At 70.2% G+C, this 112,727-nt stretch carries 103 protein-coding genes and 7 pseudogenes (1 of these 110 cut by a window edge); 44 read left to right on the top strand and 66 right to left on the bottom strand.

All coding sequences use genetic code 11. The features are described 5' to 3' along the window. From ABZT06_RS03085 to solA (ABZT06_RS03060), 6 genes are all read right to left on the bottom strand, one after another. Positions 1-259: the 5' portion of an FAD-binding oxidoreductase gene (locus ABZT06_RS03085; protein WP_355733915.1), read on the bottom strand. It extends 1,022 nt beyond the left edge of the window; the window shows 259 of its 1,281 coding nt (coding positions 1-259); its start codon is at positions 257-259; its stop codon lies beyond the left edge, outside the window. 157 nt (positions 260-416) lie between these two features. Next, entirely contained in the window at positions 417-1,184 is a 768-nt protein-coding gene (locus tag ABZT06_RS03080) for an amino acid ABC transporter ATP-binding protein (protein ID WP_355733913.1), read from the bottom strand. Further along, positions 1,181-2,098 carry an amino acid ABC transporter permease gene (locus ABZT06_RS03075; RefSeq protein ID WP_355733910.1) on the bottom strand — a complete coding sequence of 306 codons (918 nt, stop codon included), beginning with the start codon at positions 2,096-2,098 and terminating at the stop codon, positions 1,181-1,183. The genes ABZT06_RS03080 and ABZT06_RS03075 overlap by 4 nt, the downstream gene beginning before the upstream one ends. Before the next feature lie 46 nt (positions 2,099-2,144). Continuing rightward, on the bottom strand, positions 2,145-3,164 hold the full coding sequence (locus ABZT06_RS03070) for an ABC transporter substrate-binding protein (protein WP_355733908.1): 1,020 nt from the start codon (positions 3,162-3,164) through the stop codon (positions 2,145-2,147). 98 nt (positions 3,165-3,262) lie between these two features. Further along, positions 3,263-3,943: a haloacid dehalogenase type II gene (locus ABZT06_RS03065; protein WP_355733905.1), complete on the bottom strand. Its 681-nt coding sequence runs from the start codon at positions 3,941-3,943 to the stop codon at positions 3,263-3,265. 121 nt (positions 3,944-4,064) lie between these two features. Beyond that, positions 4,065-5,201, bottom strand: coding sequence for an N-methyl-L-tryptophan oxidase (solA, locus tag ABZT06_RS03060; protein WP_355733903.1), 1,137 nt, complete (start codon positions 5,199-5,201; stop codon positions 4,065-4,067). A 276-nt stretch (positions 5,202-5,477) separates the two neighbouring features. Here solA (ABZT06_RS03060) and ABZT06_RS03055 point away from each other — a divergent pair, with 276 nt between their 5' ends. Beyond that, a complete protein-coding gene (locus ABZT06_RS03055) occupies positions 5,478-7,100 on the top strand; it encodes a PucR family transcriptional regulator ligand-binding domain-containing protein (protein ID WP_355733901.1) in 1,623 nt (540 codons plus the stop codon). A gap of 43 nt (positions 7,101-7,143) precedes the next feature. Here ABZT06_RS03055 and ABZT06_RS03050 read toward each other — a convergent pair whose 3' ends face one another. From ABZT06_RS03050 to ABZT06_RS03040, 3 genes and pseudogenes are all read right to left on the bottom strand, one after another. Continuing rightward, positions 7,144-8,202, bottom strand: coding sequence for a tartrate dehydrogenase (locus ABZT06_RS03050; RefSeq protein ID WP_355733898.1), 1,059 nt, complete (start codon positions 8,200-8,202; stop codon positions 7,144-7,146). Between the two features lie 73 nt (positions 8,203-8,275). Beyond that, positions 8,276-9,160, bottom strand: a complete 885-nt coding sequence (locus tag ABZT06_RS03045; RefSeq protein WP_355733896.1) for a LysR family transcriptional regulator — start codon at positions 9,158-9,160, stop codon at positions 8,276-8,278. Between the two features lie 964 nt (positions 9,161-10,124). Further along, a pseudogene (locus ABZT06_RS03040) lies at positions 10,125-11,391 on the bottom strand (aminotransferase class III-fold pyridoxal phosphate-dependent enzyme). A gap of 225 nt (positions 11,392-11,616) precedes the next feature. On the opposite strand from ABZT06_RS03040, the gene ABZT06_RS03035 reads away from it, so the two are divergent. Next, positions 11,617-13,302 (top strand): PucR family transcriptional regulator ligand-binding domain-containing protein, encoded by a 1,686-nt coding sequence (locus ABZT06_RS03035; protein WP_355733894.1) that lies wholly within the window; start codon positions 11,617-11,619, stop codon positions 13,300-13,302. 704 nt (positions 13,303-14,006) lie between these two features. After that, a pseudogene (locus ABZT06_RS03030) lies at positions 14,007-14,210 on the top strand (KUP/HAK/KT family potassium transporter); the annotation flags it as partial. 50 nt (positions 14,211-14,260) lie between these two features. Here ABZT06_RS03030 and ABZT06_RS03025 read toward each other — a convergent pair. Next, positions 14,261-14,386: pseudogene (locus ABZT06_RS03025) on the bottom strand (transposase); the annotation flags it as partial. A gap of 335 nt (positions 14,387-14,721) precedes the next feature. Here ABZT06_RS03025 and ABZT06_RS03020 point away from each other — a divergent pair. After that, entirely contained in the window at positions 14,722-14,922 is a 201-nt protein-coding gene (locus ABZT06_RS03020) for a hypothetical protein (protein ID WP_355733892.1), read from the top strand. Here ABZT06_RS03020 and ABZT06_RS03015 read toward each other — a convergent pair. Beyond that, complete coding sequence (locus ABZT06_RS03015) at positions 14,901-15,452, bottom strand: hypothetical protein (RefSeq protein WP_355733889.1); 552 nt, start codon at positions 15,450-15,452, stop codon at positions 14,901-14,903. The two genes, ABZT06_RS03020 and ABZT06_RS03015, sit on opposite strands and share 22 nt — an antisense overlap. Positions 15,453-15,606: 154 nt before the next feature. On the opposite strand from ABZT06_RS03015, the gene ABZT06_RS03010 reads away from it, so the two are divergent. Both ABZT06_RS03010 and ABZT06_RS03005 read left to right on the top strand, forming a co-directional pair. Continuing rightward, a complete protein-coding gene (locus tag ABZT06_RS03010) occupies positions 15,607-16,401 on the top strand; it encodes a hypothetical protein (protein ID WP_355733886.1) in 795 nt (264 codons plus the stop codon). 13 nt (positions 16,402-16,414) lie between these two features. Next, positions 16,415-16,837, top strand: coding sequence for a hypothetical protein (locus ABZT06_RS03005; protein ID WP_355733884.1), 423 nt, complete (start codon positions 16,415-16,417; stop codon positions 16,835-16,837). A 93-nt stretch (positions 16,838-16,930) separates the two neighbouring features. On the opposite strand, the gene ABZT06_RS03000 is transcribed toward ABZT06_RS03005, so the two are convergent. From ABZT06_RS03000 to ABZT06_RS02975, 6 genes are all read right to left on the bottom strand, one after another. Further along, the gene (locus tag ABZT06_RS03000; RefSeq protein ID WP_355734100.1) at positions 16,931-18,196 is read right to left on the bottom strand and encodes an MFS transporter; all 1,266 of its coding nucleotides are present in this window, start codon (positions 18,194-18,196) and stop codon (positions 16,931-16,933) included. A gap of 334 nt (positions 18,197-18,530) precedes the next feature. Next, positions 18,531-19,676 carry an N-methyl-L-tryptophan oxidase gene (solA, locus tag ABZT06_RS02995; RefSeq protein ID WP_355733881.1) on the bottom strand — a complete coding sequence of 382 codons (1,146 nt, stop codon included), beginning with the start codon at positions 19,674-19,676 and terminating at the stop codon, positions 18,531-18,533. Positions 19,677-19,697: 21 nt separating this feature from the next. After that, complete coding sequence (locus ABZT06_RS02990; protein WP_355733878.1) at positions 19,698-21,101, bottom strand: FAD-dependent oxidoreductase; 1,404 nt, start codon at positions 21,099-21,101, stop codon at positions 19,698-19,700. Between the two features lie 115 nt (positions 21,102-21,216). Then, positions 21,217-21,630, bottom strand: a complete 414-nt coding sequence (locus tag ABZT06_RS02985) for a hypothetical protein (RefSeq protein WP_355733875.1) — start codon at positions 21,628-21,630, stop codon at positions 21,217-21,219. A gap of 28 nt (positions 21,631-21,658) precedes the next feature. Further along, positions 21,659-22,144, bottom strand: a complete 486-nt coding sequence (locus tag ABZT06_RS02980) for a RidA family protein (protein WP_355733872.1) — start codon at positions 22,142-22,144, stop codon at positions 21,659-21,661. Between the two features lie 47 nt (positions 22,145-22,191). Further along, a complete protein-coding gene (locus ABZT06_RS02975) occupies positions 22,192-22,872 on the bottom strand; it encodes a haloacid dehalogenase type II (protein WP_355733870.1) in 681 nt (226 codons plus the stop codon). An 855-nt stretch (positions 22,873-23,727) separates the two neighbouring features. Between ABZT06_RS02975 and ABZT06_RS02970 the strand changes: the two genes are divergently transcribed. Beyond that, positions 23,728-24,414: a GntR family transcriptional regulator gene (locus tag ABZT06_RS02970; RefSeq protein WP_355733868.1), complete on the top strand. Its 687-nt coding sequence runs from the start codon at positions 23,728-23,730 to the stop codon at positions 24,412-24,414. A 263-nt stretch (positions 24,415-24,677) separates the two neighbouring features. On the opposite strand, the pseudogene ABZT06_RS02965 reads toward ABZT06_RS02970, so the two are convergent. The 9 genes and pseudogenes from ABZT06_RS02965 to ABZT06_RS02925 all read right to left on the bottom strand — a co-directional run. Beyond that, a pseudogene (locus ABZT06_RS02965) lies at positions 24,678-24,944 on the bottom strand (ABC transporter substrate-binding protein); the annotation flags it as partial. A gap of 734 nt (positions 24,945-25,678) precedes the next feature. Beyond that, positions 25,679-25,990: a site-specific integrase gene (locus ABZT06_RS02960; RefSeq protein WP_355734110.1), complete on the bottom strand. Its 312-nt coding sequence runs from the start codon at positions 25,988-25,990 to the stop codon at positions 25,679-25,681. A gap of 140 nt (positions 25,991-26,130) precedes the next feature. Continuing rightward, positions 26,131-26,544 (bottom strand): annotated as a pseudogene (locus ABZT06_RS02955) (lyase family protein); the annotation flags it as partial. 87 nt (positions 26,545-26,631) lie between these two features. Further along, positions 26,632-26,985 carry a cupin domain-containing protein gene (locus ABZT06_RS02950; protein WP_355733866.1) on the bottom strand — a complete coding sequence of 118 codons (354 nt, stop codon included), beginning with the start codon at positions 26,983-26,985 and terminating at the stop codon, positions 26,632-26,634. 143 nt (positions 26,986-27,128) lie between these two features. Further along, on the bottom strand, positions 27,129-28,568 hold the full coding sequence (locus ABZT06_RS02945; protein WP_355733863.1) for an NAD-dependent succinate-semialdehyde dehydrogenase: 1,440 nt from the start codon (positions 28,566-28,568) through the stop codon (positions 27,129-27,131). Next, positions 28,565-31,459: an FAD-binding and (Fe-S)-binding domain-containing protein gene (locus tag ABZT06_RS02940; RefSeq protein ID WP_355733860.1), complete on the bottom strand. Its 2,895-nt coding sequence runs from the start codon at positions 31,457-31,459 to the stop codon at positions 28,565-28,567. The genes ABZT06_RS02945 and ABZT06_RS02940 overlap by 4 nt, the downstream gene beginning before the upstream one ends. Beyond that, positions 31,456-31,605 (bottom strand): hypothetical protein, encoded by a 150-nt coding sequence (locus ABZT06_RS02935; RefSeq protein ID WP_355733858.1) that lies wholly within the window; start codon positions 31,603-31,605, stop codon positions 31,456-31,458. Before ABZT06_RS02935 ends, ABZT06_RS02940 begins: the two co-directional genes overlap by 4 nt. Positions 31,606-31,636: 31 nt before the next feature. Then, positions 31,637-32,986, bottom strand: coding sequence for an aspartate aminotransferase family protein (locus ABZT06_RS02930; RefSeq protein WP_355733855.1), 1,350 nt, complete (start codon positions 32,984-32,986; stop codon positions 31,637-31,639). A 680-nt stretch (positions 32,987-33,666) separates the two neighbouring features. Continuing rightward, entirely contained in the window at positions 33,667-34,944 is a 1,278-nt protein-coding gene (locus ABZT06_RS02925) for an FAD-binding oxidoreductase (RefSeq protein ID WP_355733852.1), read from the bottom strand. 175 nt (positions 34,945-35,119) lie between these two features. Between ABZT06_RS02925 and ABZT06_RS02920 the strand changes: the two genes are divergently transcribed. The 3 genes from ABZT06_RS02920 (at position 35,120) to ABZT06_RS02910 (ending at position 37,954) form a co-directional block, all read left to right on the top strand. Next, the gene (locus tag ABZT06_RS02920; RefSeq protein ID WP_355733849.1) at positions 35,120-36,202 is read left to right on the top strand and encodes a phosphotransferase; all 1,083 of its coding nucleotides are present in this window, start codon (positions 35,120-35,122) and stop codon (positions 36,200-36,202) included. Positions 36,203-36,417: 215 nt separating this feature from the next. Further along, on the top strand, positions 36,418-36,726 hold the full coding sequence (locus ABZT06_RS02915; protein WP_355733846.1) for a hypothetical protein: 309 nt from the start codon (positions 36,418-36,420) through the stop codon (positions 36,724-36,726). 121 nt (positions 36,727-36,847) lie between these two features. After that, positions 36,848-37,954, top strand: a complete 1,107-nt coding sequence (locus tag ABZT06_RS02910) for an alanine racemase (protein WP_355733844.1) — start codon at positions 36,848-36,850, stop codon at positions 37,952-37,954. Between the two features lie 580 nt (positions 37,955-38,534). On the opposite strand, the pseudogene ABZT06_RS02905 reads toward ABZT06_RS02910, so the two are convergent. From ABZT06_RS02905 to ABZT06_RS02875, 7 genes and pseudogenes are all read right to left on the bottom strand, one after another. Continuing rightward, positions 38,535-39,142 (bottom strand): annotated as a pseudogene (locus tag ABZT06_RS02905) (TetR/AcrR family transcriptional regulator). A gap of 61 nt (positions 39,143-39,203) precedes the next feature. Beyond that, the gene (locus ABZT06_RS02900) at positions 39,204-40,682 is read right to left on the bottom strand and encodes an NAD-dependent succinate-semialdehyde dehydrogenase (protein ID WP_355733841.1); all 1,479 of its coding nucleotides are present in this window, start codon (positions 40,680-40,682) and stop codon (positions 39,204-39,206) included. A 460-nt stretch (positions 40,683-41,142) separates the two neighbouring features. Beyond that, complete coding sequence (locus tag ABZT06_RS02895; protein ID WP_355733839.1) at positions 41,143-41,910, bottom strand: amino acid ABC transporter ATP-binding protein; 768 nt, start codon at positions 41,908-41,910, stop codon at positions 41,143-41,145. Continuing rightward, positions 41,907-42,824 carry an amino acid ABC transporter permease gene (locus ABZT06_RS02890; RefSeq protein WP_355733836.1) on the bottom strand — a complete coding sequence of 306 codons (918 nt, stop codon included), beginning with the start codon at positions 42,822-42,824 and terminating at the stop codon, positions 41,907-41,909. Before ABZT06_RS02890 ends, ABZT06_RS02895 begins: the two co-directional genes overlap by 4 nt. Positions 42,825-42,870: 46 nt before the next feature. Beyond that, a complete protein-coding gene (locus tag ABZT06_RS02885; protein ID WP_355733833.1) occupies positions 42,871-43,827 on the bottom strand; it encodes an ABC transporter substrate-binding protein in 957 nt (318 codons plus the stop codon). 198 nt (positions 43,828-44,025) lie between these two features. Beyond that, positions 44,026-44,760 (bottom strand): SDR family NAD(P)-dependent oxidoreductase, encoded by a 735-nt coding sequence (locus ABZT06_RS02880; protein ID WP_355733830.1) that lies wholly within the window; start codon positions 44,758-44,760, stop codon positions 44,026-44,028. A gap of 720 nt (positions 44,761-45,480) precedes the next feature. Then, a complete protein-coding gene (locus tag ABZT06_RS02875) occupies positions 45,481-45,780 on the bottom strand; it encodes a hypothetical protein (protein ID WP_355733827.1) in 300 nt (99 codons plus the stop codon). A gap of 135 nt (positions 45,781-45,915) precedes the next feature. On the opposite strand from ABZT06_RS02875, the gene ABZT06_RS02870 reads away from it, so the two are divergent. After that, complete coding sequence (locus ABZT06_RS02870) at positions 45,916-46,365, top strand: hypothetical protein (protein ID WP_355733825.1); 450 nt, start codon at positions 45,916-45,918, stop codon at positions 46,363-46,365. A 270-nt stretch (positions 46,366-46,635) separates the two neighbouring features. Then, positions 46,636-47,430, top strand: a complete 795-nt coding sequence (locus tag ABZT06_RS02865; RefSeq protein ID WP_355733822.1) for an IS5 family transposase — start codon at positions 46,636-46,638, stop codon at positions 47,428-47,430. On the opposite strand, the gene ABZT06_RS02860 is transcribed toward ABZT06_RS02865, so the two are convergent. After that, positions 47,378-47,926 carry a hypothetical protein gene (locus ABZT06_RS02860; RefSeq protein WP_355733819.1) on the bottom strand — a complete coding sequence of 183 codons (549 nt, stop codon included), beginning with the start codon at positions 47,924-47,926 and terminating at the stop codon, positions 47,378-47,380. The two genes, ABZT06_RS02865 and ABZT06_RS02860, sit on opposite strands and share 53 nt — an antisense overlap. Positions 47,927-48,156: 230 nt before the next feature. Here ABZT06_RS02860 and ABZT06_RS02855 point away from each other — a divergent pair, with 230 nt between their 5' ends. Then, on the top strand, positions 48,157-48,615 hold the full coding sequence (locus ABZT06_RS02855) for an SMI1/KNR4 family protein (protein WP_355733816.1): 459 nt from the start codon (positions 48,157-48,159) through the stop codon (positions 48,613-48,615). A gap of 146 nt (positions 48,616-48,761) precedes the next feature. On the opposite strand, the gene cas6e is transcribed toward ABZT06_RS02855, so the two are convergent. Beyond that, entirely contained in the window at positions 48,762-49,436 is a 675-nt protein-coding gene (gene cas6e, locus ABZT06_RS02850; protein ID WP_355733814.1) for a type I-E CRISPR-associated protein Cas6/Cse3/CasE, read from the bottom strand. A gap of 130 nt (positions 49,437-49,566) precedes the next feature. After that, on the bottom strand, positions 49,567-50,256 hold the full coding sequence (cas5e, locus tag ABZT06_RS02845) for a type I-E CRISPR-associated protein Cas5/CasD (RefSeq protein ID WP_355733811.1): 690 nt from the start codon (positions 50,254-50,256) through the stop codon (positions 49,567-49,569). 217 nt (positions 50,257-50,473) lie between these two features. Between cas5e and ABZT06_RS02840 the strand changes: the two genes are divergently transcribed. Next, positions 50,474-50,776 (top strand): transposase, encoded by a 303-nt coding sequence (locus tag ABZT06_RS02840; protein ID WP_355734097.1) that lies wholly within the window; start codon positions 50,474-50,476, stop codon positions 50,774-50,776. Between the two features lie 620 nt (positions 50,777-51,396). Here the strand turns inward: ABZT06_RS02840 and ABZT06_RS02835 are convergent. Continuing rightward, the gene (locus tag ABZT06_RS02835; RefSeq protein ID WP_355733809.1) at positions 51,397-52,362 is read right to left on the bottom strand and encodes a pirin family protein; all 966 of its coding nucleotides are present in this window, start codon (positions 52,360-52,362) and stop codon (positions 51,397-51,399) included. 136 nt (positions 52,363-52,498) lie between these two features. Between ABZT06_RS02835 and ABZT06_RS02830 the strand changes: the two genes are divergently transcribed. Genes ABZT06_RS02830 through ABZT06_RS02820 form a run of 3 tightly spaced genes read left to right on the top strand, consistent with a single transcriptional unit; the run spans position 52,499 to position 53,833 of the window. Then, positions 52,499-52,981, top strand: coding sequence for a MarR family transcriptional regulator (locus tag ABZT06_RS02830; protein ID WP_355733806.1), 483 nt, complete (start codon positions 52,499-52,501; stop codon positions 52,979-52,981). Then, positions 52,978-53,436 (top strand): MarR family winged helix-turn-helix transcriptional regulator, encoded by a 459-nt coding sequence (locus ABZT06_RS02825; RefSeq protein ID WP_355733804.1) that lies wholly within the window; start codon positions 52,978-52,980, stop codon positions 53,434-53,436. Before ABZT06_RS02830 ends, ABZT06_RS02825 begins: the two co-directional genes overlap by 4 nt. A gap of 55 nt (positions 53,437-53,491) precedes the next feature. Beyond that, positions 53,492-53,833 (top strand): tetratricopeptide repeat protein, encoded by a 342-nt coding sequence (locus ABZT06_RS02820; RefSeq protein WP_355733801.1) that lies wholly within the window; start codon positions 53,492-53,494, stop codon positions 53,831-53,833. Between the two features lie 52 nt (positions 53,834-53,885). Here the strand turns inward: ABZT06_RS02820 and ABZT06_RS02815 are convergent, their stop codons facing one another. Then, a complete protein-coding gene (locus ABZT06_RS02815) occupies positions 53,886-55,280 on the bottom strand; it encodes a PepSY-associated TM helix domain-containing protein (RefSeq protein WP_355733799.1) in 1,395 nt (464 codons plus the stop codon). Positions 55,281-55,398: 118 nt separating this feature from the next. On the opposite strand from ABZT06_RS02815, the gene ABZT06_RS02810 reads away from it, so the two are divergent. Further along, positions 55,399-56,043 carry a peptide deformylase gene (locus tag ABZT06_RS02810; RefSeq protein ID WP_355733796.1) on the top strand — a complete coding sequence of 215 codons (645 nt, stop codon included), beginning with the start codon at positions 55,399-55,401 and terminating at the stop codon, positions 56,041-56,043. Here the strand turns inward: ABZT06_RS02810 and ABZT06_RS02805 are convergent. Next, positions 56,040-57,479: an NAD(P)/FAD-dependent oxidoreductase gene (locus ABZT06_RS02805; RefSeq protein ID WP_355733793.1), complete on the bottom strand. Its 1,440-nt coding sequence runs from the start codon at positions 57,477-57,479 to the stop codon at positions 56,040-56,042. The two genes, ABZT06_RS02810 and ABZT06_RS02805, sit on opposite strands and share 4 nt — an antisense overlap. 144 nt (positions 57,480-57,623) lie before the next feature. On the opposite strand from ABZT06_RS02805, the gene trxA reads away from it, so the two are divergent. Further along, complete coding sequence (gene trxA / locus ABZT06_RS02800) at positions 57,624-58,010, top strand: thioredoxin (RefSeq protein ID WP_355733790.1); 387 nt, start codon at positions 57,624-57,626, stop codon at positions 58,008-58,010. A 9-nt stretch (positions 58,011-58,019) separates the two neighbouring features. Here trxA and ABZT06_RS02795 read toward each other — a convergent pair whose 3' ends face one another. The 4 genes from ABZT06_RS02795 to ABZT06_RS02780 are packed head-to-tail and all read right to left on the bottom strand — an operon-like array spanning position 58,020 to position 62,438. After that, entirely contained in the window at positions 58,020-59,456 is a 1,437-nt protein-coding gene (locus ABZT06_RS02795) for an aldehyde dehydrogenase family protein (protein WP_355733787.1), read from the bottom strand. A gap of 30 nt (positions 59,457-59,486) precedes the next feature. Beyond that, on the bottom strand, positions 59,487-60,665 hold the full coding sequence (locus ABZT06_RS02790) for a 4-hydroxybenzoate 3-monooxygenase (protein WP_355733784.1): 1,179 nt from the start codon (positions 60,663-60,665) through the stop codon (positions 59,487-59,489). Between the two features lie 16 nt (positions 60,666-60,681). Further along, a complete protein-coding gene (locus ABZT06_RS02785) occupies positions 60,682-61,716 on the bottom strand; it encodes a LacI family DNA-binding transcriptional regulator (RefSeq protein ID WP_355733781.1) in 1,035 nt (344 codons plus the stop codon). 59 nt (positions 61,717-61,775) lie between these two features. After that, a complete protein-coding gene (locus tag ABZT06_RS02780) occupies positions 61,776-62,438 on the bottom strand; it encodes a helix-turn-helix domain-containing protein (RefSeq protein WP_355733778.1) in 663 nt (220 codons plus the stop codon). Between the two features lie 119 nt (positions 62,439-62,557). Between ABZT06_RS02780 and ABZT06_RS02775 the strand changes: the two genes are divergently transcribed. Beyond that, entirely contained in the window at positions 62,558-63,121 is a 564-nt protein-coding gene (locus ABZT06_RS02775; RefSeq protein ID WP_355733775.1) for an NAD(P)H-dependent oxidoreductase, read from the top strand. 131 nt (positions 63,122-63,252) lie between these two features. Here ABZT06_RS02775 and ABZT06_RS02770 read toward each other — a convergent pair whose 3' ends face one another. Further along, positions 63,253-64,158, bottom strand: coding sequence for a LysR family transcriptional regulator (locus tag ABZT06_RS02770; RefSeq protein ID WP_355733772.1), 906 nt, complete (start codon positions 64,156-64,158; stop codon positions 63,253-63,255). Between the two features lie 117 nt (positions 64,159-64,275). Here ABZT06_RS02770 and ABZT06_RS02765 point away from each other — a divergent pair, with 117 nt between their 5' ends. Beyond that, on the top strand, positions 64,276-64,482 hold the full coding sequence (locus ABZT06_RS02765) for a hypothetical protein (protein WP_355733769.1): 207 nt from the start codon (positions 64,276-64,278) through the stop codon (positions 64,480-64,482). Here the strand turns inward: ABZT06_RS02765 and ABZT06_RS02760 are convergent. Both ABZT06_RS02760 and ABZT06_RS02755 read right to left on the bottom strand, forming a co-directional pair. Then, positions 64,479-65,360, bottom strand: coding sequence for an LLM class F420-dependent oxidoreductase (locus tag ABZT06_RS02760; protein WP_355733766.1), 882 nt, complete (start codon positions 65,358-65,360; stop codon positions 64,479-64,481). The genes ABZT06_RS02765 and ABZT06_RS02760 overlap by 4 nt on opposite strands. Positions 65,361-65,907: 547 nt before the next feature. Further along, positions 65,908-66,876 carry a TerC/Alx family metal homeostasis membrane protein gene (locus tag ABZT06_RS02755; protein WP_355733764.1) on the bottom strand — a complete coding sequence of 323 codons (969 nt, stop codon included), beginning with the start codon at positions 66,874-66,876 and terminating at the stop codon, positions 65,908-65,910. Positions 66,877-67,123: 247 nt separating this feature from the next. On the opposite strand from ABZT06_RS02755, the gene ABZT06_RS02750 reads away from it, so the two are divergent. Together ABZT06_RS02750 and ABZT06_RS02745 are read left to right on the top strand one after the other, a co-directional pair. Beyond that, the gene (locus ABZT06_RS02750; RefSeq protein WP_355733761.1) at positions 67,124-68,101 is read left to right on the top strand and encodes an alpha/beta hydrolase; all 978 of its coding nucleotides are present in this window, start codon (positions 67,124-67,126) and stop codon (positions 68,099-68,101) included. 150 nt (positions 68,102-68,251) lie between these two features. Further along, a complete protein-coding gene (locus ABZT06_RS02745; protein WP_355733758.1) occupies positions 68,252-69,241 on the top strand; it encodes a helix-turn-helix domain-containing protein in 990 nt (329 codons plus the stop codon). Between the two features lie 15 nt (positions 69,242-69,256). Here the strand turns inward: ABZT06_RS02745 and ABZT06_RS02740 are convergent, their stop codons facing one another. Beyond that, entirely contained in the window at positions 69,257-69,610 is a 354-nt protein-coding gene (locus tag ABZT06_RS02740; protein ID WP_355733756.1) for a hypothetical protein, read from the bottom strand. Between the two features lie 140 nt (positions 69,611-69,750). Between ABZT06_RS02740 and ABZT06_RS02735 the strand changes: the two genes are divergently transcribed. The 3 genes from ABZT06_RS02735 to ABZT06_RS02725 all read left to right on the top strand — a co-directional run bounded on the left by ABZT06_RS02735 (position 69,751) and on the right by ABZT06_RS02725 (position 72,006). Beyond that, positions 69,751-70,209 (top strand): MarR family transcriptional regulator, encoded by a 459-nt coding sequence (locus ABZT06_RS02735; protein ID WP_355733753.1) that lies wholly within the window; start codon positions 69,751-69,753, stop codon positions 70,207-70,209. Positions 70,210-70,415: 206 nt separating this feature from the next. Then, positions 70,416-70,682, top strand: coding sequence for a hypothetical protein (locus tag ABZT06_RS02730; protein ID WP_355733750.1), 267 nt, complete (start codon positions 70,416-70,418; stop codon positions 70,680-70,682). Positions 70,683-70,812: 130 nt separating this feature from the next. Beyond that, positions 70,813-72,006 carry a CaiB/BaiF CoA-transferase family protein gene (locus ABZT06_RS02725; RefSeq protein WP_355733747.1) on the top strand — a complete coding sequence of 398 codons (1,194 nt, stop codon included), beginning with the start codon at positions 70,813-70,815 and terminating at the stop codon, positions 72,004-72,006. A 58-nt stretch (positions 72,007-72,064) separates the two neighbouring features. On the opposite strand, the gene ABZT06_RS02720 is transcribed toward ABZT06_RS02725, so the two are convergent. Beyond that, positions 72,065-72,772: an SDR family oxidoreductase gene (locus ABZT06_RS02720; protein ID WP_355733744.1), complete on the bottom strand. Its 708-nt coding sequence runs from the start codon at positions 72,770-72,772 to the stop codon at positions 72,065-72,067. Positions 72,773-72,875: 103 nt separating this feature from the next. On the opposite strand from ABZT06_RS02720, the gene ABZT06_RS02715 reads away from it, so the two are divergent. Continuing rightward, positions 72,876-73,733, top strand: coding sequence for a helix-turn-helix transcriptional regulator (locus ABZT06_RS02715; RefSeq protein WP_355733741.1), 858 nt, complete (start codon positions 72,876-72,878; stop codon positions 73,731-73,733). A gap of 42 nt (positions 73,734-73,775) precedes the next feature. Here the strand turns inward: ABZT06_RS02715 and ABZT06_RS02710 are convergent, their stop codons facing one another. Then, a complete protein-coding gene (locus tag ABZT06_RS02710; protein ID WP_355733739.1) occupies positions 73,776-74,627 on the bottom strand; it encodes a hypothetical protein in 852 nt (283 codons plus the stop codon). A gap of 254 nt (positions 74,628-74,881) precedes the next feature. Between ABZT06_RS02710 and ABZT06_RS02705 the strand changes: the two genes are divergently transcribed. Then, entirely contained in the window at positions 74,882-75,559 is a 678-nt protein-coding gene (locus ABZT06_RS02705; protein WP_355733736.1) for a response regulator transcription factor, read from the top strand. Between the two features lie 543 nt (positions 75,560-76,102). Here the strand turns inward: ABZT06_RS02705 and ABZT06_RS02700 are convergent. From ABZT06_RS02700 to ABZT06_RS02675, 6 genes are all read right to left on the bottom strand, one after another. Then, positions 76,103-77,209 (bottom strand): FAD-dependent oxidoreductase, encoded by a 1,107-nt coding sequence (locus ABZT06_RS02700; protein ID WP_355733733.1) that lies wholly within the window; start codon positions 77,207-77,209, stop codon positions 76,103-76,105. A 193-nt stretch (positions 77,210-77,402) separates the two neighbouring features. Then, positions 77,403-77,810: a DUF3224 domain-containing protein gene (locus ABZT06_RS02695; protein ID WP_355733731.1), complete on the bottom strand. Its 408-nt coding sequence runs from the start codon at positions 77,808-77,810 to the stop codon at positions 77,403-77,405. Between the two features lie 50 nt (positions 77,811-77,860). After that, positions 77,861-78,775: a YceI family protein gene (locus ABZT06_RS02690; protein ID WP_355733728.1), complete on the bottom strand. Its 915-nt coding sequence runs from the start codon at positions 78,773-78,775 to the stop codon at positions 77,861-77,863. A 43-nt stretch (positions 78,776-78,818) separates the two neighbouring features. Next, on the bottom strand, positions 78,819-79,886 hold the full coding sequence (locus tag ABZT06_RS02685; protein ID WP_355733726.1) for a maleylacetate reductase: 1,068 nt from the start codon (positions 79,884-79,886) through the stop codon (positions 78,819-78,821). Then, a complete protein-coding gene (locus ABZT06_RS02680) occupies positions 79,883-80,752 on the bottom strand; it encodes an intradiol ring-cleavage dioxygenase (RefSeq protein ID WP_355733724.1) in 870 nt (289 codons plus the stop codon). Before ABZT06_RS02680 ends, ABZT06_RS02685 begins: the two co-directional genes overlap by 4 nt. Positions 80,753-80,803: 51 nt before the next feature. Beyond that, positions 80,804-82,543, bottom strand: coding sequence for an FAD-dependent monooxygenase (locus tag ABZT06_RS02675; protein WP_355733722.1), 1,740 nt, complete (start codon positions 82,541-82,543; stop codon positions 80,804-80,806). A 139-nt stretch (positions 82,544-82,682) separates the two neighbouring features. On the opposite strand from ABZT06_RS02675, the gene ABZT06_RS02670 reads away from it, so the two are divergent. From ABZT06_RS02670 to ABZT06_RS02605, 14 genes and pseudogenes are all read left to right on the top strand, one after another. After that, positions 82,683-84,395: a helix-turn-helix domain-containing protein gene (locus ABZT06_RS02670; protein ID WP_355733721.1), complete on the top strand. Its 1,713-nt coding sequence runs from the start codon at positions 82,683-82,685 to the stop codon at positions 84,393-84,395. Between the two features lie 185 nt (positions 84,396-84,580). Then, entirely contained in the window at positions 84,581-85,702 is a 1,122-nt protein-coding gene (locus tag ABZT06_RS02665) for a PP2C family protein-serine/threonine phosphatase (protein WP_355733720.1), read from the top strand. Between the two features lie 50 nt (positions 85,703-85,752). Then, positions 85,753-86,088, top strand: a pseudogene (locus ABZT06_RS02660) (sigma factor); the annotation flags it as partial. A 265-nt stretch (positions 86,089-86,353) separates the two neighbouring features. Beyond that, positions 86,354-88,408: a nitrate- and nitrite sensing domain-containing protein gene (locus ABZT06_RS02655; RefSeq protein ID WP_355733717.1), complete on the top strand. Its 2,055-nt coding sequence runs from the start codon at positions 86,354-86,356 to the stop codon at positions 88,406-88,408. 44 nt (positions 88,409-88,452) lie between these two features. After that, the gene (locus ABZT06_RS02650) at positions 88,453-88,923 is read left to right on the top strand and encodes a hypothetical protein (protein ID WP_355733714.1); all 471 of its coding nucleotides are present in this window, start codon (positions 88,453-88,455) and stop codon (positions 88,921-88,923) included. A 73-nt stretch (positions 88,924-88,996) separates the two neighbouring features. After that, positions 88,997-89,977 carry an aldo/keto reductase gene (locus ABZT06_RS02645; RefSeq protein ID WP_355733712.1) on the top strand — a complete coding sequence of 327 codons (981 nt, stop codon included), beginning with the start codon at positions 88,997-88,999 and terminating at the stop codon, positions 89,975-89,977. Positions 89,978-90,038: 61 nt separating this feature from the next. Next, a complete protein-coding gene (locus ABZT06_RS02640) occupies positions 90,039-90,482 on the top strand; it encodes an Rrf2 family transcriptional regulator (RefSeq protein ID WP_355733709.1) in 444 nt (147 codons plus the stop codon). A 74-nt stretch (positions 90,483-90,556) separates the two neighbouring features. Then, the gene (locus ABZT06_RS02635; protein WP_355733707.1) at positions 90,557-91,753 is read left to right on the top strand and encodes a globin domain-containing protein; all 1,197 of its coding nucleotides are present in this window, start codon (positions 90,557-90,559) and stop codon (positions 91,751-91,753) included. A gap of 79 nt (positions 91,754-91,832) precedes the next feature. Beyond that, positions 91,833-92,732 (top strand): dihydrodipicolinate synthase family protein, encoded by a 900-nt coding sequence (locus ABZT06_RS02630; RefSeq protein ID WP_355733705.1) that lies wholly within the window; start codon positions 91,833-91,835, stop codon positions 92,730-92,732. 149 nt (positions 92,733-92,881) lie between these two features. Further along, positions 92,882-93,376 (top strand): MarR family transcriptional regulator, encoded by a 495-nt coding sequence (locus tag ABZT06_RS02625; RefSeq protein ID WP_355734095.1) that lies wholly within the window; start codon positions 92,882-92,884, stop codon positions 93,374-93,376. A 123-nt stretch (positions 93,377-93,499) separates the two neighbouring features. After that, entirely contained in the window at positions 93,500-94,111 is a 612-nt protein-coding gene (locus tag ABZT06_RS02620) for a DsbA family protein (protein WP_355733702.1), read from the top strand. 37 nt (positions 94,112-94,148) lie between these two features. Then, complete coding sequence (locus tag ABZT06_RS02615) at positions 94,149-94,955, top strand: MBL fold metallo-hydrolase (RefSeq protein ID WP_355733699.1); 807 nt, start codon at positions 94,149-94,151, stop codon at positions 94,953-94,955. Then, the gene (locus ABZT06_RS02610) at positions 94,946-95,377 is read left to right on the top strand and encodes a nuclear transport factor 2 family protein (protein ID WP_355733696.1); all 432 of its coding nucleotides are present in this window, start codon (positions 94,946-94,948) and stop codon (positions 95,375-95,377) included. The genes ABZT06_RS02615 and ABZT06_RS02610 overlap by 10 nt, the downstream gene beginning before the upstream one ends. Positions 95,378-95,460: 83 nt before the next feature. After that, complete coding sequence (locus tag ABZT06_RS02605) at positions 95,461-95,814, top strand: VOC family protein (protein ID WP_355733694.1); 354 nt, start codon at positions 95,461-95,463, stop codon at positions 95,812-95,814. 19 nt (positions 95,815-95,833) lie between these two features. Here the strand turns inward: ABZT06_RS02605 and ABZT06_RS02600 are convergent, their stop codons facing one another. The 7 genes from ABZT06_RS02600 to ABZT06_RS02570 form a co-directional block, all read right to left on the bottom strand. Further along, positions 95,834-96,925 (bottom strand): ABC transporter substrate-binding protein, encoded by a 1,092-nt coding sequence (locus ABZT06_RS02600; RefSeq protein ID WP_355733691.1) that lies wholly within the window; start codon positions 96,923-96,925, stop codon positions 95,834-95,836. 63 nt (positions 96,926-96,988) lie between these two features. Then, positions 96,989-98,422: a GH1 family beta-glucosidase gene (locus ABZT06_RS02595; RefSeq protein ID WP_355733688.1), complete on the bottom strand. Its 1,434-nt coding sequence runs from the start codon at positions 98,420-98,422 to the stop codon at positions 96,989-96,991. A gap of 158 nt (positions 98,423-98,580) precedes the next feature. Continuing rightward, positions 98,581-99,552: an aldo/keto reductase gene (locus ABZT06_RS02590; RefSeq protein ID WP_355733685.1), complete on the bottom strand. Its 972-nt coding sequence runs from the start codon at positions 99,550-99,552 to the stop codon at positions 98,581-98,583. A 67-nt stretch (positions 99,553-99,619) separates the two neighbouring features. Continuing rightward, complete coding sequence (locus tag ABZT06_RS02585) at positions 99,620-100,636, bottom strand: LacI family DNA-binding transcriptional regulator (RefSeq protein WP_355733683.1); 1,017 nt, start codon at positions 100,634-100,636, stop codon at positions 99,620-99,622. Positions 100,637-100,995: 359 nt separating this feature from the next. Beyond that, complete coding sequence (locus ABZT06_RS02580) at positions 100,996-102,654, bottom strand: NAD-dependent malic enzyme (protein ID WP_355733680.1); 1,659 nt, start codon at positions 102,652-102,654, stop codon at positions 100,996-100,998. A 124-nt stretch (positions 102,655-102,778) separates the two neighbouring features. Beyond that, positions 102,779-104,431 (bottom strand): amidohydrolase family protein, encoded by a 1,653-nt coding sequence (locus ABZT06_RS02575; RefSeq protein ID WP_355733677.1) that lies wholly within the window; start codon positions 104,429-104,431, stop codon positions 102,779-102,781. Between the two features lie 22 nt (positions 104,432-104,453). Next, complete coding sequence (locus ABZT06_RS02570; protein ID WP_355733674.1) at positions 104,454-105,959, bottom strand: APC family permease; 1,506 nt, start codon at positions 105,957-105,959, stop codon at positions 104,454-104,456. A 166-nt stretch (positions 105,960-106,125) separates the two neighbouring features. Between ABZT06_RS02570 and ABZT06_RS02565 the strand changes: the two genes are divergently transcribed. Continuing rightward, the gene (locus ABZT06_RS02565) at positions 106,126-106,848 is read left to right on the top strand and encodes a helix-turn-helix domain-containing protein (protein WP_355733672.1); all 723 of its coding nucleotides are present in this window, start codon (positions 106,126-106,128) and stop codon (positions 106,846-106,848) included. Between the two features lie 201 nt (positions 106,849-107,049). Next, positions 107,050-107,958, top strand: a complete 909-nt coding sequence (locus tag ABZT06_RS02560; protein ID WP_355733669.1) for a hypothetical protein — start codon at positions 107,050-107,052, stop codon at positions 107,956-107,958. A gap of 18 nt (positions 107,959-107,976) precedes the next feature. On the opposite strand, the gene ABZT06_RS02555 is transcribed toward ABZT06_RS02560, so the two are convergent. From ABZT06_RS02555 to pgm, 4 genes are all read right to left on the bottom strand, one after another. Further along, positions 107,977-109,098 carry an SGNH/GDSL hydrolase family protein gene (locus ABZT06_RS02555; RefSeq protein ID WP_355733666.1) on the bottom strand — a complete coding sequence of 374 codons (1,122 nt, stop codon included), beginning with the start codon at positions 109,096-109,098 and terminating at the stop codon, positions 107,977-107,979. Between the two features lie 324 nt (positions 109,099-109,422). Further along, positions 109,423-109,863: a VOC family protein gene (locus ABZT06_RS02550; RefSeq protein WP_355733664.1), complete on the bottom strand. Its 441-nt coding sequence runs from the start codon at positions 109,861-109,863 to the stop codon at positions 109,423-109,425. A gap of 28 nt (positions 109,864-109,891) precedes the next feature. Next, a complete protein-coding gene (locus tag ABZT06_RS02545; protein ID WP_355733661.1) occupies positions 109,892-110,791 on the bottom strand; it encodes an amidohydrolase family protein in 900 nt (299 codons plus the stop codon). 196 nt (positions 110,792-110,987) lie between these two features. After that, positions 110,988-112,628, bottom strand: coding sequence for a phosphoglucomutase (alpha-D-glucose-1,6-bisphosphate-dependent) (gene pgm / locus ABZT06_RS02540; protein ID WP_355733658.1), 1,641 nt, complete (start codon positions 112,626-112,628; stop codon positions 110,988-110,990). Between the last annotated feature and the right edge of the window lie 99 nt (positions 112,629-112,727).

Genomic DNA, 112,727 nt, shown 5'->3' with positions numbered 1-112,727 from the left:
CGTACCGGCGGATGGCCTGGCCCACGCCGATAGTGAAGCCCAGGTTCGCCATACCGCCGTTGCGGGCGGAGGCCCCGGAGCCGATCTGGCCCTTTTCGACGAGGGTGACGCGGGCGCCCTTGCGGGCGGAGTGCAGGGCGGTGGACAGACCCGTCAGGCCGGCGCCGACGACCACCAGGTCGGTGTCCTCGGTCAGCGGCTTGCCGGATCGGTCGGGAAACGCCCCAGCGGTTTCTATCCAGTAGGGAATGGTCTTCATGTCGGGTCCTTAGCGGGGAGTTTCGAAGGGGCGCGGCCGGGCAGCATCAGGGGCCCGGCCGACGGCGATGTCAGTGACGGTCGTATCGACGTCTGACTGGAGGGCGTTGAGGACCGGGACCGACAGGGTGCGGACGTCACGTCGGTCCCAGCCGCTTCTACAGGACCCGTTCGAGGAAGGCCTGGGTTCGTTTTTCGCGGGGGTTGCCGAGGACTTCGCGGGCGTCGCCGCGTTCGACGGCGATGCCTTCGTCCATGAAGAGGACTTCGTCGGCGACTTCGCGGGCGAAGGCCATCTCGTGGGTGACGAGGAGCATGGTCATTCCGTTGCCGGCGAGGTCGCGCATGACGGCGAGTACTTCACCCACGCGCTCGGGGTCCAGGGCGCTGGTGGGTTCGTCGAACAGCATGATGGTGGGTTCCATCGCCAGCGCGCGGGCGATGGCCACCCGCTGCTGCTGGCCGCCGGAGAGTTGAGCGGGGTACTTGTGGCCGCAGCCCTTGAGGCCGACCTTGGCCAGCAGCTCCTGTGCCTGCTCCCGGCAGGTGGCGCGGTTTTTCTTCTGCACCAGCACCGGTCCGGCCATGACGTTGCTTTCGGCGGTCATGTTCGGGAACAGGTTGAACTGCTGGAAGACCATGCCGATGCGGGCGCGCTGCTCGGCCAGCCGCTGCGGGCGGACGGCGTGGTAGGCGTCGTCCTTCTCGACGTAGCCGAAGTCCTCGCCGTTGACCCTGAGGACTCCGCGGTCGACGGTCTCCAGGCCGTTGATGCACCGCAGCAGTGTCGATTTGCCGGATCCGCTGGGCCCGATGATGCAGGAGATCTCTCCGGCCGCGACGGTCAGGTCGATGTCACGCAGGACCTGGTGACGTCCGAAGCTCTTGCACAGTTTGCGTGCGACGATCGTTCCGTCCGGGTTCACAGCAGGGACTCCCTCGTGGTGGGAATTGGCTGGCCCGCCCCCGGCTCGGCCGGCGTGGCGGCCGGGGTCAGCCGCACCCGGGTGGAGCGGGAGAAGCGGCGCTCGATCATGGACTGCGGCACGCTCAGCACCAGCGTCATGATCAGGTACCAGAGGCTGGCCACGATCAGCAGCGGGATCGTCTGGTAGTTGCGGGCGTAGATCGACTGTGCGCTGTTCAGCAGGTCGGCGACGCCGAGCACGCTCACCAGCGAGGTCTCCTTGAGCATGCCGATCACCTGGTTGCCGGTGGCCGGGATGACCGCCGGCATGGTCTGCGGGATGACCACGTGCCGGAGCTTGGTGAACCCCGACATGCCCAGGGACTCCGCCGCCTCGTGCTGTCCGCGACTGACCGAGGCGAACCCGCCGCGGATGATCTCGGACATGTAGGCGGCCTGATTCAGCGTCAGCCCCACGACGGCCGCGGTCATCGGCGTCATGATCGCGTTCACGTTCACCGGTGTGGAGATGTCGGTGAACGGGATGCCGACCGACAGGTGCGGATACAGGGCCGCGATGTTGAACCAGAAGACCAGCTGCACGAGCACCGGGGTGCCGCGGAAGAAGGCGATGTAGAGCTGTGCGATCCCGGATACGGGCCGCTGGTGCGACATGCGCATCACCGCCAGCACCAGCCCCAGCAGCGTGCCCAGAGCCATGCTCGCCGCGGTCAGCAGCAGCGTGATCAGCAGGCCGTTGAGGATGGTCTGGGTGGTGAAGTAGCTGAACACCACCGGCCAGCGATAGTTCTCGTTCGTCACCGCGGTCCACACCAGAGCGGCGACGATCGCGATCGCCACGGCCCAGGCGACATAGTCGCGCGGACGTTTCGGCGTGATCCGCTTCTTTTCTTCGGCCAGCAGTTGTGACACCGGTCGGCTCCTGGTCGTCGTGTTCTCGATCACCTCCATCGGCGTCTCAGTCCTGCGGGACGGCCATGGCCGCGGTCTTGATCCCGAGGTCCTTCAGACCCCAGCGGCCCAGCGCCTGGGTGTACTTGGGGTCGTCGATGATCGACTGGAGGGCGGCCTTGACCGCGGGGGTCAGCGGCGAGTCCTTCTTCAGCCCGACGCTCGCGGGCTTGGTGGCCACCAGGGGCCTGAGGACGTCGAACGTCTTGGGCTGCTGCTCAGCCGCCCACCCGAGCGAGATGAAGTCGTACATCACCGCGTCGATCCGCTGGGAGACCAGCTGGGTCAGAGCGTCGTTCACGCTGGGCAGGGTCACCGACTTGATGGCCGGCCTGCCCTTGCTCGTACAGTCCTGCTTGGACAGCTGGGGCAGCCACTGCAGCTCCGCGGTGCTGCCGGAGGTGACGGCCACGCGGTGCCCGCACAGCGTATGGGTGGTCAGCTTCTGCGGGTTGCCGTAGGGGACGGACACCCCGGTCCCGGAGTTGACGTAGTTGACCATGTCGAGCACCTTCAGCCGGTCGCTGGTGGCGCCCATGGTGGTGGCGGTGAAGTCGTACCGGCCGGCTTGCAGGCCGGTGATGATGGTGTCGAACTTGATGTTGTTGATCTGCAGCTTCAGACCCAGCTTGGCCGCGATCAGCCGGGCCATGTCCGGGTTGAACCCGATCGGGGTCTTGTTGTCCGACGCCATGAACGAGGTGGGCGGATAGGCCAGTTCCATGGCCACCGAGAGCGTGCCCCTGGCCTTCACCGCCGCGGGCAGCAGCTCCACCGCCTTCGCATCGGGCTTCACGCCCACCGAGATGTCGTCGGTGTGCTCGGCCGACGCGCCGGCTCCCCCGCCCTGCGTCGTGCCCTTCGCCGCCGCGTTCTCTGCCGTGCCGGTCGCCCCGCACGCGGCGAGCGCGAGGGCCAGGGCGGTCGTGACGATCGGCACGCTCAGGTTTCTGCTGACCTGCATCGCGGCGGCCACGGCGCCTGCGGTGCGGAATACGTTTCTGCGGCCTGTCCGGTTGGTTTCCATGGCGGTGCCTCCTGGGGATGCGGGGATACGGGGAATCCGTGATGCGGGGACGACGTGCGGGTCGGACGGGGGGCGGGTGAGCGGGTGCGCGTCGGGCGTCAGATGCCCAGCATCTGGTTGAGCTCGTCCAGGGACTTGACGGTCACGTAGTCGTAGCCGTGGGTGACCGGGTCGCAGCCGCGGTCCAGCAGGACGAGGTTGCGGAAGCCCATGTCGTGCATCGGCATCAGGTCGTAGCGGGTGTGCGAGGAGACGTGCACGAAGTCCTCGGGGGACGCGTCGAGCTGGTCGAGCATGTACTCGAACGCGCCGTAGCGGGGCTTGTAGTAGCCGGCCTGCTCGGCGGTGAAGACGGCGTGGAAGTCGGCGCCCAGCCGCGGCACGCTCTCGGCGAGGACGGAGTCGTCGGCGTTGGAGAGGATCACCAACTTGTAGTTCTCGCCCATCTTCTTCAGCGGCTCCGGCACGTCGGCGTGCGGGCCCCAGCTGCGCACGCCGTCGGCGAGCCGCTTGCCCGCGTCCGGGGCCGCCTTGACACCCCACTTGCGGCAGACGCCCTCGAAGGCGGCCTGCAGCGTCTGCTCGTAGGGGTAGTACTTGTCGAGGACCGAGTCGTAGCGGTAGCCGCGGAACTCCTTGACGAACTGGTCCCACTGCTCGGCGGGGATCTGGTCACCGACGAGTTCACGCGTGATGGGGGTCATCGGCCACTCGATCAACGTCCCGTAGCAGTCGAACGAGACGTACTTCGGGCGGAACTGGAACGAGGGAATGGGCATGGAAGTACTCCACTTTCTTGCGTCGGGGGACCGGTCAGGGTCAGCGCGGACTTAGGCATGCTCATGACAGAGACGTCGGGAGTTGGGAGTGCGGGGCGATGACGTCGGCCATCGCCGGGGATCAGGCGGCGCCGACTCCTGCCGGAGCGAGAAAGTCGACAGGGTGCTCCGTGGTGCCGTCGAGCGCCAGGTCGGCGGCGATCTCTCCCATCGCGGGCGAGAACTTGAAACCGCTGCCGGAGAACCCGGCCATGACGATGATGTCGTCCTCGCCCGGAAGATGACCGACGAGCGGGTTTCCGGACTCCGTGTAGCCCTCCATGTAGGCCGACGTTCTGATGGGGTCGGGGTTCAGGTCGGGCATGAGTTCACCGATGAGCTCGCGGAAGACACCGAGTTCTTCGGGGCGGACGGTACGGTCGAGCCGATCGGGCTCGGGCACCGGCGCATGGTATTTGAAGGAGAGACCGAGCTTGACGGAGATGCCGTCGGGCGACGGGATCCCGAAGCAGTCGTGGGGTGCGGCGCGCACGAAGGAAGGGGCACCGCCCGCGAACCAGTCGTGGCGGGTGGGCAGGTGCCAGGAGCAGACCACCCGGCGGACGTCGACGGTCCGGGGGAGGTCCGGGAGCAGGGTGTTGATCCAGGGGCCCACGGTCACCACGGCGGCGTCCACGTGGTCCGTGCCCTGGTCGGTGACGATCCGCACCCCGCCGCCGGCCGCGGGGGCGACCTCGCGCACCGTGGTGTAGCGGTGCAGCCGGGCGCCCAGGTGCTCGGCATGGGCGGCGGCGGCCTGGATCGACGCCTCAGGCCTGATGACGGCACCCAACCGGTCGAGGACAGCGGTGTGTCCGTCCGGGAGCCGGTGCTGCGGGTAGCGGCGGGCGAGTTCCTCCCGGTCCAGTACCTCGTGATCCAGCCCGTGTGCGGCGCTGGTGGACAGGAGGAGGCGCATGGACGGTGAGGCGGTCTCTCCCATCACCAGGCTGCCGCTGCGGCGTAGCAACGACCGGCCCGTCTCCGCCTGGAGCTGCTCCCACAACCGGTCCGCCAGCCGCAGCAGCGGGATGTACCCCGGCTCGCCGAGGTGGGCGGCTCGGTAGATACGGCTCTCGCCCCCGGCCGCGCCGCGGTCGTGACCCGGTGCGTAGCGGTCGTAGCCGATGACCTCGGCTCCGCGGGCGGCCAGTCGCCACATGGTTTGGCTGCCCATGCTGCCGGCACCGATCACGGCGACGCGCTTGGGAATGCGCATGAGATCGCTCCGCTCGATGGTGTGGTCTGGGTGAAAGTGGCCCCAGCACGCTGCGGATACCGCGCGGACCTTTGCAGTTCGGATCCTGCTGGGGATGGCGTTCACTTTCCGCCCCGCGGAACCCGCAGGTCAACCCACACTGTGTTCCGCTTCCAGGCCTTCTCGAGACGGTCTGTCACGGCGGACGGCCGGACTGCCCAAATGACGGCCCGCCTCTTGTCACGATGAGTGGCCGGTGCGAAGGTGAGCCCCATTCCCTCGGATGAAAGACCCCCTATGCCGCCCAGACACCACGCAAACGGGCACTTCCCTACCCTTAGGGAGGTACTGGGCCTGCCCGTGCTCGCCGAGGGCATGCCTCGCGTGCTGGCCGGCGAGGCACGGCTGGACAGCCAGGTGCGCTGGGTGCACGTCACCGAACTGCTCAACCCCGCGGACTTCCTGGAGGGCGGCGAGCTGATCCTGACGACCGGCGTGCCGCATCCAGAGGACGCCTCCGAGCTGCGCGGTTACGTCGACCAGCTCGCGGACGTCGGCGCGGCCGGCCTGATCGTGGAGCTCGGGTACCGGTACCAGAAGGTCCCCCAGGAGCTGGTGGCGGCGTGCCGTGCCCGTGATGTACCGCTGGTCGAACTCGCCCGTGGCGTCCGGTTCATCGATGTCACGCAGACGGTGCACGCGCTCATCCTGGACGCCCAGGGGGCCCTGCTGCGCCGCGGGCGGGACATCCAGGACATCTTCACGGCCCTGACGCTGCGGGGCGCGGACCCCGAGGAACTGGTGCACACCACCGCGGAGCTCACCGGAGCCCCCGTGGTGCTGGAGGATCTCACCCACCGGGTCCTGATGTGCGAGCTGCTCGGGCGGCCGTACGAGCCGGTGGTGTCGGCCTGGTCGCGGCGTTCGCGGGCCGCCCCGACGCCGGAGAGGCTCACGCCTAGCGGCCCGGAGGGGTGGCTGATCGCGCCGGTGCAGGACCACCACGGCCCGTGGGGACGGCTGGTCCTGCTGGAGGACCGGCTCAGCGCCGAGCCCGACCCGGAACATGTCCTGGTGCTGGAGCGTGCGGCGGTCGCGCTGACCATGGCGCGTCTGGCGGGGCAGGCATGGTGGGAGCGCCGAGCCCACCGCTCCGTACTGCGGGACCTGTACGAACGGCGTTTCCGCTCCCCCGCGGACGCCCGCGCCCGCGCCGAGGCACTGGGACTGCCCACCCTCGGGCACCGCCTCTTCGCCGTGGTCATCCGCCACCCGTACACCGGCACCGAGGGGGAGCACCTCGACGAACGCATCGCGAAGGCGCTGACGCACACCGGTGTCCGCGCCCTGGTCGGCGAGACTGCCCCTGGCCGCATCGGGGTACTCATGGCTCTGGCACAGGCGAGCGCCTGGCAGCCGGTCGCCGAGCAGATCGGCCGTCTGACCCGGGAGGAGCTCGGACCGCGGGCCGTCGTCGCCGTCGGCCCCGGGGTGACCGACCTCGGCGGGATCGCCCGGTCGTGGCAGGAGGCGGAGCAGACGGCCGAGGCCGTCACACCGGCCTCCCCGGAGCGGTGGTTCTACGTCCCCGCCGACGTACGGCTGCCGGAGTTGCTGGGCGTGCTGCGGGAGGATACCCGTCTTCAGCGGTACGCGGAGCGGCAGCTGACCCGCCTCATCGAGCACGACGACCGCAACAACGGCGATCTGCTCCAGGCACTGCGCGCCTATCTGGCGGCGGCCGGGAACAAGTCGGTCGCGGCGAAACGCGCCGGCATGTCCCGGCAGGCTTACTACCAGCGTCTGCACACCATCGAGCGGCTCCTCGGCTGCGACCTGGAATCAGGTCTGGAGCGCACGTCCCTGCACGTCGCGGTGCTGGTTCTGGACGCGGGTGAGGCTCCTGCTCCCGGCGCATGACCCCCTCACCCGGCAGGGACGCGCAACGGCCCCAGGAGAGGGCTCAGAGGAGCTCGATCAGCCTGTCGGTGAACTCGGCGGTGGTCGCGGTTCCGCCCAGGTCGCGGGTGCGGGTATCGGTCTTGGCCAGGACCGACGCGATCGCGTCCGTGATGTCCTTGGCCGCGGCTGGGTGGCCGAGGTGGTCGAGCATCATGGCCGCGGACCAGATCGCGCCCAGCGGGTTGGCGATGCCCTGGCCCGCGATGTCGGGCGCTGAGCCGTGTACCGGCTCGAACATCGAGGGGAACTCGCCCTCGGGGTTGAGGTTGGCCGCCGGGGCGACGCCGATCGATCCGGCGACCGCGGCCGCGAGGTCGCTGAGGATGTCGCCGAAGAGGTTGGAGGCGACGACGACGTCGAAGCGGGCGGGGTCCAGGACGAACTTGGCTGCCAGCGCGTCGATGTGCTCCTGGTCCCAGGCGACGCCGGGATGTTCGGCGGCCCGCTCGGCGATCAGCTCGTCCCAGAACGGCATGGTGTGAATGATGCCGTTGGACTTGGTTGCGGAGGTGAGCTTCCCTCGGCGGCGGGCGGCGAGCGAGAACGCGTAGTCGGCGACACGGGTGACCCCGGCCCGGGTGAACACCGCCTCCTGGACGGCCAGTTCCTCGGCCGTTCCCTGGTTCAGCCGGCCGCCGATCTCGCTGTACTCGCCCTCGACGTTCTCCCGCACCACGACGAGATCGACCTCGCCCGGCCGCGCGCCGCGCACCGGACTGTCGATGCCCGCGAAGACACGGACGGGCCGGAGGTTGACGTACTGGCGGAAGCTGCGCCGTATCGGGATCAGCAGCCCCCACAGCGAGACATGGTCCGGGACCCCCGGGTAGCCGACGGCGCCCAGCAGGATCGCGTCCTTGTCGCGCAGCTGGTCGATACCGTCGGCGGGCATCATGGCGCCCTCCCGCAGGTACCGCTCGCACGACCAGTCGTACGACGTGTAGGAGAGGCTGAAGCCGTGGCGGCGGCCGAGAAGGTCGAGCACCTGCTGTGCTGGGGGCAGTACCTCGGCGCCGATGCCGTCGCCGGGGATCAGGGCAATGCGGTGGTTCGTCGTCATGCCGTCGATTGCAGCAAGGCGGTCCGCGGGGCGTCCAAGACGCAAAGCGGATATCCCTGATAAGCGGCGCCTATCAGCTGCCGGCAGCCGGGACGGCGGCCGCGAGGAACGCGGCAGCCGCCGGCGACAGGCTGCCGCGGCGGCTGACGAGAGCGATGTCCAGGCTGGTCTCCGGCCCGATGTCCAGCACGCGGGCGCCCAGCTGCTGGGCGAGGTCCCGCCAGGAGTCCATGACCACCGCGAGCCCCACACCGGCCAGGACCAGGGGCATGAGCGACACCCGGTGCTCGGTCTCGGCGGCGACGGTGAACTCGATGCCCTGGTCCCGCAGCGCGTCGACGTAGGCACGCATCCCGGTGCCCGGCTGCCCGACGATCAGCCGCTGTCCCGCGAGTTCCTGGCACTCCACCGCCGTCCGGCCGGCGAACGGGCCGTCGGCCGGCACCATCAGCACGAAGCGCTGCCGCCCCAGCGCATGGGAGACGACCTCCTTGTCGGAGAGCGGACCGGCGGACGCCAAGAGGCCCAGTTCCACAGCACCTGTGCGCACCATGTCGATCACGTCACGCGCGGTGAACGCCGCTTTGATGGCCACGGAGACGCCGGGATACCGGTGGCTGAAGGCACTCACCAGACTCGTCAACGGCTCCACCGCCTGCGACGGCACGGATGCCACGTCCAGGCGCCCCTCGCGCAGCTCGTGCACCGCCGCGACACTCGCCCGCGCCGTCTCCAAACTGCGCACGGCCTCCCGGGCAGGCTCGATCAGAGCCCTACCGGCCTCCGTCAGCACCGCCCTGCGCCCGATGCGATGGAACAACTCGGAACCGAGATCACGCTCCAGTGCCCGCACGGCCTGCGACAGCGACGGCTGCGACACGTACAGAGCCGAGGCCGCACGGTTGAACCCCCCACGATCAACGATCGCAAGGAAGTACTCCAGCTGCCGAACATCCATTACGCACCCTCTGTCCCTCAGCACAGCAGCCGACGACTCGATGGTCCCGCCCATGGTTGCGTGGAGGACAGACTCTACGAAACACGACCCCCGATGCAGGCAAGAAGATCACGTCTGTGACCCTGCCGAAGAGCACCAACGAACTGCGGCGCTCGGCCGCGAGCGCGTCGGCGTGTTGGGCGCCCCCTCTCATTGGTTCAGGCGACCGCGTGGCGCCGCGAAGCCGAGTTGCGGTGCCCGATGACGGGGCCGATCACGGGTACGCCGCCGACGCTCGCCGCATGGGCGGGAAACCGACTCGCGGGTCGGCCGGACCAGGGGTGAGCCAGGTCCCGCCACAGCAGAGGCATCCAGTCGCGGATGGCGTTACCTCGTGCCCAGCGAGCCGGCCTGTTCACCAGGCCCCGAGCGCAAGGTGAACCCGCGCGAAGGCTCACAGAACACCCGCTAAAAGCCACACCCGGCCCCCCTGGGCAGCCCAACCATACGAAGGACTCGACCATTCCCTCCCTGGAACGTAAGGCCGACAGAGGTACTGAGTCACAGCCGTCTCTCGGCGCAGGTCCGAAAGCCGGAAGCAGATCAGCGTTCCGTGAGCGCCATGCTGCAGGCGGTGCGCCCCTGTCACCGCGGTCACGGGCATGTACGAGGCGATCGTCGCAACCGCCATGCGGGTCCGCCGCGGCCCGGACTCCGTCACCGGCCTCCCCGAGGGACGTGCCTGGTGCATGCCGAGTTCGACTGCGACGACGCAGACGAGGTGAAGGTCCGCGCCACCTCGCTGCTGGACGTACAGCAGCGCCAGAGAACCTGGCCGCCTTCCTGCACGACTTCCGCAAGCTCCTGACTCAAGACGCGAGGGAGCGAGCGGCGTGGAAGCCTGTGCGGTCGCCACCAGGCGGACCGTCGCCGCGGTGACGACCGCAGAGGAGCCCTCGGTACGCGGCACCCCGGCCCGACCGCGTCATCGCCGCGCCGCTCCCGATGTGCCGGCCTCCACCGCGGCCGCCCATGCCTGGAGTCCCTGGTCCACCGCCGTCTCATCGATCACCAGGGCCGGGATCATCCGCACGACCTGGTTCCAGGCGCCACACAGAAGCAGGAGCAGACCCTGGTCGACAGCGGCCCGCTGCACGCGGGCGGCAGTCTCGGGGTCCGGACTGCCGTCCTCGGTGACGAACTCGGTCGCGAGCATGAGCCCGAGGCCGCGTACGTCGCCGATGCCTGCGGTCCGGTCGGCCACCGCTTCCAGGCCCTGGCGAAGGCGCTTGCCCATCGCCTCGGCGTTCTCGACGAGCCTCTCGTCGCGGACGACGTCGAGGGTGGCGCAGGCCGCGGCGCAGGCGACGGCGTTGGCGCCGTACGTACCGCCCTGCGAGCCGGGCCACGCCTTGGTCATCAGCTCCTCGGAGGCGGCGATTCCTGACAGCGGGAAGCCGCTGGCCAGGCCCTTGGCGGTGACGAGGATGTCGGGCGTGACGCCGAAGTGGTCGTGCCCCCAGAAGCGACCGGTGCGGCCGACGCCCGTCTGTACCTCATCGAGGATCAGCAGGAAGCCGTGGCGGTCCGCCCGCTCCCGCAGGCCCTCCATGAAGGCGCGGTTGGCGGGGACATATCCACCCTCGCCGAGCACCGGCTCGACGATGATCGCGGCCGTGTCGGCGGGCGAGGAGATCGTCTGGAGCGTGTAGTCCAGCTCCGTCAGCGCGAAGCGGGTCGCGGTCTCCTCGTCCCAGCCGTACCGGTACGCAGACGGGAACGGAGTGACGACGACACCGCTCATCAGTGGGGAGAAGCCGGACCGGAAGCGGGTGCCGGAGGTCGTCATAGAGGCCGGCGACCGTACGGCCGTGGAAGCCGCCGTGACAGACGATGACATTGGGGCGGCCGGTGGCCTGCCGGGCCAGCCGCAGCGCGGCCTCCACCGCCTCGCTGCCGGAGTTGGTGAAGAACAGGCTGTCGAGCCCCTCGGGCAAGACCTCGCCCAGCTTGTCGACAAGCCGCCGCAGCGGCTGGTGCATGACTGTCGTGTACTGGCCGTGGACGAGGGCGCCCACTTGTTCCCGGGCGGCCGCTACGACCCTGGGGTGGCAGTGCCCGGTGCTGGTCACGCCGATGCCGGCGGTGAAGTCGAGGTAGCGGCGGCCATCCTCACCGTAGAGGTGGACGCCCTCTCCCCGGACCGCCACCACGGGCGTGGCCTGGCGTAGGTGCGGCGACAGTGCAGTCATGTTCGTCTCCCGGCGGATCGTCGGTCTGGCTCCGGTCCGGTCGAGCATCTCCGCGTACCTCGATGACGCCAATGCGCGATCTGTCCGTCCCCGCCGCGGCATCTGGACGTTGTGTCAGCCGCACCCGGCATCACTCCCCACTCGTCCTGCTCACAGCAGCCCTATCAGAGCTCTTGCGCAGGTCAGCAAGGATTGTCAGGGTGACGGAGCACCCAGGGAGGCCCCATGCACGAGATCCACCACACGGCTGCGCGGCCCGTCACCGACGGTCCTGACGCCTCCTTGGCAGGCCCGGACATGGCCACCGCCAACCATCCGCTCACCGTGGCCGACGTTCTGACCCTTCCCGTCCTCGCCGCCGGGCAGCCACAGGTCGTCACCGGAGCAGACCTCCTCGACCGCCCCGTCCGCTGGGTTCACATGACCGAGCTGACCGACCCTGCCTCCTTCCTCAAGGGCGGCGAGCTCGTACTGACCACCGGTATGCCCCTGCCCGAGGAGCCGGCCGGCGTACGCCGCTACGCGAACGAACTCGCCGACGTCGGCGCGGCGGCCTTGGTCATCGAACTGGTCCGCCGTTACCACCGCCCGCCGGATGCCCTGGTCCATGCCTGCGAGACCCGCGGGCTCCCCCTCGTGACCCTGGCCAAGGACGTCAACTTCCTTGAGGTCACCCAGGTCGTCCACGCTCTCATCCTCGGCAACCAGGCCGAGGAGATGCGTCGGACCCAGCGCATTCACGAGGCGTTCACCGCCCTCACCCTGCGCGGCGCTGTGCCCGAGGAGGTCATCCGTGCCGCCGCTGAGATGAGCGGCCACACCGTCGTACTGGAGAACCTGAGCCACCAGGCACTGATCTGCGCGCCCTGCGCAGGCACGGTCGAGGCAGCGCTCAGCGACTGGGAACGGCGCTCACGAGCGACACCTTCCGCCGGCCGCACATCCGTGTCCGAACCCGGCGGCTGGCTCGTGACATCCGTGGAGTACCAGGGCGAGAGCTGGGGCCGGGTGGTCATGCTGCCCGCTCCGTCGGGCCGGCCCACCCCCTCGGCATTCGGCCCGACGGCTGTGACCGTTCTGGAGAGAGCTGCGATGGCCCTCACCATCGCCCGCGTCATCCAGCCCGTGCCCTGGGAACGCACCGCACAGCGCAATCTCCTGCGCGACCTCGTCGGACAACGTCACCACTCTCCTGCGGACGCCGCGGCCCGGGTCGCCGCACTGGGTCTGCCCGCCAAGGACTGCGGCTTCATGGCCGTGCTCGCGGACTTCCCACAAGAGACGGACGCTACGAAAAGCGAGGCCCTCCTCTGCGAAGAGCTGAGGAAGCAGGGGACACAAGCCCTCGTCGGCGTTCTCGGCCCCACGCGCCTCGGCATCCTGCTGTCCCTGCGCCCCGGCCAGCCCTGCCCACCCGTGGTCGAACATCTGAGCCGCACCGTACTCGAGTTGGCGCCGGGGGCCACCGTCAGCGCAGGCGGTGAGGCGACGGACCTCTTCGATGTCGCCCGGTCCTTCCGCGAGGCGACCCGCGTCGCCGAAGCCACCGAGCCCGGCCGGCCGCTCCCGCCGGGACGCTCCTACCACAAGCCGTCCGACATCGGCTTGCGCCGCCTTCTCTTCGCGCTCAGGGAGGACATCCGGATCCAGGACTTCACCGAGCGCCGGCTCAGCCGGCTCCTCGACCATGATGCCCGCCACGGGACGGACTTGCTGACGACCTTGCGCCACTACCTTGACGCGGCAGGCAACAAGACCCTGGCAGCCCGCTCCGGCTCTCTGTCCCGCGAGACCGTCTACCAACGTCTGCGCAGCATCGAGCGGATACTCGACTGCGATCTTGAGTCCGGCGAACACCGCACCGAACTACACGTGGCACTCACAGCGTTCGACGTCCTACGAGCCAGGTGAGCCGGTAGGAATCAACAGGCCGACTGCGCTCCCGATGCGTGACCCAGGCATACAAAGGGGCACACTGCTGACCTCATGCGGAACGCGTTCGCGGGCATACGGCTGTGGAGAAGCGGGCGCGCCACGTCAGGGGCGTGACCGTTCGGAGTGGACGCCTGCCCAGCAGCAAGACAGACGTGAACATACGAGGAAGCCGGTCAGCTCGTCTCCGCACCTGTTCCAGGGCTCTCCCACGACCTGACGGCCTTTCAGCCCGTCGTCATTCGTGCGTCACGCCGCAAGAACCAACGGGCTCCGCCACTCCCCCGCACCCCTCCTCCTCAGACGAATACCCAGGTCACGCCACCTTCACCCGTTCCCGCCTCCCAAACCAGTCGAGCCGACGAAAGAAGACAGAAAACCGCAGGTCAAGATCCCTTTCCAGCGGGTTCCAGGATCGCGACGCACTCCACGTGGGAGGTCATCGGAAACACATCGCAGACCGGACCTTCGAGAGAAGCAGCAGGTCAGAGGCACTTTTATGGCCCTTCTGGCGAGCATTTCCACCCTCGGAGCGTCAGACGAGCGTCACGGACGACGGTCCGGCCCCGGTGGTGTTCAGCACGCAACGGCGTGCGCCGCGAACACTTGTGCAGTGGATCGGTATCGTCCCCCCGTGATGCGCCTGCTCCGGAGCACGGCTGCACGAGCGGAGGAGGACTGCCATGGCCGATCGCCTGCACGAGACCGTGTCGGACGGCGGATCGACGTCGGCGCCGCCGGGGGCTCATGGTCCGAGCGGGCGCGACGCGGTGCGCCTGGCGATCGTGATCGGGGCGCTCGGCGTGGTCTTCGGCGACATCGGCACGAGCCCGATCTACACCCTGCAGACCGTGTTCAACCCCGATGACCCGCACCCCGTGCCGGTCTCGACGCAGAACGTGTACGGCGTGGTCTCGCTGGTGTTCTGGTCGGTCATGATCATTGTCGGTTCGAGTTTGTCGTTGGCGACGCGTCGGGACAGCAGCCGACGGCCGCTCTCGTCGATCGCGACGCAATGATGGTGGGTCTTTCCTGCATCGATGCCGGCCCAGATCACGGTCATGTGGTGCCTCCGTGCGGTGTGCTGTTGGCGCTTCCCGACGGACGACCTCGCTGTGGATTCCTACTCAGCGATCACTCGCAATTACTAATGGGCAGCCGAGTCGTCGTGGGGCGCTGGGCGGCCAATCACTGAAAGCCACGAGCGGCAGAGCCTTTTGAACCACACCCGGCACCCCTGGGCGGGTCAACCATACGAGGGCTCACCACGTCCCGCAGAACAACGTAGGGAGCCCTTTCCAACCTGGCCGTTGGATTCGGCAGTTGGGCTGACAACGTGGTGAAGCCCCTGGTATCTACGCCGACAAGGGGAATTGCAGGGTCCCCGGCGGCCCCAACATGGCCACGCCTCGAGGCAGCGGCTACAACGAGGCTTCGCTGAGCGCCACGGGGACGGTCACCCTGTCGGCGGCGGGAAAAGTCCAGCTGCTGTGCAACAGTGAGAAGGTCCTTGCTGCGCCACAGGACCCCGCGGCCAACGTCATCCTCGTGGCCACCGGGGCCGGGCTTTTCGTCGATCAGGGAACCGGCGCGCAGTAGTCCCCAGGCGCCGCAGCCACACTCCCGTCACGCGGGCGCGGCGCTGCACCCGGAGGCCGACGCAGCAGGTGCAGACAGATGGCGGCGGCGACGACGGTGCGCCGATCGCCCGCCTCCAGGCGGGGGTCCATGTCGACGACGTACTGCTGCAACCCGATCCACGAGTCGATGGTGCTCACCGTGACCCGACCGAGAATCCCCTGGGTGGGCACTCCTTCCGGGGCGGTCTCGGTGACATGCCATTGGGTGAACGGCAGCCCGGGCCGGGAGAGGAAGAGGTGGCGCCCCTGGTCCGTCCGGAGACCGAGCTGGAGGGACTTGAAGAGTCCAGGGGCGCCCGCGTTGCCGACCTCCCGGTGCGCAGCGTCAGTGAAACGGAACTCTGCCGGCCCGGAGTGCTCGATGCGGACGATGACCTCGCCGGACGTGTGGGTGAGGACGTAGTGCGTATCGTCGGTGCAGGTGAGCGAGGCCAGCGTGGTCCCTCCCGGGTGAACACGGCCAGGGCGGGACCCAGGTATCTGCGCCACCGCGAGCGCTTCAGCTGCCCGACCACTACAAGAACGCCACCGACGAGTACGGCAACCACTACTCCGCCGGGCGCGAGCGCGACGTCCCCTGGGTGGCCATCATCCCGGTCGTCAACGCCATCCGCGTGCTGGAGCGCATGGTCGAACCCGGCGGTTGCTGTTCAGCCATGCCGTGCACGGCGCCATGGCCGGGCCCAGCATCGGCTCCCTGCGCTCACCCGCCCTGCGGACCCGGATCGAGGACTTCGTGACCTGGGCCTACGCCGAAGCCGCCCGCCACCACCTGCCCAGCGAAGTCATCCAGCCCAACCCGAACGGAGCGGTCGGCACGAGGCGCTTCCGCCGCACCCTGGCCTGGCACATCGCCCGCCGCCCAGGCGGGCTCGTCGCCCTCGCCATCCAGTACGGCCACATGCGCACCGCGCTGGTCTCCGAGGGCTACGCCGCGCGCAGCCGAGAAGGCATCCACGAACTGATCGACATCGAAACCGTCCGCGCCGTGGCCGACACCGTCGCCAACCTCAACGACGATCTGGAGGTTGGTGGCGGCATCTCCGGCCCGGCCGCCCGGCGCGCCATCAAGACCGCCGCCCGCGCCCCGCGCTTCGAGGGCACCTTCATCAACGCCACCACCGGGCGCCGCCTCCTCACCAACGACGACGCCCTCATCTACGACAACCTCCAGACGCTCCTGCTGTGCCACTACAAGCGCGAGCAGGCCCTGTGCCACCGCACCGGAGTTCGCGACTCCCCGCGGCTCGATCACTGCGTGTCCGGCTGCGGCCACATCGTCCGCACCGACACCACGCCGCCCAGCTTCGCGACCGCGCCGATGCGCTCGACAAACAGGCTGGTCACGTGCCCCAGCCGATCAGCGTGCGGCTGCGCGACCACACCGAGCGGCTGCGCGGCGCAGCCGACACCCGCGACCGCACCCGGATCACCCTGAAGGACACCACGACATGAACGGAGCCATCGACGAACGGGACCGCATCCGGGCCGCGATGGAGCGCACTCTGTTCGGCCGACCGGAGCACTCCAACGGGGCGCTGACCGTGGTGGCCCTCGCCACCGAGGCCGGCGTCCCCCGCAACGCCCTCACCCAGCGCCAGCTCAACCTGAAGAACGAGTTCTACGCCAAGGTCAAAGAGCGCGGACAACCCACGGACGCCGAGACCCAGCTCCGCAAACAGGTCGTACGGCTCAAGGAACTCCGCACGAAGGACAAAGCCGAGCTCGAACAACTCCGGGCCGATACCGAAGGGCTGGTGCGGGCTGTCAACCAACTGACATTGGAAAACCGGCAGCTGCGTGGACTGCTGTCGACTCCCGACCCGGCTGTCCGTGTCCTTCCCGTCCAGTACATCCCGCCCCAGGCCAACTGACATTGAGACCAGGCGGGGTGGCGCGGCTGAAAGGCGACGGGTCAGGCCACCTGTTTGAGGGCAGGAACCAAAGACGGCCCCGCCCGCATTCGCCTACCGTTCCGAGCAGCTGGGCAGGATCGCCACCGCTAGGGCCGGCACTACGGCGAGGATCAGCCAGGGCACGGCAGGTGGCAGGTCCAGGTCGAGCAGGGAGCCGGTGACTGAGCTCCCGATGAGGACGATCAGGCCGGAGACGGAGGACAGCGCGCCGGTGTAGAGGCCGATGCGGCCGTCCTCGGCGAGGTCGGGCACCCAGGCGCGGGCGGCGGGGACGACCAGCATCTGGCCGAGGGTGAGCAGGACGACGTATCCGGCAGGGGGCAACAACCCGGCGACACCCGTCCAGCCGGCGGGCCGGGCGGCGGCCACGACCCCGAAGCCGGCCGCGATTAGCAGCAGCCCGGCGATCATTGAGCGGCGCAGGCCGAGCCGGTCACCTGCCCAGCGTGTGACGGGCAGTTGGGCGCAGACGACCAGCAGGGAGGACAAGGCGAACAGCCAGGACAGGGCTGCCTGGGAACCGGTCGCGCGCTGCACCTCGTCCGGCAGGGCGAGGTAGAGCTGGTTGTAGGCGAGCAGGTAGGTGCCGTAGGCGCAGCACAGGGCGAGGAAGCCGCGTTTGCGCAGCAGCAGGCGCGTGCCGCCCCGCTGCCGGGTGCGCACTCGGCCGGGGATGTGCTGCGGCATCAGCCATACATGTCCGGCGAGGACGAGGACGAAGACTGCGGCTCCGGCGAGGCAGGTGGTGCGGAAGTCGACGGCGAGCAGCAGGGCGCCGAGCAGCGGGCCGATGAAGGCACCGGCCTGTCCGGCCGCGCTCAGCAGAGCCAGCACCCGAGTGCGTGAACCGTGGCCCTCTTCCTCCCTGATCACCGCCTGCCGGGCCACTTCGGACTCCACTGCCGGTGAGAACAGTGCGGCGGCGAAGCCGATGAGGAGCACCGCGCCGATTACCGTCCAGGTCGTCTGCGCGTACCCCAGCCAGGCGAACCCGGCGATCCGCACCACGCAGCCGGTCAGCACGATCGGGCGTACGCCGTAGCGGTCGACGAGTGCGCCGCCGACCACGAAGAGGCCCTGCTGGCTGAAGGTCCTGAGACCCAGGACGAAGCCGACCAGCCACCCCGCCATGCCGAGCGCGGTGCCGAGGTGCTCGGCCAGGAACGGCAGGACGGCGAAGAAGCCGATGTTGAAGGTGAGTTGCGTCAGGATCAGCAGTCGCAAGAGCGGCGACAGATGCTGCCAGGTCCGCTCGCGTGAAGGCTTGGTCGTCCGGACGGTTCGGCGGGTCAGGGCGCGGGAGATGAGATCGGGCATGGTGGTGTCCGTCTGTTCCTGGGTGGTGTGAGTACGGGCGTACGCGATCTCTCCGGCACCGTCTGCGGTGTCCCGCTGGGATGGTCCGTGGGCGCTCCGGGGTGGGCCGACGCCCGCTCCCTCAGCCGCGGCCATCCGTGCTCCACCGGCCGCCGTGAACGCGAGCGCGCCGAGCAGGGCCCAGGACGACGGCCGGGGCGAGGACGGCCCAGGGGGTGCTACGCATACGGCTGGTTCTCGGCATCGTGGCGGGAGATCAAGAGATGGGTCCCGCAATGACCGTCAGCCATATGGCGATACCGAGGCCACTGCGCCGAGGCGGCCGGAGTGGCGGCTACCTGGTCTTGAACCGGTCCGGACGCACGAAGTCCAGCCCGTCGAACATCTGCTTGCCGAGCGCCTCGTGTGCGGCGATGTGGCCGTAGCCGGTCGCCATTTTGAAGCCCTTGCCGGAGAATCCGGTGGCGCAGTAGATGCCGCTGTTCTCGTCCAGCCAGCCGATGAGGGGATGCCTGTCCTCGGTGAAGAGCTCGGGGAAGGCGTCGGCGCGCGCGATGGTGGGGATCAGACCGGGGAAGAATTCGGTGACGATCTCGGTGACCTTCTCGATTTCTTCCTGGGTGAGTTCCCTGGGCACTGCGTCCGGGTCGGGGGTTGCCCGTGCGCGCCCGGTCGGCGGTCCGTCGACTGATGCCTTGACCGTCACACTGTCGACGGCGGGCGCGCCGTACATGGAGCGATCGTCGTACCACCGGCTGAAGACGGGGAAGTTCTCCGGCGAGAACTGCGTGCCGTCCTGGGCGATGAACCAGGTCAGGACGATCCGATGGGTTTCCGTGACGGCCTTGAGGTGGTCGGGCATGAGCCTTCGGGACCAGCCGCCCGAGGCGACGATGACCTTCTCGAACGTCCAGGTTCTGTCGCCCGAGGTGACGACCACACCGTGTTCGGTTTCGGTGATGCTGTCCACGGGTGTGTTCTGAAGGACTGTGGCGCCGTTCGCCTGGGCCGCCGCGACGGCGGCGCTGACGGCGCGGTCGGTGCGCAGAACGCCGGCGCGGGGGTCGTAGACGGCGCAGTCGTCGGGGCGGAGGTTGTGCTGAGGGTAGCGCTCCGCCAACTCCTCGCGGCTGAGGAGGCTGTGTTCGGCGCCGGTGACGCGGGTGGCCTCGAGGAGGCTGTTGATGTAGCTGCCGTTCGCCGTGCCGATGGACAGGCCCCCGGTAGGGGTGAGGATTTCCTGCCCTGTTTCTGCTTCGAGCTCGGCCCACAGGCCGCGGGAGCGTTCAATGACGGGGTAGTACTCGGGCTTCCCGAGGTAGACCATGCGGAACAGGCGGGTGTCCCCGCCCACGGCGCTGCGGCCGTGGGCCGGGGTGGCGGCCTCGAAGCCCACTACCGAGTCGGACAGCCGGGAGGACTGCCACAGGGCCATGCTTCCGATGCTGCCCAAGCCGATGACTGCGAGTTTTGCGTCCATGACAGCAGTTCCCTTTTCGTTCTATTCGTGAAGTCCGGCGAGGCGGCTGCCGAATCTGGCCAGGAGTGAGGTCTTGCTGGAAGCCCTGCGCTCTTCCCACTGGTCGGCGATACCGAAGAGCCGGTACATGGCGTGAACACCCAGCCAGCGAACGGGTTCCGGTTCCCACTTCCGCGCCCGGTAGCCCACCCAGGGAAGGGTGGTCCGTTCGGTTTCCTTCTCGAAGGCGAGCTCCACGAGCGTCCTGCCGCCGACGTAGGCTGCCGTGACACCGTGGCCCGCGTAGCCGGAGGACGATCCGATCCCCGCCGCCGAGTCCCAGAGCACGCCGCCGTTCCAGTCACGCGTGACGCCCAGGACTCCCGACCAGGCGTGGTCCACCTCGAAGGGGATGTCCGGGAAGAAGGTACTGAGCTTGTGCGAGATCAGGTCGATGGTGGACTGGGCGGTCGCACCGGCTCCCCCGGTGCCGGACCCGAACCGGTAGGGGATACCGCGGCCCCCCATGGCGATACGGCCGTCCGCCGTCCGCTGGGCGTAGATGAACGTGTGCGCGGAGTCGTTGAGGCACTGGGGACCGCTCCAGCCGATCTGCTGCCATGCTTCCTCAGGCAGGGGCTTGGTCACGATCATCGATGAATTGACCGGGATCAGGGTCCGGCTGCCCAACAGCTTTCCCGAATAGCCTTCGGTGCAGATGAACGTCTTCGCTGCGGTGACACGCCCGTTGGCCAGGGTGAGAGTCTTGCCCTCGACACTGTTCACCCGGCTGCCCTCGTAGATCCTGACCCCCATGGAGGTCAGGGTGCCGGCGAGGCCGTGGACGAGCTTCGCGGGGTGGATCCGCGCGCAGTGCTTGTAGAAGAGCCCGCCGTGGACGGTGGATATGTTGATCTGTGACTGGAACTCGTCCCGGTCGAGCAGCTGGATCTCGTCCTCGGTCAGCCCGTACTTCAGTTCGACATCACGTCTGGCCACCAGCCGGCCCAGCCCCGCCCGAGTGTGGGCGGCGACGAGCGCGCCACCCTTGTGCTGATCCGCATCGATGCCCTCGGCCTGGAGGATGTCCAGGACCGCGTCGACGCCGGCGACGAATTCCTGCTGCAGTGCCCGGCTCGCTGCGAGTCCTCCGCCGGCGCGGGCGAAGGCGGCACGGTTGCCCGGAGGCATCGCCGAGAGCCAGCCGCCGTTGCGCCCTGACGCGCCGTAGCCCACCTGTTCGGCCTCAAAAACGGCGACGGAGAGGGACGGTTCGAGCTTCTTGGCGAAGTACGCCGCCCAGAGGCCGGTGTAGCCGCCGCCGACAATGGCCACGTCGACGGAGTCCTGGCCGGTGAAGCGGGGGAACGAGGGCTTCTTGTCGGCCAGTTGGGCCACCCAGAAGCCGAGCTCTCCGTTTCGAGGGGATGCTGCAAAAGCGTTCATAATGAGTCTTTCTTTTCTGCGTCCGGGAACCGTGTGGGCCGGTGCTGGAAGGCGGTGTGACCGCCGCCGACGGGAAGGGCCGGAACGACGGGCTCAGCGACCTCGATCAGGACCTTCAGCCACCCGGCGTCGCCCCCCGTTGCATTGGCGAGGGCGCTGATGGCCGCGACGTTGTCGACGCCGACCCGCAGACGGGTCGTCTCGACCAGGCACCGGATCCGCGGCCCTTATCGTTCCCCGCGGGCCGGATCGGGTGGGCGATGAAGATGCCGTCGAATCCGGCCTCGGCGAAGACCTCGGCCTCACCCACGTTGCCCACGGTGATTCCGTTGGTCTCCGCCTTGACCTGGCGCCGACCGATCTCAACGCATTTGTGCGTCTTGACGTGCGGCCTGACGTCGAGGCTGTGCTCGGCGGCGAAGCCCTGAATACGGTCGATGCCGTCCCGCATCACGTGGGCCGGCACGATCGGCGCCGCAGTGTCGATGCGCTCGACGAGGGCGCCGAGTGCCTGTCGGAGCCGGTTCACAGTTGTACTGCCCGTGATCGGTTCGCCGCTACACCGCAGTGCAGACCATCTGTATCTCCACCGGGGTGTTGAGGGGCAGTCCCGCGACACCGATCGCGGTCCGGGCATGCCGTCCGTTCTCGCCCAGCACCTCGATGAGCAGTTCACTGGCTGCGTTGGCGACCTGCGACTGCAGAGCGAAGTCCGGCGTGCTGGCCACGAAGACGAGCATCTGCGCTATCCGGACCCGGTCCAGATCACCCACCGCCTGCACAGCGGCGGCCAGGCAGTTGAGCGCGGCATGGCGCGCGAGCTCCTTCGCTCCCTCCAGCTCCACGTCCCGGCCGACAACGCCCTGCCCCAGCAGCTCACCGTCCTTGAAAGGCAGTTGGCCGGAGATGTGGATGCTGGAGCCCACCGCCCGGTGGTGCACGAAGTACGCGTTACCTGCGAGGTCGGGCAGCTCCAGTCCGAGGTTCTGGAGCCTTTCCGAAGCCGAGTCACCCTTGACGGTTTGAGGCAGGGGCTGACTCATGCCGCCACCGCCTTGCTGAGGATCATTTTCCAGTTCTCGCTCGGGTGTCAGGGGCGGGGCAGGCCGAAGAGGACGGGAAGGTCGGCGATGTCGGTGATCCGCTCGTAGCCGAGCCAGTGCTCGTCGTGCTCGAAGCCGCGGTCGACGTACACCTTGTTCTCGATGCCCATGATGGCCGCGGGGCGGTGGTCGTACATCGGGCTCGCGGAGACGTGCACGATCTCGTCGGGTGTCACGCCGAGCTTGTCGAACATGTACTCGAACGCACTGAGTCGCGGCTTGTAGACGCCCATCTCCTCGGCGCTGATGACGACCTCGAAGGGGGCCTTGAGGTTCTCCGAGAGGCGCTGGGCGTGCGCGGTGTCGCTGTTGGTGATGATGACCAGCGGGACCGCCTCGGCCAGGCGGTTCAGCGCCTCGGTGACACCGGGGTACGGGCCCCAGGTGGGGACGATCTCGTACACCGCCCGCGCGTCGTCCTCGCGGTACTCGAGACCGACCTTGCGCGAGGCGCGTTCCATGGAGCGCGCGACGATCTGGTGGAACGGCTGGTACGCGCCCGTGCACTCGTCGATCCGGTACGCCTTGCAGATCCGCAGGTACTCGTCGGCGACCTCGGCCGGCAGCCGGTCGCCCAGGACCTCACGCATCGTGTCGTTGATGCGGAACTTGATCAGCGTTCCGTTCATGTCGAACGTCACGAACTTGGGCTTGACATCGAATCCCATGATTCCTCCTAGTGCTTCAGCGGAGCAGCTTGAGCCGCGATGGACGATTGTCGACCAGCGCTGTCGATTGTCGACCATGTTGGTCTCGACTGTCAACGAGTTTGGGCAGCCGACGTCCCCTATGGCCATCGGAAGCTCCGCCTCGGCGGGGGCGGCTTCGGGTCGCCGGCGCCACATCGGCGCGGCGGAGGGTGTGAACACGGGTCTGCAAGGCTGAGGCGAACGCCGATCAATGGCCCTTCGCGACGCTTGAGGAGGCTGCGGAGACCCGGGCGTGCGTACGGCGCAGACGCGTTCGGAGGGCATTCTGGCGCGCATCGCCCATGGCGCGCTCACCAGGAACGCGCCACCACCCACCCTGCCGCCACCCGCATCCTTGGCGCACCGACCGGTGCCTCTACTCCCGGTGCTGCCGCGACAGGGCTGGGGTCGCAGCGTGGACTGGTACCCCGGCCAGGCCGGTTCGGGTTCAGTGTGGGACGCGGAGGTAGTCTCCGGCTCCCGCCCTTCCATGGCGCAACGGAGTCTGTGAATCGTCCACGACGCCGTAGCGCGAGTTCTGCCGGACCCGCTTCCAACTGCGACCCGGTCGACCACTCCGGCTCCCGGCAGGGCCGCCCCGTCCGGTACCGCCCCAAGCGCGCCGCGCCTGCAGGGTCGGCTTCACTCTGCTGCACATCAAAAGCACCCGTGGCAGGACCAGCATGGTCCGACCATCAAAAGGCCCCCAAGGCGCCGACCTGTCCTGTGTGTCAGGGGAGCGTGCTCAGAAACCAAGTTGATTGTCGATGCAAGATCAGTGGAGGTATAGTCGACAAAAGAATGGTCGACAACGACCAAGGGAGGCACTTCGGAGTGGATCACAAGTTCGAGTGGCAGGAGCAGCGGATGACGACGCCGGACGGCGTCTACCGCACACTGCGTGCCGCCATCCTCGACGGGACCGTACCTCCTGGTGGCCAGCTGCGCGAGGCGCACATCGCCGCTGATCTCGGGATCAGCCGGTCCCCGCTGCGCGAGGCGCTGACCAAGCTGGAGGAGGAGGGGCTCGTCGTCAAGATCCCCTACCGTGGGGCGTTCGTCGTAGAGGTGAGCGCTCGCGAGGTCGCCGAGATCGACTCGGTCCGGCTGCGTGTCGAGCCGTTCGCCGCCGAGCTCTCGGCCGAAGCACTGCGCGGTCCCGAGCGGCCTCAGTTGCTGCAAACCGTCGAGGATCTCCGCCGGGCGATGGAGAAGGACGACATCCCAGCCAGCATCGACGCGCACCTTCGCTTCCACAGGCTCTTCTACGAGCTCTCGGGGCACGGCGTCCTGCAGAGTCTCTGGAACGGCTGGGAGACCAAGCTGCGCCTCCACCTCAGCGTCGATCACCGCACCTACAGCGACAACCCGCAGCAACTGGTCATCGAGCACGAGAGATTGGCCAAGGTTGCCCTGGAAGGCGACACCGACGCGTTCCACCAGGAACTGGCTGCCCATTTCCCCAAGGGGCTGGGAGCCCATACGGAAGACCCAGGGGAGCGTACGTCCCAGCACATGTGAGGCCACGCTGCCTGCGTGGTCCATGCCCTCTTGCCACCGTGACCTCGTAGACCAATGCCAGGAAGCCAAGGATCGAGCCCGCAGTATCTACGTGTTCGTGACCTTGAAGGGGCCGGTTCCGGTGCCGATCGGACTGACGGTGCCGTCCTTCGCGTACGCCTTCTTGGAGAGGATGGCCAGCGCGGGCTCGCCAGCCGCAGCAGGAGCACCGGGTCGGTGGCCTCGGTGCGGATGGTGTCGGCGTCGTCGGCCTTCGCGGTGAGGGTTACGCCGCTGAGGACGCGGGGCTTGGGTGTAGCGGCGTCTGTGTGGTCGAGCGCGTTGACCACGGAGTCGTCGGTGACCGGCGTGCCGTCCTGGAAGGTGGCCTTGGGCAGCTCGAAGGTCCAGGTGGTGGGGTTGTTCTGCTTCCAGGACTTCGCCGGCGCGGGGGCTGCGGCCCCGTTCTTCTCCAGGGCGGTGAGCCCTTCGACGACGGCGAGCTTGCCCAGCAGGGTCGCGTCATCGCTGTACGGCGACAGGGCCTGCACCGGCGGCCTCGCGAGCGTGACCCTCAGCTGACCGGCCGACCCGCCTTCCGGCTCCGAACCGGATCCTTCTCCACCGGAGACGAAACAGCCGGCCAGCAGCGGAGTGAGGGCCAACGTCAGCAGGAGACCGCGGGAGGTCGTTGCATGGGAGCCCTGTCATGCGAGATGGGTTGGCATGAGCCCGTGCGCGCGCAGAGAGGGCAGGGCTGCTCGCTCGGCATATAGGCCCTGTAGTCCTAGCTCAGACATCAGGGAGCAAGTAACCCGCCGGTAGGTTCCGGCGCTATCGCTGAGCTGGGACGACTCCGCCAACAGATCGGCGTTGCGTGACGTCAGCGCGTCGCACCCGCCGGTACGGCCCGCTTTCCCGATGCCTTCGCGTGACGGTACTGCTGGTGCCGACGCCGGTAAGCACGGTCTCGACAACGGGCAGGCGTCCCGGCGCCGGGACCCCGCCGCGTAGGTCATGCGTCCGCACACGGGGCACGTCAGCCGCCGCAGCAGGCGTTTGTTGTCGGTGGCCACCGCCTTCAGGAACAGTCGGCCGAGCGCTCCGATCCGCTCTGTGACCTGTCGGTCCCTGTACGCCTGGGCCCGGCAAGCAGGGCCGCAGTACAGGCGCCGCCGTGTCGAACCCTTGGGTAGCACAGCGCCGCAGACGCAGCAGTACCGACGGCGGGCCATGCCTCCAGGATCGCTCGTGTGGACGGCTTGGAGGAACCGCCGACGGATACTTACCGCTTCCGCCGGGCGGCGGGGTCGCGCTCGGCGACATGCTGGGCGACGGCATCGACACCGGGACGCGCGTACCGCTCCAGGGAGCGGACGGAGGCATGGCGGGAGCGGGCCAGCAGCATCGGCGTGGAGGTGCCGCCCTCGGCGTCGTGCGCCAAGGCACTGTGGCGTAGCCGGTGGAGTGTCCAGCCATCCAGGTCCTCGATGTTCTCCGGCGAGGCCAGCGGGTTGGCCAACAGCCGGGTGTCCTCCTCGAAGATCTCTTCGGCCCGGCGGTAGGAGAGCCGGGCCCTGCCGGTCTCCGGGCGCACGTCGAGCGTCGGTGTTCCGGCGGGTGATCGGCTCGAGGGCGTTGAGCTGGAGCTGTCCGGCCTCGGTGGCCATCGTCGTTGCCGATCACTTCGAAGGCGATTTGGACGACCACCTCGGGGATCACCGGGTTGACCTTGCCGGGGCATGATAGACGGACCGGCCTGCACCGGAGGCAGGTTGATCTCGCCCAGGCCCGGCGCGGCCCGGAGGACAGCAGGCGCAGGTCGTTGCAGCTCTTGGACAACTTGACGGCGATCCGCTTGAGCACAACGGACATCTCCACGAACGCCCAGCGGTCCTGGGTCGCCTCGACCAAGTAGGCGGCGGTGACCAACTGGAGCCCGGTGATCTAGGCGAGGTGACAGCGGGCCAACTCCGCGTATCCGGCGGGAGCGTTGAGGCCGGTACCGATGGTCGTGGCACCCAAGTCGATCTCCTGGATCAACTCCACCGCTTCCGCGAGGCTACGGTCCTCCTCGATCATGACGGCGAACGCGGAGAACTCCTGGCCGAGGGTCTTGGGCACCGCGCCCTGGAGACGGGTGCGGCCCATTTTGAACACGGCGCGGAACTCGACGGCCCTTGCGGCGAAGGCATCCTGCAGGATGGCCATCGGCGCCGCGGGCGTCGCGCGTCGGCATCACCTCACGGTCACGTAGATCTTGCGCACGGTTTCGATGGTCTTCCACACGCCGACGAAGCCCGGTTTCATGACAAAGCTGTCGCCCGCCTTGTAGACCACCGGCTCGCCACCTTCCGGCGTGAGTTCGACGATGCCGGCGAGGATGTGGCAGAACTCGAAGGTCTCGCCCTTGATCGAGCGCATCTCGCCGGGCGTCGTCTCCCAGACTCCCGTATGGATCGTCTCCCCGCGTGCGACGTCTTGGGCCCAGGTCCTGAACATGGGGTCGCCGGAAATCAGGCGCTCCGGGAGCGGTCCGGACTCGTGCGGCGTGAAGGAGGGACGGGTGTCGATGGTCTTCAGGAACGACATGTTCTCTTTTCCAATGGCTCGGGAAACCCGTGTTCGGGCTCGGGAAATCGATGGCCGCCCACCCGTGCCCGGCGACGTGGAAACCGGGCACGGGTGGGGCCCTTCGCGGTGCGTGCTGCGGCGCGGTCAGGGCATGACCGCCGTCAACTCACGGGCACCGCGAGGTACTGGTAGTCCAGGAACTCGTCGATCCCCACCCGGCCGCCCTCGCGGCCGAGGCCGGACTGCTTGACGCCGCCGAAGGGTGCGGCCGGGTTGGAGACGAGGCCGGTGTTGAGGCCGACCATGCCGACCTCCAGGCGTTCGCTGACGCGCAGGGCGCGGTCCAGACCCTCGGTGAAGACGTACCCGACCAGGCCCCAGGGGGTGTCGTTGGCGCGCCGGATCACCTCGTCCTCGTCGTCGAAGGTAAGGATCGCGGCGACGGGGCCGAAGATCTCCGTGTCCATGAGGCGGCTGTCGGGAGACACGTCGGTGAGCACGGTCGGCGGGTAGAAGCAGCCCGGGCCCTCCGGCGTACGGCCCCCGACGAGGACGCGGGCACCGCGCTCGACCGCGTCGGCGACCAGTTCCTCGACCTTGGCGCGGCCGGTCCTGTCGATCAGCGGTCCGACGTCGACGCCGTCCCGGGTGCCGGGGCCCACCACGAGCGCGCCCATGCGCTCGGCCAGCCGCCGCCCGAACTCCTCCGCCACCGACCGGTGGACGAAGAAGCGGTTGGCGGCCGTGCACGCCTCGCCCATGTTGCGCATCTTGGCGATCATCGCGGCGTCCACGGCCGTGTCCAGGTCGGCGTCGTCGAAGACGATGAACGGCGCGTTGCCGCCCAGCTCCATCGAGGTCCGTACGACCGCCTGGGCGCTCTGGGCGAGCAGCAGCTGCCCGACGGCCGTGGAGCCGGTGAAGGAGAGCTTGCGAATCCGCCCGCCGCGCAGGAGCGGTTCGCACACCTCCCCCGCACGGGAGGTGGTGACGACGTTCAGCACGCCGTCGGGCAGCCCGGCCTCCTTGAGGATCGCGGCGAGGGCAAGGCTGGAGAGCGGGGTCTGCGGGGCCGGCTTGAGCACCATGGTGCAGCCGGCCGCGACCGCCGGGCCGATCTTGCGGGTGCCCATGGCCAGCGGGAAGTTCCACGGGGTGATCAGCAGACAGGGACCGACCGGGCGGCGGGAGAGCAGCATGCGGTTGCGGCCGTCCGGCAGGGTGGCGTGGCCGCCGTCGATGCGGACGGCTTCCTCGGAGAACCAGCGGAAGAACTCGGCCGCGTAGGCCACCTCTCCCCTGGCCTCCGCGAGCGGCTTGCCCATCTCGGACGTCATCAGGTGGGCGAGCTCGTCCGTGCGCTCGACGATGATCTCGTAGGCGCGGCGCAGGATCTCACTGCGCACGCGGGGTGCCGTGCGGGCCCACTTCTCCTGCGCCTGCACGGCCGCTTCCTCGGCGAGCTTCGCCTCCTTGGCGCCGGCGTCGGCGACGTGGCAGAGGACCTCACCGGTGGCGGGGTCGTCCACGGGCATGGTGGCGCCGTCCGCGGCGTCTACAAAGGAGCCGCCGATGAACAGTTGCGTGGGTGTGTCGGTCATGAGGTCTCTCCGGATCGGTGGGCGGCGGGGTCGAGCAGTTCGGCCAGGTGCAGGGCGCGGATGCCCTGGTCACCGGCGAGGTGGTCGATCTGGGTGGCGCAGCTGAAGCCGTCGGCCACGACCACGGCGGGCTCGTCCTGGTCGATGGCGTCGAGGCGTGGCTTCAGTGCCAGGTCGGCGACGGCCATCGAGGTGTCGTAGTGCTCTGCCTCGAAGCCGAAGTTGCCGGCGAGTCCGCAGCAGCCTTCGGCCTCGTCGACCTTGGTCACGCCGAGGCGGCTGAGGAGGTCGCGGGGATGGCGGCCCTTGAACGTGGCGTACTCGTGGCAGTGGGTCTGGAGTACGACGTTGTCCGGCAGCTCGGGAGGCGTCCAGCCGGGCGCGGCGAGGTCAGTGAGGGCTCCGGTGAGGGTGTGGACGCGGGCCGCGACGCGCCGGGCGGCGTCGGTGCCGAGGAGTTCGGGCACGTCCCGCTTGAGCGCAGCGGCGCAGCTGGGTTCGGCCACGACGACGGGCCGGTCGTCGCCGTTGTCCAGGCGGGCGACGGTACGGGCCATGACGCGGCGCGCGGTGGACAGTTGCCCGGTGCTGACCCAGGTCAGACCGCAGCACAGGTCGTCCCGCGGCGTGCAGGGGAGGCCGGCGTCGGCGAGGACGCGGCTCACCGATTCCGCCACCTCGGGGCGGAAGGCTCGGGTGAAGCTGTCGACGAAGAGCACGGCCTTCGCCGGTTCACCGGTCCTCGCCGTACGCAGGGCCCGGCGCAACGCCTGCCGGGAGGCGAAGGCCGGGATCCGGCGCTCGGTGGTCACGCCGCCGAGGCGGGCGAGCAGCTTGCCGACCGGACCGCGCAGCAGTGCGTTGACCGGGCGGGCGACGTATCCGACGAGTGCGGAGGTCAGGGGCAGCCATCCGAGCGAGTAGTGGGAGCGGGGCCGGAGCCTGCCCTTGTAGTGGTGGTGCAGGAACTCCGCCTTGTACGTGGCCATGTCCACGCCGACCGGGCAGTCGCTGGAACAGGCCTTGCAGGACAGGCACAGGTCGAGGGCGTCACGGACCTCCGTGGAGCGCCAGCCGTCCTGGACGGTTCCGCCGCGCACCATCTCCTGGAGCAGACGAGCCCGGCCCCGCGTCGAGTCGTTCTCCTCTCCCGTGGCCCGGTAGCTGGGACACATCACGCCGCCCGCGTCGCTGCGGCAGCGGCCGACACCGACGCAGCGGCGTACCGCGCCCGCGAAGCCGTCCTCGTCATGGGGGAAGGAGAAGAGGGTCTCGACGGGCAGCACGTCGGCGGGCGTGTGCAGCGCCAGATCGGCGTCGAGCCGGGCCGGTGCCACGATGATGCCCGGGTTGAGCAGCCCCTCGGGGTCGAAGATCTCCTTGAACGCGGCGAACGCGCGGATCAGCTGGTGGCTGTACATGACCTCCAGCAGCTCGCCCCGGGCCCGGCCGTCGCCGTGCTCGCCCGACAGGCTGCCGCCGTGCTCCACAACCAGGGCCGCAGCTTCCGACAGGAACCGGCGAGTGGCGGCCCGGCCGATGTCCGTGGCGAGGTCGAAGTCGATGCGCACGTGCACGCAGCCGGCGCCGAAGTGCCCGTACAGCACGCCGGTCAGGCCGTGCGCGGCCAGCAGCTTGCGGAAGTCCCGCAGGTAGGGGGCCAGGTTCTCCGGCGCGACGGCCGCGTCCTCCCAACCGGGCCAGGACGCCGAGCCGTCGACGAGTCGGGCGGCCAGTCCTGCCCCGTCCTCGCGGACCCGCCACAGCGAGCGCCGTTCGGCCGGGCTGTGCACGACCCGCCCGCCGGTCAGCCGGCCCTGCGCCTCAAGCACGTCCAGCAGTTCGTCGGCGCGGGCATCGACAGTCGCCTGGTCGTCGCCGTCGAGTTCGACGTACAGCCAGGCACGGCCCTCGGGCAACCCGGTGACGGAGTCCGGACCACGCCGGGCGCGCATGGTGGCGACGATCGCCTCGTCCATGCCCTCCACGGCGGTGGGGTTCCAGCGCAGGATCTCGGGCACGTCCTCCGCGGCGTCGACCACGTCGTCGTAGCCGAGCGTCAACAAGGTGGAAGCCTGCGCGGTCGCCACCAGGCGGACCGTCGCTGCGGTGACGACCGCACAGGAGCCCTCGGTGCCCACCATGGCACGTGCCATGTCGAAGCCGTGCTCGGGCAGCAGGTGGTGCAGCTGGTAGCCGGAGACCTGGCGCGGTACCCGGCCCAGTTCGGTACGGATCGACGCCAGGTTGGCGTCGATCAGGCGGCGTACGTCCGTTTCGAGGCGGGCGACCCGCCGGACGGCGTCCGTGTCGTCCGGATCGGCCGCGCGCAGGCCGGTACGGTCGGCGACGGCCCGCACTCCGTCGGCCGTCACGATCTCCAGCGCCTCGATGTGCCCGCTGGTACGCCCGTGCCGCACCGACCGGTTCCCGCACGCGTCGTTGCCGATCATGCCGCCGAGGGTGCACCGGCTGTGTGAGGACGGGTCGGGCCCGAAGGTGAGCCCGTGCAGGGCGGTCGCGCTGCCCAGCGCGTCCAGGATCACTCCGGCCTCGACGCGCGCCGTGTGCGCCACCGGGTCGATGTCCAGGATCCGGTTCATGTACCGGGAGAAGTCCAGGACGACACCGGGCCCGACGGCGTTGCCCGCCATGCTGGTGCCGCCGCCTCGCGCGGTGACGGGGACGTGCGTCTCGCGGCAGGCCCGCAGCACCGCGACGACGTCGTCGGCACTGCGGGGGAAGACCACGGCCCTCGGCGGGACCCGGTAGTTGGAGGCGTCGTAGGCGTAGAGGCCGGTGGATCCGGGGCCGGTCTCCACTCGCAGGCCGGGCGCGGTCTCGGCGAGCCGCGCGGCCAGCGGCTCCAGGGCCGTGGTGGTGTTCGTCATCGCCGTGCCGCTCCCGATGTGCCGGCCTCGACCGCGGTCGCCCATGCCTGGAGGCCCTCGTCCACCGCCGTCTTGTCGATGGCCCGTTGGATCGGCGTCCCGTTCATGTCGAACGTGACGAACTTCGGCTTGCTCTCGAACTCCATGGGTCTCTCCAGTTGCCGATCGGTCAGGCTGTCACAGGCGGTTTTTCGCGACCTCGGCGAAGGTCTCCAGGAATCGGGTCACATCGGCGGAGTCGAAGGCCAGCGGCGGGCGGATCTTCAGGGTGTTCGCCGACTTGCCCGTGCCGTTGATGAGGATCCGGCGATCGCGCATGTCGTTGATGAGGTCTTCGGTCAGCAGGCGGTCCGGCTCAAGAGTTTCGCGGTCCTTCACGATCTCCACGCCGACGTACAGACCGGCGCCGCGGACTTCGGCGACGTAAGGGGAGGCCTTGGTGATCTCCCGCAGTCCCGCGCGCAGGGCGTTGCCGCTTTCCAGGACGCGCTGCTGCACGTTCTCCCTCTCGAGCACGTCCAGCACCGCAGCGCCGGCCGCCACGGGGATCGAGCTGCCGCCGAAGGTGTTGAAGTAGCGGACGTTTCGTCCGAACTCCTCGCTGACCTCGGGGCGGAAGACCACACCCGAGATCGGCATTCCGTTACCCATCGGCTTGCCCATGGTGACGATGTCCGGCAGGACGCCGTGACGGGTGAAGCCCCACATCGACTCCCCGAGCCTGGCGAATCCGGACTGGACCTCGTCCGCGATGTAGACGCCGCCGGCCGCGTGCACCTCCTCCACCACGCCCGGCATGTAGTCGACGGGGTCGGTGAAGATACCGTCGCTGGTGTAGGCGCAGTCGGTGATCAGGGCGGCGAGCCGGTAGCCGTGGCGCTCCAGGTCGGCGATGGCGCCGCGTACCTGCTGCCGCATGTGCTCGGCGAGCGTGGTGCCCGGCGCGGCGAGGCGCGGGTCCGGCGGATCGATGAGCCGGACGTTCGGGCCCAGCGGTGATCCGGCGCCCAGGTGCGGCGAGAAGCTCGCCACCTCCCGAGTGATGCCGTGGTAGGCCCAGCGGGTGACGATGATGCCCTCGCCGCCCGTGTGGAACCTCGCCACCCGCACCGCCAGGTCGTTCGCCTCCGACCCGCTGCACGCGATGCTCAGCTTCGACAGCTCCTCGGGGAAGGTCGCGAGCAGCCGCTCCGCGTAGTCGACCAGGGCTTCCTGGACGTAGCGCGTGTTGGTGTTGACCGCCGTCATCTGGCGGGCGACGGCCTCGGCCACGTGGGGGTGGGCGTGTCCGACGCAGGGGACGTTGTTGTAGGCGTCGAGGTAGTCGTTGCCGTCACGGTCGATCAGGTGGGCCCCGTGACCGGAGACGAACTCGACCGGCTCCTTGTAGATAAGTGTGTAGCCAGGGCCCAGGACCTTGTTCCGGCGTTGGATGGTCTCTCGGAGGTGCTCGGGGAGCTCGCCCAGTACCCCGGGGTCGAACCGGTTGGGGTAGTGGGCTATCGCCCGACTCAGCGTCGAAGTCATCGGCAGGCACACCTTCAGTCTCGTTCCGGGGTTGCTCGCTGCATTGGCTCGAATCATTGTCGATTGTCGACGATAAGACCATTGTCGACAACTGTCAACAGGCCCGAACTTCCCTCAGGCCACTCTGCGGAACCCTCGAAAAGGGCCTGACCCACGCGCCGCGCGTGCACAGCGGACGGCACTGGCAGGAGAGAGCAGCGACATGAAGTTCACCCCCTACGGGCGCGACACCGCTCCCCAGGGTCCGGACTGACCCACGTCAGGTCGGCTCCCTCACGCCGGTGACCGACCGCCGGAGTTCGTCCCGCAGCGCGGCGCAGCGCCGTCGCTGACGCACTGCTCGATCACGGTCAGGCACGCAGACAGTCAGCGGCGGGCGATGGTGTTGGCGACTCGGCTGCCGTGATCCTGGCGCACGACGTGAAGGCAGACGTCGACGCCAGAGGCGGCTCCGGCCGAGGTAGCCCCGCAGCACCCTCGACCAGTGGTCGAGGGTGCTGCGGGAAGGCCACGGCCCACGCGCAGTAGAGGGCAGTCGAAGGCGTCGTAGCTGCAAGGAGCCCGTCGATCCCGGGCCGCTCTCCGCCCGTAGCGGGAGCGAGTAGGCGGGACGCACAACCAGTGATGCGAGGGGGCATCATACGTCCACCGCCCATCTGCACAGCATCTCTGTCGCACGCCTACTTGATGAGGTCCTTGAACTTGTAGTAACCGCCCGCGAAGGGTAGGAACCAGGGCGGGCCGAAGTGGCCCGGGATCCGCCGGAAGGGCAGATCGCGCCATGGGTTGGCGTCGAGGTTGCCGTTCATGTACTCGGCCATCTGCTGGCCCATGTGGGTGGCCATCTGCACGCCGTGGCCGGAGTAGCCGAGCGAGTAGAACAGCCCGTTCTGCTCGCCGGCGTGCACCATGCGGTCCATGCTCATGTCGACCAGGCCGCCCCAGCAGTAGTCGACGCGCGTGTTCGTGAGCTGCGGGAAGATCTCGGTCATCGCCTTGTGCAGGATGCGCCCGCTCTTCGCGTCCGACTGCTGGTCGGACATGGCGAACCGGGCGCGGCCGCCGAACAGCAGCCGGTGGTCCGGGGTGATCCGGAAGTAGTTCAGCAGGTTCAGGGTGTTCGACACCATCCGCCGGTTGGGCAGCAGTGTGTCGCAGACGTCCTTGCCCAGCGGTTCGGTGACGATGATGAAGCTGCCGACGGGCGCGATCCTGACCTGATGCCAGCGCAACGGCCTGCTGGTGTGACCGCTGGTCGCGACGAGCACCTGGTCGGCCCGGACGGTTCCGCGCGCAGTGACCAGCTTGTGGCGTGTGCCGTCGAGTCGGCTGATCTTCTCGACCGGTGCGTTCTCGTGAAGGGTGACGCCGATCCGCGCGGCGGCCTCGGCAAGCCCCTTGGTGAACTTGCCGACGTGCAGCCCGGCGCTCTTGGCGTCGACCATTCCGCCGTGGAAGCGGTCGGAGCCGATCTCGGAGTGGATCTCGCTCTGGGGGATCAGCCGGGTATCGATCCCGAGTCGGCCGGACATGATCTCGTGGGTCTTGCGCAGGCCTTCGACGTGGGCCGGTTTGGACGCCAGGACCAGCTTGCCCGTGCGGGCGAAGTCGCAGTCGATCCCCTCTTCGGCGACGAGCTTCTCGATCGTGTCGACCGCGTCGTGGTACGTCATCAGGTACGCCTTGGCGGTCTCGAATCCGTAGCGGGCAACCGCATGCCGGAACCCGATCGACAGGCCCGTGGTGGCCATGCCGCCGTTGCGGCCGGATGCGCCGAATCCGACCGTGTCCTTCTCGAAGACGTGCACGTTGGCGCCCTTGCGGGCCAGGTGCAGTGCCGTCGAGAGGCCGGTCAGGCCGGCACCGATGATCGCCACGTCGACATTCCCCCCGATCTCGGTCCGGGACCGGTCCGGACCCTGGGGAGCGGTGTCGAGCCAGTAGGGGGTGAACTTCATGTCGCTGCATCTCTCCTGCCAGTGCCGTCCGCTGTGCACGCGCGGCGCGTGGGTCAGGCCCTTCGAGGCTTCCGCAGAGTGAGGGAAGTTCGGGCCTGTTGACAGTTGTCGACAATACTCTTATCGTCGACAATCGACAAGCTGCAGGGCCTGGCTCCTTCGATAGGGACTGACCGTGAACACCTCACCAGCTAAGAACCATGCTCAGCGGCTCCTCGAGGAGAGCGGCCTGACGTCGTCCCACGAGCCCATCGACGTGCTGCTGGTGAGCATGCTCCTTGAGGAGCACTACCGCGTCACCGGGCGCTTGGGGCGACTGGCGACCGAGAAGGACGACACATTCAGACTCAGGACCGACTCGAGCAGCTACCTCGTGAAGGTCTCACCACCTGACGAGGTGGAGGCGGTTGTCGCCTTCCAGACCGCAGCGATGCGCTACCTCGAAACCGCCGCCGCGCACTTGCCCGTCCAGCGGGTGAAGCTGACCGCCGACGGAGACGACCATGTCACGATCAGGCTGAGCGACGGCAGGACGCGCATCCTGCGGGTGTTCGACTTCATCGAAGGCCAGGTCCTGGCCGATGCGAACCCGGATGCGGAGCGGCTCGCCAGGGCGGGCGAGATGCTGGGGCTGATCGACGTGGCGCTCAGGCCGTTCACGCACCCGGCGGACCGCCGAGGTCTGGCATGGGACATTCGGCATTTCCACCAGATGACCGAACTGGTCGAGCACACGCCGAGCCCCGAGCACCGTCAGTTGGCCCAAGCGGTCTTCCGGCTCTTCGACGAAAACGTCGTCCCGAGGCTGAGTGATCTCGAAACGCAGGTGATCCACGGTGACTTCAGCCCTTACAACATCGTGGTGGACCCAGAGAGGAGCGATCACTTCGTCACCGGTGTCATCGACTTCGGCGACACGGTGCGCAGTGCGGTGATCTTCGACCCCGCCGTTCCCATGGCGAACCTGCTCGGCAGGACGCCGGATCATCCCTGGCGGGACGCCTGCGCCTTCGCCGCGGGCTACCAACGAAAGCGCCCGATCCGGGCCTCGGAACTCCCGCTGCTCCCGGTTGCCGCGTTGGCGCGGCTCACACTGCGTGCGCTGATCACGAACTGGCGCGCGGAGCGCGCACCCGAACGGCGCGAGTACCTCCTCGATCACGCCAAGGACGACTGGATCAACATCGAGCGTTCCTTGACCGTGAATCTGGACGACGTCGTCGCGCATCTCAGTGAAGCCCGTCATGGGCGTTCCTGAAAAGCCAGTCCCGACCACGGCAGTTACTCGCAGGATGAAGACAGGAGCATCCTCATGGCCATTCCCTCCGGTTCCGGCCGGAATACGTTTCGTTCGAGTGCTACGGCACGATGAGTGCCATGCCGGGCTGTTCGATCACGCCGGAGTCCTCAGTCCAGAAGCTGCTGAGGCATCACCCTGGTGACCACGAGCCAGTGGCCGGCCGACATGGGGCTTTGATCGCAATCGCTGCCGGCTTCCGCCGGGCGGCAGCGATGACGTGGGAGGTCTCCGTTGCCGACAGCCTGCCACCTCTGTCCCTAGCCGTCGGCTGCCCGCGCCGAGACCCGCTCGCGCGCCGTACGGCGCTCAACGCGCTCGCCGCCGCTGTGCACTTCGGTGAGCAGGCGAACGTCGTCAATGCGGCCGGTGAACTGCTCATCGAGGCGTCGGCGAGAACGGACGGCAAGCTCGCACCGCGATCGGTGTCGGCGGACTACCGCTCAGGTCCGGTTGAGGTCCAGATGGTCCCCACCGCGGTGTAGGGCGAACACGACGCTGGTGTGGCGCGAGCGCGCGATGTCGCGGGCTGCGCACGTTCGGCATCCGAGGGATTCAGCACCCGCGCCCCTCGGTCATTTCAGGCAGAACCAACAAGGAGGCAGCGTGAACCGGCTTCAACGAGCACTCGACACCCTGGTCGAGCGAATCGACACTCCCGCGCCGATCGTGCTGGTCGACGTCATGCAGGACAACATCGACCGCATGCAGGGCTTCGCCGACCAGCACAACCTCGACGTCAGGCCGCACGTCAAGACACACAAGTGTGTGGAGATCGGGCGGCGCCAGGTCGCGGCCGGTGCGGTCGGGATCACCGCGGGCAATGTCGGTGAGGCCGAGGTCTTCGCCGCGGCCGGATTTGATGACATCTTCCTCGCCTATCCCGTCTGGCCCGCGGGAACGAAGGGCCCCCGGATCCGCCGGCTCGCCGAGTCCGCCCGGCTGCGGGTCGGCGTCGACAACGTCGCGGCGATCGAGGCCCTCGCCGACGCGATGGGAGACGAACCGGACCGGCTGCAGGTGGTGATCGAGGTCGACTGCGGCGCTCGTCGTTCCGGAGCGCCGCCCGAGCTCGCGGGCGACCTCGCGCTCGCCGCCCGCAAGCGCGGCCTCGTGCCGGTGGGTGTCTTCACCTATCCGGGTCACGGCAGTTCCGGCCGGGACGCTCGCGAGCGCGCCGCGCAGGACCAGGAGGCCGCGCTCACCACCGCGGTACGCAGCCTCGCCGGCGTCGGCATCACCGCAGCGGTGGTCAGCGCCGGTTCCACGCCCACCGTCGAGTTCTCCACCAGCAGCGTGATCACCGAGATCCGTCCCGGCGAGTACGTCTTCTGCGATTTGAACAACACCCGGCTCGGCGCCTGCACGGACGACCAGATCGCACTGTTCGTCGCTGCCACAGTGGTCAGCGACTGGGTCCCCGGCCAGCTGATCCTCGATTCGGGCACCAAGGCCCTCAGCCGCGAAGGCAGCCCCGAGCTCGGCTACGGAGGCGTCGCCGGCACGAGGGCCGTCCTATCCAAGCTCAACGAGTACCACGGATTCCTCCCGCTGCCGGACGGCGACTTCCGCCCCAGCGTGGGCACCGTCATCCCCGTGGTGCCGAACCACGTATGCCCGGTCGTCATCAATTTCGAGGAACTGATCGTCACCGACAGCACGGGCACGTCGCTGCAGCGGTGGCCGGTCGACGCCCGCGGATTCCTCAACTGACCGGCCGGGACGGCACCCCTGGCCGAGCCCGCAACCCGAGAGGCCTCCCCCTGCGTGTAAGGAATGTCCGGGAGCGCCCGGCAAGCCGAGTCCCACGCCGAGCACGGTCTCGCCTGCGGAGCGGGCACCGGGGCCGGGATGGGAGCCAGCGGCTCCGGCCGCGCACAGCAGGACCGTCCCGGACAGGCCCAGAGCGGCGCCGGTCATCCAGCGGCGCGTGAGGCGGCGCTCACCGAGGCAAGAGGGGCTGAGCCGATCGACACGACCGTGTCAGCGGCTACCCCCGGTCAGGCGCATGGAATAGAACTCCCGGGGATAGGCCCCCGCCGAAAGAGCCCCACCAGCACCGCGCCCTTGTGCGCACGCAGCCGAGGGCCCTCTCGGCGGATACGGGGGGCGGCGATGAGCGCCTGGAGCAGTCCGCCCAGGCCCATGCCACGGCCCCGGTCGCGAGCGGCCCCACCGCGGGGGCGAAGGTCGCGGCGGTGCCGGCGGTGCCGGCGGTGCCGCACAGTACGGACGCCGTCAGCACACATATTGCCCCCACGCCCGTCACCGGCCCTATGTCCGACGGCCCGCGTCACAGCCGGTCCAGCAGGCCGGCCGCCAGTGCCCCAGCGTGCTCCAGACGCGTCCCCGGCCCTCCAGGCCGGCCCGCGTCATCGCTCCTTCCAGCAGGAACGGCAGGTATTCCGCCATGGCCCCGGCTTCCTTGGGGGCCGCCCGGGCAGCAACTCCTCACGATGCCCGGCGAGCAGATCCTCGATCGCTTCCTTGCGCCGGCGCATCACGGCCCGCCCTTTCGCCACCGGACATGCAGCTCGGCGGCGGTGTTCAGCAGGCCGCAGCCCCGCAAACCGTGCTCGTAGGCGAAGGCCGCGTGATCGGCGTACGCGTCGAAGACCGCCATCACGCCGCCGCGACCCTCCTGCGTCCCTTCCAGTCGCCGCCGGTACAGGCTCAGCCACTCCTCGTGCCGCGCAGCGAGATGGGCCATCACCAGCCTGACCTTGGAGGAGAGGTCGTTGTACAGGCTCATCTTCGCCACGCCTGCCTCGTCGGTGATCTGTCGATCCCCGTCACCGCCACGCCGTCCGCGTAGAAGCGCCGGGCTGCGGCGGCGAGCAGCTTCTCGCGTGTTGTCCCCAACTGCCTGGGACGCTCCGCCGCCGTTCCGGTTTCGCTCATGCCCCTGCCTCTTATGGCCAGCCCCTGAGCAACGACAGCAGAGGGGCGGCCCCGACGTGTGTCAAGTGGTGGGTCGAAGTGCGAGGTTGTAGTAGCGGATCTCCTCGTATTCCTCGAGTCCTTCGCTGCTGCCCTCGCGTCCGAGGCCGGACTGCTTGATGCCGCCGAAGGGTGCGGCCGCGTTCGAGGGGACGCCCTGGTTGATGCCGACCAGGCCGGTGGCCAGTTGGTCGGCCACGTTGAAGGCGCGGTCGAGGTTCTCGGTGAAGACGTAGCCCGCCAGGCCGTGTTCGGTGTCGTTGGCGCGGGTTATGGCCTCGTCCTGGTGCGAGAAGCGCTGGATGGCGGCGACGGGCCCGAAGATCTCGCTGCGGGCGAGGTCGGCGTCAGCCGGTACGTGGTCCAGCAGCGTCGGTTCGAAGAAGGAGCCGGGGTGGCTCGGAGCCGAGCCGCCGGTGAGCAGATGAGCGCCACGGCGGGTGGCGTCTTCGACGAGGCCGGCGAGTTTCGTCACGGCGGTGCGGTCGATCACCGGGCCAAGCCCCACACCGGGAGCGAGTCCGTGGCCGACCTTCAAAGCGGCCAGCCGGTCGGTCAGAGCGTCGATGAACGCGTCGGCGATGCCGTCCTGGACGAAGATGCGGTTGGCGGCGATGCAGGACTGGCCGCCGTTGCGCATCTTGGCGGCGAACGCCCCGTCGACCGCACGGTCCAGGTCGGCGTCGTCGAAGACCAGCAGCGGGGCGTTGCCGCCCAGCTCCATGGAGCTCTTCAGCACGTTGTCGGCCGCGAGGCGCAAGAGGACCTTGCCGACTCCGGTGGAACCGGTGAAGGACACCTTGCGCACGCGGGGATCGGCCAGCACGGCGCTGCTGAAGGCGGGCGCTTCGGTGGTGGTCACGACCCGCACCAGGTCTTCGGGGACGCCGGCCGCGATGGCGAGCTGGACCGCGAAGATCGTGGTCAGGGGGGTGTTGGGCGCGGGTTTGATGACGACGGGGCAGCCGGCGGCCAGCGCCGGGGCTATCTTGCGGGTGGCCATGGCGAGCGGGAAGTTCCACGGGGTGATCAGGACCGACAACCCCACCGGTGCGCGCCGGGTGAACAATCGGGCCCCACCGGTGGGAGCGTCGCGGAGGTTCCCAGCGGGGCGTACGGCCTCCTCGGCGTACCAGCGGATGAAGTCCGCGCCGTAGGACACCTCGCCGCGAGCCTCGGCGAGCGGCTTGCCCATCTCGCGGGTGATGAGCAGGGCGATCATCTCCGCGTTGCCGAGGATCAGGTCGTACCACGCGAGCAGGATGTCGGCCCGGTGCCGGGCGGTGGTGGCGGCCCAGGAGCGGCCTGCTTCGTTGGCGCGGGCGACGGCGTCGAGGGCTTGGCGCGCGTCGAAGTCGGGGACCTGAGCGATCTGCTGGCCGGTGGCCGGATCGTGGACGTCGAAGGTGCGGGTCACGCCCGGCACGGCGAGATCGAGGTTGGCCAGAACCTTTTCTGAATCGGCGAGGGCGTTCGGTTCGGCGTCAGAGAGGGTGGGCATGATGGTCACTCGGCTTCCTGGGCGGAGAGGGTGGTGTCGATTGCGGCCACGAGCTGCCGCACCTCGTCGTCCGTGGCGATGAACGGCGGGCTGATCTGCACGGTGTTGCCGCGCCGGTCAGAGACGTGCGGCGGCGAAGCAGGTTACGGTGGAGCACGGAGTGGATCGGATCCTTCGCGCGAGTGCACCAACGCATGAGATGAGTGCGCCACATACGGAGCGATCCAGGCCCTTGGCTGAAGCCATTACCGGACTCGGCTACCAGGCCGACCCGGCCCCTGGGGCGGCCATTCGCATCCACATCGGCACGGTCGCCGCCCGCGGCCTGGACATGGACCACTGGTCACAGCATCGGCGTCACCCGGCCAAGGTCCACAAGCTCGCCGAAGGCAACGGCTTTGACCGGAGCAAAGGCCGGGTCGGTCGCGCTACCGAGCCGCTGCCGCAGGTCCGTGCCCTGCTACAGCACTCTTTCGAGGAAGGCCTGGGTGCGTTTCTCACGGGGGTTGCCCAGGACTTCGCGGGCGTCGCCGCGCTCGACTGCGATGCCTTCGTCCATGAAGAGGACTTCGTCGGCGACTTCGCGGGCGAAGCCCATCTCGTGGGTGACGAGCAGCATGGTCATTCCGTTGCCGGCGAGGTCGCGCATGACGGCGAGCACTTCACCCACGCGCTCGGGGTCCAGCGCGCTGGTGGGTTCGTCGAACAGCATGATGGTGGGTTCCATCGCCAGCGCGCGGGCGATGGCCACGCGCTGCTGCTGGCCGCCGGAGAGTTGAGCGGGGTACTTGTGGCCACAGCCCTTGAGGCCGACCTTGGCCAGCAGCTCTTGTGCCTGCTCCCGGCAGGTGGCGCGGTCCTTCTTCTGCACCAGCACCGGTCCGGACATGACGTTGCTTTCGGCGGTCATGTTGGGGAACAGGTTGAACTGCTGGAACACCATGCCGATGCGGGCACGTTGCTCGGCCAGCCGTTTCGGGCGGACGGCGTGGTAGGCGTCGTCCTTCTCGATGTAGCCGAAGTCCTCTCCGTTGACCCTGAGGACTCCGCGGTCGACGGCCTCCAGGCCGTTGATACAGCGCAGCAGGGTGGATTTGCCTGATCCGCTGGGCCCGATGATGCAGGAGATCTCTCCGGCCGCGACGGTCAGGTCGATGTCACGCAGGACCTGGTGACGTCCGAAGCTCTTGCACAGCTTGCGTGCGACGATCGTTCCGTCGGCGTTCACAGAAGGGACTCCCTCGTGGTGGGAACGGGCAGGCCGGCCCCGGGCTCGGCCGAGGTGGCGGCCGGGGTCAGCCGTGTCCTGGTCGAGCGGGAGAAGCGGCGTTCGATCATGGACTGCGGCACGCTCAGCACCAGCGTCATGATCAGGTACCAGAGGCTGGCCACGATCAGCAGCGGAATGGTCTGGTAGTTGCGGGCGTAGATCGACTGTGCGCTGTTCAGCAGGTCGGCGACGCCGAGCACGCTCACCAGCGAGGTCTCCTTGAGCATGCCGATCACTTGGTTGCCGGTGGCCGGGATGACCGCCGGCATGGTCTGCGGGATGATCACGTGCCGGAGCTTGGTGAACCCCGACATGCCCAGGGACTCCGCCGCCTCGTGCTGTCCGCGGCTGACCGAGGCGAACCCGCCGCGGATGATCTCGGACATGTAGGCGGCCTGGTTCAGCGTCAGCCCTACGACGGCCGCGGTCATCGGGGTCATGATCGCGTTCACGTTCACCGGTGTGGAGATGTCGGTGAACGGGATGCCGATCGAGAGGTGCGGGTACAGGGCTGCGATGTTGAACCAGAAGACCAGCTGCACGAGCACCGGGGTGCCGCGGAAGAAGGTGATGTAGAGCTGTGCGATCCCGGAGACGGGCCGCTGGTGCGACATGCGCATCACCGCCAGCACGAGCCCCAGCAGCGTGCCCAGGGCCATGCTCGCCACGGTCAGCAGCAGCGTGATCAGCAGGCCGTTGAGGATGGTCTCGGTGGTGAAGTAGCTGAACACCACCGGCCAGCGGTAGTTCTCGTTCGTCACCGCGGTCCACACCAGAGCGGCGACGACAGCGATCGCGACGGCCCAGGCGACGTAGTCGCGCGGACGTTTCGGCGTGATCCGCTTCTTTTCTTCGGCCAGTACGTGTGACACCGATGGGCTCCTGGTCGTCGTGGTCTCGATCACGTCCATCGGCCTGTCAGTCCTGGGGGACGGCCATGGCCGCGGTCTTGATCCCGAGGTCCTGGAAACCCCAGCGGCCAAGCGCCTCGGCGTACTTGGGGTCGTCGATGATGGACTGGAGGGCAGCCTGCACCGCGGGGGTCAGCGGCGAGTCCTTCTTCAGCGCGACGGCCACGGTCTTCGTGGCCACCAGGGGCTTGAGGACCTCGAATGTCTTCGGCTGCTGCGTGGCCGCCCACTGCAGCCCGGTGAAGTCGTACATCACCGCGTCGATCCGCTTGGAGACCAGCTGGGTCAGAGCGTCGTTCACGCTGGGCAGCGTCACCGCCTTGATGGCCGGCTTGCCCTTGCCCGTACAGTCCCGCTTCGACAGCTGGGGCAGCCACTGCAGTTCCGCGGTGCTGCCGGACTGGACAGCGACACTGTGCCCGCACAGCGTGTGCGTGGTCAGCTTCTGCGGATTGCCGTAGGGGACGGACACCCCGGTCCCGGCCTTGAAGTAGTCGACCATGTCGAGCACCTTCAGCCGGTCCTTGGTGGCGCCCATGGTGGAGGCGGTGAAGTCGTACCGGTCGGCCTGCAGTCCGGTGATGATGGTGTCGAACTTGATGTTGTTGATCTGCAGCTTCAGGCCGAGCTTGGCGGCGATCAGCCGGGCCATGTCCGGGTTGAACCCGATCGGGGTCTTGTTGTCCGATGCCATGAACGTGGTGGGCGGGCTGGTCAGGTCCATGGCCGCCGAGAGCGTGCCCTTGGCCTTCACCGCCGCGGGCAGCAGCTTCACCGCCTTCGCGTCCGGCTTCACGCCGACCGAGATGTCGTCGGTGTGCTCGGCCGACGAGCCGGACCCCCCACCCTGCGTCGTGCTCTTCGCCCCCACGTTCTGCCCGGTGCCGCTCGCCCCGCACGCGGCGAGCGCGAGGGCCAGGGCGGTCGTGACGATCGGGACGCTCAGGTTTCTGCTGACTCGCATGGGTCTGCTCCTTACTCAAAGGGAAAGGGCGCTGGGAGCGCTCAGATCCCGGATGGGTGGTGTTTCGAACTGGCTGGGAATGGTCAGGAAACCGTCGGACTGGGCGTTGGGTTCCGTGGGGTGTCGGATGGCATTCGCTCATCGCTTCGACTGGTCCCGCGGTTCACGGCCTTCACGTACGACAGAAGCGGGGGGTGCTCAGAAGGCGGTGTATCCGCCGTCAACGGGGAGAACTGCTCCGGTGATGTACGACGACTCTGATGTTGCGAAGAAGAGGACCGCGTCGGCTACCTCTTCAGGGGTGGCGAGGCGTTGCAGCGGGATTTGGTCCTCGCGCTCGCGGCGGTAGGCCTCGGGGTCGGGGCTGCGCTGGATCGCTGCTTCGATGATCGGGGTGGCGGTCAGGCCAGGAGCGACGACGTTGACGCGTATGTTGCGGGGGGCCCATTCGATCGCGGCGCCCTTGGCGAGCATGATGAGGCCTCCCTTGGCGGCGGAGTACAGGACTTCTCCGGGCTTGCCGACCATGCCGAGCCGTGAACTGACACAGACGAACGAGCCACCTTCGGATGGCATCAGCGGCGCGAAGTGCTTCATCACCAGGAACGCGCTGAGCAGGTTGCTGTCGAGCACATTCTTCGCGTCGTCTGCGGCCATCTCGGTGAGCGGACTACTGGCCTGCAGGCCGTGGTTGAGGACGACGACGTCGACGGTGCCGAAGGACTCGGCGGCCTGCTTGGCCAGGTCCTCGACGAACGCCTCGTCATTGAGGTCTCCAGGGACGTACAGGTCGTCGGGCTCATTGCTGCCGAGCCGATCCCTGCGACCGGTGAGCAGCAGCCGCGCGCCCTCACGGCGGAAGTGGGAACTCACCGCCTGCCCGATGCCACTGCTGGCGCCGGTCACCAGGGCCGCGACGTTCTTGAGTCTCATGTCAGGTACTCCTTCACGGGGGGCGGTCGAGTCGCGCTCGGCCAGGGGGAGTCGTCCCGGGGCCGGTCAGCCGAGGAATCCGCAGGCGTCGACCGGCCACCGCTGCCGCGACGTGCCCGCGCTGTCGGTGACGAGCACTCCTCGAATTCGGAGACGCCCGGGCATACGGTGTTTTTGCGCCAGCGGCACCACCCGCACCACGGTGGCGACGCTGAGGCGGAAGTCGCCGACCTGCCGCGGGAGGAGTCTTGTCCAGGAACGCCTGTTCCCGGGTCGAGGATGACCTGATCGGGCACCCAATCGCTGACCACGGTGGCAGTGACCTACAGCGCGACTCGTATGTATTTCGATCATCTCTGCCCGGCTCTCCTTCTAAGCAACAGGATGGGCGGAATGCCGCGTAGTGGCTCAAACTAACCGCCACATTGTCGTATGTCGACCATCGGACAACCGCCTTCGCTGCCGCGTGGTGGCTCAAGATAGTCGCCAGATAGTCGTTTGTCGACCATCTTGGCGGTCATCCCTACTGACCTGCGCTTGTTCTGCGAGCCGGGCGGCGGCACGGGGCCTGGATGGTATGACTTGGTGCGGTTGCCGGGGGGCCCGTTGAGTCGGCACGGAGCGCGGTGCCGACTGTTGCCGCCGGCCCGTCTCTCCGTGCCGCTTGCCGAACCCGGCGTACCCGTCTCCGAGTACCGGGCTCTCCACGGACTCTGCCGTTCAGACGTGGTTGAAACGGGTCCAGGGGTTGGGGATCGTGTTGCCGCTGTAGCGGTAACGGGTGACCGTCACCGCCTGGAGGTCAAACAGTTCGATCTCGCCTGCCGAGCGCTTTCGCCACCGCCCGTTGCGGTCGGTGAAGCGTCGGCGGACTTCCTTCCACTTCCAACGGTGCAGCGCCATCCACCAGCTACCCGGTGCCAGGTGAAGCTGGCCAGGGAGCTCAGAGCGGGCTTTGCGGACCGTGGGCTTGGAGTAGTTGGCCCAGCCGCGCATGATCTGGCTGAGAAGCCGTTTCAACCGATCTTGGAACGTGTGGATCGAACGGAGTTCCTGGTCGGATCTTTCGGCGGTACGCGCATGCAGCCAGGGGGCTTTGAGTTCAAGTCGGGGCTAGCCTGACGGGCCCTGCTCGCTCGATGGTGAGGAGAGCAAGTGCCCACTCTGATCAACGCAGTTGATGTCCGCCCGCGCGTGTACTACAGGACCATCCAGATCGGCCCAATCCTGTTCGAACAAGCACCGGCGGAGGACGACATTGTTCAGATCCCCGGAGAAGGCTGGAGCCTCACCTCTAGCGACAATGATTTTTACCCTTTGGTGCGTTTAGAGGTGTGGGACGGGCCCGCTCCTCAACCGTCAGGCTCTTGGGAGTACGAACGGGATTTCGATTCCCCGATGGCCGATCGACTCGCGGTGGTCGACTTGGGTGGCGTCTGCTACGGCGAAATCCCGCTGCAGCCGGGGCGCTATCACCTGCGTTTACTCTGCCGAGGGCGAGATCATGTTGAGGCTGCGCTGGCACTCGACCCCTTCCCTCCTGAAGGGCCGCATGAGGACCCCCTTGAGGTGTGGGTTGTTCAGATTTGGCCTACTGGTGAATGAGAAGCTGCGTTGCAGCCGATCTTGGAACGTGCGGATCGAACAGCGTTCCTGGTCGGGTGACCTTCCGGCGGTACGCGCATGAAGGCAGGGCCTCCTGGTAGCTCGGGGGTGCGACCCCATTCCGAGCGGTTCCCGGAGGCCCTGTTGTCGTTGTTGTACGCGCCCGAGCCCGCTGACTTCAACTCGCCCGCCGTGTCGTGCGATTGCCTCGCGCACGCGTACGGCAACGCGGCCGATCATCCTGATCGGGTTCGCCGGTATCCGTCGGACATGACGGACGCGGAGTGGGCGGCCACCCGGCCGTTGTTGCCGGTGCCGGCCTGGCTTCAAGGGCGGGGCGGGCGGCCCGAGGGCTACTGCCATCGGCAGCTGCTGGACGCGGTCCGTTACCTGGTCGCGGGCGGAATCTCCTGGCGGGCGCTGCCCGCGGATTTCCCCGGCTGGGGCCGGGTCTACGCATTCTTCCGCCGGTGGCGCGAGTACGGGTTGATCACCGAGTTCCACGACCGGCTGCGCGGGAAGGTCCGTGAACGCGAGGGCCGCGAGGCTGAGCCCACGGCGGGGATCATCGACGCGCAGTCGGTGCGGGCCGCCGCGACGGTGCCGGCCGCCTCACGCGGCTACGACGGCGGGAAGAAGGTGCCGGGCCGCAAACGGCACATCGTGACCGACTGCCTCGGTCTGCTCCTGGTCGTCGCAGTCACCGCTGCGAACATCGGCGACCGGGACGCCGCGGTGGGCCTGCTGACCCGGTTGCGCCGTCTGCACCGTGACATCACCCTCGTCTGGGCCGACGGCGGCTACACCGGCTCCCTCGTCGGCTGGTGCCGGGACAAACTCGCTCTGACGTTGGAGATCGTCAAGCGCACCAACGACATGACGGGGTTCGTGGTGCTGCCGAGGCGGTGGGTGGCAGAGCGCACGTTCGCGTGGTTGATGAACTCCCGCCGTCTGGCCCGGGACTACGAGACCCTGCCCGCCACCAGTGAGGCGATGATCCGATGGTCGATGGTCATGCGGATGAGCCGACGTCTGGCGCGGCCATGGGCCGCCGGCCGGCGCTGAATGCCCCCGACACCTCCTGGAGGAGCCACCCGCGCTCCGCCAGGCGCCGGGCTTTCGACCGCAGTCCCTCGACCTTCGCCGGCGTCGCCCCAAGGCCCAGCTCCACCGCGATCGCCTTGGCCCGAAGCGGCCCGTGACCCGTGGATCCCTGCTGTTCCAGTACGCCGAGAATCCGCTGATAGTCCGGCGTCAGAACCGTCACCGGCAGCCCTTCCCGCCAAGGCGGCACCGTCGAACCCGGCACCGGCGCGAGCGACGGCGCCGACTCCTCCGCCGCGGTCGTGGTCACGGCAGTGGACTCCGCCGCAGAGACTGCCAGGGCCTCGACCAGTTCTTCCCGCGCGATCACCCGCCGGTCCAGCTCGATCTCCGCGGCCTCCAACACCTCAGCCAGCCGCGCGACTTCCTCCCGCAAACCCTCCACCCGCACACGGGCAGCCGCCTCCCGCTCCTCCAGCATTCCCAGCACCGACGCCACCGCGCACCCCTCGACCATGAAGCGGACACAAGACGTCGCTATGCCTCCCTCACCCGCGCGAAACCATGCCTGACCAGCAGGAATCAAGGGTTCACGTTCGGTTGAGATACGGCTTCTGACACTGGAACCGCTGGGCACCCCACGGACGTCCGTGGCGCATGCCATGATCCGGCCTCATGAGTGACCGATCGCTTTCGCCTGCCTGGCTGGTCTCGTGGACAGACAGAGTTTCCGGGACTCTCACGGCCATGACAGGCGAGTTCGAGCATCGGCACGGCTTCCCCCCTGGGATCAACCAGGTCCGGTCGGCCGACCACGACGATCAAGCCGCGGCTCGCACGCTCGCCCAAATCACCCCTACACCAGCTGACCTGGTCACCTTCTACGAGAGTATCGGTGATGTCACCTGGGCGGACGTCGGCAACGGCTACTTCCTCGATCCGGCCGGTGACGTCCTGCTGCAGCTCCAGGAGTACGGCGTTGTCTACGTCGGCACGGGCCCAAAGACCCACGGCCTGGTCATCGGCTCAAACGGTGGCGGCCTGATCTATGTCGCGGGGCCCGATGCGGCCGTTTACCGAACGCGGACGGCGTCGCTGGACGAACCGGAGTTTGACAAGGTGGCCGATGACCTGCGGCAGTTTCTGGAGCTGCTGGAGCGCTCCCTGACGAGGTTCAACGCCGATGGCGACCCGGGATACCTGTAAGCGCAGGCCCCAGTGCCCATTCTGTTAGCCGCTGTAATGCAGAGAGGGCTGGGACCCCCGTGTAGGCCGTGTCTGTGGCCGCGTTTCATAGCTTCGCCAGACGAGAATTGGCGAGCGTACACAATGATTGTGGCAATCCCTCTGTATCACGGCGCATTCCTTGCTGGGGCGATGCTGAGGAGGCCGCAGCCGTATGCCTTGCCGCGGCCGATGCCTTCCGTGATTTTTTGGCGGAGGAGGTCGGGGTTGGTGATGGTGGCGGTGCCGTCGAAGCGAATGCGCTTGTGGCGGATGTGCTGTTTGTCGTTTGTGCCGTTGGGAGTTCGTACGGCTCGTGCTGCTTCAAGGGTGTGAGAGTGGTTCGAGAGCGGTTTGAGTCCGGCGTTGTCGGCCTGCCGTGTCCACCATTCGTCAGCGTCATCGCCGACGAGCGGTACGGCGGCCGGGAGGTTGTAGCGGGCGCGAGTGGTGGCGTCGGGTTTGCGGACGGGGCTGGCGGTGCACCGGTAGCGGACGGTCAGGCCAGTCCTGAGAGCTTCAAGGAGGGGATCGAGAGGGCGGGTGAGAGCTGTGCCGTATCCGTCGGGGAGGCGGGCGAGGTCAGGTTCGTGGCTGCTCTGCAGGAGAATGTGTTGGCCATCCGAGGTGTCCTCAAGTCGAAAGAGCACGCCGAATTGAGCACGTGGGTCGGGTCCTGCGTTATTGGGATAGAGGGTCATGAGACGGCGGTGCAGGCCCATCGCGGCGTTAACTCCCTGGAGGTCGCGCCGGGCCTCACGACTGTGCAGGTCGGGGACGATGCGGGTGAGCCAGAGTGTCATGCTGCCAGTCTTTCGATTGTGGTCCGCGCGTCGTGGGGATACTGATCCGGGCTGGTTGCCGGCTTGCTGAGGAATCTCGCCCGGTTGCGGTGGATCTGGCCGACTACCTCAAGGACCGAAAATGCGGACGTCATGGAGCCAAGCTGTCGTGATGATCCAGCATTGCGCTGGTGAGAGGGACGTGGCTGATCTGTACCGCGCGGGGCGCGTACCGTCGGTCCTGCTCGCTAAAGGTAATTGGATGGTCGTAGCGCAGTTCGACGTCCAGCATGCTGGGGTCGGCATCCACCACGGTGCGCAGCCACGTCGCGGCCTCGTTCTCGGCTTCTGCCTGCGCGCGGCGTCTGGCCTTCATCGGTGATAGCTGGAGGCTCCCGGTGTCCGCTGCTGACGATCGGCCGAGCGGGTACGAATGCTTTGCGTCCGAAGTACAACGGCCAGCGCGGATGCAGAAGGGCGTGGTGCAAGCGGCGAAGGACTTCGTCGTCGGGTGATTCGAGGGCCCAAGGAAGAGGGCGTGGGCTAGGTCGTACCGCTCGGTGACTACCGTCCGGTGGTTCTTCCCCTCGGTGTTGGGCACGTTCTGCACGGTGTGGAAGTCTTGTTCGACGATTCCTTCCCGGTCGACGCGAACTCCCATACGCAACTGGGCAAGCTCGGAGATGGATCGTTCGTCATCACGAGACACTCCGAGGGCCGCCGCTAGGAGGCCCACCACGCCCGACTTTGTGGGTTCGGTTCCCGTGTCGCGTCTGGCAAATTTTGACCGTGTTCCCCAGGACTGCATGGGTGCGTCAAAGCGCATGAGCAGGGTGGGCACGCTTGTGTCAGCCCTTCGTCGCGGTGAGCAGCCGTGATACGAAGTCGTCGAGGTTCGAGGCGATCTCGTCGTCGGGGAAGTCGCCGGGGTTTCCGTCGATCGAGGCGAAGGCGGTGTGGTGGATCTGGCTGGCGCTGTAGAAGCTGCGGATCTGCTGGTAGTGGTTAGCTAGCCGTCGAGTGGATTTCTGACCGCAGCCAAGATCCTTGGCAGGTTGGTGGACGTGCGCCGGTTCGCCACCGCAGCCGCATTCGCTGCCTATTGCGGCACTGCACCAAGAGAGGTGTCCTCCGGAGACAGGTCCCGGCATCGCTTGTCGCGTGCCGGAGACCGCCAGCTCAACTACGCGAGCCAGGTCATGGCCGTCACTCAGCGACGAATTCAACCACCTGCCCAGGCCTACTACGAACGCAAGCGCCTAGAAGGCAAGAGCCGGAAGGAAGCAATGCGATGCCTCAAACGCCGCCTGACTGATGTAATGCACGACTGCCGAAGCACGGAGGTTGCCCGAGCCGCTTGACACAGAGAGGTGCCGGTTGATGCATCGTTCGACGGTGTTGCCATGTCGTACCGCAAGCCTCGCACGCCAACATCACAGATCACAGACCAAGATCCGGACCAGGTGCGGACCAAGTCGGCTGAGCAGCAGATGATTCCACCCTTTGTCGCAGGTCGGAGGCGACGATGAGCGCGTACCGCCAACAGACCAAGAACCTGCTGGCGCACAACATCCAAAGCAGGCACCAAGGACTACCAAGCCAAGGCATCTTCGGTCTCGCGTCTTGTCAGGACCCGCCAATCGCGAGACGCCCGGGCTCCACCGCCGATCGGACCAACCGTCAGCACCCCCAAGAGACCCTCGATGCGCCAGCCCTGAGATGGCAACTCACGACACCATGCGCCACCGAAGTCCGCCCACCAGCTACAGCCAGCGGTTGACGCACCGTCAGGAAAGTCAGCAAAAGTCAGCAAGCGGACTGCCACAGCCGCCCACACAGGGCCACACCTTGGAATCGACGCCGTGCCTGCATCGAGCTCCTCAAGCTCCGACGCTCACACCACTTCCATAGCGGCCCAGGCACGCAGACGGAAGTCCGCCCACCACTGCCCCAGGCAGGCCCGTTGGCGCATCTCAGCAGGTCAGCGTACTCTTCCCCGCGGCTTCAACGCCACCGGCGGCAGATCGGGAGCTGGCAGCGGCGCCCCCTCGTACCCCTTCACCTCGCCGAATCGCGCCCCTGTCATCCAGTCCTTACGAGCCTGTACGATCTCCTCCTGGGACCGCCCGATCCAGTTCCAGAACATGACCAGTTCCTCCTCGAACGGCTCGCCGCCCAGGAGCATCAGGCCCGCGTCCGACTCGGCGCGCAGCGGGAGTTCGGTTCGGCCGCAGCCGAGGTACAGCATCGAGCCCGGCAGCACCGGCACCCCGTCCACGTGGGCCTCGCCGGACATGGACAGGACGGCGTACTCGAAGTCGGGTTCCAGCGGCAGGCGTACGTCCGTGCCGCGGGCGAGGGTCAGGTCGGCGCCGACGATGGGGGTGTACGCGGTTCCGGGTGAGCGCGTGCCGTCGAGGTCGCCCAGGATGAGCGTGGCCGTCAGGCCCGGCGCCGTGATCTGCGGCAGCCCGGTGTGGTGCTCGAAGTGCGGGGCGGCGTGGCGGTGCCCGTCCGGGAGGGCGACCCAGAGCTGGGCGCCGTGCAGGTAGCGGGCGTGGGACTTCGGGCTCTCCTCGGAGTGGCTGATCGCACGGCCGGAGGTCATCAGGCCCAGCTCACGGGGCCGGATGGTCTGGAGGCTGCCGGTGGAGTCGCGGTGCAGCACCTCGCCCTGGTGCAGCCAGCTCACCGTCTGCAGTCCCATGTGCGGGTGCGGGGGCACCTGCATGCCCGGCTCGTCGGCGATGTCGTCGGGACCGTAGTGATCGACGAAACACCAGGCGCCGACCATGCGGCGGCCCAGGTTGGGCAGCAGCCTGCGCACCTCGCTGGACTCGCCGAGCTTGACGCGGCGGGGGCTGAGGAGTTCGCGCACGGGTTCCGCCACCACGAAGCCGCGGCCGCCGCACAGGGCGGGGACCGCCTGGCGATCAAGATTGCTCATGGCGCCCAACCTAGCCCCGTGAAGCGTTTCCCGTCAGGCCCTCCCCCCGGGGCTCGGTGACAGGTGCGCGCGAGGCGGGCTGCCACAGCTCCGAAAATAGTAGCCATGGATATAGTAGCCATGTACTGTATCGAGCATGAGTACGGCATCCGAGGGCGCGACGCCCGGTTTCCTGGTCTGGCGACTGTCGATGAAATGGCGGGTCGCGGTCGACCGCGCGGTGGCACCGCTCGGCCTGACGCACGCCCAGTACTCGCTGGTGGCCTCGCTGTACGGCATGCAGCGCGGCGGCGAACGCCCCAGCCAGCGACGCCTCGCCGACCGGACCGGGCTCGAACCGCTCTACGTCTCCAAGCTGGCGCGCTCCCTGGAAAGCGCCGGGCTCCTGGAGCGCACCCGCGACCCGCGCGACCCGCGCGCGGTGCAACTGGCGCTCACCGAGGAGGGCCGCGAGCGGACCCGGCAGGCCATCGAGGTCGTCCAGGGCCTGCTGGAGCAACTGCTGGCACCGCTCGGAGGCCTGGACAGCGCACGCACGCGGCAGTTCGAGCGTGAACTGACGACCCTGCTCGACGCACCTCTCGACCCGACGAACGAGAACCTCAAGGAGCAGCCATGACCACCACCACTCCCGCCACCCTTCCCGTCCTCAACCCCCGCGTCATAGCCCTGGCCCACTACGCCGCCCGCGCGCTTCTCGAGAACGTCCTGGCCCGCCACGGCGCGACCTTCCAGCAGTCCGTCACCCTGCGGCTGGCCGCCGTCGCGGAGGGACCGGTCGAGCGGGACCGCATCGTCGGGGATCTCGTCGGCGCCCTGAAGATCGACGAGAAGGAGGCGCACTCCGTGGTCGACGAGCTGATCTCCGCGGGGCTGCTGACTCGCCATGAGTCGTCCCAGGTGCGGATCACGGCCGCCGGACGGGCGCTGTTCGAGACGACGTCCGCCGAGACCGCTCCCCTCACCGCCCGGGTCTACGCCGGCATCCCCGCCGAGGATCTGGCGGTCGCCGGACGCGTGCTGAGCCTCATCACCGAGCGGGCCGACGACGAGCTCGCCGCCCTGACCAAGTAGTGGAATATTGAACCACCTGCTTCCGTTGTCGACCTCGAAGTCGAAGGAGGCACCAGTGGAGACCACGTACTACGACCACGGGACACCGGCGGAGCGCTGGGAGCGCGCGCGGATGTTCTTCGACGCCAAGGAGTACGACACCGCGGCGCGGGTCCTGGACGGACTGGTCGAGGAGGTTCCGGAGCAGACCGGGCCGCGGCTGCTGCTGGCGCGCGCCTACTACCACTCGGCCCAACTGCGGCGCGCGGAGACCGAGTTGCGGGTGATCGTCGACCGGGATCCGGTCGAGCAGTACGCCCGGCTGATGCTCGGCCGCACCCTCCAGCGACAGGGGCGGCACGCCGAGGCCGAGCCGCACCTGCGCCTCGCCTCGGCGCTGTCGGGCGACTTCGAATAGCTCTCGACATCAGGTGGGTCCGGTTCCGCAGGGAACCGGGCCCACCTGCGTCTCAGACCGTCGCGCTCTTCTTCTCCCGCCGGTGCGCAATCTCGCCGAGGATCACGTCCGCGACGATGAAGCCGGCCAGCGGTATGCCCAGCAGCGGCACGAAGTAGCCGAGGACGGCGACGACCACCACGCTGGGCACCAGGATCTGCGGCGGCACCTGCTGCCAGGCGCCGCGCGGAATGGGCCGGCCGAAGGCGGAGCCCCGGCCGCGCTGCCACCACATGCGGTAGCCCCACACGATCAGCAGCACCAGCGACAGCGCGAGGAGCATCAGGGCGATCTGGTTGACCAGCCCGAACAGGACGTCGGTGTGCAGGTCGATGCCCCAGCGGGTCAGCTTGGCGAGCAGCGGGTAGTCCGCGAAGCGCAGCGTGTCGGTGACCTCGCCGCTGGTCGGGTCGACGGCGACCGAGTCCTGCTTCTCGGGCCAGCTGCGCTGCACCTGCCGTACGACGTAGGCCGACGACTCGTCGGCGGGCGGCACGATCTCGACGGGGTCGCCGAGTCCTTCGGCACGGGCGGCGGCCAGCACCTTGTCGAGGCCGACCCCGTGCTCGGCGTTCCCGGCCGAGGCGGACGCACCGTGGCCCGCGTGGTCGCCGCCCGCGGCCGCGGAGACCGAGGGCGTGGACTGGCCCAGCGAGGTGCGCAGTTCGTCGATGTTGGCGCCTGCGTACGTCGACCAGGTCAGTCCGGTCGCCGACAGGAAGAAGAAGCCCGCGGCGGCCCAGACGCCGACGCTGCCGTGCAGTCCCAGGGTGCGGCGCCGTCCGCTGGTGCCGCGGACCTTGCGCAGGGCACGGCGGCGGGAGAACCACAGCACGATGCCGCCGCCCGCGATCACCCACAGCCAGCTCGCGGCGAACTCGCTGTAGAGACGGCCGTTCTCGCCGAGGTGGAGGTCGCGGTGGAACTCGTCGATCCAGGTGCGCAGCGGCAGCGCGCCCGTCGAGCCGTACTGCTCCAGCGCGCCGCGGACCTTGCCGGTGTACGGGTCGACGAACACGGCGAGCGTGTGGTCCGGGTCGACTCCCTTCACGCCGGACAGCAGCACCCTGGTCGTCGCGTCGGCCGCGGGCGAGGGGCGTATCGCCGAGACGGTGCCCTCGGGGTGCGCCTTGCGGGCGGCGTCCACCTGGTCGGAGAGGGGCAACCTGCTGTCCCCGACGGCGGCGACGGTCATCTCGTCCCGGTAGACGATCTTCTCGGCCTGGAACGCCCCGGCGTACAGGAAACCGGTGACGGCCGCGATGAGGAGAAACGGCGCGACGAACACGCCGGCGTAGAAGTGCAGACGCAGCACGAGCGGGCGCAGCGGCGCCCATCTGCTGGGGGCGGGCGCCGGAGCGGCCGGCCCGGGGGCCTCGTCCGTGGTCGTCGAGGGGGCGATGGACATCGGCGGCTTCTCCGAGGGCTGGGGACGGTAGCGGTCCAGTAGTCGGAGGAAGGGGGCCTCGAGTTCCCGGGCTTTCAAGTGACCTGCAGCACAAGGCACTCCGTGACATCCTGGCGCGATGGCAACTCCGAGTCACCGCGCGCCCCTTGCCGAGCTGGTCGAGGAACTCCTGGCCACGGACGGCCCGCTGCCGATCGTGGCGGCAGGCGAACCGGTCCTCAGGCGCGGCACCGAGCGCTACGACGGCCAGCTCGACCCCGCACTCCTGTCCCGTTTCGTCGCGGCCCTGCGCGTCACCATGCACGCGGCGCCCGGCGTGGGGCTGGCCGCCCCGCAGGTGGGGGTGCCGCTGCGGATCGCGGTCATCGAGGACCCGGCGCCCGTACCGGAGGAGATCCGGCTGACGCGCGGGCGGGTGCCGCTGCCGTTCCGGGTCCTGGTCAATCCGTCGTACGCCGCGGTCGGCACCGAACGGGTCGCGTTCTTCGAGGGCTGTCTGAGTGTGCCGGGGTGGCAGGCCGTGGTGGCACGGCCCGCCGAGGTGCGGCTGACGTGTGAGGACGAGGACGGGCGCCCGGTCGACGAGGTGTTCGGCGGCTGGCCCGCGCGGATCGTCCAGCACGAGACGGACCACCTCGACGGCATGCTCTACCTCGACCGCGCCGAGCTGCGCTCGCTCTCCTCCAACCAGGCGGTGGCAGAACGCTGGACGCAGCCGACGCCGGAGCAGGCGGCCGCGTCCCTCGGCTTCGAGCTGCCCTAGTTGTCCCGGTACGCCTCAAGGAGCCGCAGCCACACCTCGCTGATCGTCGGGTACGCGGGGACCGCGTGCCACAGCCTGCTGATCGGGACCTGCCCGGCGACCGCGATCGTGGCGGAGTGGATCAGTTCGCCGACGCCGAGGCCGACGAAGGTGACGCCGAGGAGGATCTCGCGCTCCAGGTCGACGACCATGCGGGCGCGGCCGCGGTAACCGTCGCCGTAGAGGCCGGCGCCCGACACCGAGGCGAGGTCGTAGTCGACCGCGCGGACGCGGTGGCCCGCCTGTTCGGCCTCCGCGAGGGAGAGGCCGACGGCGGCGGCCTCCGGGTCGGTGAAGACGACCTGGGGCACGGCGTCGTGGTCGGCCGTCGCGGCGTGGGCACCCCACGGGTCCTCCTGGACCGGGGCCCCGGAGGCGCGGGCGGCGATGGCGGCGCCCGCGATGCGGGCCTGGTACTTGCCCTGGTGGGTGAGGAGCGCGCGGTGGTTGACGTCGCCGACGGCGTAGAGCCAGTCGCTGCCGGTGACACGGAGGCTGTCGTCGACCTCCAGCCAGCTGCCGGGCTCACGGCCGATCGTGTCGAGGCCGAGGTCGTCGGTGTGCGGGGCGCGTCCGGTGGCGAAGAGGATCTCGTCGGCCTCGATGCGGTCGCCGGTGCCGGTGCCGACCACGACCGTGCCGTTCTCGCGGGTGACCGACTCGACCGAGGTGCCGGTGCGGACGTCGACGCCCGCCTCGGTGAGCGCCTCGGCGACCAGCTCGCCCGCGAAGGGCTCCATGCGGTTGAGCAGGCCCTTGCCGCGCACGAGGAGCGTGACCTGTGAGCCGAGGGCCTGCCAGGCCGTGGCCATCTCGGTGGCGACGACTCCCCCGCCGACCACGACGAGCCGTCCGGGTGCCGACTTCGCGCTGGTCGCCTCGCGGCTGGTCCAGGGCCTGACCTCGTCGAGGCCCGGCAGGTCGGGCAGCACGGCCCGGGTGCCGGTGCAGACGGCCACGGCGTGCCGGGCGGTCAGCACCTTCTGTACGCCGTCGGGGCCGGTGACCGTCACCGTGCGCTCCCCGCTGAGGCGGCCGTGGCCGCGGTGGAGGTCGGCGCCGATGCTCTCCAGCCAGCCGACCTGGCCGTCGTCCTTCCAGTTCGAGGTGAACCAGTCCCGGCGTGCGAGGACCGCGGCCGCGTCGAGGGGGCCCTGCACCGAGGCGCTCAGACCGGGCAGGCGGCGTGCGTCCGCCTGGGCGATCACCGGCCGCAGCAGGGCCTTGCTGGGCATACAGGCCCAGTAGGAGCACTCCCCGCCGACCAGTTCGCTCTCCACGACCGCGGTGGAGAGGCCGGCCGCGCGGGTGCGGTCGGCCACGTTCTCCCCCACGGGCCCGGCACCGAGCACCACGACGTCGTAGGTGCTGTTCGCGATGTTTTCCGTTTCCGTCATGGGCCCAGTCTGGTGGGTGGTGTGCGCTCGGGCCACCAGGGGTACGCGCGCCGGATACCGAGTGGTGACCGCTGTGGAATACCCGGCCGGGCGGCCGTGTTGTGCCGACGGCTTCGCTCCGAGACCAGGAAGAGGGATCACGTCATGAGCAGCACCGTGGAGCTCACCAAGGAGAACTTCGACCAGATGGTCACGGACAACGAATTCGTCCTGATCGATTTCTGGGCGTCCTGGTGCGGTCCTTGCCGCCAGTTCGCGCCGGTCTACGAGAAGGCCGCCGAGGACAACCCCGACCTGGTGTTCGGCAAGGTGGACACCGAGGCGCAGCCGGAGCTGGCCGCGGCCTTCGGTATCCAGTCGATCCCCACGCTGATGATCGTCCGCGACCAGGTCGCGGTGTTCGCCCAGCCCGGGGCGCTGCCCGAGCCCGCCCTGACGGACGTCATCGGGCAGGCCCGCAAGCTGGACATGGACGAGGTCCGCAAGTCCGTGGCCGCGCAGCAGGCCCAGGCCGAGCAGAACGGCGAGTAACGCCCCTGATCAGAAGGGGTACGTCGCCACGTCCGCGCGTACCGTCGTCCAGCGCACGTCGGTGAAGGCCTCCACGTTGGCCTCGCCACCGAAGCGGGCGCCGGTGCCGGACGCGGCGATACCGCCGAAGGGCGCGACCGCCTCGTCGTTCACGGTCTGGTCGTTGATGTGCACGATACCGGTCGGAATCCGCTCCGCCAGGTCGAGACCGCGGGCCGCGTCCCCGGTGACGATGCCGAGCGAGAGGCCGTACGGCCCCGCGGCCGCCAGCGCGGCGGCCTCGTCGACCGTGCTGAAGGACCGTACGGGCGCGACGGGGCCGAACACCTCCTCCGCGTAGGCGGGCGTGCTGTCGTCGAGGCCCGCGAGGACCGTCGGGCGGTAGAAGAGCTTCTCGTGGGTGCCGCCGGCGGCCAGCTTGGCGCCCTGGGCGGTGCTGGCCTCGACCAGGCCGTGCACCTTGGCGAGCTGGTTGTCGTCGATGATCGGGCCGAGGTGGACCTGCTCCTTGTGGGGGTCGCCGACGGCGAGCGAATCGGCCTTGGCGGCCAGGCGTTCGACGTACTCCGCGTACAGCGAGTCGTGGACGAGGTGCCGGCCCGTGGTCATGCAGATCTGGCCCTGGTGGAAGAAGGACCCCCAGGCCGCCGTGGAGATCACGGCCTCGATGTCGGCGTCCTCCAGGACGATCAGCGCGGAGTTGCCGCCGAGCTCCAGGTGGGCTCGCTTGAGGTGGCGTCCGGCCGCCTCCCCCACCGCGCGGCCCGCCGCGGTCGACCCGGTGAAGGAGATGACGGGGATACGGGGGTCGGCGACCAGGGCCTGGCCGACGTCGGGGCCGCCGGGCAGGACATGGAACAGCCCCTCCGGCAGCCCGGCCTCGGCGAAGACCGCGGCGAGCGAGAGGCCGCCGCAGACCGCGGTGCGCGGGTCCGGCTTCAGGATCACGGCGTTGCCGAGGGCGAGGGCCGGGGCGACGGAGCGGATCGAGAGGATCAGCGGGGCGTTGAAGGGGGAGATCACGCCCACCACGCCGACCGGCACCCGGCGCGTGTAGGACAGGCGGGGCGCCTCGCTGGGCAGGACCTGGCCCGCTGGGCGGGAGGCGAGGGCGGCGGCCTCGTAGCACTCCTGGGCGGCCACGTGCAGTTCGAAGTCGGCCTTGCCGGGGATGGACCCGGACTCGCGGACGAGCCATCCGCGCAGTTCGTCGGCGTGCACGGAGAACAGGTCGCCGGCCTTGCGCAGCACCGCGGCCCGGACGAAGTGCGGGAGCCGGGCCCACTCGGCCTGGGCGGCGCGGGCGGCCTCGGCGGAGCGTGCCACGTCCTCGCCGCCGGCGAGGGTGACGGTGGCGAGCGTGTCGCCGGTGGCGGGTTCGGTGACGGCGTACTCAGGTCCCGAAAGGGGGTGGGACTGCCAGCTCTTGGGGTCGAGCAACGACATGGCGGCTCTCCGTTCGATCACCGGTGGGACTCACACGGGGAGCGGTAGTCCCGTGTAGTTCGCGGCCAGTTCGGCGGCCGCATGGCGGGATGCGGTGATGCGGCGCAGCCGTGCGAGCTGCAGTCCGTTCTCGAACGCATCCCCATTTGGTTGAGCATGCAACATCCTAGTCATGTCGTACGAGAACCGGGTGGCCTGCCACACACGAGAAAGACACAACTCCGAATACCTGTCGATCAATTGTGTCGATCCCGTGCGGTGCAGATCGGTCAGGGCACGGGCGAGGACGGTCACGTCCGACACGGCGAGGTTGAGACCCTTGGCCCCGGTCGGCGGCACGATGTGCGCGGCGTCGCCGGCGAGCAGGAGGCGGCCGTGCCGCATCGGTTCGTGCACGTGACTGCGCATGGGCGTCACGGACTTGGCGGTGATCGGACCCCTCGCGAGGGTCCAGTCGGCATCGATCGCGAAGCGCTCGGCGAGTTCGTCCCAGATCCGCTCGTCGGACCAGTCGTCGGCGTCGGTGCCGTTGGGGACCTGGAGGTAGAGCCGGGACACGGCGGGTGAGCGCATGCTGTGCAGGGCGAAGCCGCGCTCCCCGCGGGCGTAGATCAACTCCTCGCAGGACGGGGCGACATCGGCGAGGATCCCGAGCCAGGAGTACGGATGGTCGTGCTCGTACGTCCGGCTCGTCGCCGCCGGGAACGCCCCGCGCGAGATGCCGTGGAAGCCGTCGCAGCCCGCGATCCAGTCACAGGTCAGCGTCTGTTCGCGGCCCTTGTGCCGGAACCGCACGACGGGGGCGTCGCTCTCCGGCTTCTCGACCGCCAGGGCCTCCGCCTCGAACAACAGCGGTGGCCCCTCGGCCAGTTGGAGGGCGACGAGGTCCTTCACGATCTCGGTCTGGGCGTAGATGGTGACCGTACGGCCGCCGGTGAGGACGGGGAAGTCGAGGTGGTGCCGCTCCCCCGCGAACCGCAGCTCGATGCCCTGGTGGACCAGCCCCTCGACGTCCAGACGCCCGGCGGCGCCGCACGCGCGCAGGGCGTCGACCGTGCCCTGCTCCAGCATGCCCGCGCGCTGGCGGTGCTCGACGTACTCCCGCGTCCTGCTCTCCAGGACGACACAGTCGATGCCGGCCAGGTGCAGCAGGCGGGCGAGGAGCAGTCCGGCGGGGCCGCCGCCGATGATCCCGACCGTGGTGCGCATGGCAGGCCTCCCTGCGTCAGCTGGAGTCGCGCTCTACCACTGTGGCACCCAGCACCGTGTGCGTCTCGGTCGCGGTGCCCGGTTCGCGCACCGCGCGGTCGACCAGTTCGGCGAGGTCGCGGCCGGACGGGAGCTCGAGGTGGACCGTGCTCAGCCGGGGCCGCAGCAGCCGCCCGAGGAGCAGGTCGTCGGCGCCGATCACCGCGGTGTCCTGCGGGATGCGGATGCCCTCGTCCTGGAGGGCGCGCATTAACAGCATCGCGTACTCGTCGTTGTACGCGAAGACGGCGTCGAGGCCGAGGTCCCGCCAGCGCACGGCGAGCTTGGCCGCGGCCTGCTCCTCGTAGGCGAGGGGCAGCTCGGTCAAGGTGGCGTCGGTGCCGTGCAGGGCCCTGCGCACACCCGCCAGGCGGGGCAGCGAGAAGGCCTCCAGGCCGGGCTCCTCGGGCACGACGACGCCGATGCGGCGCCGGCCGCGGGCGTACAGGTGGGTGGCGGCGCTGTGGCCGACGCCCGCGTGGTCCATGAGCAGGGCGTGGGCCCCCTCGACCACCTCGGGTCCCAGGGTGACCACCGCTCGGGCACCGGAGCGCCGGAGCAGGGCCACGCCCTGTGCGCCGAGTCCCGCGCCGGGCACCAGGACGGCGACCGGGCGCAGCTCGGCCCAGGCGCGGGCGGCCTCGTCGCCCTGGAGGCCGACGCTGCCGTACTGCACGACGGTGTAGTCCAACCGGCCCAGGGCCCACTGGAGTTCGCTGATGAACTGGCTGTAGAGCGGGCCGGCCGGGATGGACGGGGCGGGCATCAGGACCATCCGGCTGTGGCCGGCGCGCAGACTGCGGGCGGCCGCGTGCGGGACGTACCCGAGTTCCTTGGCGGCCTCGTGGACGCGGCGGCGCGTGGGCTCGCTGATCCGGACGGCGCTGGTGTTGTTGAGGACGTAGGAGACGGTCGCTCGTGAGACGCCGGCCAGGCGGGCCACGTCGGCGCTCGTGGGAACCGGGCGCGTCGCGGGGGAAACGGGCGCGGGCGTTTTCGGTATCTGCACCATGACGGTCGTCATCTTTGCAGAAGCTGTGAAGGTGTCTCGGACCGGGGCGCGGCCCGAACTCACCGTGGCGGATCGGTGCAGGTGAGCCGGGCGACGAGGTCGTCCCAGCCCTTCTCCAGGCGCTCCAGCGGCATGTGGCACCTGCGGGTGAGGTGATGGACGGTGGCGGGGTCGAGGTAGCCCATGAGGGCCTGGGCGAGCAGTTCGCAGTCCGCGTCCGGCAGGGCCTGGCGCAGCAGCAGGGCCACATGGCTGTGATGGACCCGGCGGGGGGCGGGGGTGAACCGGCGCTCCGGGCTGGGCTCGGCCGCCAGCTGCAGGTCCATCTCGTCGACGGACCGGCGCAGGGTGGCGCGACCGAACGCGCGGAGCCGCTCGACGGGCGGCGCGCCGGGCCCGAGCGGGGCGGGGCCGCTGAGGAAGGCCGCCTGGAAGTTTCGCTCGGAGTGGTCGAGCAGAGCCGTCAGCAGGCCGGTGCGGTCGCCGAAGCGCCGGAAGACGGTGCCCTTGCCGACCGACGCGGCCGCGGCCACCGCCTCCATCGTCACCCCGGCCGCCCCGTGCTCGGCGACCAGGCGGGCGGCGGCCTCCAGCAGCCGGGCCCGGTTGCGCGCGGCGTCGGCGCGCAGGCAGGGCTCGTCCTCGGGGACACCGAGCTGGAGCAGTTCGGGCTCCCCGTCGGAATCCGGCGGGGTCGGCAGGGGTGGCAGGACGGCGGACATGAAATAAGCGTAAAGCAGCGGGAAGAAAACTGGACCGAGGTCCGGTTATGGGGGTACAACATTAAGCGGACCCCGGTCCGCATCATTACGGCAATGTTTCACCTCCCTTGGAGATTCGCATGTCTGTTCGCATTCTCGCGCTCGTCGGAAGCCTCCGCGCCGGTTCGCACAACCGCCAGCTCGCCGAGGCGGCCGTCAAGCACGCCCCCGAGGGCGCGGAGGTCGTGCTGTACGAGGGCCTGGCCGAGATCCCCTTCTACAACGAGGACATCGACGTGGAGGGCGACGTCCCCGCGGCCGCCGCCAAGCTCCGCGAGGCCGCGCAGGCCTCCGACGCGTTCCTGTTCTTCTCCCCCGAGTACAACGGCACGATCCCCGCCGTGCTGAAGAACGCCATCGACTGGCTGTCGCGCCCCTACGGCGCCGGCGCCTTCGGCGGCAAGCCGGTCGCCGTGGTCGGTACCGCGTTCGGTCAGTTCGGCGGCGTGTGGGCGCAGGACGAGACCCGCAAGGCCGTGGGCATCGCCGGCGGCAAGGTGCTCGAGGACGTCAAGCTGTCGATCCCCGGTTCGGTGGTGCGCTTCGCCGAGACGCACCCGGCCGACGACGCCGAGGTCGCCGCGCAGCTGGCCGAGGTCGTCGCGCAGCTGCACAGCAACGCGGGCGAGGTCGCCGCGGCCTGAGCCGCGGTACCTTGAACAGGGGTCGGAGCTTTTGCGCTCCGGCCCCCTTTCGTCTGCCTGCCCGTCAATGGGGGGCTGGTCGCGCCCGTGCGACGGAGCCGCAGATCGACACAGCCCCGCGCCCCTGCACTTCACGCCACCGCGGTCCCTGCCAGAGCCCTCAGTTCCCTCAGCGCCGCCGCGATCGCCGGGCGTTCGTGCGCTCCGGCGCGCGTGCAGGTCAGCAGCTTCCTGTGGGGGTCGCCTGCGCAGCGCACCCTCGCGATCGGCAGGTCCGGGGTCAGCTGGGCGAGGCGGGGGATCAGGGCCACGCCCAGGCGGTGAGCGACCAGGTGAGCGGTGACGTTCCAGTCCCGGGCGTGGTGGACCACACCCGGGGAGAAGCCGGCCGCGCCGCAGGCCGACATGACGTGTGTGCGGCAGGGGCTGTCGGCGAAGGGGGCGATCCAGTCCTCGTGGGCCGCTTCCGCGAGATCCGCATGCTCGCGGGCGGCCAGCGGATGATCCGCGGGTACGACCAGGTCGAACGGGTCGTCCAGCAGGGGCTGTTGGTCGTAGCGGGGGTCGCTCATGGGCGGGTTGTGCGGGGTCGCCTCCACGACCGCCAGGTCGGTCTCCCCCTCGAAGAGCAGGTCGAAGCTCTCCGGCACGCCCGCCTCCTGGATGCTGACGGTCAGTCGGCGGTGCCGCTCGCGCAGCCGGACCGCCATCGGGGCGAGCAGCATCGAGACGGCCACGGAGAGACCGCTCACCCGCAGCGGCCCCGCGGGCTCGGTGTGGTCGGCGCGCAGGTCCAGCTCGGCCTGTTCCCAGCGGGCCTGGATGGCGTCGGCGTGCGCGAGCAGGCTCTCGGCGGCCGGCGTGAGACGCACCCCGCGACCCTGGGGTTCGAGGAGGTCGACGCCCAGGTCGCGGGCGAGCTGACGGATCTGCTGGGAGGCGGCGGACGGGGTGAAGTGCAGGGCGCGGGCGGCGGCGGTGACTGTGCGGTAGTGGGCGACCGCCCTCAGGACGTGGAGCCGGCGCAGGTCAATCATGAAGCCCACGCTTCAAGGTCGGCTCCAGGAAGTCAACCTGGACGTGAACGAAGACTCCGCTGCACGCTGGACTGGTCGCGACGGCAGTACACGTCCCCCTACGCACGAGGAGTCACGATGACCAGCACGATCCGCGCCGTCTGCCCGCACTGCGCCTGGCCGGACGACGCCGAGCCGTTCCAGGTGGTGTCCCAGCACTGCACGGCGACGGGCGGGACGGTGTGGACCCGCTGCGCGTGCGGCTCGTTGCAGGTCCGGGTGACCGACGGCCGCGGGACCCGCGTCGTCTCCCGCAGTCGGCCCTCCGCCGCGCGGGCGGGTTAGTCCAGGTCCGCGAGCCGCTGTACGGCGGGTGCCGTGAAGCGTTCGATCCACTCGGCGGGGGCGCCGGTGCGCGGGGCGAGGATGACCGTGTCGATGCCGAGCTTGGTGTAGCCGGCGATGTCCCGGGTGAAGGCGTCCAGGTCGCTGTCGTCGGCCGCGTCGGCCGTGTACGTCATGGTCTTGCGGATCTCGGCGTAGTCCCGCCCCTCGGTGTCGCAGTGACGGCGCAGCACGTCGAGCTTGTGCGTGACCTCCTGCGGCGAGGTGGCGAAGAGGTTGCAGGCGTCGCCGTAGCGGGCGACCAGGCGCAGGGTCTTCTTCTCGCCGCTGCCGCCGATCATGATCTCGGGGTGCGGGCTGCTGACCGGGGCCGGTACGCACAGCGTCTCGGCGAGCCGGTAGTGGGTGCCCTCGAAGGGGCCGTTCGCCGCCGGGTCCCACATCTGCAGACAGATCCGCAGGGCCTCCTCCAGCCGCTCGAAGCGCTCCGCGAGGGGCGGGAACGGCACGCCGAGCCCTTCGTGCTCCCGGTCGTACCAGGCGGCTCCGATGCCGAGGGCCGCCCGGCCCCCGGAAAGCACGTCGAGCGTGGTCGCGATCTTGGCGAGCAGGCCGGGGTGACGGTACGTCACTCCGGTGACGAGCGCGCCGAGCTGGACCGTCTCGGTGTGGGCCGCGAGGAAGGCCAGGGTCGAGTAGGCCTCCAGCATGGGGTCTTCGGCGCCGCCGTTGAACTCCATCTGAAAGTAGTGGTCCATCACCGACAGCCAGCTCACCCCGGCCGCCTCCGCCGCGGCCCCCGCGGCGGCGAGCTCGGCGCCGAGAGCGGGCGCGCCCGAGGGGTGGTTGAACCGGTTGATGTGGACGCCTACGCGCATGTCCGTCTCCGTTCACGGGGCCTTCGCCGACCTTGCCGACGCTAGATCCTGGAGTGCTCTCGAAGTCAAGGGGAGTTGATGGGGCAGGCGTGGGGGCCTGGTGTGGCTCTGGCTCGCGAAATCTCTCGGGCGCCCTCGGGGCCACGAGGGCGGACGTACCGGGCCTCTGCGCCGCGACCCCCTGTGGGACAGAGCGGCTCCGAAGCCGCGGCCTGCGACCCCGCCCCGGCGAACGGCAGACGAACGCGGCGAACACCGCCGAAGCCGCGCCGAGTTCGCCCCAGCCTCGCGCCAGGGCACGGCCCGCGAAACGATCCGCAGGCGGGGTACGGGGACACCATGCGCACGTGGCCCGGGCCGACACGCGCCCCGGCCAGGCTCGGGCCGGCGCTCCACCCCACCGCGGCGGCTGCAACCCCACTCCGGGCACAACGCACCAGGCCTGTCCTTACCTGTCTCGGCGGCGCCGGTTCTCCGCCCCGCGTCCCGGAGCCCCGGGCCGGCCGGAACCTTCCCGTCCCGGCGATGCCCGGCAGCCGTCATCGCGTCACGCGACCCGTTCCACCGCCGCCCGCTCCTGCCTCTTCGCGGCGCGCAGGCTCGTCAGGGTGGTGATCGTCAGGACCAGGACGATGAAGCCGAGGGAGAAGGGGATGCCGATCTCGGGGACGTGGACGCCGGACTCGTGGAGGGCGTGCAGGACGAGTTTGACGCCGATGAAGCCGAGGATGATCGAGAGGCCGTAGCTGAGGTGGACCAGCTTCTTCAGCAGGCCGCCGATGAGGAAGTACAGCTGGCGCAGGCCCATCAGGGCGAAGGCGTTGGCGGTGAAGACGATGTACGGGTCCTGGGTGAGGCCGTAGATCGCGGGGATGGAGTCCAGGGCGAACAGCACGTCGGTGGAACCGATCGCGAGCATCACGACGAGCATCGGGGTCATGACCCGCTTGCCGTTCTGCTCGATCCACAGCTTGGTGCCGTGGTAGCGGTCGGCGACACCGAACCGCTTCTCCACCATCTTGAGCAGCTTGTTCTCCTCGTACTCCTCGTCGTGTCCGTCCTTGCGGGCGTCCTGGACAAGCTTCCAGGCGGTCCAGATCAGGAAGGCGCCGAAGAGGTAGAACACCCAGGAGAACGCGGTGATGATCGCGGCTCCGGCCGCGATGAACCCGGCACGCAGCACGAGCGCCATCACGACGCCGACCATCAGCACCCGCTGCTGGTACTGCGAGGGCACCGCGAACTTCCCCATGATCAGGACGAACACGAAGAGGTTGTCGACGCTCAGGGACTTCTCGGTGATGTATCCGGCGAAGAACTCGCCCGTGGGCTTCCCACCGGCGAAGAGGAGCAGCCCGAGTCCGAAGAGACAGGCCAGCACGACCCAGACGACGGTCCAGATGCCGGCCTCCTTCACCGACACGTCGTGGGGCTTGCGGCCGATGAGGAAGTCTGCGCCGACCAGGACGCACAGGGCGACGACGGTCAGCAGCCAGACGGTGAGAGAGACGTTCACTGGTTCTCCTGGTGCATGGGGGGCATCGACAGCGTTGTCACCCCCTGGGGCCCCTTCCACCCGCACAAGGTGAACAACAGGTCACGCCATGGCAAGGAACCGCAGGCCACACGGGAACATGGCGGAATCTCGTCTCGCGTCACCCGCCGTACGGCGGGCAGGTTCCGCAGTACGGCGGCGCCCCGGACGGACGTCGTTGCCCGGATCATGACGCCACGAGCCGCCGCGCCCCGCGTGAGGAGAAGCCATGACCTACGTCCCGCCTCCGTTCGATCCCGAACTCGCCGCCGCCCTGGACATGATCAAGGAGATGATCTCGCCCGGCATGACCCTGGACGACATCGAGCTCGTCCGCCAGGGGCCGGGCATCCAGATGCTGGCCGACATGGACCTGAGCCTCGGCGGGTTCTTCGAGGTGGAGGACCGGTCGGTACCCGGGCCCGAGGGCGCCCCGGAGATCTCGCTGCTGATCTGCCGGCCCGCCGCCCCGGCACCGGCGGACACCGGACGTCCGGTGATCTATCACGTCCACGGCGGCGGCATGGTCCTGGGCAACAACCGGGTCGGAGTGGACGGTCCGCTGGCCTGGGCGAAGGAGCTGGACGCGGTGGTGGTGTCGGTGGAGTACCGGCTGGCGCCCGAACATCCGCATCCGGCGCCGGTCGAGGACGTCTACGCCGGGCTCGTGTGGACCTCCGAGCACGCGGAGGAGATCGGCGGCGACCCCGAGCGGATCGTGATCGCCGGTGCGAGCGCGGGGGGCGGGCTGTCGGCGGCGCTGGCGCTGCTCACCCGGGACCGCAAGGGACCGCGGCCGATGGGGCAGCTGCTGATGTGCCCGATGCTGGACGACCGCAACGACAGCCCGTCGACGCATCAGATGGCGGGCCTGGGCGTCTGGGACCGTACGGCCAACGAGACGGGCTGGACGGCTCTGCTGGGCGAACTGCGGGGTGGCCCCGACGTCCCGGCGTACGCGGCGCCGGCCCGGGCCGAGGACCTGTCGGGGCTGCCGCCCGCCTTCCTCGACGTGGGGTCGGCGGAGACGTTCCGGGACGAGGTCGTCGCGTACGCGTCCCGGATCTGGCAGGCGGGCGGGGTGGCGGAGCTGCATGTGTGGCCCGGGGGTTTCCACGGGTTCGACGGGTTCGCTCCGCAGGCCGCGTTGTCGCAGGCGGCGCGTGCGGCTCACTTGGCGTGGCTGCGGAGGTTGCTGGGCTCCTAGGGGTAGCTGCGGGCAAGCGCACCGGGAAGTGGGGTGTCGGGCGGTCGCGGGACTGCTGCGGCCGGTCGCGCCCACGTGGTGGAGCCGCGCATGTCGGAGCCCCGCATACCGACAGGGGTGCTTCCGGGCCCCATGCCGCACCATTGACCCATGAAAGAGCTGGCCGGGCGCCTGACCGCCCTGGATCCGGACGCCGGAGCCGCGGTGCGGGTGATCGCCTACTTCGATCGGCTGTCCGAGTCCCGTGCCGGGCTGGAGGCTCTGGTGCGTGGGGCCGCCGTACTGGCCGGGGTGCCGGCTCGGCTGGTCGACGCCGAACGGAGGGTGCACGTCCGGGTCGAGGCCGACGGGACGCGCCGGGACTCCGGGGCGCCGCCGGAACCCGGCTGGCCGTCCGCCGCGCTGACGCCCGGCGGGGCCGCCGCGCTCTGGCTGGAGCGGGCCGAGGCGGCTCCCAGTGTGGTCGACGCGGTGATTCTGGAGCGCGCCGCCGGGGCCGTACGGCTCGTTCTGGACCGTACCCGGGGACGCGCGCCCGCCGATGATCCCGCGCTGGTCGAGACCGTGCTGGACGCCACCGCCCCGGAGGCCGCACGGCTGCACGCGGCGCGTGGGCTGGGGCTGGATCCCGCCGCGTCCGCGCGTGCGCTGGCCCCGCTCGACGGGCGCCCCCGGATCATGGCCGGGCGGGCGGACGCCGAACTGCCCGCCGGGCGGGTCGGGGTGGGCCCCGCCGTGCCCGTGCTCGAACTGCCGCGGTCCTGGGCGGACGCCCGCACCGCGCTGCGCTTCACCGCGGAGGGCACGGCTCAGGACCCTGGGCCGAAGGTCGTGTACGCCGACGAACTGGGCGGCGTCGCACTGCTCGGCGACCTCGTCGCGCCCGGCGCGGAGCCGCCACCCGACGTCCGGGCGCTGGAGTCGGCGGGGGCGAGCACGCCGTGGCTGCTCGCCACGCTGCACGCCGTGGTCTCGACGGCGAGCCTGCGGGCGGCCGCCGCCGAGATCAGCGTCCACCACTCCACGCTCCAGGACCGGCTGTCCCACGCGGAGCATCTGCTGGGCTGGCCGCTGCGCACGCCCCAGGGACGCCTGCGGTTGCAACTGGCCCTGGCGATGCGCCACTTGGCGCGACCGTAGCGGAAGCTCGGCGGCTCAGCGGAACTCGTGCACGACCTCGATCCGGCCGACGATGTGGGCGTTGAACTCGTCGAGCTCCTCGGCCGGGACCCACAGTTCGAGGATCGTGCGGCCGCCCGCCTGCTGGACGGGGTAGCGGCCCAGGAAGTCCGACCCGGCCTCGAAGCGGGTCACGAAGCCGGCGCCGTCGTGCTTGACGTTCCAGTCCCTGGCGATCTTGATCGCGTAGCCCTCGTCGAGGACCGGGTAGAAGATCGGCTGCTCGGGCAGCCTCGGCGGCCAGGCACGCCAGTCGAGCTCGCGGACCAGGTCCAGTTCCACGGGGCCGGTCGGGCGCCAGAGGGTCGTGGTGGAGGGCCGGGTCGTCATCGGCGTCACTCTCTGCGGGTGCGGGTGCGGGTGCGGACAGCCGCGCGATAGTTGCGCGCGCACTATAGAAGCAGACGCTGAAAGTTTCAGCGATGCAATATCCTGGGCGTATCCGTATCCGGACGGAGGAAGCAGGCCCCATGACCGCCACAGATCCCGCACTCACCGCGCTCGCCCAGGGCTGGTGCGCGCTCTCCCTGCTGCACGGCCGGATCGAGGCGCACATCGAGAAGGCCCTGCAGAGCGCACACGACCTCAGCGTGCGCGAGTACTCCCTGCTCGACGTCCTGGGCCGCCAGCACGACGGCGAGGGCGGACACCTGCAGATGAAGCAGGTCGCCGACGCCGTCGTCCTGAGCCAGAGCGCCACCACCCGCCTGGTCACCCGCCTCGAGGACCGCGGCCTGCTCTCCCGCTACCTCTGCCCCACCGACCGCCGCGGCATCTACACCGACGTCACCGACGCCGGCCGCACCCTCCTCGAACAAGCCCGCCCCACCAACGAGAAGGCCCTGCGAGAAGCCCTCGACCAAGCCGCCACCCACCCCGAACTCACCCCCCTCGTCAGGGCATTGGAAGGTCTCGGAGTGCCGGTCTGAGCCGACCGGGGCGATGGCCGGGCGCCCAGGGCAGCCAAGGGCACGTACAACCGCCCTTCCTGGCGCCGGACTTCATCGCGCCGTCTGCGAGCGCACCACTGCGCCGAGTTCCGGGAGGAATTGCCGCCGACCGCCATGGGCAAGGTGTTGAGGGACCAGCCGTGAAGGAACGCGACGCATTCCGCGCAGAGGAACGGAGATCCAGCGTGCCGACGAACCAGGCCACCGCCCCGGGGGACGACATGTCACTCACCCGGATAGAGCGTCTCGACGCGGAGATCATCGCGCTGCTGGCGCGCCGCCGCGAGATGGCTCGGGAACTCCCCGCCCCGGCCCGGGCCCGCGCCGTCGACCCCGGCTTCGTGGAGGCCGTACGGGAGGTCACCGGCCGCTACCGCCAGGAACTCGGCGGGGCCGGAGAGCTCGTCGCCCGCGCGGTCATGGTGCTGTGCCATCCGGGCCGCCAGAACTGAGCGGCGGACCGAAGGGCCGTGCGAAGTGGCCCCGGTGGCCTCGCCGTCCGCCACGAGGTGGCGAACGGCACAGGTCAGGGGGCCGGGGCAGTCGTTGACACCCTCTCGGACGGGCCGTACAAAGGGCGGCATGAGCCTGCCGCAGCTTCCCCTGTCCGGGGTCACGGTGGTCAGCCTGGAGCAGGCCGTGGCCGCGCCCTACGCGACCCGCCAGCTCGCCGACCTCGGCGCCCGGGTGATCAAGGTGGAGCGGCCGGGCGACGGTGACTTCGCCCGGCGCTACGACACGACCGTGCACGGCCACTCCAGCTACTTCGTGTGGCTCAACCGGTCCAAGGAGTCGCTCACCCTGGACCTGAAGGACCCGCGCGGCCTCGAGATCCTGCACCAACTCCTCGACGGCGCCGACGTGTTCGTCCAGAACCTGGCCCCGGGCGCGGCCGACCGGCTGGGCCTCGGCGTGGCCGCCCTCGCCGAGCGCCGGCCGCGGCTGATCCCGTGCACGATCTCGGGGTACGGCACGGACGGGCCGTGGGCGGACCGCAAGTCGTACGACCTGCTGGTGCAGTGTCAGACGGGTCTGGTGTCGCTGACCGGGACCGCCGAGGAGACCGCGCGGGTCGGGATCTCCGTCGCCGACATCGCGGCCGGGATGTACGCCTACAGCGGCATTCTGACCGCCCTGTACACCCGCGCCACCACCGGCAGGGCCCACCCGGTGGAGGTGTCCCTGTTCGAGGCACTGGCCGAGTGGATGAGCCAACCGGCCAATTACACGCGCTACGGGGGCAGTCAGCCGCCGCGTCTGGGCACCCAGCACGCCACCATCGCCCCCTACGGCGCCTTCACGGCCGCCGACGGCCACGACGTGCTCTTCTCCATCCAGAACGAACGCGAGTGGATCGTCCTGTGCGCCGATTTCCTGCGGCAGCCCGAGCTGGCCGAGGATCCGCACTTCGCCACCGGCCCGGCCCGGGTCGCCCACCGCGAGGAACTCAACGCCGTGGTCGCCGAGCGGATCGCGCGCTCCGACGCCGCGGAGGTCCTGAAGGACCTGGAGGGCATCGGCATCGCCTGCGCCGGGGTCAATGACGTCGCCGCGTTCCTCGACCACCCGGTCCTGGCCGCCCGCGGCCGCTGGCACGAGGTCGCCGTCCCGGGCGGGGCCACGGTGGAGGCGCTGCTGCCCCCGGCCGACCTGGCGGGACTGCCCGCCCGCATGGACCCGGTCCCGGGGGTGGGCGAGCACACCGAGGCGATCCTCACGGAACTCGGCCGCACCGGCGAGGACATCGCGGCGCTGCGGGCGGACGCGGTCGTCTGAGCCTCCGGGTTGGAGGAGACACGCCTCCGCCCCGGAGGAGGCACGGTTCACCCGGGAGTCACCAGGGCAGCGGGCCCTTGGCGTCGAAGTAGCCGCCGGTCGGGCCGTCCGGGGCGACCTGTGCCATGCGGACGATGATCTCGGCACCCTCCGCCACGGTCTGGGTGCCCGTGTTGCCGTTCAGGTCGGTCTTGGTGAAACCGGGCTCCACGGAGTTGATCCGCATGGCCGGGAACGCCTTCGCGTACTGCACGGTGAGCATGTTGACCGCGGTCTTGGACGTCGGGTACGCGATGCCCGGATAGAAGTGCGCGGGGTGGTCCGGGTCGGAGAGGTGGGTCAGGGAGCCCAGTCCGCTGCTGACGTTGACCACGACCGGGGCGGCCGAGCGCTGGAGCAGGGGCAGGAAGGCGTGCAGGACGCGGACGACACCGAAGACGTTCGTCTCGAAGGTGGTGCGCATGTGGTCGGCGGTCACGGTGGCCGCGACCGGCACGCTGTTGTCGTCGGTCCGGGTCTCGATGCCCGCGTTGTTGATCAGGACGTCCAGGCCGCCCGCGGCCTCCAGGGTCTTGGCCGCGGCCTCGACGGAGGCGTCGTCGGTGACGTCGAGCTGCACGAACCGCGCGCCGAGCTCGTCGGCGGCGCGCCGGCCGCGCTCGGCGTCACGGGCACCGACATAGACGGTGTGGCCCGCGGCGATGAGTTGGCGGGCGGTCTCGAAGCCGAGGCCCTTGTTCGCTCCGGTGATGAGTGTGGTCGTCATGCCATCCAGATTGCTGCGCCGCGGCGCGATCAGCTAGGAGTCCCTTCTTCCTGGGACTGGCGGTACCAGGCACATCCGCGGCCGACGGTGTTCACTGAGCGGCATGGCGGCAACAGAGCTGGGACAGACGCTGCGGCGCTGGCGCGACCGGGTCCCGCCGGACGCGGCCGGGCTTCCCTCGGGGGGCCATCGGCGCGCGGCCGGGCTGCGGCGCGAGGAACTGGCCCTGCTGGCCGGCATCTCGGTCGACTACGTCACGCGTCTCGAACAGGGCCGGGCGGCCAACCCGTCGGTTCAGGTCGTGGAGGCACTGACCCGGGCACTGCGGCTCTCGGGGGACGAGCGGACGTACCTCTTCGGTCTGGCGGGGTTGGTGCCGCCTGGTCCGGACGTCGTGCCGGGGGTCATCACGCCCAGTGTGCAGCGGCTGCTGGACCGGCTGGTCGACACCCCCGTCGCGGTCTCCGACGCGGCCATGACGCTGCTGCTGGCCAACCCGGTGTACGCGGCGCTGATGGGCGACCCCTCGGTCCTGCGTGGCTTCGAACGCAACGGCGTGTGGCGCAACTTCACGGGCATGCCGACCCGGGTGCGGCACACCCCTCAGGAACGGCGGGACTTCGAGGCGGGCATGGTCGCCGAACTGCGCGCGACCGCTGCCCGCTATCCCGCCGACCGCCAACTCTCGCTCCTGGTGGCCGAGTTGCACAGCAGGAGTGAGCGGTTCGCCGAACTGTGGGACGCGGGAGCGGTGGGCCGTCTCGCCGGCTCGCACAAGACGATCGAGCATCCGCAGGTCGGCACGCTCACGCTCGACTGCGACCTGCTCCGGGTGGAGGAGAACGACCTCCACATCCTCGTGTACTCGGCCGAGCCCGGCACCGAGGCAGCCGAGAAGCTGCGGCTGATCTCGGTGCTGGGCACGCAGAGCCTGGCCGAGGGAAGCCGGCGGGGCTTGTGAGGCTCCTGGACGGGCGGCCGGACCAGCCGGCCGCCCGCCGTCTCAGTAGCCGTACCGGTTCTTCAGGTGGCGCCAGAAGTCGCGCAGCATCCACTTGTCGAAGTCGGTGATCTGGGTCGCGCTGCCCGCGTTCATCAGGAAGCAGCACTGGCCGGTGGGGGTCCAGTCGTAGAAGTCGTCGAGGCCGAAGGTGTGGCCGACCTCGTGGAGATAGATGTGAATGTTCTCCTGGGCGAGGGCCCCGGTGAAGTACTCCTGGCCGACGCGCTGGCCCCAGTCCCCGCCTGCGCCGCCCTGGAAGCCCTTGGTCAGCCAGAGCGACTGGTCGTAGTGACGGGCGACGCCGCCTGGGCACTTCGAGTAGTTGCCGTCCTGGTGGAAGAAGCGGCCGCAGTCGGGGGCACACTGCGGGGCGCCGCCGTCGTCCAGGTTTCCGGCGTAGATGTCGACCGAGTTGTCGGTCCACTGCAGGGTCGAGCGGTTCTTGACCGCCCAGCCGACGATGTTGACGGGCACGGTGGTGTACGGCCAGGCGTTGGTGCCGGTGCCGTTGTCGAGCATGGCCGCCATCCACTTGGCGAACTGCTTCTTCAGCGCGGCGTGGACCTGGTCGCGGAGGGCGGCGCTGACCGGGGCGTCGGACTCCCAGCGGACGCAGTAGTTGACGCTTCCCTTGTTGGCCATGATCTGGTCCCAGCCGTAGTTGCGGAAGCCGTAGAGGTCGGGGTAGGTCGACTCGACGTGGTTCCACACCTCGCCCAGGGGCTGGACGAGATGGGCCGGCGGGTTCCAGTTGTCCGTCGCCTGTGCCGGGGTCGCTGTGACCGCGGGGGTGGCCAACACCGCGAGCAGGGCGGCGAGGACGGTGACGAGACGCACGATGCGGGTGCGCATGGAGTGAACTCCCTTCGTGGGGGACGGGATTCACCGTGCGGTCGCCGCCGTTCCGCCCCGGGTTGCCGCCTGCGGCACACCAACCGGGGCGGCCGGGGCGGGGCGGGTTCGGCCCGAGTCGCCACAGGATTGTGAGCCAGCACACAATCGATACGCTCCCGTATCGATAGTTCTGGAGTTACGCTGGCCCCCACGAGAACGAAACCGTTTCGTTCAGCATGTAGTGCGCTGGACGAGGATGGAGCACGCACGCCATGACCAGCGTCCTCATCGCCACCGGCCAGTCACTTCAGCGTGTCGGCCTTCGAATGCTCCTTGAGTTCCAGTCCGACCTGACCGTCGTCGGCGAGGCGGCGCACGGGCCGGAGGCGGTCCGGCTGAGCGCCCTGCTCCGGCCGGACGTCGTCCTGCTGGACGGCCGCAGCACCGGTACGGACACCCTCGAGACCGTCCGCCGCCTCGCCCACGCGCCGGACGGGCACGCCCCGCACGTCCTGCTGCTCACCTCCGGCGACGACACCCACCCCTACGGTGCCCTGCGCGCCGGAGCCGCCGGACACCTTCCCGAGGGTGCCACCGCCGACGAACTGGTCGCGGCCGTCCGGGTCGTGGCCGCCGGGGACGTCGTCGTCTCCCCCGGACTGACCCGCGCGCTCATCGACGCCGTCCGCAGCCCTCGCGCCGTCGGGAACTCCGTCCCCGGCAACCGGCTGGGCACCCTCACCGGACGCGAGCGCGACGTGCTCACCGCGGTCGCCTCGGGAGACTCCAACGCCGAGATCGCCGACCGGCTCTGCATCGCACCGACCACCGTGAAGTCCCACGTCAGCAACATCCTCACCAAGATCGGCGCCCGCGGCCGGGTCCAGGCGGTGGTCTTCGCCTACGAGTCGGGACTGGTCCGACCCGCACAGCACGTTCTGCACGCGTGAAGGGCCCCGCCTGACGCAGCGGAGGTGCCAGGCCTTCAGGACGCACCGCCGACTCCGGCAGCGGTTCCCGCTGACGCGCCGGCCCGACCGGCACGACTCGGCCCCGACGGGCGCGCCCTCGACATCCGCTTCCTGCCTCCGGTCCCGGCCCAGCAGCGCACGTCCGCCGACGACCGCCACACGTCGGAGAGACCGCGCCGCACGCGTCAGCAGCCTCCCCGCCGCCTCCCCCGACCGGGGCCGCACGGGCGGACCGCCCTGCGTCGCCGAGCACCGGGAGTTGCGCCCGCGCGCACGCATGAGCCTGATCGAGGGACACGGCATCCCCCACCGGACCGGCTACACCACCGGGAGCCGCCGCCCGGCCACGCTCGACGACCGGAGTGTCTCGTCGGCCGGGAGTTCGTGCACGGCCCGGCGCCGGCCGGGGCCATGCTGGAGCCGGCTTGCCACAACCACCCCGGCCGGACGGTGAGTGACCGGCATACCGGCTGCACCGGCCGGCGTGGGGCGACCCGCGCCTCCTCGCCGCGCCCTCACTGCCTACGCGGCCGTGTAACCGAGTTGGCGCCGCATGTAGGGCGTCATGAGGGTCTTCGCCTTGGCCAGGGTGCTGGTGCGGCCGCCGAGCACCGCCGTCTCGCCGCCCGGCACGGGCAGCATGGTCACCCCGTCGGCGGGGCCGAAGGGCACGATCAGCGGGGTGCGGTGGATGGGCCGGTAGAAGCGGGGTTCCTTGCGGTGCCGGCCCGCACTGTTCAGGTGGGCGCGGATGTTCCAGGCGGCGAGGTCGGCCTGGGCGAGCGCTGCCGGGGTGATCTTGAGCTCGGTGGCGTCGTTGACGTCGCCGACCGCGAAGACGTCCAGCTGTCCCTCGGCGCGCAGCGAGCGGTCGACCTTGACGTGCCCGGAGGGGGTCAGCCAGTCGCCGTGTCCGCCCAGGCGCAGCCAGAGCGTATTGGGAGTGGTGCCGGTGGCCCAGAACGAGAGGTCCGCGGTGATGATGCCGCCGCGGGCGTCGCGGTAGGTGCCGAAGTCGCTGCCCTGCGACATGAAGGAGTCGAGCCGGACCTCCACGTCGTGGGCCTCCAGCCAGGCGCGCGCCTTGCGGCCGGCCCGTTCGCTGCCCGTGTTGCCGAGCAGCGCGGGGCCGGAGTGCGCGAGCGTGACGCGGGCGTCCGGCCGGGCCAGCCGGATCTCGGCGCTGAGTTCCACGCCGGAGGGCCCGCCGCCGACGACGAGGACGTGTTCGGCGAAGGCGATCTTCTGCTGGTGCTCGGCGAAGGACTTCATCGCCTCCTCGGTGGTGGTCCCGGCGAAGCGGGCCGGTTCCGGGTAGTCGGCGCCGGTCGCGATCACCACCACGTCGTAGGGCAGCCGCGTGCCGTTGGCGAGCACCACGCGTCGCTCGGTGGTGTCGATGCGGACCACCTTGCCCACGACGAGCTGTCCGTGGCGCAGCAGCCGGTCGTACGGGATGAAGGGGATCGCGCTCCACTCCTTGCGGACTCCCGCCCGCAGGGAGGAGATGCGGTGGAAGAAGACTTCCTTGCGGTCCACCAGCGTGACCCGGGCTGTCGTGTCCAGCCGTTTCGCCAGCCGGACGCCCGCATAGCCGCCGCCGATCACCACTACGTCGCCGTCACTCACGCCGAGTCTCCTGAACCGTGGGGGGAGGAAGTGCCATGGCGGACGAGCCGCTCCCCCGAGCACTCGGATGACGGCGAGCGTAACGCTTGAAACCTAAAGTTACGATGGGGTCGTGTGAGTTTTCCGTGAAGCTGTGAGGCGCCGCGGGGCGCGATGTGCCCGCCGACGACGGTGAGTTGGACCGGCCCCCGGGTCAGCCGAGCTCGTAGTCGAGCCAGATCCGGTGGGTGCCGTCGGCGTCGACCGTGAGACCCCCGGTGCCGGAGATGCCCGCCAGGTCCCCGGTGCCGCTGGAGGGGACGATGGTGAAGAACTCCGCGGTGCGGTCGCTGCCGGAGGTCGTCGCCGAGTGCGCGAAGTTGAAGGCGCCGGACCGGTCGTGCACCGAGCCCTCGAAGGACTCCATGGCGACATAGGTGCCGACGCCGGACTCCTGGTCGTACGCGGCGGTGAACAGGGTCGCCGAACGGCCGGCGACCTCGCCCTCGAAGTGCTTCTCGATCGTCGCGACCCCGACCGGGAGCCCGGTGGCCACGGCGGGCTCGGGCGTCAGCTCGGTCGGGACGAACGCCTTCACGCTGAATGTTCCGTCGGCTCTCATGCGCCGACGGTACCGACCGGGTCTGACAATGGCCTGCCGTCCGTGCCCGCCTACTCCGGCGGGGTCGGCGTGTCGTGGGTGCGGTACATCGCCTGGACGTCCAGCTCCAGCTGGACGGTCGGGCCGACGACCGCGATGCCCCGGGCCAGCATCGACCGCCAGTTGAGGGTGTAGTCCTCGCGGTGGAGCTCCGCCGTCGCGAGGGCCGCGCAGCGCAGTTCCTCGCCGTAGCCGCCGTTGACGGTGCCCAGGTAGGTCGTGTCGAGGGCGACCGAGCGGCTCACGCCGTGCATGGTGAGGCTGCCCTGGAGGGTCCACTTGCTGCCGCCGCGGTAGGCGAAGCGGGTGCTGACGAAGTCGATGTGGGGGAAGCGTTTGACGTCGAGGAAGTCGCCGGAGCGCAGGTGGTTGTCGCGGGTGGTGTTGCCCGTGGTGATGCTGGAGGCGTCGATGCGGACCTGGACGCGGGACTGGGACATGTCCGGTGCGATCTGGATGCCGCCCTCGAAACGCTCGAAGCGGCCGTGGACGTGCGCCATGCCGACGTGCTTGGCGATGAAGCGGATCGCGGTGTGCGGCGGATCGAACAACCAGACGCCGGGCGTGGGCAGTTGCAGCGCCTGGGCCGGCTGGAGCCAGACCCGCTCGGCGGGCGTCACCCCGTACGGATCCACGTCGACCGTCTCGCGGTGCGGCTGGAGCCCCTCGGCCGAGGCCATCAGGCTGTAGCGGCCGGGCGGCAGCACGGCCACGAAGTAGCCGTAGGGGTCGGTCGTGCCGCGTGCCGCGACCCGGTGCGTGTCCAGGGCGGTGACGGTGACGTCCGCGCCCGCCATGGGCGAGCCCATCGGGTCGACGATCTCACGGGCCACGGCGCCGGCGCCTTCGGGGAGGGGGACGGAGAGGCCCGCCGCCTCGGCAAGGGCAGCCTTGGACCGCCGGCGCCTGAGGAGTGCGAGGGCCATGATGTTCACCTTTCTTAGGGGACTTGCTGTGGTGCTGCGGCACTCATGGCCGACGGCCCTGGAAGGCCGCCTCGAGTACCGCCCGCACGCCGTCCACGGTCACGGGACGCGGGTTGGCGTACGGCTGTCCCGCCACCTGTACGGCCGCCTCGGCCAGGTCGGTCTCCTGGAGCCCGAGTGCGGCCAGGGAACGCGGTGCGCCGAGGCGCCCGGCCAGTTCCCACAGGGCGTGTGGCGGGTCGTCGGTGCCAAGTGCCCTTTTCAGCACGGTCAACGCCCCCGGGATCTCGGGAGCGTTGTAGGCGAGGGCGTACGGCAGGACGACGGTGTGGGTCTCGGCGTGCGGGAGACCGTAGGTGCCGCCGAGCGCGTGGCACAGCTTGTGGTGCAGGCCCATGGTGGTGGACCCGAGGCAGGACCCGCACAGCCATGCCGCGTAGAGCGCCTGTCCGCGTGCTTCCACGTCCGCCGGGTCGCCGGCCAGTCGGGGCAGCGCCTCGGTCATCGCCCGCACGCCTTCCTCCGCCATCAGCGCGATCAGCGGCGAGGTGTCCGGGGCGTACAGCGCCTCGACCGCGTGCGCGAGGGCGTTGACGCCGCTGGTCACGGTGAGGGGAACCGGCAGGGAGAGGGTCAGCTCGGGGTCGTAGACGACACTGCGGGGCTGGACCTTCGGGTCGCGGCCGGTGCGTTTGGACCCGCCCTCGGTCAGGCCCCAGACCGGGGTCATCTCGGAGCCAGAGTAGGTCGACGGCACGGCGATCAACGGCAGTCCGGTGCGCAGGGCGATCGCCTTGCCGAGACCGATGGAGGAGCCGCCGCCGACCGCGACGACACCGTCGGCCCCGGCCTCGCGTGCCACCGCCACGGCCCGGTCGGCGTCCTCGACGGGTACGTGCATACGGGCCTCGGCGTGCAGCCCGGCGCAGGAGTCGCCGAGCGCCTCCGCCACCGCCCGCGCGACGGCCTCGCCCCGGCTGCCGCACACCACCAACAGGCGCCGCAGGCCCAGGTGTTCGGCCTCTCCGGGCGTCGCGGACACGGCGGCGCCGGGCCGGAACACGACCCGCACGGGACGGCTCTCGTAGGTGAAGTCGCCGGAGAACGTCATGCGTTCGGCTCCAGTACGAGATCGAAGCGGGCGTGCCGGAAGGGGTTCAGGATGCCGAACTCCGCGGCCAGGGGCGGGTCGTCGGTCCTCGCGAAGTCCTGCACCAGACTGTGTTTCACGGCGAAGACGGCGTCGGAGTCGAGGTAGTCGCTGCCCGCGACGAAGATGTGGGTGGTGACGGGGGTGTGGCCCTCGGCACCGGCGATGAAGTGGATGTGCGCGGGCCGGTACGGGTGCCGGCCGGTCGCGCGGAGCAGGTCGCCGACGGGGCCGTCGGTGGGGATCGGGTACGGCGCCGGGACGCAGGTGCGGAACCAGAAGCGGCCCTCGGCGTCGGCGGTGAACAGTCCGCGTCCGTTGCCCGCGGGCTGGGCGTCGGGCTGCTGGACGTCGTAGAAACCCTGGTCGTCGGCCTGCCAGACGTCGAGGACGGCACCGGGCAGCGGGGTGCCGTCCGCGGAGAGCACCCGGCCGCTGACGACGCAGGGCTCGGCGGAGCCCACCAGGTCGATGTCGTCACCGAGTTCCCGGACGGGCGACTCGGTCATGTGGAAGGGGCCGAGCACGGTCGACTCCGTGGCGCCCGGTACGCGGTCGCCGTTGATGGTCTCGACGAGCATGGAGAGGCCGAGGACGTCCGAGAGGAGGATGAACTCCTGGCGGGTGTCCGTGCACGTCTGACCGGTCGCCGTCAGAAAGGCGATCGCCTTCTCCCACTCCTCCTGCGTGAGCCGGGTCTCGCGCACGAAGTCGTGCAGATGACCGATCAGACCGGCGAGCACCTCGCGCAGGCGTGGATCGGCGGTCGCGTGGAGACTGGCGAGGGCCTCCTCGGTGACGCCGGCTCCGGTCGCGTCGGTGGTCATCCCTGCTCCTCGTTCTCGACGGCGTTCCGCTTCTGCCATGGTCGCGCGTTCTCAGGCGTGACCGAGGATCCGCCGCAGCGCGTCCGAGAGCAGCGCCTCGGCGTCCGGGGCCGCGGTCGCGTGCCGGAAGGCGACGAAGCCGTCGGGCCGTACGAGCAGGGCGCCGGCGTCGGAGATCTCGCTCAGGCGCGCCCAGTCGCCGTACGGATCCTCGTACTGCTGTCCGGGACCGACGACCACGGTGGCGATGTCGACGTCCTGCGCCTCGGCGGCCCGGATCCAGTCCTCGCCGCCGATGCCGGTCAGCAGGGTGAAGCGGCCCTTTCCGACGGTGTCGAGGGTGGAGAGGGTGCGGGTGCCGGCGGTGATCCAGGCGTGCGGGACGCGGGCGCCGGGGCGGGAGGTGGGCTGGTGGTGCAGTTCGGGGTCGCGGGTGAAGACCTCCTCGCCGGTGCCGTCGGGCACTACGGCGTCCGAGGCGTAGCGCTGGTTGAGGTCGACGCCGTGTGCGTTGAACTCGTACACCTTGAAGGCGATGGCCTCGCGCAGCCTGGCCCGCTGCTTCTCGGCGGCCTCGGTGGCGTCCTTGCGGGCGGCGATGTTGGCCCACAGCCGCTCGGGGGTCTGCGGGGAGAGTCCGTCGAGGGCCTCGAAGATCGGGGCGGTCTCGCCGATGGACTGGTTGGCCCGGGTGACGACCTGCTTGCCGATGGGGGCGCGTTCGGCGGTGTAGGTGTCGAGGAGCTTCGGGTCGGCCGTGCCGTCGAGGACGAGCTTCAGCTTCCAGGCGAGGTTGTAGGAGTCCTGGATGGAGGTGTTCGAGCCCAGGCCGTTGGACGGCGGGTGACGGTGGGTGGCGTCTCCGGCGCAGAAGACCCGCCCGAGGGAGTAGGTCTCGGCGTACATCTCGTTGACGGTCCAGGCCGAGGACGACTTGATCGTCACGGGGATGTCGTCGTCGCCGACCAGCTGCCGCACGACCGATTCGGCGTACTCGGTGGTCAGGTCGGGGGCGCCCGCCGTGACGTCGTACCCCCACACGATCAGCCACTCGTTCCACGGCCGCACACAGCGCACCAGGCCCGCGCCGATCCCGCCGACGGTGGCGCCCGGGGCGAGGACCCAGTAGAGGGTGGAGGGTCGGTGGGCGGTGTACTTGCTCAGGTCCGCCTCGAACACGATGTTGATGCTGCCGGCCACGCCCATCTGACCGCCCATCGGGAGCCCGGCGTCCTCGGCGACCTTGGAGCGGCCGCCGTCCGCGCCGATCAGGTACTTCGCGCGGATCTCGTACGTGTCCCCGCGCAGCCGGTCCCGGACGGTCGCCGTCACGCCGTCGGCGTCCTGGGTGTGGGAGACGTACTCGGTCTGGAAGCGCAGGCTGGTGCCGCGGGCGACGGCCGCGTCGACGAGGACCGGCTCCATGAGGTGCTGCGGCATGTCGCACATGCGGGTGGGGCTGGCGAGTTCGTGGGCGGCCTGGACGAGCGGGTCGTTGCCCCACGAGCGCACCCGGCCCAGCTCCTCGCCGGCCAGGCTGGTGCAGAAGGTGGTGTTGCCCATCAGGTGCTGCGGGGTCGCCTGCGCGATGACGTCCTGCTCGACGCCGAGGTCGCGCAGCACCTCCATGGTCCGCTGGTTGGTGATGTGCGCGCGGGGGGTGTCGGCGAGACTCGCGTAGCGGGTGACGACGATGTTGGGCACGCCGTAGGTGCTCAGGGCGAGCGCGGCCGAGGCTCCGGCCGGGCCGCTGCCTACGATCAGGACGTCGGTCTCGACGACGGTGGGCACGGGGGCGCTCCTGGCGGGGACGGGACAGGGACGGCGGACAGTAGTGATCATGGTGCCGTTCGCCCCGGCGCGGGTGTCTCATTACGAGACACCCCGCAGTCGTTGACTGTTCAACCGAGCCCGCTACGGTGGGTACGTCGTGACCACCACCGAGCCCTCCCCCGCAGTCCACGCGCTCCCACCGCTGCGAGTGGCGCGTGAGCGCTTCCTGTCCGGGCGCCCGCTGCCGGACGGTGTGCCGGAGGAGGTCCTCGCCGCGTGGCGACGGGCCCGGTTCTTCGGCGTCCCGCACGACTTGACGGCGTCCGCCGTCGATCCGCCCCGGCCGGTCGGGTCGCCCCTGCTCGGTGCCGCCCGTCCGGTGCTCGAACGGATCGCCCCCGCTCTGGACGCCGCCCGCTCGGTCCTGATCCTCACCGACGCGCGGCTGCGCGTGCTGTGGACGTCCGGGACCGCGCCCGGGCTCGCCCGCTGCCCGGGGCTGTCGGAGCAGGAGGTCGGTCACAACAGCGCGGCCCTCGCCCTGCGCGGTCGGCGCCGTGCCGAGGTGCACGGGCCCGAGCACTTCCTCGACGTGTGGCAGGACGTGTCGGCCGTCAGCGTCCCGGTCCTCGCGCCGAAGAGCGGACAGGCCCTCGGCACGCTCACCGTCGCCTCCCACCTGTGCGGCGGACGCCCGCCGCACCCCCAGGCGGCCCTCGCCGAGGCCGCCGCCGCCGCGGTCGAGGCCGAACTGCTGGCCCGGGCGGGACGCCCCGAACAGGTCCTCCTGGACGCCTACCTGCGAGCCGCGCGAGGCGAGGACCGCGCGGTGGCCGCGCTGGACGGCCGCAACCGTCTCCTCAGCGCGGCCGCGGAGCGGCTGGCGACTCCGGAGGTCCTTCGGGCTCTTGAGCGTACGGCGGTGGCGGCACGGCACACGGGCGCGCCGGCGGCCGCCGAGCTGCCCGCGGGAGCGGGGTGCGACGCCCGGATCGACCTGGTGCGGCAGGAGGGCGCGGTCGTGGGGATCGTGGCCCTTCTGGAGCCGCGGGTCGAGGGCACACCGAGGCCCCCCCTCCGCCCGCTGCCCCGTCTGGCCGGCTCTTCCCTTCCGTGGCGGTACGCCGTGGAGCGCGCCGCCGAGCTGGTCCGCTCCCCCGAACCCGTGCTGCTGACCGGTGAACGGGGGACGGGGAAGACCGCGCTGGCGCGGGAGCTGCTGGGCGCGGCCGACATCGAGACGGTCGACGCGGCCGAGGACGGCGCACTCGAAGGGGACCTGGCGGAACGCGCCGCGAGGGGCCCCCTCCTCCTCCGGCACGCCGAGCGGCTGACGCAGCCCGCGGTGGCCACGCTCAACTCCCTGCTCGACGCCCACCCGGACACCCGGCTGCTGCTCACCCACACCCCGGGAACTCCGCCCGGCCCCTGCCTACAGCGCCTCCTCGACAAGCTGGCCGCCCGCGCGGTCGTCCTCCCGCCGCTGCGGGAACGCACCGAGGACATCCGGGAGTTGCTGTCGGCCCTCGCGCCGCGCCCCGCGCCCGGAAGTCCCCCGCTGACCTGGACCCTGGACGCCCTGCGTGCCCTCGAACAGCACCCGTGGCCCGGGAACGTCACCGAACTCGCCCATGTCGTCCAGGCTTTGGCGGAGCACCGACGGGTCTCGGGACCGGTCCGCCGGGCCGAACTGCCCGACACCGTGCGGGAGGGCCCCGCGGTCCGTCCGCTCAGCCCGATGGAACACGCCGAACGGGCCACGATCCTGGAGACCCTGCACCGCCACGGCGGCAACAAGTCCCGCGCGGCGGCGGCACTCGGCATCGGGCGGGCGACCCTGTATCGCAAACTGCGGGAGTACGAGGGCTGAGGAGCCGGCTCAGAACGCCGGCCTCGGCGCAGCAGGGAACTCGGCGGTGGTCCCGTCGGCAGGCTCATCCACTCCACGGCTTCTGACGGGATCGGAGCGGCGGGCCCCGTTCGGCGGGGCGCCGCGCCCGGCCGGCGTGGACCTGCATACCGTAGAGGCAGATCACCACCTGCCCGGGAGCACGCATGACCGGTAGCCGCCGCAAGAGACCCGGCGACACCTTCGACGCCATCGAGCCTCCGGGCGACACCGAGCTGGTCGCCGCGGTGGTGACCGTGACGGGCCTGGTCGAGTTCCTCGGCGCGCTGTCCGGGTCCGAGGTGTGGCTTCTCGGGCTCCTGGTGTTCCTGCCGGGCGCCGCCTCGGCGCTGGGCACGGTCCGGCAAACGGCGTTCGTCGCGGTGTGGACCACGCTCGTCGTGACCGCGAGCGTGCTGCTGCGGGACCGCGACTCGGGGCACTGGTTCGACCGGCTCCTGCTGATCCTGTTCACGCTGGTCCTGGCGGCGACCTCCGTCTACGGCTGCCACCGGCGGATCAGACGCGAGGACGCGATGCTGCGGCTGCGCTCCACCGCCGCGGCCATGCAGCGGCACATCCTGCATCCGCTCCCCCTGCTGACCGACGACGTCCTGGTCAACGGCGTGTACGAGCCGCTCCAGGAGGAACGGCTCGTCGGCGGGGACATCTACGACGTCGTCGACTCGCCCTTCGGGACCCGGGTGCTGATCGGGGACGTGCAGGGCAAGGGCCTGGCCGCCGTGGGCTCCGCGTTCGCCGTCATCGGCGCCTTCCGCGAGGCGGCCCACCGCGAGCCCACCCTCACCGCGCTCGTGGACACCCTGGACGCCGCCGTCGTACGGCACAACTCGTACGCCACGCACACCGGCGACGACGAACGCTTCGTGACCGCGCTGATCGTCTGCGTCGACGCGGACACCGAGGTGCAGGCCGTCAACTGCGGCCACGTCCTGCCGCATGTGCTGCACGACGGGACGGTCAGCACGCTCGAACTCGACCCCGGCGTCCCGCTGGGGCTGGCCGAGCTCGCCCACGAGCCCACAACCGTGGGCTGGTTCGACTTCCCCGAGGGCGCGACGCTGCTGCTGAGCACCGACGGCCTGACGGAGACCCGCTCCGCGGACGGCACGTTCTACCCGGTCGACGAGCGCCTGACGGAGTACGTCGACCTCTCCCCCACCGAGCTGCCGCAGGCCCTGCACGACGACGCCCGCGCGTTCGCCGGCCACGACGGCCCCCACGACGACGTGGCCGTCCTGACGGTCCGCCGCCCTGTGCGTCCCTGACGGCGCGCTGTGACGGGCAGGCGCCCCGGACCGCCGTAGCGTCGGCTCGCATGGACAGGCTTCCGCCGCGGGCCGACGGTTCTCTCGACGAGGAGGCGGACGCGTTCCAGCGACCGCGTCCACGGCTGTTCGGGATCGCCTACCGGATCCTGGGCAGGGTGGCCGAGGACGTGGTGCAGGACGCCTGGCTGCGGTGGCAGAGCACCGACCGGAGCACCGTGCTCAACGCGCGGGCGTTCCCGGCGAAGATCACCACACGGCCGGCGATCGACGTGGCCCGGTCGGCGCGGGTGCGCAGGGAGGCGTACATCGGGCCGTGGCTGCCGGAGCCCGTGAACACCAGTGTGGATCCGCAGGTCGGCGCGGAGCGCGGCGAGTCGCTGGAGCGGACAGCAACGCGATCTGTGACGCCCGGGCGACACCCACTTCCACGAAAGCCCGGTCAAAAGTGAAGACGCGGTGCTAGGAATTGGCCAGATCCGTTCGCCTTGCGCACCTCCCCCCGAATCGTCCGGTGGGCCGATCTGAACAACCACCCCTGTGCGCCGCGTTGTTAGGAGTGCAGGACGCGAGGCGAACCAGAACCGTGAGGCCATCTTGTCGAACACACCGACCGCCCCCCGCCGGGGATGGGGAACCCGCAACTGGCGCGTGGCGAGAAAACTCCAGGCCATCCTCCTCATCCCGGTGGTCGTGGCCCTCGTCCTCGGCGGCATACGCGTCAAACGCTCCGTCGACACCTGGCAGGACGCCGACGACGCGGTCCGCGTGGCGGAACTGGTCCAGGCGGCGAACAAGTACGCCAGCGACGCCATCGACGAGCGCGATGTGTCGGTCATCCCCCTGGTCAAGGGCGACCGCACGTCGAGCGTGGTCACCAAGGCCCGCGCTGTCACCGACGCGGACGCGCAGAAGTTCAACGAGGCGGTGGAGCGGATGCCGCAGACCGCCGGGCTGCTCCGCCGCGTCGAGCTCGTCCGCACCGGCGAGAAGCAGCTGGCGTCCGTGCGCGCGAACGCGTTCACCTCCCGGTTGACCGGCGTGCAGACCGAGGAGAGCTACCACGCCGTCCAGCACCCGCTGATGGAGATCTCCAACGAGCTCGGCTTCGGCAGCAGCAACCAGGCGAGCTTCGGCCGCACCCTCTACGCCGCCTCCCTCACCCAGGCCGCCGAGTCCCTGATCCGGGCGATCGGCACGCACCTCCTGGTCGAGGACCGCGGCAAGCTCGCCCCGGGCGAACTCCAGACGCAGCTCGGCTCGTTCAGTTCCTACGTCTATCTCGAACAGGTCGCGCTCCAGGAGTACGCCGGCGCCGGCACCGCCGGGGACATGACCCGGCTGCGCAAGGCGCTGTCCGACGCGCAGAAGCAGGGCGAGGAGCAGGCCGCCGAGGCCCGGACCCAGGCCGAGGCGGCGGGGAAGACCTTCGTGGCCCCGCCGAGCCTGGAGAAGATGGCCGCCGAGATCGCCTCGGGCAAGTCGGCGGCGCAGCTCGCCGCGCAGGGCATCACCCCCGAGACGTTCTTCGCCGCCTCCACCCTCAGCTTCGACGCGTACCGCGGTGTCGAGGTGTACCTCACCGACAGCGCCCTGGCGGACGCCCACAGCATCGCCGACGAAGCCCGCGACGACGCCGTCATCAACGCCGCGCTGGTGCTCACCGCGGTCCTCGTCGCCTTCCTGCTCGCCGCCTGGGTGGCCCGGACGATGAGCACCAGCATGCGCCGGCTGAGCGCCTCGGCCCACGAGATCGCCGGGCAGCGGCTGCCCGCCCTGCTCACCCAGCTGACCCGGGCCATCCCGGGCCGGGTCGACGCCCAGGTCACACCGATCCCCATCACCACCACGGACGAGATCGGCGAGGTCGCCCGCGCCTTCGACCACGTGCACCGCGAGGCCGTCCGGCTCGCCGCCGAACAGGCCCTGCTGCGCGCCAACATCAACACGATCTTCGGCAACCTGGCGCGTCGCAACCAGTCGCTGATCGAGCGTCAACTCGCCCTGATCACCGATCTCGAGGGCAAGGAGGCGGACCCCGACCAGCTGGAGAACCTCTTCAGGCTGGACCACCTCGCCACCCGGGTGCGCCGCAACGGCGAGAACCTCCTCGTGCTCGGCGGCGAGACCCCCGCCCAGCAGTGGGACCAGCCGCTTCCCCTGGTCGACGTGATCCGCGCCGCGGCCTCGGAGGTCGAGCAGTACGAGCGGGTCGAGCTGGCGGGGGTCCCGGAGGCCGAGATCCACGGCCGCGCGGTGACCGACCTGGTGCACCTGCTGGCCGAACTCCTGGAGAACGCGACGACGTTCTCGCCACCGCGGTCCCGGGTCGGGGTCACCGCGGCGCGGCTGCCCGACGGCCGGATCATGGTCGAGATCCACGACCGGGGCATCGGGCTGCCCCCCGAGGAACTGGCCGACATCAACCACCACCTGGCCGACCCGCCCACCGTGGACGTGGCGATCTCCCAGCGCATGGGCCTGTACGTGGTCGGCCGGCTCGCGGACCGGCACGGCATCCGGGTCCAGCTGCGCCCGTCCGAGGAGGGACAGGGCACCACGGCACTGGCGATGCTCCCGGACACGATCACCTATCGGGGGACGGCAGCGGAGTCCGACATCGACACCATGGCCCTGGCGACCTTCGCGGACCCGGGCTTCCCCCAGGCCACCGCCCGCGGTTACGAGGCGTGGAACGACAGATAGGCGACCGGGCGGGTTGCGACGGACACGTCGGAGGGAGGACCGCGATGCGGGTGGGGATCACGGGCCATCGCGGCCTGCCGGAGGACGTCGCGGCAAAGGTCCGCGAGCTGCTCCTCAAGGAGGCGGGCTCGTACGACGACCTGGTGGGTGTCAGCTGCCTCGCCGACGGCCCCGACACCTGGTGGGCACAGGCGGTGCTCGAGGCCGGCGGCCGCCTGGAAGTCGTCGTCCCGGCGGCCGGGTACCGCTCCGCCCTGCCCGACTGGCATCACCCGGCCTACGACTCCCTCGTCGAACGGGCCGACGTCGTCCGGCACACCGGGCTCAGCGAGCCGGCGCCCGAGGCGTTCCAGGCCGGCAGCGAACTCCTCGTGCGGGTCTCGGACCTGCTGATCGCCGTGTGGGACGGGCTGCCCGCACGGGGCTACGGCGGCACGGCGGACGCCGTCGACTACGCGCACCAAGTCGACGTACCCGTAAGGGTGTTGTGGCCCGAGGGGGCTTCGCGCGGGTAAAACGCCTTGGCCGTCGAGTGCTCGCCAAGACAGGATGATCGAGCGACGGCAGCAGCACGAAGGGGAACGGTGGATGAGGCGGAACCGGCTCGGGACAACCGATGTGCACGTCACGGAGCTCGGCTTCGGTGGCGGTCCGCTCGGGGGCCTCTTCGCCCCGCTGGACGACGAGACGGCCGCGGGCGCCCTGGAGGCGGCCTGGGACAGCGGGATCCGCTACTTCGACACCTCCCCGCACTACGGCATCGGCCACTCCGAGCGCCGCACCGGCGCTTTGCTGAGGGGCAGGCCGCGCGAGGAGTTCACCCTGTCGACGAAGGTCGGCCGGCTGCTGGTCCCGCAGGACCCGGCGGGCCGTATGGACGAGAGCTTCGCGGTGCCCGCCACCCACCGCAGGGTGTGGGACTTCACGCGCGACGGTGTGCTGCGCAGTGTGGAGGACTCGCTGGAGCGGATGGGCGTGGACCGTGTCGACGTGCTGTTCCTGCACGACGCGGAGGAGCGCTTCGAGGACGCGTTGCGCGACGGGTACCCGGCCCTCGCCGAACTCCGTGCGCAGGGCGTGGTGGGGGCGATCGGCGCGGGGATGTACCACCCCGGCAAACTGACCCGGCTGGTCAGGGAGTCGGACGTGGACGTCGTGATGCTGTCCGGCCGCTACACGCTCCTGGACCACAGCGCCCTGGACGAACTCCTGCCCGCCTGCACGGACCGCGGGGTCTCGGTCCTCGCGGCGTCGGTCTTCAACTCCGGTCTGCTCGCCACGGCCCGCCCCGCCGAGGACAGCACCTTCGACTACGCCCCCGCCGCACCGCGGTTGGTGCGACGCGCGCACCGCATCGCCGACGTCTGCGAGGCCCACGGCGTGACCCTCCCGCAGCTGGCGATGGCGTTCCCGCTCCGGCACCCGGCCGTCGCGGGCATCGTCGTCGGGATGCGTACGGCGGAGGAGGTACGCGGCAACATGGCGGCGTTCGGCGCGGAGATCCCGGTACAGCTCTGGGACGACCTGCGGGGTGGAGGGCTCCTGGACGAGCGGGCGCCTGTGACGTAATACGCACCCGCGCCGGACCATTAAATCCATATCTCGCATGCGCATTTGTTAGTGTCCTGGCGTGAGGTTGACCAAGTTCACCGACCTGGCGCTCCGCGCCGTGATGCGTCTGGCGGTCTCGCGACAGGACGCGCCCCTGACCACCCGAGAGGTGGCCGAGGCGATGGACGTGCCGACCGCCCACATGGCGAAGGCGATCAGCCGCTTGCAGCATCTCGGCGTCCTGGAGACCCGCCGGGGCCGCGGCGGCGGACTGGGACTGACCGAGCTCGGCCAGCATGCCTCGGTCGGCTGGCTGGTGCGCGAGCTGGAGGGCGAGGAGGAGGTCGTCGCCTGTGAGGGCGATCCACCCTGCCCGCTGCGTGCGGCATGCCGACTCCGCCGGGCGCTGCGCGACGCACAGGAAGCCTTCTACGCCACGCTCGACCCGTTGACGGTGACCGATCTCGTGCAGTCCCCCACCGGACCCCTCCTCGTCGGACTGGGCGTCCGCCGCCCCGGGTGAGCCGGAGCACCCGGTCGATGCCCTGTCATCACCCGCTTTAATACGAAGATCATTTACCAATTAAAGGAGCCACTGTGCTGTCCGAGCGATCCCTCCCCGTCGTCCGCGCCACCCTGCCCGTCGTCGGCGCGGCCATCGGCGAGATCACCGCGGTGTTCTACACCCGGCTGTTCGACGACCGCCCCGAGCTGCTGCGCGATCTGTTCAACCGCGGGAACCAGGCCAACGGCGACCAGCAGAAGGCGCTGGCGGGCTCTATCGCCGCCTTCGCGACCCTGCTGGTGGAGCACCCCGAGTCCCGGCCGGACGCGATGCTCTCCCGGATCGCCCACAAGCACGCCTCGCTCGGCATCAGCTCGGACCAGTACAAGCTCGTCCACCAGCACCTCTTCGCCGCGATCGTCGACGTACTCGGCGACGCCGTCACCCCCGAGGTGGCCGCCGCCTGGGACGAGGTGTACTGGCTGATGGCCAATGCCCTGATCGCCCTGGAGGCCCGCCTCTACCAGGAATCCGGCACCGCGGAGGGCGGGACCTGGCGGCCGATGGAGATCGTCGGGCGGCACGAGGAGACCCCGGACACCGTCTCCTTCCTCCTGCGCCGCACCGACGGCACCCCCACAGGGGCATTTCGGCCGGGTCAATACGTCAGCATCCAGGTCGAACTCCCCGACGGCGCCCGCCAGATACGCCAGTACAGCCTCAGCGGCGCACCGGGGGATCCGCACTGGCGCATCACCGTCAAGCGCGTCCGGGCCGACGTGGACCCGGCGGGCGAGGTGTCCTCCTGGCTGCACGAGCACGCCCGTCCCGGCGACACCCTCAGCGTCTCCGCGCCGTACGGCGACCTCGTGCTGCCCGAGGCGGAGGGACCGCTGCTCCTGGCGTCCGCCGGGATCGGCGTCACCCCGATGCTGTCCATGCTCCACCACCTGGCCGCCACCGACCCGACCCGCCCGGTGATCGTGCTGCACGCCGACCGCACCCCGGCCGACCACGCCCACCACGACGAGCAGCGCCGACTCGTGGAGACGCTCCCGAACGCCCGGCTGCACCTTTGGTACGAGGAGCTGGGGGAGAGTACTCGGGAGGCGTCCGCCGGCCGCGCCGACGTCACCGCGCTCGGCCTGCCCGACGGCGTGACCGCGTACCTGTGCGGCCCACTCCCCTTCATGCGCGCGGTACGCGGCGACCTGCTCGGCCTCGGCCTGCCCGCGCACGCCGTCCACTACGAGGTCTTCGGCCCCGACCTGTGGCTCGGCACCGAGTAGACCGCCGACCTCTCTTTCACGCAGGATGTCGCACAGCGCCTGACCGGACAACTGCTCCCTACGGAAGGGACTTCCCGCGATGTTCACCGGCCTCAGCGCCTTTCCCCTGACTCCTGCCGACGAGTCGGGCGTCGACGAGAAGGCCTACGCCCGGCTCGTCTCGCGCCTGGCCGAGGCGGGGGTCGACTCGATCGGTGCGCTCGGCTCGACCGGCAACTACGCCTACCTGTCCCGCGAACAGCGTGCCGCAGCAGCGCGGATCGCCGTCGGGTCCGCCGACGGGGTGCCGGTCATCGTGGGAATCGGCGCGCTGCGCACGTCCGACGTGCTGGCGCTGGCCGAGGACGCCCAACAGGCGGGCGCGTCCGGGGTCCTGCTCGCCCCGATGACCTACCAGGCCCTCACCGATGACGAGGTGTTCGGCCTGTACGAGCAGGTCACCCGTGAACTCTCGGTTCCTCTGTGCGTGTACGACAACCCCCGCACCACCCATGTCCACTTCACCGACGAACTCCACGCCCGTATCGCCGAGTTGCCGCACGTCGCCGCGATCAAGATCCCTCCGGTTCCCGACGGTCCGGCCGCCGCGAAGCGACGTGTCGAGTCGTTGCGGGCCCTGATCCCCGGGACCGTGACTGTCGGCGTGAGCGGGGACTGGGCAGCGGCCGAGGGCCTGAACGCCGGTTGCGACACGTGGTATTCGGTGATCGGAGGTCTCTTTCCCCGCACCGCTCTCGCCCTCACCCGGGCGGCCCGGCACGGGGACGCCGAGGAGGCCACGGCCCGGTCCGCGCGACTGGAACCCCTGTGGAGGTTCTTCCGCGAGTACGGCGGTCTACGTGTGACGTCGGCGGCCGCCGCACACCTGGGCCTCGCCACCGAGCCGAACCTGCCGCTGCCCCTCCAGGGCCTGCCCGCCGCAGCCCGGCGCGAACTGGTCGCCGTCCTGGACGACCTGGACCTGGGGACGAACGGATGAGGACGGCCCGCACGCACAGCGAGGACCGTGGCCGCCCCGCTCGGTGCCTACCTGGCCCGCGCGCGGGGCAAGGACACACGGACCCGCCCCGACACGATCAGGCGCGATAGGTTCCGCCTCTAGGAACATACGGAGGTGCCGTGGGCGAGCTGGACGCACAGAGGGAGATCACGACCGCCAAGGAGGCGGCCGACGACGCGCTGGTCCTGGCGTTCGGGCGGCTGCAGGGCGCCGCGGGCCGGCTGGAGTACATCCTGGGCCGGCGGATCGAGGAGGAGTGCGGGATCAGCCACCTGATGTTCGAGGTGCTGCTGATCCTGGGCCGCGCGGGCGAGCCGGGGCTGTCGATGCGGGCGATCGGGCAGGAGCAGGTGCTCAGCACGGGCGGGGCGACGCGGCTGGTGGACCGGATGGAGGCCGCGGGGCTGGTGCGGCGCGTCACGGACCCGGACGACCGGCGCGGACGCCTGGTGACCCTGACACCCCTGGGCGAGGAGACCGCCGTACGCGCTTCCCGGCTGCACGTGGAGAACATCAGGCGATACTTCCTGGAGCCCCTGCCCGCCGCCCACCGGGAACGCTTCGCGGAGGACCTGCGCATTCTCAGCCACGCGGCCCGGGACTCTCTGCCGCTGCTGCCCTGACCGGCATAGGGTGACGTGCATCACTCGACCGGGCCTCTCCGCGTTGAAATATCTGACGCGTCAGATAATATTCTCAGGGGTGAGCGTCCGCACCAGGCGGGCACCACGTCCTCGAGGTCCGCAATGAAGCTCGTCTATGTGTTCGATGCCTACTGCGGTTGGTCGCACGGTTTCTCGGCCACCCTGCGCGAGGTCGTCTCCCGGCACCCCGGACTGCCGGTCGAGGTCGTCTCCGGCGGACTGTTCACCAGCGGCCGCCGGGTCCCGATCCGGGAGTTCGGCTACGTCCAGGGGGCCAACGCCCAGATCGCGGAGCTGACCGGCGCCGAGTTCGGTGAGGGCTACGAGCGGCTGATCGCCGACGGCTCGTTCATCATGGACTCCGAGGCCGCCGCCCGCGGTGTGGCCGCATTGCGCGGGTCCGCTCCCGAGCGTGCGATGGAACTGGCCATCGACCTCCAGACGGCCTTCTACGTCGACGGCCTGAGCCTGTCCGACCCGGCGACCTACCGGAAGATCGCCGCGGCCGCCGGGCTGGACGCCGAGACCGTGGTCGCCGCCTTCGAGTCTTCCGAGGCGCGGACGCAGGCCGAGGCGGACTTCCGCCGCGCCGCCGACCTCGGTGTCACCGGCTTCCCCACCCTGCTCGCCGTCGACGGTGAGCGTGTCGTCCCGCTGGCCCGCGGCCGCGCCACCGTCGACGAGATCGACCGGCGTCTCGCGAGCCTCTCCTGACCCCGTCCCACCCTCTCCGAGAGCTAGGAGCCCCTTCATGAGTGCCCTCGACTTCAAGATCTTCGACCTGGACTTCCCGGCCGGATCCAAGAACAAGACCGCCACCCTCGTCAGCGGCGAGCAGGAGGCGCTGCTGGTGGACGCCGCGTTCACCCGCGCCGACGGCCACCGCCTGGCCGCCGAGATCCTCGACTCCGGCAAGACCCTCACCACCGTCTTCGTCTCCCACGCCGACCCCGACTTCTACTTCGGCGCCGAAGTGATCGCCGACGCCTTCCCCGACGCGGTCTTCGTCGCCACCCCGCTCGTCATCGAGCACATCCAGCACTCCTACGAGGGCAAGCTCAAGGCATGGGCCGCGCTGGGCGCCAACCTGCCCACCCGCCTGGTCGACCTCACCCCGCTCACCGGCGACCTCACCCTGGAGGGCCACCGCTTCGAGCTCAAGGGCGGCCCGGCCGGCCTTCCCGACCGCCACTACCTGTGGCAGGCCGAGCACCGCGCCCTGCTCGGCGGCGTCCTGCTCTTCCAGCAGGAGCACGTCTGGGTCGCCGACACCCCCACCCCCACCGACCGCGCCGCCTGGATCGCCCTGCTCGACGAGATGGCCGCCCTCGACCCGCAGCTCGTCGTCCCCGGCCACCGCCTGCCCGGCACACCGGCCGACGCCACCGCCATCACCGCCACCCGCGACTACCTTCTTGCCTTCGAAGAGGAGCTCGCCAAGGCCGCCGACGGCGCCGCGCTCACCGAGGCACTCATCAAGCGCTACCCCGACAACGGCATGCTGATCGCCGCCCAGATCGGCGCGAAGGTCGCCAAGGGCGAGATGAAGTGGGGCTGACCATGACCGAGTCCACCGGGTTCGCCACCTCCACCGCACCCGCCGACGTCGTACGACGTCAGTACCTGGCCTCCGCCGCCGGAGACCTGGAAGCCCTGCGCGCCACCCTCGCACCCGACGTGGAGTGGACCGAGATGGCCGGCTTCCCCCTGGCCGGCACCTACCGCACCCCCGACGGCGTCACCTCGAACGTGATGGAGCGGCTGGGCAAGGACTGGGACGGCTGGACCGCCCACGACGACACCTATGTCGTGGACGGTGAGAACGTCGTCGTCCTCGCCCGCTACACCGCGGCCAACAAGGCCACCGGCAAGCGGATCGATGTCCGCGTCGCCCACCACTTCGTCGTACGGGGCGGGCTGATCGTGCGTTTCGAGCAGTTCGTCGACACCGCCCTCGTACGCGACGCGATGACGGCCTGAGGTCCGGCACGGCGGCACGTCACCGGTGCGCGCATCGGTGACGTGCCGCCGTGTCAGGCCGCCCGCCTGGCAGGATGGCCGGCATGGAACGTGTGCTTGGAATCGGCGGATACTTCCTCAGAGCCGCCGCCCCTGCGGCGCTGGCCGCCTGGTATCGCGACTGCCTGGGCCTGGACGCCGACGAGAACGGCTTGTGGCGTCAGGAGGACGGGCCCACGGTCTTCGCGACCTTCGCGGCCGGCACCGACTACTTCGGGTCCCCCACCCAGCAGACCATGCTCAACTTCCGGGTCCGCGACCTGGACGCGATGCTCGCGCAGCTGCGCGCCTGCGGAGCGGACGTGGCCGAGGAGACACAGGACATGGAGGGCGTCGGCCGATTCGGCTGGGTGACCGATCCCGAGGGCCATCGCATCGAGCTGTGGCAGCCCGCCTGACCGGCCGAAGCCCTGATCCTCAACCGGTGTGCCGGATCCGGAAGCGACCGGGCTCCGCCGGATCCCGGTCGACGACCTGGACCGGCGTGCCGGCCCACTGCCAGACGCTGGTGCCGTGCGCGCGGGAGAACCGGATCCGCCCGCGGGTGCCGTCGACTGCCACGCGCGGCCAGGCCGCGGCGACGCGTGCCCGGTCCGTGCCGTGAGAACGCAGCACCTCGGCGAGGACGGCGATCGTGTCGTAGCCCTCGAAGGCCACGAAGGAGGGCGCCGCGGCCAGCCGCTCACCAAGGGCCGCCTCGACCCGTGCACCGAGTGGGCCGAGGCGCTCGGGCAGATAGCGCAGGAACGGGATCCCGGCACCGTCGTCACCGAGCGACGTCGCCCATGCGGCGAACTCGGGCTGCCCGGCCGGAGCGCCGATCATGATCTCCGCGAGCCGATGGTCGCGGCGGACAGCCCTGACGATCGACACGGCCGGCTCGGGGAAGCCGACCAGCAGCAGGAGGGCCGTCGCACGACACTCGACGAGTTCCTCGCACAGGGCCGTGGGGGAGAACGCCCGTGCGTCGAGTTCGATGACCGTGCCGCCGCGCGGAGCGAGGTGGTCCCGCAGAATGCCCACCCCCGACGCCCAGTAGACGCTCGGTTCGGCCACCACGGCGACACGGCTGTGCCCCGCCCCGAGGAGGAAGTCCGCGTAGACCCGCCAGCCGTGGGACTGCGGTGGCGGGAGCCGTGCGACCCATTCCGTCGGCTGCTCGGTCAGCGCGTCGAGAACCGCTGACGAGCACAGGAACGGCAGGCCGAGGGCGTCGGCCCTGGCGGCAGCCGCGCGGGCGACGACGCTGTGGTACTCCCCCGCCACGGCGGCCACGCCCAGCTGAGCCAGTTCCGCTACGGCCGCCACGGCCCGCCGGGGATCAGCCGCGGTGTCCCGGACCACCAGCTCGAGAGGCCGTCCGCCGATCCCCCCGGCGTCGTTGACCTCACCCACGGCCAGCTCGAGTCCGGCGAGCAGATGCCGGCCCGCCTCGACCCAGCCGGGCCGGGTCAGCGGGACGAGAGCGCCGATCCGGACCGGCTGGGGCGGGCGCATCCGGGTGATCATGCCCGGACATTGCATCTCTGCCCCCCGCCGCCGGGCAACCCGTTTGACGGTTGCCCTGTCGGGCTACTCCTTCGTCCCCGGGGCCGGGATGGTGCCGGTCGTCGCCAGTTCCCGGTACCACAGGGCACTGTCCTTCAGTGTGCGGCGCTGCGTGTCGTAGTCGACGTGGACGATGCCGAAGCGCTTCGAATAGCCGTAACCCCACTCGAAGTTGTCCATCAGCGACCACACGAAGTACCCGCGCAGATCGACTCCGGCGGCGAGCGCCCGGTGCGCGGCGGCGATGTGCCGGTAGAGGTAGTCGACGCGCTCCGGGTCGTGGACGGCGTGGCTGCCGTCGGGGCGGGTGGTGACGTGGTCCTCGAATGCCGCTCCGTTCTCGGTGACGACCAGCGGCTGGTCCGGGAACCGGGTGTGCAGGTCAAGGAGGAGCTCTTCGAGGCCGTCGGGGTCGATGTTCCAGCCCATGGCGGTGTGCGGGCCCTCCTGGGCGACGAACTCGACCTGCGGCGAGCCGGGCCAGGCCGAGCCGCCCATGTCCTTGTGGCCGTCGTTGTTCTGACGTGCCGTCACACCGTCCCACAGGCGAACCCTGGTGGTGGCGTAGTAGTTCACGCCGAGCAGGTCCAGGGGCTGGTGGATCAGGGCGAGGTCACCGTCCTGGACGAACGACCAGTCCGTGACGGCCGCGGTGTCCTCCAGGAGGTCCTGCGGGTAGTGACCGCGCAGCAGCGGTTCGGTGAAGGCGCGGTTGGCCAGCGCGTCGATGCGGCGTACGGCCTCGTCGGCGCCGTCCCCCTCACCGTGCAGGACATGGAAGTTGAGGGTGATGGAGTACTGCGGGTCGTTGGTGGTGACCTGCCTGAGCTGCTGGACCGCGAGACCGTGGGCGAGGTTGAGGTGGTGGACCGCGGTGAGCGCCGCGGCGCCGTCGCTGCGGCCGGGGGCGTGGGCTCCGGCGCCGTAACCGAGGTAGGCGGAGCACCACGGCTCGTTCAGCGTGGTCCAGATCGCCACACGGTCGCCGAGGGCTTCGCCGACGATGCGGGCGTAGTCGGCGAAGGCGTACGCGGTGTCGCGGTTCGTCCAGCCGCCCTCGTCCTCGAGGGCCTGCGGCAGGTCCCAGTGGTACAGGGTGGCGACGGGGGCGATGTCCCTCTGGAGCAGGCCGTCGACCAGCCGGCTGTAGAAGTCCAGTCCCTTGGGGTTGACCGCGCCCCGGCCGGTGGGCTGGATGCGCGGCCAGGCTATGGAGAACCGGTAGGCCTTCAGGCCCAGGGAGGCCATGAGGTCGAGGTCCTCGTCGAGGCGGTGGTAGTGGTCGGCGGCCACGTCACCGGTGTCGCCGTTCCACGTCTTGCCCGGCGTGTGGGAGTAGGTGTCCCAGATGGAGGGACCGCGCCCGTCCTCGTCGGCGGCGCCCTCGATCTGGTAGGCGGCGGTCGCGGAGCCGAGGAGGAAGGGGGCGGGGAAGGACAGGGGCTGGGCTGTCGGCATGCGGGTCGCTTTCCGGTGAGGATCAGGGACTGGGGTCGGTGTCCGAGAACCACGGTGATGTTAACGTTAACAAGCTGTCAAGACCTCCACCGGGACCCATCTCGCCGCCCACCCCGCGGTGCCTTCGCGGTGGGCGGCGACAAAACGGCTGCGCAGGATCAGCTGTAGAAGTTCTTCGCCCAGCGGTGCCCGGCCAAGACGGACAGCTCCCGCGGGGTGAGCGGCGGAGCGTCCGCGATCGCCGCGTTGCGGTCGACGTTCGTCAGGGACCTCATGCCCACGATGACCGTGGAGACCGCCTGTCCCGCGAGAGCGAACCGCAGGGCCGCGGACGGGAGTTCGTCGGCGTCGATGCCCAGGTCGGCCAGGATCGCGTCGACGCGCTGCTCGACCTGGGCGGGCCGGTCCTCCCTGAAGTACCAGTTGCGCCAGTCGCCTTCGGGGAAGGTGACACCCTTGCGGATCGAGCCGGTGAGGGCGCCCTCGTCGAGGGCGACACGGACGATCACACCGGCGCCGTGCTCCTCGCAGGCCGGCAACAGGGCGTCGGACGGGGCCTGTTCGAAGACGTTGTAGATGACCTGGACCGTGTCCAGGACGCCGGTGCGCAGCACGGTGAGGACGTTGTCGGGCTGGTGGTCCTTGACGGAGATCCCGAAGAACCTGATCTTGCCCTCGCGCTTGAGGGCGTCCACCGTCTCCAGCAGGTCACCCCGGCCGGTCCACTCGTCCTCCCAGGTGTGCAGCTGGAGGAGGTCGACGTGGTCGCGGCCGAGTTCACGCAGACTGGTCTCCAGGCTCTCGCGCAGATGCGAGCCCGGGAACACCTCCATCGGGTCCAGCCCGCTGGGCGCCAGGGAGACCGGCACCTTGGGCCCGACCTTCGTCGCCACGTGCACCCCGTCGCCGCCGCCCGGCAGCTCCCTGAGGGCACGGCCGACGATGCGCTCGCTGCGGTCGTAGGCCCGGGCGGTGTCGACGAAGGTGACGCCCAGGTCGAGGGCGCGGTGCAGGGCGCGGACGCCGGAGTCGTCGTCCGCGCCGACCCAGGCGCCCTGGCCCAGTCCCCAGGCGCCGTAGCCGATCTCCGACACGGTCAGTCCGGTGTTGCCGAGTTCGCGATAACGCATGTGCTGTTCCTACTCCCTGAATGAGGCCCGGTGTGCTGGGCGGTGGAACTTCGGGCGGAGGCGCGCGTCAGGAATCCGCGCGGGGCACGGCGGTGCTGTGCCGTACGACCAGTCGCGGCGCGATCTTCTGCCCCTGCGCAGGTTCCCCGCCCACCCTGCGCACCAGCAACTCGATGGCGCTCCTGCCGAGGTGGGCGAAGTCCTGGCGGACCGTGGTGAGGGCGGGCACCAGGTATCCGGCGCCCTTCATGTCGTCGAAGCCGACGACCGACACGTCGTGCGGTACCTTCACGCCCCGCTCGGCGAAGGCCGCCAGGACGCCCATGGCCATCTGGTCGTTCCCCGCGAAGACCGCGGTGGGCAGGCCGCTGCCGGCGTCGCAGAGTTCGTGCGCCAGGCGGAACCCGCTCTCCGCGCTGAAGTCGCCTTCCCGCAGGGCTCCTTCGGCTGCCGCGGCGGTGAGTTCGGCCTGCCAGCCGTCGAGGCGGGCCCGCGCGTCGAAGGTGCGCAGCGCCCCCGTCAGGTGGGCGATGTCCCGGTGTCCGAGGTCGAGGAGGTGCCGGACCGCGAGCCGGGCGCCGAGTTCCTGGTCGACCTCGACGAAGCTCAGCTCGGGGTGGGGCAGGTTGCCGGACATCACCACCGCCACCGGCACCCCGAGGGCGAGGCCGGACAGCGCCTCCACCGTGCCGGGCCGGTCGGCGACGACCGCGATCGCCTCCACCGACTGGTCGGTGAGCCGCTGCACCGTCTCCAGGAGGTCGCCGGTGGTGCTCTCGCCCTGCCGGCTGGCCAGGCTCACCCAGTAACCGGCCTGCTTGGCGGCCGTCTCCACACCGAGGAGGATGCGCGGCAGCTCGAACAGTTCCGAGCCGACGATCACCACGCCGATCGTCGAGGAGCGACGGCTCTTGAGCGCCCTGGCGACGCTGTTGCGGCGGTATCCCAGCTTCTGGATGGCCGCCTCCACCCGGGTACGGGTCTCCGGCCGGACCGACGGATGGCCGTTGATGACACGGGAGACGGTGATGTGCGAGACGCCGGCCTCCCGGGCCACGTCCATCATGCCCGGCGGCCGGTCCATGTCACTCGTCCTCTGCCCTCGACCCCAGCAGGCGGGCTCACGCCCACCGCCGATCCTGCCACAGGCGCCGGACGCGACCCGGCCGACCGCGGCCAGGTCGTCCGGGGCGACGAGCTCGACCGCCACGTCGGGGGCGCACTCGCCAGGCTCCGTCGCCGGCACGGACGAGGAGGCCCGGGAGCCGCACCGGCCGCGCCGCGGCTCCTGATCAGCGCACGGGCGGCGGGGTCCGCCGAACAGGCGCCCTGACGGACCCGCGGCCGCCGGGCCGGGTCTTCAGGACAGGTACCGCCGCCGCACGGGCGGCGGGGTCCGCCGAACAGGCGCCCTGACGGACCCGCGGTCGCCGGGCCGGGTCTTCAGGACGTGTACTGCGGTGTCCACTGGGCCTTCGTGATCGCCTCGCGCAGCTCGGCCTCCGTGGCCTCGGGGGCGACGCCGTCCTCGACGGCGGCCTGCGCCACCGCGAGAGCGATCTCGCGGGCCGCGTCCCGCATGCTCGCCAGCGGGGGCAGCAGCGGGGTGGCGCCGTCGGTGCCCGCCTGGACCGCGCAGTCCCCCACGGCCCGGGCCGCCGCCACCATCATGCGGTCGGTGACCCGGGTGGCCCGGCAGGCGGTGACCGCCAGGCCGACGGCGGGGAAGACGTACACGTTGTTGGCCTGCGCGACCGGCACCTCGCGGCCGTCGACCTTCAGCGGCGGGAAGGGCGATCCGGCGGCGATCAGGGCCCTGCCGTCGGTCCAGCGGGCGAGGTCGGCGGGGTCGGCCTCGGCGTTCGAGGTCGGGTTGGACAGGGGCAGGATCACCGGCCGGTCGCAGGAGTCCGCCATCGTCCGCACGATCTCCTCGGTGAACGCCCCGTGCGCCGTGGACAGGCCGATCAGCACGGTGGGCTTCACCTCGCCGACGACCCGGGCGAGGTCGGCCGCGTCCCCGCCCCACTGCCGTACCTCCGCGTCGGCGCGCGCGTAGAGACGCTGCTCGGGTGTGAGGTCGGTACGGGACTCCACGAGCAGGCCGTCGATGTCGACGAACCAGAACCGGGCGGCCGCCTCCTCCTCGGACAGGCCCTCCTCCACGAGTGCGGTACGGATCATGTCGGCGACCCCGACCGCCGCCGAACCCGCGCCCAGGACCACGATCCGATGGTCCGTCAGGGACGCTCCGGCAACCTTCGTCGCGGTGGTCAGCGCGCCCAGCGCCACGGCCGCCGTGCCCTGGATGTCGTCGTTGAAGGTCAGCAGCCGGTCCTGGTAGCGGCTGAGGATCGGGCGGGCGTGGGCGGTCGCGAAGTCCTCCCACTGGAGCAGGGTGCCGGGGAGTTCGGCCTCCACGGCGGAGACGAAGGCCTCGATCATCTCGTCGTAGGCGTCTCCGGTGACACGGTGCTGCCTGCGGCCGAGGTAGTGCTCGCCCGCGAGCAGCTGCTCGTTGTCGGTGCCGACGTCGAGGAGGATCGGGAGGGTGCGCGCGGGGTGGATGCCGCCGATCGCGGTGTAGAGGCTGAGCTTGCCGATCGGGATGCCCATGCCGCCGACGCCCTGGTCGCCGAGGCCCAGGATGCGCTGGCCGTCGGTGACGACGATGACGTCGACGTCACCGCCCGGCCGGTTGCGCAGGATCTCCCGGAAGCGGTGCCGGTCCTCGTACGTCAGGAACAGACCGCGCGGCCTGCGGTAGATCTCGCTGAAGCGGCGGCAGGCCTCGCCGACCGTCGGCGTGTAGACGACCGGCAGCATCTCCTCCAGGTGCCGGGTGAGCAGGGCGTAGAAGAGCACCTCGTTGGTTTCCTGGAGCTGGCGCAGGTAGATGTGCCGGTTGAGCGTCTTGTCGTAGCCGAGGAACGCCTCGTACGCCCGGTCCGCCTGCTCCTGCAGCGTCTCCGTCGCCGGTGGCAACAGCCCGTCCAGGCCGAGTTCGGCGCGCTCCCCCGGGCTGAAGGCGGTTCCCTTGTTGAGCAGGGGGTCGGCGAGGAGGGCGGATCCTCGGACACGGTCGGAGCTGGGTGTTGCCATGGCGTTCCTCGGGTCGACGGGCAGCGGGGACGGTTACGGCGTGAGCGGCCGTCCCGTCAGCATCCCTACTGCCCCGTCCCCGAACATCGGAATCACCGGCTCCGGGGACCGGGAGTCCACCCGCTCAGGCGTCCGGCGCCGCGTGCACCCGCCGCCCCTCGACGAAGGTCTGCAGGACGCGCGTGGCGCTGATTCCCTCGGGCGGACCCGCGAACGGATCGCGGTCGAGGACGACGAGGTCGGCCGACTTGCCCACGGCGATGCTGCCGGTGATGTCGTCGAGATGGTTCACGTAGGCGCTGCCCGCCGTGTACGCGGCGATGGCGGTGCCGAGGTCGAGTCGCTGCTTGGGGAGGAACTCCGGGGTGCCCTCGGGGGCGGCGGGGGCGATCCGGTTGACGGCGACATGGATGGCCTGGAAGGGGTCGGGGGTGCTGACCGGCCAGTCGCTGCCGGCGGCCAGGGTCGCGCCCGCGCGCAGCAGATCCGCGAAGGGGTACTGCCGGGTGCCGCGTTCCGCGCCGAGGAAGGGCAGGGTCAGTTCGTCCATCTGGGGCTCGTGGGCGGCCCACAGCATCTGGAGATTGGCGCTCGCGCCCAGGGCGCGGAACCGGGGGACGTCGTGCGGGTGCACGACCTGGAGGTGCGCCAGGTGGTGCCGTGTGTCGCGCCATCCGTTGGCCGTGCGGGCGGACTCCACGGCGTCGAGGGCCTCCCGCACCGCGCGGTCGCCGAGCGCGTGGAAGTGGACCTGGAAGCCGGACGCGTCCAGCTCGGTGACGTACTTCTTCAGGTCACCGGGCTCGACGAAGCTGATGCCGCTGTTGTCCGAGGAGCAGCCGCAGCCGGTCAGATAGGGGTCGAGCATCGCGGCGGTGTGGTTCTCCGCGATCCCGTCCTGCATGACCTTCACCGTGGTCGCGCGGAACCGGCCCCGGTTCAGCTCCTCACGGCGGGCGATGAGTTCGGGGATCTGTTCAGCGCCCCGCTCGCGGTCCCACCACAGGGCACCGACGACCCGGGCGGTGAGCAGGTCCCGGTCCAGGGCCGCGAGGTAGGAGGGTGCCGGGTCGGTCATGTTGGCGTACGCGCCGACGATGGCGTCCTGCCAGGCGGTGACGCCGTGGGAGTGCAGCACGGCCTGCGCCCGGAGCAGGGCCGTGAGTTGTTCTTCGGGCGTGGGGTCCGGAACCAGCCTGCCCACGAGGTGGACGGCGCCCTCCTGGAGCATGCCGGTGGGGTTGCCGTCGGCGTCGCGTTCGATGCGGCCGTCGGCGGGGTCGGGCGTACGGGCGTCGATGCCCGCGCGTTCCAGGGCGCGGCTGTTCACCCAGGCACCGTGGTGGTCGCGGTTGGGCAGGAAGACGGGGCGGTCCGGGACGACCGCGTCGAGGGCGGCGGCCGTGGGGGCGCCGCCGGGGAACGCCTCCAGGGACCAGCCGCCGCCGGTGATCCACTCGACGTCCGGGTGCTGGTCGGCGTACGCCCTGATCCTGCGCAGGTACTCGGCCGGGTCGACGGTGTCGGCTAGGTGGCACAGGCCGAGTTCGAGGCCCGCGCCCTGCGGGTGGACGTGGGCGTCCTGGAAGCCGGGGAGCAGCAACTTCCCGGCCAGGTCGACGACTTCGGTGCGCGGGCCGATCAGCTCGCGCACCTCGTCGTGGCCGACGGCGGCGATCCGCCCGTCGCGCACGGCCACGGCGGTGACGCGGCTGCGGGCGGGATCGACGGTGTGCACGGGACCGCCGGTGAGGACGAGGTCCGCGGTGTGTGACATGTGGGTGAGCTCCAGAGAAGGGTCAGACTGCCGTGCGGTCCATCGGCAGGGTCAGGGACTCGGCGTCGGTGCCGCGCCCCGTGGTGAAGTACGGCGAGTGCCTCCCGTACTTGGCGACGGCGGCCATGCCGAGGCCGGAGAGGACGATCGCGGCGGGCAGCGAGAACATGAACCAGCCGTTGTCCGGGCTGAGTTCGAAGTGGTCGCTCATGGTCAGGTACGAGTATCCGAGGTAGCCGCCGAGGCCGAGCAGGATCAGGCCGGACACGGCGGGCACGCCGATGGCGAGCAGCGCTTCCCGGGCGCCTTCGCGCCGCGCGGAGCGGAAGCGCACAGCGCAGGCGAGCGCGGTGAGGCCGTAGTAGAGGGCGACGATCAGGCCGATGGCGTTGACGGCGGCCAGCAGCATGTCGCTCAGCTTGGGGATCGCGACGGCGAGTACGGCGATCACGCCGGCGATGGCCATCACGACGGCCGTGCCGGCGGCGGGGGTGCCGTAGCGCGGGTGGACGCGGGTCCACACCGGTCCCGTCGTGCGGTCGCGGCTCATGGCGAACAGGCCGCGTGCCGTGGGGATGAGGGTGGCCTGCACGGAGGCGACCGCGGAGAACATCAGCGCGACCAGGGGGAGGGTGGCCCAGGGTTCGGCGGCCAGTTTCTCGCCGAGGTAGGGAAGGGCCTGGGGGCCGTTTCTGACGAGTTCGGCCAGGCTCATCTCCCGCTGGAAGGCGACCGAGGCGAAGAGGAACAGACCGAGCATCGCGAAGAGGGCGATGAGGCCGCCGCGGGCCGCGTCGCCGGGGCTCTTCGTCTCCTCGTTGACGCTGAACGCCGCGTCCCAGCCCCAGAAGAAGAAGACCGCGAGGACCATGCCCTGGGCGAAGGCGGTGCCGCTGGAGATCTCGAAGGGGTTGAACCAGGACAGCGAGAGGGCGTGGTCACCGGTGACCACGGCCCAGCCGCAGAAGGCCAGCAGGACGGTGTACTCGAAGACCAGGAGAGCGAACTGGAAGCGGGTGGCGGAGCGCACCCCGGTGACGGCCAGCGCGGTGAGGGCGAGGAGGATCACCAGTCCGACCGCCGTGGTGACGCCGGTGGACGTCGGATCGAGGGCGATGCCGGCGACGCTGTGCAGACCGGCCTTGTTCGCGAAGGCCAGGACGACCGAGCCCATGATCGCGCTGGTGTAGGCGCAGAAGATGACCGAGCCGACCAGGGTGACCCAGCCGGTCAGGAAGCCGGGCCAGGGGCCGAGGGACTTGCCGACCCAGACGTAGCCGTTGCCGCAGTTGGGCTCGGAGCGGTTCAGGCGGGCGTAGGCGGTGGCGATGCCGAGGACCGGCAGGAAGGCCAGGAGCAGCAGCGCCGGGGCCTGGAGGCCCACGATGGTCGCGATCGTGCCCATGCCGATGGCGATGCTGGTGGTGGCCGCGGTGCTGGACGCGGCGATGGCCACGCCGTCGACGACGCCGAGGGAACGGCGCAGATCCGGGCTCGGTGCGGAGGAGAGGGGCGGTGCGGACGACATGGAGGGCTCCTCGGGGAGGGAGACGGGGAAGAGCCGCGCGGTGAGGTGATGGAACAGCCGGGGGCCACATTGGGTCAACCCTGTTGACGTAACACGGCCGGGGTCGTTCACTGGGGGCCCGAGAGCCGCCTGTCGCCGGCGGGCTCCCTGCGAGAGGAACCCGGTCATGTCCAGCCGCGTCCCCGAGGAACGCCGACGCCGGCGGCCCACCCGCTCCGGAGTCCTGCTGTCCGAGGACCTGATCGTCGCGACCGCCCTGCGGTTGATCGGCGAGCACGGTTCCGAGGCGCTGAGCGTGCGCCGGCTGGGCGCGGCACTGGGCTGCGACCCGACCGCGCTCTACCGCTACTTCCACGACACCGACGACCTGGTGCTCGCCGTCGCGGACCGGATCATCGGTGACGCGATGGCGGGGTTCGTCCCCGGGGACGACTGGGTGGCCTCGCTGCGCGAGATGGCCCTGCGGGTGCGTGCCGGATACCTCGCCCATCCACGGGCGGCCGCCCTCGCCGCGCACCGGGTGACCCGGCGCGGGAGCGAGATCCAGGCGGTGGACACCGGGATCGGCCTGCTGCTGTCCGCGGGCTTCGAGCCGGCCGCCGCGGCACGCCTGTACCTGGCGTTCATCGACACCGTGCTCAGCCACGCCGCCACGGACGCGGCATTCCTGGCCCTCCCCCGGCAGCAGCGCGAGGCCGACCAGCGGGCGTGGCGGGAGGTCTACCAGGACCTGGACCCGGTGGCGTACCCGGCGTTGACGACCGTACGCCGCGAGCTGCCGGGGTTGGCGGACGGCTCGTTCGAGGAGGCGGTCGACCTCCTGCTGGAGGCGCTGGCGGCCCGCGCGCCGAGACGCGGGGCGTCCACGCGGTGCTCGTCACCCGGCTGAGTCTGTCCGTCCCGGTCGTCACCGGGCACATCGATCCGGACAAGTGGCGTGAATACGACGTACGCCCCTCGCGCCCACCGCACCCCTCGGACATCTGCGCAGGAGCATCACACAGGCTGCACACCGCCTTTCGAAAGCCTCGCTACTTTTGCCTCGGCTCGATCCTCCGTGCGAACGAGACCGGCCACGGCCATCGGGCCGATGGTGCAGTCGACTCAGGAAGACCAGATGGACTACTGCTCCTCGTGCCGTCGGCATCTCAACGGCGCCCTGGCGTGTCCCGGATGCGGCGCCTACGCCCCGGACATCGCTCCCCCCGCCCACGTCTACGCGACGACGGGCACGGCGGCAGCGGCATGGGACGAAGCACCCAAGTGGCACGACGCGGGCCTCCCCGAGGAGCCGGCGACCGGGACCGACCCCGGCGTCCCCTCCGAGGATGTGGCGGACGCTCCGGTGGTGGCGGAGGGCCGGGCGGCACGGCGGCGCCAGCGGGTCCGCTGGAAGAAGAACCAGCGCAAGGCCGTGGTCGCGACCGCTGTCGCCCTGGTCGGCGGCGGCCTGACCGTCACCGCGATGAGCCAGCAGTCCAACACCCGGGCCCAGGCGGCCACCTCGCCGGACAACCGGGCCATGGGCGTGGCGGAGCTGCCCACCTCGGACGACGACCTGCCTGGGTCGACGCCTGCCAAGGCGCAGCAGGCGTCCACGACCACGCCCTCCACGAAGGCCGGCGCGCACCGGCGGACCGTCGACTCGGCGTCCACCACGTCCCGGTCGTCGGGCCACACGGACTCCGCCGGCTCCCCCGCGCCCACGGCGACGACCGCCTCGCGGTCGCAGTCCCAGGGGACGCTCTCGACGTCGGTCGCGGCCGGCGCCGACACCGGCACCGGCGGTACGAGCGCCACGACCACCACAACATCGGGCACGACCGGCACGACGACGCAGCAGAACCCTTCCTCGACCACGGCCACGGACAGCACGACAAGCACGGGCACGAGCACGAGCACGAGCACCAACAACTCGCAGTCCTCGCAGACGACCACGTCGTCCTCCGCGAGCGACCCGTCGGGGCTGTGCGTGCTCAACCTGCTCTGCATCAACTGAACTTCGCTGCCCGGTGCGCTACCAGCACAGCGGGAGCGTGGCCAGGTAGTCGTCGAGAAGGCCGGAGATGATCCGGTGGTCCGGTGCCGACGGGTGCCAGTCGCAGCCGAGGTGGTCCAGGGCGGGGTCGTCGTAGTACCAGTAGGCGACCCGCTCGTCGCCCCGCGCGTTGCGGGTCCGGGCGATGCGCTCGACGGTCTCGGCGAAGGGACTGGAGCCCAGGCTGGTGGCGCTGACGACGAGGAACGTCCTGGGGCCGTAGCGGGCGCGCAATGTGTCGAGGAAGCCGTGGTAGGCGGACTCGTAGGCGGCGACCAGTTCGGCCTGTGTACCCCAACGCTCCCCGGGGTTCAGGGGTGTCGAGAAGTCGTTGAGACCCAGCCCGATGACGGCGGCCTGCGGCCGCCAGCCGGCCGGCCGCTGCCAGACGTCGCCTTCGACGCTCAGCAGGGCGCGGTCGTAGTAGGTGCGGAAGTCGGTGCCCGGGCTGCTGCCGTTGTAGTTGCGGACCATGCCACGGCCGGAGATGGCGTTGATCTGGTAGTCGGCGCCGAGGTGTCGGGCGGTGAGGGCGCCGAAGGAGAGGTCGGAGTCGGTGTTCCGGTCGACGCCCCCGTTGCTCGAACAGTCACGAGTGCCGGAGAGGTTGCCGTAGCCCGCGGTGTAGGAGTCTCCGATGAACTCGATCTGCCTGCGCCGGGCCGCGGGCCTGGCGAGGATCGCACCGCCCGCAGCGGCGACGAACCCGCCGAACCGGCCCTCGCTCCAAGGGCTTTCCGTGCGCTTGACGAGCCGCACGCGGTGCTCGGAGTCGGAGAGGCCGTCGACCCAGACGGTGGTCCGGCCCGGGGTCACCAGGGTGGTCGCGGTTCTGCCGTCCACCTGGACGTCGTAGTCGTTGACGGAGTCGTCGAGGACGATGCCGACGCCGGTGCCGCGGAACCGGGCCTCGAAGTAGATGCCGGGCCAGCTGTACCGCACGAACCCGTCGGGGGCCGCCTTGACCCGGCCCACCGTGTGGAACCGGGTCGAGGCGGCGCCGGCCGCCCGCGAGGGGGCGCCGACGGCGGCGACCAGGCCGGCGGCGGTCGCGGTCACCAGGGTTCTGCGGGATAAGCCACGGGGCAAAGAGGGCTGCATCTGGCCATCCTCGGGTGGTGGGAGACAGACGGGCGGGGTGCGGTGCCCTGCCCCGCAATGCCCAGTACGGCCCACACGGCCCGCACGGCACGGGAGCGCTCCCACACCCCTGGCGCTGTCTCAAGGTGACCGGCCCAAGCGTGCCCGTCAACCCCTCGCGGCAGCATCTTCACGCGGTCGCCCGAGACGAGGTGTGGCAGGCCGGGCATGAGTCCGGATCTTCGGGGTAGCAGGGTCGTTGCTTACCCGGGGGAAGGGCCGTCGCACCTGGGGAGGTCGAGGCGGCCCTTCCCCCAACTCCACGCCCCGTGGCAGGTCGGAAGGTCAGCCCAGCTCCTCGGCCAGCCCGACGATGATGCCCTCGGGGCCGCGGACGTAGCCGAGCCGGTAGACGTCCTCGTACCGCACGATCTCGCCGACGAGTTCGGCGCCGTGCGCGCGCAGGCGGGTGACGACGTCGTCGATGTCGTCCACGGCGAACATGATGCGCCGGATGCCCAGCGTGTTGGCCGGCGCGTCCCGCGGTGTCCCACTGATCGCCTTCGGCGTATGGAACTTCGCCAGCTCGATGCGGCCGTGGCCGTCCGGGACGCGCAGCATGGCGACGTCCTGCCGGACGTCGTCGAGCGCGATGATCCGTTCCACCCACCGTCCCTCGATGGGTGACCGGCCCTCCAGCTCCATGCCGAGTTCGACGAAGAACGCGACGACGGCGTCGAGGTCGTCGACGACGATGAGGACGTTGTCCATCCGGCGGATCGTCATGCTGCGTCTCCTCGGTGTGGCGTGACGGTCATACGCCGAACAAGGCTCTCGCGTTGTCGTGGCACACGGCCCGCAGCCACTCCGGCCCGAGGTCCAGGCGTTCCAGGGCCTGGAGCTGGTGCAGGTAGGGGTAGGGGATGCTGGGGAAGTCGGAGCCGAGCAGGACACGGTCGCCGAGTGCGGCGAGCCGGGGAAGGGCCCGTCGCGGGAACGGCATGAAGCCCTCGGTGAAGTCGGTGAACGCCATGGTCGTGTCGAGCCGCACCTGGTCGTATTGCTCGGCGAGGCCGAGGAACTCCTCGTACTCGGGCATGCCCATGTGCGCGACGATCAGCCGCAGTCTCGGGTGCCGGGCCAGTACCCGCGCGATGGGCTCGGGGCCGGTGTGCTTGCCGGGCGCGGGTCCGGAGCCGCAGTGGATCACCACGGGGACGCCCGCCTCGGCCAGCAGCCCCCAGGTCCGCTGGAGGAGGTCGTCGGCCGGGTCGTAGCCGCCCACCTGGACGTGCGCCTTGAACACCCGCGCCCCCGCTTCGACGGCCTCGCGGACGTATGTCTCGACGTCCGGCTCGGGGTAGAGGGTGGCGGTGTGCAGACAGTCGGGGGTGCGGCCCGCGAAGTCGGCCGCCCATTCGTTCAGCCACCTGGCCATGCCGGGCTTGTGGGGGTAGAGCATCGCGGTGAAGGCCCTGACCCCGAACCCCCGCAGCAGGGCCGTTCTCTCCGCCTCCGCCTTCCGGTACGTGATCGGCCAGCCCAGCTCGCCGATCAGCGGCCCGTTGGTGTCGAAGTACTCCCAGACCTTGTGCAGGACCCGCTCGGGCATGAAGTGGGTGTGGACGTCGATCAGGCCCGGCAGACCCAGTCGGCCCCAGAAACGGCGGATTTCACCGGCCTCGTCGTTCGTCGCCTCGTCGCGATCGTTCATGCCGCCCACGATCGTCCGTGGTGAGGGGTACGGCGACCATTTCCGCGGAGGCGTGCGGTGAGGGATCCGTCACAGGGGAGGCTGTGCGGCGCGGCCGCCTGCGCATGTCCGAAAGCCTTTCGCAGGATCGGCCCCTCAACGCATCGGCCCGCGGTCGTGACGGTTCACGACCGCGGGCCGGGGAGCGGTCCTCAGGTCAGGCGCCCAGCGCCGCCAGCACCACGGACCTGGCCTCCTCCTGGACCCGGCTCAGATGGTCCGGGCCGAGGAACGACTCCCCGTAGATCTTGTAGACGTCCTCGGTGCCCGAGGGGCGGGCCGCGAACCAGGCGTTGGCGGTGGCCACCTTGATGCCGCCGAGGGCGGCGCCGTTGCCGGGTGCCTCGGTGAGGACCGTGGTGACCGGCTCGCCGGCGAGGGTGTCGGCGGTGACCTGGCGCGGGGACAGCTTGGCGAGCAGGGCCTTCTCCTCGCGGGAGGCCGGGGCGTCGACGCGCGCGTAGGCGGGGGCGCCGAAGCGGTCGGTGAGCGCCGCGTAGTGCTGCGAGGGGCTCTTGCCGGTGACCGCCGTGATCTCGGAGGCGAGCAGGGCCAGGATGATGCCGTCCTTGTCGGTGGTCCACACCGAGCCGTCGCGGCGCAGGAAGGACGCGCCGGCCGACTCCTCGCCGCCGAAGCCGATCGTGCCGTCGGACAGACCGTCCACGAACCACTTGAAGCCGACGGGGACCTCGACCAGCGTCCGGCCGAGGTCCGCCGCGACCCGGTCGATCATGCTCGACGACACCAGGGTCTTGCCGATCCCGGCCCCCGCGGGCCACTGCTCCCGGTGCGAGAACAGGTAGGAGATGGCCACGGCCAGGTAGTGGTTGGGGTTCATCAGGCCCGCGTCCGGCGTGACGATGCCGTGCCGGTCGGAGTCGGCGTCGTTGCCGGTGGCGATGTCGAACCGGTCGCGCTGCTCGATGAGCGAGGCCATGGCGTACGGCGACGAGCAGTCCATGCGGATCTTGCCGTCCCAGTCCAGCGTCATGAAACGCCAGGTGGGATCGGTGAGCGGATTGACCACCGTCAGGTCGAGCCGGTGCTGTTCGGCGATACGGCCCCAGTAGGCGACCGAGGCCCCGCCGAGCGGGTCGGCGCCGATGCGCACGCCGGCGGACCGGATCGCCTCCAGGTCCAGCACGTTCGGCAGGTCCGCCACATAGGCGCCGAGGAAGTCGTGGCGGCCGGTGCCGGGGGCGGCGAGAGCGCGGGCGTAGGGGATGCGCCGTACGTCCTTCAGGCCGCCGGTGATGATCTCGTTGGCGCGGTCCTGGATCCAGGAGGTCGCCTCGGAACCGGCGGGGCCGCCGTTCGGCGGGTTGTACTTGAAGCCGCCGTCGGCGGGCGGGTTGTGCGAGGGGGTGACGACGACTCCGTCGGCGAGCGCCGAGGTCCGGTGCCGGTTGTGGGTGAGGATGGCGTGCGAGACGGCGGGGGTGGGTGTGTAGCCGTCGGCCTGGTCGATGAGGACGGTCACGTCGTTGGCCGCGAAGACCTCCAGGGCCGTGATCCGCGCGGGCTCGGACAGGGCGTGGGTGTCGGCGCCGAGGAAGAGGGGGCCGTCGGTGCCCTGGGCGGCCCGGTACTCGCAGATGGCCTGGCTGGTGGCGGCGATGTGGTCCTCGTTGAAGGCCGCCGCGAGGGACGAACCGCGGTGCCCCGAGGTGCCGAAGGCCACCCGCTGTCCCGGTTCTGCCGGGTCGGGGTGGAGCGTGTAGTACGCCGTGACCAGACGGGCCACATCGATCAGGTCATCGGGCCCGGCGACCTGCCCCGCTCGCGCGTTCTGCATTTCCCGCTCCTCCGCAAGGGTCGACCGTTGGGTACGGGCCTCATTCTCCCCTGCCGGGGCGGCCCGGACGCGCGTGGGGGCGCGGTTCCGTCCTCACCC

Origin of the sequence: Streptomyces sp. NPDC005483 (assembly GCF_040606035.1) — a bacterium.
In the GTDB taxonomy this organism is placed as follows: Bacteria; Actinomycetota; Actinomycetes; order Streptomycetales; family Streptomycetaceae; genus Streptomyces.
Note: the sequence above shows the minus strand (reverse complement) of the source record. Positions and strands in the feature narration are given on the sequence as shown.

Excerpts from the sequence above, each read along its gene's own strand:
- ABZT06_RS02650 (WP_355733714.1), top strand. The coding sequence starts at position 88,453 with ATGCGGGTGGGGATCACGGGCCATCGCGGCCTGCCGGAGGACGTCGCG.
- ABZT06_RS02585 (WP_355733683.1), bottom strand. The coding sequence starts at position 100,636 with ATGGACCGGCCGCCGGGCATGATGGACGTGGCCCGGGAGGCCGGCGTC.
- ABZT06_RS02645 (WP_355733712.1), top strand. The coding sequence starts at position 88,997 with ATGAGGCGGAACCGGCTCGGGACAACCGATGTGCACGTCACGGAGCTC.
- ABZT06_RS03035 (WP_355733894.1), top strand. The coding sequence starts at position 11,617 with ATGCACGAGATCCACCACACGGCTGCGCGGCCCGTCACCGACGGTCCT.
- ABZT06_RS02950 (WP_355733866.1), bottom strand. The coding sequence starts at position 26,985 with ATGTCGTTCCTGAAGACCATCGACACCCGTCCCTCCTTCACGCCGCAC.
- ABZT06_RS02975 (WP_355733870.1), bottom strand. The coding sequence starts at position 22,872 with ATGGGATTCGATGTCAAGCCCAAGTTCGTGACGTTCGACATGAACGGA.
- ABZT06_RS02810 (WP_355733796.1), top strand. The coding sequence starts at position 55,399 with ATGGCAACTCCGAGTCACCGCGCGCCCCTTGCCGAGCTGGTCGAGGAA.
- ABZT06_RS02795 (WP_355733787.1), bottom strand. The coding sequence starts at position 59,456 with ATGTCGTTGCTCGACCCCAAGAGCTGGCAGTCCCACCCCCTTTCGGGA.
- ABZT06_RS02615 (WP_355733699.1), top strand. The coding sequence starts at position 94,149 with ATGAGTGCCCTCGACTTCAAGATCTTCGACCTGGACTTCCCGGCCGGA.
- ABZT06_RS02835 (WP_355733809.1), bottom strand. The coding sequence starts at position 52,362 with ATGAGCAATCTTGATCGCCAGGCGGTCCCCGCCCTGTGCGGCGGCCGC.
- ABZT06_RS02735 (WP_355733753.1), top strand. The coding sequence starts at position 69,751 with ATGACCGCCACAGATCCCGCACTCACCGCGCTCGCCCAGGGCTGGTGC.
- ABZT06_RS02855 (WP_355733816.1), top strand. The coding sequence starts at position 48,157 with ATGACAGGCGAGTTCGAGCATCGGCACGGCTTCCCCCCTGGGATCAAC.
- ABZT06_RS02600 (WP_355733691.1), bottom strand. The coding sequence starts at position 96,925 with ATGATCACCCGGATGCGCCCGCCCCAGCCGGTCCGGATCGGCGCTCTC.
- ABZT06_RS03000 (WP_355734100.1), bottom strand. The coding sequence starts at position 18,196 with ATGCCCGATCTCATCTCCCGCGCCCTGACCCGCCGAACCGTCCGGACG.
- ABZT06_RS02605 (WP_355733694.1), top strand. The coding sequence starts at position 95,461 with ATGGAACGTGTGCTTGGAATCGGCGGATACTTCCTCAGAGCCGCCGCC.
- ABZT06_RS02815 (WP_355733799.1), bottom strand. The coding sequence starts at position 55,280 with ATGTCCATCGCCCCCTCGACGACCACGGACGAGGCCCCCGGGCCGGCC.
- ABZT06_RS03055 (WP_355733901.1), top strand. The coding sequence starts at position 5,478 with ATGCCGCCCAGACACCACGCAAACGGGCACTTCCCTACCCTTAGGGAG.
- ABZT06_RS03045 (WP_355733896.1), bottom strand. The coding sequence starts at position 9,160 with ATGGATGTTCGGCAGCTGGAGTACTTCCTTGCGATCGTTGATCGTGGG.
- ABZT06_RS02785 (WP_355733781.1), bottom strand. The coding sequence starts at position 61,716 with ATGGTGCAGATACCGAAAACGCCCGCGCCCGTTTCCCCCGCGACGCGC.
- ABZT06_RS03005 (WP_355733884.1), top strand. The coding sequence starts at position 16,415 with ATGAACGGAGCCATCGACGAACGGGACCGCATCCGGGCCGCGATGGAG.
- ABZT06_RS02695 (WP_355733731.1), bottom strand. The coding sequence starts at position 77,810 with ATGAGAGCCGACGGAACATTCAGCGTGAAGGCGTTCGTCCCGACCGAG.
- ABZT06_RS02710 (WP_355733739.1), bottom strand. The coding sequence starts at position 74,627 with ATGCGCACCCGCATCGTGCGTCTCGTCACCGTCCTCGCCGCCCTGCTC.
- ABZT06_RS02885 (WP_355733833.1), bottom strand. The coding sequence starts at position 43,827 with ATGCGAGTCAGCAGAAACCTGAGCGTCCCGATCGTCACGACCGCCCTG.
- ABZT06_RS02825 (WP_355733804.1), top strand. The coding sequence starts at position 52,978 with ATGACCACCACCACTCCCGCCACCCTTCCCGTCCTCAACCCCCGCGTC.
- ABZT06_RS03065 (WP_355733905.1), bottom strand. The coding sequence starts at position 3,943 with ATGCCCATTCCCTCGTTCCAGTTCCGCCCGAAGTACGTCTCGTTCGAC.
- ABZT06_RS02865 (WP_355733822.1), top strand. The coding sequence starts at position 46,636 with ATGACGGACGCGGAGTGGGCGGCCACCCGGCCGTTGTTGCCGGTGCCG.
- ABZT06_RS02555 (WP_355733666.1), bottom strand. The coding sequence starts at position 109,098 with ATGCAGCCCTCTTTGCCCCGTGGCTTATCCCGCAGAACCCTGGTGACC.
- ABZT06_RS02570 (WP_355733674.1), bottom strand. The coding sequence starts at position 105,959 with ATGTCGTCCGCACCGCCCCTCTCCTCCGCACCGAGCCCGGATCTGCGC.
- ABZT06_RS02685 (WP_355733726.1), bottom strand. The coding sequence starts at position 79,886 with ATGACGTTCTCCGGCGACTTCACCTACGAGAGCCGTCCCGTGCGGGTC.
- ABZT06_RS02760 (WP_355733766.1), bottom strand. The coding sequence starts at position 65,360 with ATGCGCGTAGGCGTCCACATCAACCGGTTCAACCACCCCTCGGGCGCG.
- ABZT06_RS02575 (WP_355733677.1), bottom strand. The coding sequence starts at position 104,431 with ATGTCACACACCGCGGACCTCGTCCTCACCGGCGGTCCCGTGCACACC.
- solA (WP_355733903.1), bottom strand. The coding sequence starts at position 5,201 with ATGCGCATTCCCAAGCGCGTCGCCGTGATCGGTGCCGGCAGCATGGGC.
- ABZT06_RS02590 (WP_355733685.1), bottom strand. The coding sequence starts at position 99,552 with ATGCGTTATCGCGAACTCGGCAACACCGGACTGACCGTGTCGGAGATC.
- ABZT06_RS02805 (WP_355733793.1), bottom strand. The coding sequence starts at position 57,479 with ATGACGGAAACGGAAAACATCGCGAACAGCACCTACGACGTCGTGGTG.
- ABZT06_RS02925 (WP_355733852.1), bottom strand. The coding sequence starts at position 34,944 with ATGAAGTTCACCCCCTACTGGCTCGACACCGCTCCCCAGGGTCCGGAC.
- ABZT06_RS02935 (WP_355733858.1), bottom strand. The coding sequence starts at position 31,605 with ATGGAGTTCGAGAGCAAGCCGAAGTTCGTCACGTTCGACATGAACGGG.
- ABZT06_RS02930 (WP_355733855.1), bottom strand. The coding sequence starts at position 32,986 with ATGACTTCGACGCTGAGTCGGGCGATAGCCCACTACCCCAACCGGTTC.
- ABZT06_RS02545 (WP_355733661.1), bottom strand. The coding sequence starts at position 110,791 with ATGAACGATCGCGACGAGGCGACGAACGACGAGGCCGGTGAAATCCGC.
- ABZT06_RS02680 (WP_355733724.1), bottom strand. The coding sequence starts at position 80,752 with ATGACCACCGACGCGACCGGAGCCGGCGTCACCGAGGAGGCCCTCGCC.
- ABZT06_RS02690 (WP_355733728.1), bottom strand. The coding sequence starts at position 78,775 with ATGGCCCTCGCACTCCTCAGGCGCCGGCGGTCCAAGGCTGCCCTTGCC.
- ABZT06_RS02620 (WP_355733702.1), top strand. The coding sequence starts at position 93,500 with ATGAAGCTCGTCTATGTGTTCGATGCCTACTGCGGTTGGTCGCACGGT.
- ABZT06_RS02750 (WP_355733761.1), top strand. The coding sequence starts at position 67,124 with ATGACCTACGTCCCGCCTCCGTTCGATCCCGAACTCGCCGCCGCCCTG.
- ABZT06_RS02940 (WP_355733860.1), bottom strand. The coding sequence starts at position 31,459 with ATGACGAACACCACCACGGCCCTGGAGCCGCTGGCCGCGCGGCTCGCC.
- ABZT06_RS02765 (WP_355733769.1), top strand. The coding sequence starts at position 64,276 with ATGACCAGCACGATCCGCGCCGTCTGCCCGCACTGCGCCTGGCCGGAC.
- ABZT06_RS02860 (WP_355733819.1), bottom strand. The coding sequence starts at position 47,926 with ATGGTCGAGGGGTGCGCGGTGGCGTCGGTGCTGGGAATGCTGGAGGAG.
- ABZT06_RS02715 (WP_355733741.1), top strand. The coding sequence starts at position 72,876 with ATGGCGGCAACAGAGCTGGGACAGACGCTGCGGCGCTGGCGCGACCGG.
- ABZT06_RS03020 (WP_355733892.1), top strand. The coding sequence starts at position 14,722 with ATGGCCACGCCTCGAGGCAGCGGCTACAACGAGGCTTCGCTGAGCGCC.
- ABZT06_RS02560 (WP_355733669.1), top strand. The coding sequence starts at position 107,050 with ATGGTGCAGTCGACTCAGGAAGACCAGATGGACTACTGCTCCTCGTGC.
- cas6e (WP_355733814.1), bottom strand. The coding sequence starts at position 49,436 with ATGACACTCTGGCTCACCCGCATCGTCCCCGACCTGCACAGTCGTGAG.
- ABZT06_RS02990 (WP_355733878.1), bottom strand. The coding sequence starts at position 21,101 with ATGAACGCTTTTGCAGCATCCCCTCGAAACGGAGAGCTCGGCTTCTGG.
- ABZT06_RS03070 (WP_355733908.1), bottom strand. The coding sequence starts at position 3,164 with ATGGAAACCAACCGGACAGGCCGCAGAAACGTATTCCGCACCGCAGGC.
- ABZT06_RS02745 (WP_355733758.1), top strand. The coding sequence starts at position 68,252 with ATGAAAGAGCTGGCCGGGCGCCTGACCGCCCTGGATCCGGACGCCGGA.
- ABZT06_RS02790 (WP_355733784.1), bottom strand. The coding sequence starts at position 60,665 with ATGCGCACCACGGTCGGGATCATCGGCGGCGGCCCCGCCGGACTGCTC.
- trxA (WP_355733790.1), top strand. The coding sequence starts at position 57,624 with ATGAGCAGCACCGTGGAGCTCACCAAGGAGAACTTCGACCAGATGGTC.
- ABZT06_RS02725 (WP_355733747.1), top strand. The coding sequence starts at position 70,813 with ATGAGCCTGCCGCAGCTTCCCCTGTCCGGGGTCACGGTGGTCAGCCTG.
- ABZT06_RS02880 (WP_355733830.1), bottom strand. The coding sequence starts at position 44,760 with ATGAGACTCAAGAACGTCGCGGCCCTGGTGACCGGCGCCAGCAGTGGC.
- ABZT06_RS02580 (WP_355733680.1), bottom strand. The coding sequence starts at position 102,654 with ATGGCAACACCCAGCTCCGACCGTGTCCGAGGATCCGCCCTCCTCGCC.
- ABZT06_RS02830 (WP_355733806.1), top strand. The coding sequence starts at position 52,499 with ATGAGTACGGCATCCGAGGGCGCGACGCCCGGTTTCCTGGTCTGGCGA.
- ABZT06_RS02665 (WP_355733720.1), top strand. The coding sequence starts at position 84,581 with ATGACCGGTAGCCGCCGCAAGAGACCCGGCGACACCTTCGACGCCATC.
- ABZT06_RS02705 (WP_355733736.1), top strand. The coding sequence starts at position 74,882 with ATGACCAGCGTCCTCATCGCCACCGGCCAGTCACTTCAGCGTGTCGGC.
- ABZT06_RS02565 (WP_355733672.1), top strand. The coding sequence starts at position 106,126 with ATGTCCAGCCGCGTCCCCGAGGAACGCCGACGCCGGCGGCCCACCCGC.
- ABZT06_RS02630 (WP_355733705.1), top strand. The coding sequence starts at position 91,833 with ATGTTCACCGGCCTCAGCGCCTTTCCCCTGACTCCTGCCGACGAGTCG.
- ABZT06_RS02740 (WP_355733756.1), bottom strand. The coding sequence starts at position 69,610 with ATGACGACCCGGCCCTCCACCACGACCCTCTGGCGCCCGACCGGCCCC.
- ABZT06_RS02980 (WP_355733872.1), bottom strand. The coding sequence starts at position 22,144 with ATGAGTCAGCCCCTGCCTCAAACCGTCAAGGGTGACTCGGCTTCGGAA.
- ABZT06_RS02780 (WP_355733778.1), bottom strand. The coding sequence starts at position 62,438 with ATGTCCGCCGTCCTGCCACCCCTGCCGACCCCGCCGGATTCCGACGGG.
- ABZT06_RS02775 (WP_355733775.1), top strand. The coding sequence starts at position 62,558 with ATGTCTGTTCGCATTCTCGCGCTCGTCGGAAGCCTCCGCGCCGGTTCG.
- ABZT06_RS02720 (WP_355733744.1), bottom strand. The coding sequence starts at position 72,772 with ATGACGACCACACTCATCACCGGAGCGAACAAGGGCCTCGGCTTCGAG.
- ABZT06_RS03050 (WP_355733898.1), bottom strand. The coding sequence starts at position 8,202 with ATGACGACGAACCACCGCATTGCCCTGATCCCCGGCGACGGCATCGGC.
- ABZT06_RS02945 (WP_355733863.1), bottom strand. The coding sequence starts at position 28,568 with ATGACCGACACACCCACGCAACTGTTCATCGGCGGCTCCTTTGTAGAC.
- solA (WP_355733881.1), bottom strand. The coding sequence starts at position 19,676 with ATGGACGCAAAACTCGCAGTCATCGGCTTGGGCAGCATCGGAAGCATG.
- ABZT06_RS02595 (WP_355733688.1), bottom strand. The coding sequence starts at position 98,422 with ATGCCGACAGCCCAGCCCCTGTCCTTCCCCGCCCCCTTCCTCCTCGGC.
- ABZT06_RS02550 (WP_355733664.1), bottom strand. The coding sequence starts at position 109,863 with ATGACGATCCGCCGGATGGACAACGTCCTCATCGTCGTCGACGACCTC.
- pgm (WP_355733658.1), bottom strand. The coding sequence starts at position 112,628 with ATGCAGAACGCGCGAGCGGGGCAGGTCGCCGGGCCCGATGACCTGATC.
- ABZT06_RS02900 (WP_355733841.1), bottom strand. The coding sequence starts at position 40,682 with ATGCCCACCCTCTCTGACGCCGAACCGAACGCCCTCGCCGATTCAGAA.
- ABZT06_RS02770 (WP_355733772.1), bottom strand. The coding sequence starts at position 64,158 with ATGATTGACCTGCGCCGGCTCCACGTCCTGAGGGCGGTCGCCCACTAC.